Origin of the sequence: Longitalea luteola (assembly GCF_017356035.1) — a bacterium.
In the GTDB taxonomy this organism is placed as follows: Bacteria; Bacteroidota; Bacteroidia; order Chitinophagales; family Chitinophagaceae; genus Niastella; species Niastella luteola.
This window is the reverse complement of record NZ_JAFIQX010000006.1, coordinates 288,356-403,698: the sequence shown is the minus strand read 5'-3', so window position 1 is coordinate 403,698 and position 115,343 is coordinate 288,356. Positions and strand designations below refer to the sequence as shown.

The 115,343-nt window shown below is 46.5% G+C and carries 63 protein-coding genes and 1 tRNA gene (1 of these 64 cut by a window edge); 15 read left to right on the top strand and 49 right to left on the bottom strand.

Going from position 1 to position 115,343, the window contains the following annotated elements; translation table 11 throughout:
- The 5 genes from JUB15_RS17375 to JUB15_RS17355 form a co-directional block, all read right to left on the bottom strand.
- Positions 1–1,697, bottom strand: part of the annotated coding region (locus JUB15_RS17375; protein WP_207513764.1) for a beta strand repeat-containing protein (this coding region is incomplete at its 3' end). Its footprint begins 1,197 nt before the window's first position; 1,697 of its 2,894 annotated nt are in view.
- A gap of 656 nt (positions 1,698–2,353) precedes the next feature.
- Positions 2,354–3,697, bottom strand: a complete 1,344-nt coding sequence (locus JUB15_RS17370; RefSeq protein ID WP_207513763.1) for a DUF3526 domain-containing protein — start codon at positions 3,695–3,697, stop codon at positions 2,354–2,356.
- Positions 3,698–3,699: 2 nt separating this feature from the next.
- Entirely contained in the window at positions 3,700–5,148 is a 1,449-nt protein-coding gene (locus tag JUB15_RS17365; protein ID WP_207513762.1) for an ABC transporter permease, read from the bottom strand.
- 14 nt (positions 5,149–5,162) lie between these two features.
- Positions 5,163–7,658 carry a TonB-dependent receptor gene (locus JUB15_RS17360; RefSeq protein ID WP_207513761.1) on the bottom strand — a complete coding sequence of 832 codons (2,496 nt, stop codon included), beginning with the start codon at positions 7,656–7,658 and terminating at the stop codon, positions 5,163–5,165.
- A 15-nt stretch (positions 7,659–7,673) separates the two neighbouring features.
- Positions 7,674–8,375, bottom strand: coding sequence for an ABC transporter ATP-binding protein (locus JUB15_RS17355; RefSeq protein WP_207513760.1), 702 nt, complete (start codon positions 8,373–8,375; stop codon positions 7,674–7,676).
- Positions 8,376–9,101: 726 nt separating this feature from the next.
- Here JUB15_RS17355 and JUB15_RS17350 point away from each other — a divergent pair.
- Positions 9,102–11,495 (top strand): ABC transporter permease, encoded by a 2,394-nt coding sequence (locus JUB15_RS17350; RefSeq protein WP_207513759.1) that lies wholly within the window; start codon positions 9,102–9,104, stop codon positions 11,493–11,495.
- Positions 11,496–11,506: 11 nt separating this feature from the next.
- Here JUB15_RS17350 and JUB15_RS17345 read toward each other — a convergent pair whose 3' ends face one another.
- Entirely contained in the window at positions 11,507–12,418 is a 912-nt protein-coding gene (locus tag JUB15_RS17345) for a helix-turn-helix domain-containing protein (RefSeq protein ID WP_207513758.1), read from the bottom strand.
- A 235-nt stretch (positions 12,419–12,653) separates the two neighbouring features.
- Here JUB15_RS17345 and JUB15_RS17340 point away from each other — a divergent pair, with 235 nt between their 5' ends.
- From JUB15_RS17340 to JUB15_RS17290, 11 genes are all read left to right on the top strand, one after another.
- Positions 12,654–14,597, top strand: coding sequence for a tetratricopeptide repeat-containing sensor histidine kinase (locus JUB15_RS17340; RefSeq protein WP_207513757.1), 1,944 nt, complete (start codon positions 12,654–12,656; stop codon positions 14,595–14,597).
- Positions 14,598–14,641: 44 nt separating this feature from the next.
- On the top strand, positions 14,642–16,033 hold the full coding sequence (locus JUB15_RS17335; RefSeq protein WP_207513756.1) for a sigma-54-dependent transcriptional regulator: 1,392 nt from the start codon (positions 14,642–14,644) through the stop codon (positions 16,031–16,033).
- 118 nt (positions 16,034–16,151) lie between these two features.
- Positions 16,152–16,940: an alpha/beta hydrolase gene (locus JUB15_RS17330; protein ID WP_242696393.1), complete on the top strand. Its 789-nt coding sequence runs from the start codon at positions 16,152–16,154 to the stop codon at positions 16,938–16,940.
- Positions 16,941–16,944: 4 nt separating this feature from the next.
- Positions 16,945–17,928, top strand: coding sequence for an alpha/beta hydrolase (locus JUB15_RS17325; RefSeq protein WP_207513754.1), 984 nt, complete (start codon positions 16,945–16,947; stop codon positions 17,926–17,928).
- A 36-nt stretch (positions 17,929–17,964) separates the two neighbouring features.
- Entirely contained in the window at positions 17,965–18,666 is a 702-nt protein-coding gene (locus JUB15_RS17320; RefSeq protein ID WP_242696392.1) for a hydrolase, read from the top strand.
- Positions 18,667–18,732: 66 nt separating this feature from the next.
- Positions 18,733–20,508, top strand: coding sequence for an amidohydrolase (locus JUB15_RS17315; protein ID WP_207513753.1), 1,776 nt, complete (start codon positions 18,733–18,735; stop codon positions 20,506–20,508).
- Between the two features lie 51 nt (positions 20,509–20,559).
- Complete coding sequence (locus JUB15_RS17310; protein ID WP_242696391.1) at positions 20,560–21,945, top strand: alginate export family protein; 1,386 nt, start codon at positions 20,560–20,562, stop codon at positions 21,943–21,945.
- A 70-nt stretch (positions 21,946–22,015) separates the two neighbouring features.
- Positions 22,016–22,672 carry a VOC family protein gene (locus tag JUB15_RS17305; protein ID WP_207513752.1) on the top strand — a complete coding sequence of 219 codons (657 nt, stop codon included), beginning with the start codon at positions 22,016–22,018 and terminating at the stop codon, positions 22,670–22,672.
- 164 nt (positions 22,673–22,836) lie between these two features.
- The gene (locus JUB15_RS28800; RefSeq protein WP_369411549.1) at positions 22,837–23,055 is read left to right on the top strand and encodes a GIY-YIG nuclease family protein; all 219 of its coding nucleotides are present in this window, start codon (positions 22,837–22,839) and stop codon (positions 23,053–23,055) included.
- 3 nt (positions 23,056–23,058) lie between these two features.
- Positions 23,059–23,132, top strand: a tRNA-Pro gene (locus JUB15_RS17295).
- Between the two features lie 254 nt (positions 23,133–23,386).
- The gene (locus JUB15_RS17290) at positions 23,387–23,674 is read left to right on the top strand and encodes an Arm DNA-binding domain-containing protein (RefSeq protein WP_207513750.1); all 288 of its coding nucleotides are present in this window, start codon (positions 23,387–23,389) and stop codon (positions 23,672–23,674) included.
- An 11-nt stretch (positions 23,675–23,685) separates the two neighbouring features.
- Here the strand turns inward: JUB15_RS17290 and JUB15_RS17285 are convergent, their stop codons facing one another.
- The 5 genes from JUB15_RS17285 to JUB15_RS17265 all read right to left on the bottom strand — a co-directional run bounded on the left by JUB15_RS17285 (position 23,686) and on the right by JUB15_RS17265 (position 35,440).
- The gene (locus JUB15_RS17285) at positions 23,686–24,651 is read right to left on the bottom strand and encodes an alpha/beta fold hydrolase (protein ID WP_207513749.1); all 966 of its coding nucleotides are present in this window, start codon (positions 24,649–24,651) and stop codon (positions 23,686–23,688) included.
- Between the two features lie 24 nt (positions 24,652–24,675).
- Positions 24,676–28,140, bottom strand: coding sequence for a beta-galactosidase GalA (gene galA, locus JUB15_RS17280; RefSeq protein ID WP_207513748.1), 3,465 nt, complete (start codon positions 28,138–28,140; stop codon positions 24,676–24,678).
- A gap of 7 nt (positions 28,141–28,147) precedes the next feature.
- Positions 28,148–30,724, bottom strand: coding sequence for a cellulase family glycosylhydrolase (locus JUB15_RS17275; protein ID WP_207513747.1), 2,577 nt, complete (start codon positions 30,722–30,724; stop codon positions 28,148–28,150).
- A gap of 71 nt (positions 30,725–30,795) precedes the next feature.
- A complete protein-coding gene (locus JUB15_RS17270; RefSeq protein WP_207513746.1) occupies positions 30,796–32,319 on the bottom strand; it encodes a RagB/SusD family nutrient uptake outer membrane protein in 1,524 nt (507 codons plus the stop codon).
- A 22-nt stretch (positions 32,320–32,341) separates the two neighbouring features.
- Positions 32,342–35,440, bottom strand: coding sequence for a SusC/RagA family TonB-linked outer membrane protein (locus JUB15_RS17265; protein WP_207513745.1), 3,099 nt, complete (start codon positions 35,438–35,440; stop codon positions 32,342–32,344).
- 222 nt (positions 35,441–35,662) lie between these two features.
- Here JUB15_RS17265 and JUB15_RS17260 point away from each other — a divergent pair, with 222 nt between their 5' ends.
- Positions 35,663–39,778 (top strand): two-component regulator propeller domain-containing protein, encoded by a 4,116-nt coding sequence (locus JUB15_RS17260; protein ID WP_207513744.1) that lies wholly within the window; start codon positions 35,663–35,665, stop codon positions 39,776–39,778.
- Between the two features lie 69 nt (positions 39,779–39,847).
- Here JUB15_RS17260 and JUB15_RS17255 read toward each other — a convergent pair whose 3' ends face one another.
- The 18 genes from JUB15_RS17255 to JUB15_RS17170 all read right to left on the bottom strand — a co-directional run bounded on the left by JUB15_RS17255 (position 39,848) and on the right by JUB15_RS17170 (position 64,338).
- Positions 39,848–40,351 (bottom strand): SRPBCC family protein, encoded by a 504-nt coding sequence (locus JUB15_RS17255; RefSeq protein ID WP_207513743.1) that lies wholly within the window; start codon positions 40,349–40,351, stop codon positions 39,848–39,850.
- Positions 40,348–40,674 carry an ArsR/SmtB family transcription factor gene (locus tag JUB15_RS17250; RefSeq protein ID WP_207513742.1) on the bottom strand — a complete coding sequence of 109 codons (327 nt, stop codon included), beginning with the start codon at positions 40,672–40,674 and terminating at the stop codon, positions 40,348–40,350. The genes JUB15_RS17255 and JUB15_RS17250 overlap by 4 nt, the downstream gene beginning before the upstream one ends.
- Before the next feature lie 175 nt (positions 40,675–40,849).
- Positions 40,850–41,326, bottom strand: a complete 477-nt coding sequence (locus tag JUB15_RS17245; RefSeq protein WP_207513741.1) for a DUF2214 family protein — start codon at positions 41,324–41,326, stop codon at positions 40,850–40,852.
- Between the two features lie 134 nt (positions 41,327–41,460).
- Positions 41,461–42,405, bottom strand: a complete 945-nt coding sequence (locus JUB15_RS17240) for an NAD(P)-dependent alcohol dehydrogenase (RefSeq protein WP_207513740.1) — start codon at positions 42,403–42,405, stop codon at positions 41,461–41,463.
- 53 nt (positions 42,406–42,458) lie between these two features.
- Complete coding sequence (locus JUB15_RS17235) at positions 42,459–43,196, bottom strand: helix-turn-helix domain-containing protein (RefSeq protein ID WP_207513739.1); 738 nt, start codon at positions 43,194–43,196, stop codon at positions 42,459–42,461.
- A 246-nt stretch (positions 43,197–43,442) separates the two neighbouring features.
- Complete coding sequence (locus JUB15_RS17230; RefSeq protein ID WP_207513738.1) at positions 43,443–44,015, bottom strand: RNA polymerase sigma-70 factor; 573 nt, start codon at positions 44,013–44,015, stop codon at positions 43,443–43,445.
- Positions 44,016–44,132: 117 nt separating this feature from the next.
- Positions 44,133–45,143 (bottom strand): LacI family DNA-binding transcriptional regulator, encoded by a 1,011-nt coding sequence (locus tag JUB15_RS17225; RefSeq protein ID WP_207513737.1) that lies wholly within the window; start codon positions 45,141–45,143, stop codon positions 44,133–44,135.
- Positions 45,144–45,178: 35 nt separating this feature from the next.
- A complete protein-coding gene (locus JUB15_RS17220; protein WP_207513736.1) occupies positions 45,179–46,066 on the bottom strand; it encodes an ROK family protein in 888 nt (295 codons plus the stop codon).
- A 40-nt stretch (positions 46,067–46,106) separates the two neighbouring features.
- Positions 46,107–47,501: an SGNH/GDSL hydrolase family protein gene (locus JUB15_RS17215; RefSeq protein WP_207513735.1), complete on the bottom strand. Its 1,395-nt coding sequence runs from the start codon at positions 47,499–47,501 to the stop codon at positions 46,107–46,109.
- 2 nt (positions 47,502–47,503) lie between these two features.
- Positions 47,504–50,533, bottom strand: coding sequence for a SusC/RagA family TonB-linked outer membrane protein (locus JUB15_RS17210; RefSeq protein ID WP_207513734.1), 3,030 nt, complete (start codon positions 50,531–50,533; stop codon positions 47,504–47,506).
- 29 nt (positions 50,534–50,562) lie between these two features.
- A complete protein-coding gene (locus tag JUB15_RS17205) occupies positions 50,563–52,260 on the bottom strand; it encodes a RagB/SusD family nutrient uptake outer membrane protein (protein ID WP_242696390.1) in 1,698 nt (565 codons plus the stop codon).
- A 5-nt stretch (positions 52,261–52,265) separates the two neighbouring features.
- A complete protein-coding gene (locus tag JUB15_RS17200; protein WP_207513733.1) occupies positions 52,266–55,163 on the bottom strand; it encodes a SusC/RagA family TonB-linked outer membrane protein in 2,898 nt (965 codons plus the stop codon).
- Positions 55,164–55,208: 45 nt separating this feature from the next.
- Entirely contained in the window at positions 55,209–56,180 is a 972-nt protein-coding gene (locus JUB15_RS17195) for a DUF4961 domain-containing protein (protein ID WP_207513732.1), read from the bottom strand.
- Between the two features lie 14 nt (positions 56,181–56,194).
- The gene (locus tag JUB15_RS17190) at positions 56,195–56,620 is read right to left on the bottom strand and encodes a DUF5004 domain-containing protein (protein WP_207513731.1); all 426 of its coding nucleotides are present in this window, start codon (positions 56,618–56,620) and stop codon (positions 56,195–56,197) included.
- Positions 56,621–56,643: 23 nt separating this feature from the next.
- On the bottom strand, positions 56,644–58,335 hold the full coding sequence (locus JUB15_RS17185; protein ID WP_207513730.1) for a RagB/SusD family nutrient uptake outer membrane protein: 1,692 nt from the start codon (positions 58,333–58,335) through the stop codon (positions 56,644–56,646).
- Between the two features lie 71 nt (positions 58,336–58,406).
- Positions 58,407–59,387: a FecR family protein gene (locus JUB15_RS17180; RefSeq protein WP_207513729.1), complete on the bottom strand. Its 981-nt coding sequence runs from the start codon at positions 59,385–59,387 to the stop codon at positions 58,407–58,409.
- Between the two features lie 76 nt (positions 59,388–59,463).
- On the bottom strand, positions 59,464–60,957 hold the full coding sequence (locus tag JUB15_RS17175) for a RagB/SusD family nutrient uptake outer membrane protein (RefSeq protein WP_207513728.1): 1,494 nt from the start codon (positions 60,955–60,957) through the stop codon (positions 59,464–59,466).
- Positions 60,958–60,966: 9 nt separating this feature from the next.
- A complete protein-coding gene (locus JUB15_RS17170) occupies positions 60,967–64,338 on the bottom strand; it encodes a SusC/RagA family TonB-linked outer membrane protein (protein ID WP_207513727.1) in 3,372 nt (1,123 codons plus the stop codon).
- A gap of 219 nt (positions 64,339–64,557) precedes the next feature.
- Between JUB15_RS17170 and JUB15_RS17165 the strand changes: the two genes are divergently transcribed.
- Entirely contained in the window at positions 64,558–65,631 is a 1,074-nt protein-coding gene (locus JUB15_RS17165; RefSeq protein ID WP_207513726.1) for a prolipoprotein diacylglyceryl transferase, read from the top strand.
- A gap of 6 nt (positions 65,632–65,637) precedes the next feature.
- On the opposite strand, the gene JUB15_RS17160 is transcribed toward JUB15_RS17165, so the two are convergent.
- The 19 genes from JUB15_RS17160 to JUB15_RS17070 form a co-directional block, all read right to left on the bottom strand.
- Entirely contained in the window at positions 65,638–67,266 is a 1,629-nt protein-coding gene (locus tag JUB15_RS17160) for a DUF5005 domain-containing protein (RefSeq protein ID WP_207513725.1), read from the bottom strand.
- Between the two features lie 125 nt (positions 67,267–67,391).
- Positions 67,392–69,950 carry a glycoside hydrolase family 38 C-terminal domain-containing protein gene (locus JUB15_RS17155; RefSeq protein WP_207513724.1) on the bottom strand — a complete coding sequence of 853 codons (2,559 nt, stop codon included), beginning with the start codon at positions 69,948–69,950 and terminating at the stop codon, positions 67,392–67,394.
- A 31-nt stretch (positions 69,951–69,981) separates the two neighbouring features.
- Positions 69,982–72,291: a GH92 family glycosyl hydrolase gene (locus JUB15_RS17150; RefSeq protein ID WP_207513723.1), complete on the bottom strand. Its 2,310-nt coding sequence runs from the start codon at positions 72,289–72,291 to the stop codon at positions 69,982–69,984.
- 37 nt (positions 72,292–72,328) lie between these two features.
- Positions 72,329–74,614: a GH92 family glycosyl hydrolase gene (locus JUB15_RS17145; protein WP_207513722.1), complete on the bottom strand. Its 2,286-nt coding sequence runs from the start codon at positions 74,612–74,614 to the stop codon at positions 72,329–72,331.
- An 89-nt stretch (positions 74,615–74,703) separates the two neighbouring features.
- Positions 74,704–77,412: a glycoside hydrolase family 2 protein gene (locus tag JUB15_RS17140; protein WP_207513721.1), complete on the bottom strand. Its 2,709-nt coding sequence runs from the start codon at positions 77,410–77,412 to the stop codon at positions 74,704–74,706.
- A 575-nt stretch (positions 77,413–77,987) separates the two neighbouring features.
- Positions 77,988–80,780, bottom strand: a complete 2,793-nt coding sequence (locus JUB15_RS17135; RefSeq protein WP_207513720.1) for an ATP-binding protein — start codon at positions 80,778–80,780, stop codon at positions 77,988–77,990.
- An 11-nt stretch (positions 80,781–80,791) separates the two neighbouring features.
- Complete coding sequence (locus JUB15_RS17130) at positions 80,792–83,857, bottom strand: DUF1156 domain-containing protein (protein ID WP_207513719.1); 3,066 nt, start codon at positions 83,855–83,857, stop codon at positions 80,792–80,794.
- Positions 83,854–87,294, bottom strand: coding sequence for a helicase-related protein (locus tag JUB15_RS17125; RefSeq protein ID WP_207513718.1), 3,441 nt, complete (start codon positions 87,292–87,294; stop codon positions 83,854–83,856). The genes JUB15_RS17130 and JUB15_RS17125 overlap by 4 nt, the downstream gene beginning before the upstream one ends.
- A 1,274-nt stretch (positions 87,295–88,568) precedes the next feature.
- Positions 88,569–89,927: a glycoside hydrolase family 43 protein gene (locus tag JUB15_RS17120; RefSeq protein WP_207513717.1), complete on the bottom strand. Its 1,359-nt coding sequence runs from the start codon at positions 89,925–89,927 to the stop codon at positions 88,569–88,571.
- Between the two features lie 78 nt (positions 89,928–90,005).
- Positions 90,006–91,049 carry a DUF5627 domain-containing protein gene (locus tag JUB15_RS17115; protein ID WP_207513716.1) on the bottom strand — a complete coding sequence of 348 codons (1,044 nt, stop codon included), beginning with the start codon at positions 91,047–91,049 and terminating at the stop codon, positions 90,006–90,008.
- Between the two features lie 28 nt (positions 91,050–91,077).
- On the bottom strand, positions 91,078–92,847 hold the full coding sequence (locus tag JUB15_RS17110) for a RagB/SusD family nutrient uptake outer membrane protein (RefSeq protein ID WP_207513715.1): 1,770 nt from the start codon (positions 92,845–92,847) through the stop codon (positions 91,078–91,080).
- A 22-nt stretch (positions 92,848–92,869) separates the two neighbouring features.
- Entirely contained in the window at positions 92,870–95,734 is a 2,865-nt protein-coding gene (locus JUB15_RS17105; protein ID WP_207513714.1) for a SusC/RagA family TonB-linked outer membrane protein, read from the bottom strand.
- Positions 95,735–95,752: 18 nt separating this feature from the next.
- Positions 95,753–97,657: a RagB/SusD family nutrient uptake outer membrane protein gene (locus tag JUB15_RS17100; RefSeq protein ID WP_207513713.1), complete on the bottom strand. Its 1,905-nt coding sequence runs from the start codon at positions 97,655–97,657 to the stop codon at positions 95,753–95,755.
- A gap of 9 nt (positions 97,658–97,666) precedes the next feature.
- On the bottom strand, positions 97,667–100,792 hold the full coding sequence (locus tag JUB15_RS17095; RefSeq protein WP_207513712.1) for a SusC/RagA family TonB-linked outer membrane protein: 3,126 nt from the start codon (positions 100,790–100,792) through the stop codon (positions 97,667–97,669).
- A gap of 363 nt (positions 100,793–101,155) precedes the next feature.
- Positions 101,156–102,901, bottom strand: a complete 1,746-nt coding sequence (locus JUB15_RS17090) for a glycoside hydrolase family 43 protein (protein WP_207513711.1) — start codon at positions 102,899–102,901, stop codon at positions 101,156–101,158.
- A 68-nt stretch (positions 102,902–102,969) separates the two neighbouring features.
- The gene (locus tag JUB15_RS17085) at positions 102,970–105,360 is read right to left on the bottom strand and encodes a glycoside hydrolase family 127 protein (protein WP_207513710.1); all 2,391 of its coding nucleotides are present in this window, start codon (positions 105,358–105,360) and stop codon (positions 102,970–102,972) included.
- A 70-nt stretch (positions 105,361–105,430) separates the two neighbouring features.
- Positions 105,431–107,344 (bottom strand): alpha/beta hydrolase-fold protein, encoded by a 1,914-nt coding sequence (locus tag JUB15_RS17080; protein WP_207513709.1) that lies wholly within the window; start codon positions 107,342–107,344, stop codon positions 105,431–105,433.
- Positions 107,345–107,355: 11 nt separating this feature from the next.
- On the bottom strand, positions 107,356–108,933 hold the full coding sequence (locus JUB15_RS17075; RefSeq protein WP_207513708.1) for a glycoside hydrolase family 43 protein: 1,578 nt from the start codon (positions 108,931–108,933) through the stop codon (positions 107,356–107,358).
- A 76-nt stretch (positions 108,934–109,009) separates the two neighbouring features.
- Positions 109,010–109,819, bottom strand: a complete 810-nt coding sequence (locus JUB15_RS17070) for a helix-turn-helix domain-containing protein (protein ID WP_207513707.1) — start codon at positions 109,817–109,819, stop codon at positions 109,010–109,012.
- Positions 109,820–110,136: 317 nt separating this feature from the next.
- Here JUB15_RS17070 and JUB15_RS17065 point away from each other — a divergent pair, with 317 nt between their 5' ends.
- Positions 110,137–114,246, top strand: a complete 4,110-nt coding sequence (locus tag JUB15_RS17065; protein WP_207513706.1) for a hybrid sensor histidine kinase/response regulator transcription factor — start codon at positions 110,137–110,139, stop codon at positions 114,244–114,246.
- Between the two features lie 5 nt (positions 114,247–114,251).
- Here JUB15_RS17065 and JUB15_RS17060 read toward each other — a convergent pair whose 3' ends face one another.
- The gene (locus tag JUB15_RS17060) at positions 114,252–115,202 is read right to left on the bottom strand and encodes a LacI family DNA-binding transcriptional regulator (protein ID WP_207513705.1); all 951 of its coding nucleotides are present in this window, start codon (positions 115,200–115,202) and stop codon (positions 114,252–114,254) included.
- Positions 115,203–115,343 lie beyond the last annotated feature (141 nt).

Below are 115,343 nucleotides of genomic sequence, written 5' to 3'. Positions count from 1 at the left end.
ACAACATCATCTGTGGTAGATGCGCAAGGAGGATTAGTGATCGTCCAGCGCAAAGTATAAGTAGTTCCTGCTGTTCCCGTAAATGTTGATGTGGGGCTTGATGGTGTTGCTATTGTGCCGCCAGCACCGCTTACGATACTCCAGGTGCCCGTGCCTGCTGTTGGTGTATTTGCAGCAAGGGTTACCGTTGTCAATCCGCAAGTGGCAGCACCTGTCTGATCCGGGCCGGCATTGGCAATTGTTGTTTCAGTTATTACTGAGATACCAAATGTGCAATTATTGGGACAGCCATTTCCATCCGTATATGTATAAGTAATTGTATGCTGCCCAACACCAGCTGTCGTAGGATTAAAGTTGCCGCCGCTTACACCTGTACCGTTGTAGGTTCCACCAACCGGAGTTGCTCCATTCAATGCAAAAGATGATGCACTTATACATACAGATGAATTTGCAGGGCAGGTTACCGTAGGCAAAGCATTCACCGTTACCGTAGCTGTTGCAGTATTAACACATCCATTACCATCGGAATAATTATAGGTAACACTATAGTTTCCGGCAGCAAGTGAATTTGCATTGAAAGTAGAACCGCTTACCCCGGTTCCGCTCCACGTACCGCCGGCCGGCGTACCCGTCAAAGCAACACTGTTATTTCCAAAACATACCTGTTTGTTGTCTGCTGTAACAGTTGGTAACGCATGTACGGTTACCGTAGCGGTAGCCGAATTCGTACAACTGTTGGCATCAGTGAACGAATAAGTAACTGAATAATTACCTGGTGATAATCCATTGGCGTTGAAAGTAGAACCGCTTACTCCGGTTCCGCTCCAGGTACCGCCGGCCGGAGCACCGGTTAATGTAACAGTGTTATTCCCAAAACATACCTGCTTGGGATCTGCTGTAACCGTTGGTAACGCATTTACGGTTACCGTGGCGGTAGCCGTATTCGTACAACTGTTGGCATCTGTATATAAATAAGTAACTGTATAATTACCTGGCGAAAGTCCATTGGCATTAAAACTAGAACCGCTAACTCCCGTTCCGCTCCAGGTGCCGCCGGCCGGAGCACCGGTTAATGTAACAGTGTTATTCCCAAAACATACCTGCTTGAGATCTGCTGTAACCGTTGGTAACGCATGTACGGTTACCGTGGCGGTAGCCGAATTCGTACAACTGTTGGCATCTGTGTAAGAATAAGTAACTGTATAATTACCTGGTGATAATCCATTGGCATTAAAAGTAGAACTGCTAACTCCCGTTCCGCTCCAGGTGCCGCCAGCCGGAGTACCGGTCAAAGCAACAGTGTTATTTCCAAAACATAGCTGCTTGTTGTCTGCTGTAACCGCTGGTAACGCATTGATTGTTACCATCGCATTGCCAACCATATCAACCGGCCCGTTTACCGTATTGGCAATGACCGTATACGTTCCTTCAGCCGTTAGCAGTCCAAAACTGATAGCGTTACCAGTACCTGTTATGGGTAAACCAATATTCTCTCCATTTAACCGAAGTTGATAAATGGTGTCTACCTGTGAACCACTAAGGCCAACCGCTACACCGTTGCCGCCGCTGCAATACGCCCCGCCGCCAGTTACGTTATACGAATTTGCTAATGTTTTAAGAATGGTAGCACCGGAAGCGGCTCTTGCCCTGTGGAATGAATCAAGTCTTTTCCTGTTATCGAGATGCTGAGCGTGCAAAAAGAATGGGATGCTAAAAAACAAAAGTAGTAATACAGCAATGCATAAACGCTTGCCGGAGTGCTTGAAGTTGTTAAGGGCAACAGATCCAGTTAAAAAGATATGTTCAAAACTATCTTTCATGCACGTAGATGCTAAGTCAGTTAGTGGTATAAACGATTAAGTGTAACCGATGTAATGACAATAGGAATTCCTATCCAGGCAGTATCTGCATAGAGGGATTAGCACCAGAAATACTTATGCTATTTCACAACTAACGGACAAAGACATCCTTTTTGAGGAAGTAAATGTGCTTCATCAATGATTTTTGGTGATAATAAACCTTTAAATCAGACCATTCGGGATCTGGATTCATCCTGGTTTTACCGAGAATAAAGGGATAACACAGCTATAGATAAATGGTGGAAACAGAGGCTTTTAGGGGTATTGGAAGAGAAACATCAGGGCTAGGGAATGTCTCTGAGGAATCAGGCCTTATATATGTTCTAAATCTAATACAAGATAGTTAATAGATTTTAACATTTTAAGGATATGGGGGATATTTTTTATATTATTGACTTCGCGCAAGTTTGCTTTGCATAGCGTTATACGCAAAAGTCAGGGAAAACACTGATTGTGTTGCATCAGCGCTCCCTGACATATATGTTTCTACTTAATTATTGTATCTTACGAAAATTGATCCAGCTAATCGCTGCCAACAGGCCTGTTATTATTACCAGGGGTAACAGCATGGCCGCCCAGCCTACCCCGCTGCTTTCGGTAAAAGTCATTACTTTATATTCATTCCAATTCTCTTTTTTAACGTCAGCCTCAGAAAAGATCTTTGGATAGAAATGCAATCGCTTGTTCTCATGAAACTGTTTCGTGCTGTCAAGGAATGCCAGGTGGTTGCCCAAACCTGATTGCGCCAGGGTGTTCAGCTGATATTGGGTGTGCATAGAGGGAATCAACCATGAGATCCTTCTGCTTGCTTTCTCCCTTTGCCACAGCTTGTCTTTCATATCCCTGGCTTCCTGCTCTGCTTCATCATCACCCATTTGCTGCATGGCATAATACCACAGCCAGCTGAATTGGGTATTCGGCAACGAATAGTTGCTTAACTGAGGATAATGGGCAAAGAACTTATCCATTGTTTCTTTCTTATCCATATCCCATTTTTCATGGTAACCCTCCCGCTGCTTTACCACTGTTGCCAGCGCTTCGGGTACCGGGTATTTACTCGTAATATAATTATTGGCCACACCCGGACAAATCACCATTAGTAATAACCAGGCACTTAACAATACAACGGCATTGGCGCCTGACGATTTTTGTAACGAAGCCACCCAAAAGCTGATCACGAACCAACACAGGAGATAAAAAAAAGATAAGCTAACAGTAGCCCAAAAGCTTTTGTCCAAGGGCAGCGCCAGTATGATCGCTGCCAGTACCAACAGTACCGACAAGGCGGTAAAAATGATCACCGCCCGCACCGCCAGTTTTAGTAATATGATCTTTGCTGGTCGCCTGTATTGTACAGATATCAGACGCCAGGTGCCTCCTTCCTTTTCCTCTGATAGCAAATTGTAGGTGAAGGCAATAATGAGTAACGGAAACAGGTATATCAACACAAAACTGAAGTCCAGGTTGCCTGCCAGTAAACTATAGGGGTTGAACAGGTCGGTATCATATTGCTGGTTCTCGAGGTTACGGATCGTTACTTGTTGTATGGAACTGTTCACATCTCGTTGCCCGATAGACAACGCATTCAAAGGCGGTGGCTGATTAACCAGTGCAAACCGAAGGTAATACAACAGCAACCCGATTTCCTTGTTGAAAAATTGAACATTCCGTTGTATATGCTCCTGCTGGTAATGTTCCGTTTTGGCGATACTGGTCTTTATTTTCTCTATATGCTGGCGGCCAATATAAATACTGATCACACCTGCTACCATAACGATCAACAGACCAGTAATGACCATTTTAGATCGAAGGAAATTCTTCAATAATAAAACAAACATACCTATAATGCTTTTAGCTTTTTTGATAAGATGACCGTGGTCACAACCAGCGCTGTTAACCAGCAAAACAGGGCTGCCAATGCAGGCGTTTCATGCATAAGAACGCATACCTGGCTGGTTCGCTCAAATTCAAAGTCAGGGAATGCTTTCCAGTGATCACTGCTGATGCTATACGGTTTGTCATGTTCCCCTGGTTTTTTATTGCTGATCAGTTTTATCTGCAGATCATTCATGTGCTGCGCCAGCCGGTAACGATAGGCTTCTGCCTGCTGTTGAAATTGAATGTAGGATTGAAAATCAGTTCCGCTCATAGCCATTGAAATATCCCGCAACGCGGCAAAGGGATTCAGGAATGCAGATAACCTGGAAACGTCATTTTGTTGCCGGTATTTTTGCAGTAAAGCAAAGAGGTGCTGGTTATAGATCATGGCACTCACCTTCTCTCCTTCTTTCATTTGAAAGCCGCTGTAATTAAATGGAAGCTGCTGAACAGAATCGACTTTATAAGCCTTCAGGATCGAATCTTTCAGCGCTTTATAGTAAGGATCGTTCGGATCATGGCTATCGCCTTTTTTGATCAGGTCTTTTTCAATAGCCGTTTCAAATTCGATCCTGGAAGGAGTGGCGTGCAGGTAATTGCCCATTGCCTGTGCAGTACGCGGCATGATGATGGTGAATAATAACCATACACCGATCAATGAAACCAGCGCTCCTTTTGCTGTTTTATTCACTGCCGATAACAATACCGCGACAAGGCTTACAATGCCGGCATAAGCTATGTAAGATAAGGCCAGCCACGTTATTCGCCAGCCATTATCAGCCATGTATTTTTTTTCTGGAAAAATTAAACAACTGATGATCAGTAACAGGATCACCGGTAACAGCACAGACAGGGCGATGCCCAATAATCCCAGTGCCTTGCCAAAGATGATCTCTTTCCATGATGTTCCCTGGCTCAGCAGGATCTTTAAAGTACCGTTTTCCCTGTCTGCTGCTACCGTGCTAAAGCCGATGAAGAAAATCACCAATGGCAATAGCACCTGCAAGATCATGGCTATACTTATTTCACCAAACCGAAGCATGCCGGTGCTGAATCCGGCTTCGGAAAAATTAATTGAGTTCTGCCGGTGGGCTTCCAGGAACACCGCATTACCGGTATAGCTTTCCATACCAAAATCAAAAAAGCTCAGGGGGTGTTTAACACGAAAAGCGATGTAGCCATAATGCGCCATTCGGTGCGGATGTTTATCCGGCATATTTTCCCAGTGCTCACGCACCTCCCGTTGATACAACTGCCGGCTATGGGTTTGTTGCTGATAAATGGCAATGCCGCTATAAGTGGCATATATAAGCAGCGCAGTTGTAAGTAACAGCAATGCAGCCACTGCTTTATTTTTTAAAGCGGTTCCAAAGACCTGTCTGGCAAATAATAATAATACTGATTTCCGCATAAGATGCCGATCAATTAAAATTTATAAGTTGCTGTGACCATACCATTCCGCGGTGCGCCGGGAAATAAGCGCAGGTAATTTTGTGCGCCCACCCAATACGTTTTATTGGCAACGTTGTTTATATGAAGGGCCAGTTGCATATTGCTTTTGCCCGGGTTGTAATACAATGCCAGATCCAGTAAAGTATAGGCAGGTAATTTAAAGTCTCTCGTAAACCATGGGATCTTATCGCTATTGTATTGTAATCCCACCCCAATGCCAAGATCTTTCAGGGCAGCACCTTTGATGAAATTATAACGGGTCCACAGGTTGGCGCTGTTCACTGGTGTGTTTTCCTTTCTTTGTCCGGTCAGTTCCGATTTATTATCGGTCCTGATGGTTGCATCTATATAACTGTAAGAAGCATTAACCTGCCAATTCGGAAAAACGAATCCGGCTACCTCAACTTCTACACCCCGGCTCCTGTCGGCGCCTCTGGTAGTTAATGAATCAGGAAAGGCACGGATATTGGCGTTCATTAAAATGTTTTGCTGATTTATTTCGTAGGCTGCCATCGTTACCTGCAGCCGGCTTTTCCAAACAGTTGCTTTTACCCCGAATTCTTTCAGATCGCTGATCAGCGGATCGAACTGTGCGGCGGATTTTGGGGTATTAAAAAAAATGCCGGTATTAGGCATCAGGGTTACCGTGTTCGACTGGGGTTGATACCCTTCCAGCCAGGTGCCATATATATTGATCATTGGGGTAATGGCATAGGTAATACCCACTCTTGGCAACAAGGCGGTATTAGTGAACGACAGCTCACCGGGAGATTTGTAATTGGTAATGTCTTTAAACCATTCCTGGCGCAGGCTCAGCAGTACGGTGAACCTTTTCCATTGCAATTGTTCCTGAATATACAACGCGTTGGTGGTGGTCAGCGCAGCAGGCAGTGCCGTTCTTACATTCAGCAGGTAATCATCGGTATTTCGGATCGTATAAGCGGGATTGTTCAGGTTAAAATGCTGCACGTTTGGTTTGGGCATCACTACCCCGTCAATGGTAATGGTTTGGTAGCTCGCCATATTCTCTTTTACAAACGTATTGGCCACCGTTCCATCTTTCAGCAGGAAGCCGCGGGCTGCATTTTGTCCGCCCCCTTTAACTTTCTGCCAGCTGTGCAGATCGTAGCCGATCAATAATTTGTGGCGAACGCTTCCGGTGCTCCAATCAAAATTGAAATAACTGTTTATGTTATCAATATTCCAGAACTGTTTTCGCTGCACGAATTGCATCGAAGCAAGGGAGGTAACGGCGTTATTGGCGGTATCAACGGCAAAGGCGTTATTGGTGCGGTGCTCCTGCAGGTCTTCTGACCAGGTTTGCTTCATATAGGAAGTGTTGAAGCTGATATGGTTGGTAAACCGGTGCGAGATATTGCCCGTTACGATCAGTTCCTTCGATTTGAAAAAATCATTGGGAGCGCCCAGGTTCAAACTGGTTGGTGTGCTGTGCAGATCGGTCACACCTGCTACGGCGCCAAAAATAGGTTGACCTCTATCCAGCACGCCCGTAAGGTTGCTCAGGATCATTTCCGCATTGATGGCCGTGCGCTCGTTGGGAATATAAGATAATGAGGGTGATATCAGCAATGACCTGTTGCCCACGAGGTCGCGAAAACTTTTTGCTTCCTGGTAAGCACCGTTGAGCCGGTACAGGAGGGTTTTGCTTTCATTAAGCGGACCGGTAAAGTCCAGCGACGCCCTGATGGTACTGAAGCTGCCGGCACTGATGCTTATTTCTTTCCTGTTGCTGCTGAGTGGTTTTTTAGTGACGAGGTTGATGCTGCCGCCGGGATCAACACTGGCGAAGGTAGCACTGGCCGGTCCTTTTATCACTTCTACCCTTTCTATATTGGCAGTAAGCGGTTGTAAAAAATAATACTGGCGCGTTCGCATGCCATTGATGATCTGTCCTTCCTCGTTCTGGCTGATACCGCGGATAGCGTATTGATTATAATAGCTGGAAGGGATTACACCGCTGGCCATTTTTACCGCATCGGCTAATTGAAAAGACTGGCGGTCGGTGATCAGTTCTTTCGTAATTGTCGCAATCGACTGCGGAATATCCTTTATGAGACTGGCTGTGCGGGTGGCGCTGAAAGAATAATCGCTGTTGTACTTTTTAGCGCTGCGGCCAACGATCTCAATTAATTGTAGGTCTTTTAGCTGAGGGATCAACGTCAGTTTCAGAGCGGCCGGATTATCATTGATCACCAGTGTTTCTTCCAAAACCTCATAGCCAATACTGGAAACCGTGATGCGGTAAAGTCTTTTCGGCGTAACCTGGATACTGAACTGTCCCTGGTCATCGGCCATAACAGACTGGCTGATTTCCTTGCTTTTTACAGTGATGGTAGCACCTTTCACCGGTTCTCCGGTTTCTGCCATTATTTTTCCGGTTAGTGTTACCTGTGCCCAACCGGTTAAATTAATAAGCAGGAAGTTGGTCGCTATTAATATAAATTTCATCGATTGATTGGTGATTTAGATCGTTTCCAGGTACAGTTGCTGTAATTCGTTGGCGGTTATGTCGCTGGTTAACACAGTGTGAACCAGAACGCCCTGTTTCATAATTCCGATCCGGGTGCCTACATTCACGGCATTGAAAATATCGTGTGTAGCCATGAATATGGTTTTGCCGGCGGCCGCCAGCTCTTTACAGATCCTCGTGAACTCAGCAGTAGCTTTGGGATCCAGCCCCGACGTAGGTTCATCCATCAAAATGGCATCGGCGTTCTTCGCAAGGGCAATGGCAATGCCCACTTTCTGTCGCATGCCTTTAGAGTACGTTGAGAGTCTTTTCTCCTGCGCTTCTGCCTGCAGATCGGCTTTGCTCAGGAAATTGCTCAACATTTCTTTGGAATACGTAAAACCTGCCAGCCGGCTGAAAAAATCCAGGTTTTCCATACCCGTTAAATGGCCGTAGAGCTGCACAACCTCCGGGATATAGGCAATAAACTTTTTGGTGGCTATTTCATTGGGTTGAACCGGAAGGCCGTTTACCAGCGCTTTGCCACTGGTGGCGTGCGTAAAGCCTAGAAATAGATTGATCGTGGTGGTTTTCCCTGCGCCGTTCTGGCCGAGCAGGCAAAAGATATCACCTTTATCAATAGATAAATTCAGGTTGCTTAGCGCAGTATGGCCATGATACTGCTTGCCAAGCTGTACCGCTTCTAATACAGGCATGACTGTTATTATTTGAATAATTAAATACAAACAGGGATCACCGTTCGTGCCAGTAACTACAAACGCTACCAGTAACGGCGGTTGACCGTACGGAAGATCATAACAATAAAAACTCAGGATAATACCGGAGGGCCCTTATTGACCGCAGCAATGAGAGAGGCTGAAACGGGTTGCAACAAATAGCAACCATTTTTTACAGCAGTTGTAGTAAATGATACTTCATAAGGGGCTACAACCTCGTCATTGTAAGAAGAATATTTATGCGAACAGACCAGGCAATCAGTTTCCGGCAAAATACCTGTACCACTGTACACCGTGTCGCTGTTGGCGTGGTGTGATTGAGTGGTTTTGCCAGGTTTCGGCGCAGATTGGTGATGATGCCAGAGCTGGACCGGTATAGCAACGAATGCATACAGGGCCAACAGGAAAGCCGCTAAAAGATGACGATATGTGTTGTTTGCCGTCAAATTGAATTTGCAATACTGTTGCAAATGTATACTTGTTTATTATACACCACAAATAAAGTTTTTTATCAAGTGAGCAAACCGTTCAATAAGCATTTTTAATTTGTGCTGTAACCGGGCGGCCATTGTATCAAAACCGTGCACCTGCCTGTTAGTTGAAAGAACGGTTAGCCTGATTTTCAGCCGGCTGGAAAACTGGCATTGAATAAGTTATTAATCACGAATACCATCATCACTTTCATTCATTTGAAAAGAGCTTATCATGTTTCGTAATTATGTAAAAACTGCCATCCGGAGTCTGCTGCGCAACAAACGTTACCTGTTCATTAATGTCAGCGGGTTAAGTATCGGCATTGCTGTTTGCTTCATCATTTTCATGGTAATTCATTACGAAAAAAGCTTTGATAACTTCCATACAAAAAAAGACAGGATCTATCGTGTGCTAACAAAGGGCAAGGACGGGGATGCTATGAGTGCAGTGCCTTTTCCATTACCAGCTGCACTAAAGAAGGATCTCCCTCAGTTCGAAGAAGTGAGTGGTACTTTTGCCATCAGAAATGTACAGGTCAGGGTGCCGGATGAGAACGGCCGCCTCCTCAGAAAGTTTAAGGAGAACAGTGGCTTCTTCTTTATAGAACCTTCTTTTTTCCGCATCTTCGATTTTCCCTGGCTGGCCGGAGATCCTGCTACTTCCATGACGGATCCGAATTCAGCTATAATTACCCGGCAAATTGCTGTTAAATATTTTGGTAACTGGCGGCAGGCTATTGGACAAACCATAATAGTGGGCAGGAATACCGTTTTGAAAGTCACAGGTGTTCTGGCCGATGTTCCGGTCAATACCGACTTTCAGCTGGGTTTAGTTGTCCCCTACGAGTTTGGCAAATTTTCCGAGTCAACCGATTGGGGAACGATCGACGGCGATCATGACTGTTTTGTACTGTTACGCAAAAATGTGTCGGTGGCAGCCCTGGCGCAGCCGCTGCTCCATTTCTCTAAAAGATACCGAACACCTAATAATACGAATGTTGAGCTGTTACAATCTTTGCAACAGGTGCATTTTGATCAAAAAGCGGGCAATTATCTGGGCAAAACAATAAGCCCCTCACGCATTCGAACATTGTGGCTCATTGCAGCGTTTATCCTATTGATCGCCTGTGTAAATTTTATCAATCTTTCAACGGCCCAGGCTGTAAACAGGGCGCGGGAAGTTGGCGTGCGAAAAGTATTGGGAAGCAGCAGGCTTCAATTAAAGAAACAATTTCTCGCAGAAACCTTTCTTCTGGTTACGGGTTCGGTAATCATATCCTGTTTGGTGGCTGGCGCTCTTGTTCCTTTCATCAATTCACTGCTCGATATCCGCATGTCTCCTTCTGTTTTATGGCAACCGGTGATGGTCCTGTTTTTAGTAGGCATTATCGCCCTGGTTACTTTAATCGCCGGCTTCTACCCTTCCGTGGTATTGTCATCGTATAATCCGGTTACAGCGCTGAAGACAAAGCTGGTATCGGTAAGTGGAACAAATATCAATCTGCGCCGGTCGTTGGTGGTGGTGCAATTTATCATTGCCCAGGCGCTCATCATCGGCACACTGCTTATGATGAAACAAATGCGTTTATTTCACCGGGGCGATATGGGATTTAATAAAGAAGCACTGGTGAACGTGCCGTTCCCTAATGATAGTGCGGGAAGAAGTAAGATGGATTATGTTCGCAACCGGTTACTGAGCAATAGTAACATCAGCCGGGTCAGTTTTAACTCACAAACACCGTCGGATGTAGACAACTGGTGGACTGATTTCAGTTTTGATCATCGGAAAGAAAAAGAAAAGTTCTATGCCATTAGTAAGTTTGCCGATGCCGATTATTTGCCTGCCTATCAATTGCCGTTGGTGGCTGGCAGAAATATAACCAGAACAGATTCCATCAGAGAATTTCTGGTAAATGAGGAATTCGTAAAAAGAATTGGATTCAGCAGTCCGGAGGAGGCTCTCAATAAAGAGATTGATGTTTGGGATGGAAAAGTGAAAGGCCTTGTTGTAGGGGTAATAAAAGATTTTAATGTGGCATCATTCAAGAATTCCATTTCACCGGTATTTATCAGTAATGTTAAAGGAAGGTATAATTCTGTAAGCATCAAAATAGCAGGCGCTAACCTGCGTGCTGTGGTGGACGATATCGAAAAACTATGGAATGAGGCCTATCCCGAGTTTGTGTTTGATTATGAATTTATGGATGAAAAGATCGCCAATTTTTACAAACAGGAATCCATGCTGTATAATTTGTACACCTGTTTCTCCGCTATTGCCATTTTTCTAAGTTGTTTGGGATTGTATGGCCTGGCTTCTTTCATGGCCGTTCAACGCCTGAAAGAAGTGGGTATCAGAAAAGTGCTTGGTGCCAGCGTACAAAGCATCGTATACCTGTTTTCGAAAGAATTCATTCTGCTGATATCAATAGCATTTTTGATCGCCTGTCCCATCACCTGGTATTTTATGCATGACTGGTTACAGCAATATGCTTACAGAACTGCCCTTAGCTGGTGGGTGTTTGTAGCAGCCGGCGCTGGCGCCCTGCTCATCGCCCTGACAACGGTGGGCTTAAAAGCGCTGAGTGCAGCCAATACCAATCCTGTTACGAATCTGAGAACTGAGTAAGCGAAGCAGGTCTATTCTGGTTTAAGCATTTCCTTTTTGAATTCGGTGAAATTTTTACCGCAATTGTTCTTAAAGAATTTGCTGAAATGGGCCAGGTTATCGAAGCCAAGGTTATAGGCGATCTCTTTCATGCTTAATGAGGGGTACATGGCCTGTCTTTTCGCTTCCAGCATGATCAACTGCTGAATATGGTGGCTTGCAGAAAAACCGGTTATTTTCTTTACCAGGCGGTTGAGGTGGTTAGGCGTCACCAGCAAATCATTAGCATAATCACTAACCATTTTCTTATTGACATAATCTCTTTTGATGAGGGCCATAAACTTCCTTACAAGCTCCATTTCTCCAGCTGATACATTTTCAACAGGTGACACCTGTACATTCCTTGACAAATAGATCATAAAAACATTAAGCAGGCCTTTTAATAATTCCATTCTACCCTCGAAACGATTAATGTATTCCTGCTTCATTTTTTGAACTATTGTCTCCAACGCAAATTGTGTTTCACGGGTAATAGAGATAGGGGCAAATCCGGCATGGAGATCATATCGATCAAACCAGGCAGCTGTTTTTGAGTATACATCAGATAACCTGATGAACTCATTGGTAAAGCTGAGGTAATAGCCATTTATACCTGGTTCAATATTATATTGCCGCATCCGGCCGGGTGTAAGACAATACACAGTGTTCTCTTTAAGCGAATTCATTTTTCCGTCAATTTCAATCCGACCATGCCCCTGCTTAATCCATACTAATTCAAAATGTTTGATCTTCTCTGGCATATTGCTGCGGGATTGTTTTGTAGTGCTCGTCAGATCGAGGGGGCAGATCTCGAACTGTTTGAAATCGTCGGTTTTGTTTTCTTTATTGCTAAAAGGCATTTGGGAAAAAGCAGTTAACTGGTTGTTGTTTTGAAGGCCGGGCATAGAAATAAAGTTGTATGGTGTTAAAATGACAAATGTTAGATGTATGGCCAGCCAATCAATGTGCCAGGTATTAAGCTGCTGATTATTAGAATAATAAATATTTAAAGTAAAATGGTTTTTAGCGATATTTCGCTAATTGACGAAAATGCGGTTCAAAAAAAATATATAAGGAATAATATCATCTGACGATTACAGGCATTGCGTTAAACAGGTAATTTTGTTCAAAATAAAAGTAATGGTAAGGCTTTTGGTGCTTGTAGCTTTTCTGATCACCGTTTGTGCCTGTTCATTTAGCCAGGTGTCTTCAATGAAAATTACGACCATTGGCGAGTACGAAGACCTGATAAAATATTACCGGTATTATAAACAGGATTCGGCAGTATATTTTTCGCACAAGGCCCTTGCTTTTGCGCGGCAGCAGAAAGACAGCAATGGCATTGCATCGATCCTGGTGCAAATGGGCATGATAGATGATAATCGCGGCGAGTTTGACAGTTCCTGGCAAAAATATAACCAGGCGCTGGCGCTATTCAAACGCTCCCATTCAAAAAAGGGCATCGCTTCTGTTATGATCCGAATGGGCGTTGTTGAATTGAGGAATGGTAAATACGACAATGCCGTCAAATATTTTCTGCAGGCACTGGAGATCTCTGAACAGGCCGGTGACAAACCCGGCGTTTTGGAAGCCAACTACAGCATTTCCTGGGCCCATCTCGACAGGCATAATTACAAGGTAGCCCTGCAATATCTAAAAACAGCCGAACGGCTGAATGACAGTCTTCCTTTTTCAAATATCTCGCTGAATATTTTTAATCACCTCGGTGTATTGTATAAAGAAACGGGTGAGCTCACAAAGGCACAGCATTACCTGGAGAAAGGCGTACGGTTGAGTGATAAAGTAGAATACCAGGGCCTGAATATTACGCTGATCAATAACCTCGCCTCTGTATACTCAAAGCAAGGGTCTAAAGAAAAGGCGGTAAAATTGCAAAAAGAAGCTCTGCAGCGATCAAGGGCTTTAGGTAATTATCTGCGTGAACTACAGGTATTGTACGGTTTGGCCCGAACGTATGCCCAAGATGATCTGCCCCGGGCCATTGACTACCTGCAACAGGCCATTGCCCTGGCTAAACAAAAAGGCGCTTATAATCAGGAAATGCGTTATCTCAGGGCTATCACGCCATGGTATGTAAAACAGGGCGACTATAAAGACGCATTTCTGATGAAAGAACGGGAAAAGTTCTTGTCAGACAGCTTTCTGCAGAAATCGATGTCACAGAACATCGCTTCGCTAAAGGCAGAATACGAGTTGAGTAAGTCCAATGCCAGGATTAAAGAGCTTGACCTCCTGAATAACAAACGAAGGCTGGAATTAAAGAATGCTTCACTGCTGCACTATGTCACATTTGGCGGCATTGTATTGTTGTTGATCATACTTGGATTATTATACAATCAATACTGGGTCAAGCAGCGAAACAACCAGGAGATCAGTATCAAAAACCAGGCGTTGCAGCATTTGCTCGAAGAAAAAGAATGGTTGGTAAAAGAAATTCATCACCGCGTCAAGAACAATCTGCATACAGTAATGAGCTTGCTGGAAAGTCAGTCGGTATATCTGCGGGATGAAGCATTGCTCGCCATTCAGAACAGCAAACATCGCATCTATGCCATGTCATTGATCCATCAAAAGCTTTATCAGGTCGATCACATGACCAATGTGGAATTGTCGGTGTACCTGCCTGAGCTCATCAATTACCTGCAGGATTCTTTTGACGTTGGCAAATACATACAGTTCAGGTCAGCTATTGAAAAAATGGAGGTGGATATTGCCATTGCAATACCAATCGGACTGATCGTAAACGAGGCGATCACCAATTCCATCAAACATGCATTTTCGGCGCGTGAGCAGAATATGATCAATATCTGTTTGACAAAAACTGACCGCAATACCATCCTGCTTTCCGTTGCTGATAATGGAGTTGGGATGCCGGAAACCGATAACCGGAAAAAAGATTCGCTTGGCTTTAAATTGATGCGCGGACTTACCGATGATCTGCATGGCAGCTTTACCGTGGAAAACCGTAATGGAACTACCATTAGTGTAGAGTTCCCTGCGGGCTTTTTTCCGCACGAAGTAATAAAAAATGCAGCCGCCAGACCTATGGAAGTGTATGCATAAAAACAATATTTATTTTTGATCAACAGTTCATGCATGTCAAAACCATGAAGAAGAAAATCCTGATAGTAGAAGATCAGTTTATTGAAGCCAACAATTTGCAAATTATATTGGAAAGAGCCGGGTACCACGTATGTTCCATTGCCCGGTCGGTTCCTGTAGCGTTGGAGATCATTGAGCAGGAAAAACCTGACATGGTGCTGTTGGATATTTATTTGCAGGGACATTTAACCGGCATCGACCTTGCTGTAAAGCTTCGTGAGAAAAACATCGCCTTTGTATTCCTGTCTGCCAATTCAAACAAAAAAACACTCGACGAGGCCAAGGTCACGCAGCCTTATGGCTTCCTGGTAAAACCTTTCCGGGAAAAAGATATTTTGGTTACGCTTGACATTGCCTGGTACCTGCATGAACAACGCCTCACCTCAAAACCGGTTCGCTCTGAAATGATGCAACAGCCCGCGGATTTTGCAAGAGTGCCTGCATTTAAAAGCTTCATTGGGAACAGCAGATCGGTTAAAACGGTGTTGGACATGGTTTTAATGGTAGCCGGTTCCGATACTTCCGTTTTACTGTTAGGTGAAAGTGGTACCGGAAAGGAAAAGATCGCCGAATGCATTCATGCGCTTTCCCCCAGGCAATCTAAACCGTTTATCAAAGTAAATTGTGCGGCCCTGCCAGCAACGCTTATTGAGTCGGAATTATTCGGCCACGAGCGCGGCGCATTTACGGGCGCCGTCGACAAGCGGATTGGGAAATTTGAACAGGCGAACGGCGGTACTGTTCTGCTCGATGAGATTGGTGAGATGCCGCTTGAAATGCAGGTGAAACTGCTGCGCGTTTTGCAGGAAAAGGAAATAGAACGCATCGGTGGACAAAACACCATAAAGATCGATGTGCGGGTAATTGCATCTACCAACAGGAACCTGGAGAAAGAAATTGCAGAGGGCCGCTTTCGCATGGACCTGTATTACCGGCTGAACGTATTTCCCATTACCCTGCCACCGTTACGTGAACGCAAAGAAGATGTTCCGGAACTGGTCATTCATTTTATGCACCAGTTCAACCGGAAGTTGGGTAAACAGGTGGAAGATATTTCATTCGAAGCCCTGGAAAAACTGTTGGCTTACGAATGGCCGGGAAACATCCGTGAACTGGAAAATGTAATGGAAAGAGCCATGCTGCTCACCACTGGCCAGGTGATCAGGGATAAATCGCTTCCATCACTTAGAAACAGATCGGTGGCTCTTTCGAATGCAGAAGGACCGGTAAAAACCATTGAAGAAAATGAGCGGGATTATATCATCGCTACCCTAAAGAAATGTAATGGAAAAATATCAGGTACAGGTGGCGCCGCTGAGCTCCTGAATATAAAAGTATCCACTCTCAATTCCCGTATCAAGAAGCTGGGCATTAAAGTAGACAGGCTGATAAGTTAACAGGTTGAAGGTCTCCCAAATATACAAGTGAAAGCATGTTATAGCAATTGTTCCCGGTGAAGGACGACAGTAGTTTTGTATCGTTGATGCGCATTTAAAACTTCAAAACTACATGTCAATGGCAGCAATCAAAACCAGGTCGATCGTTTTTATTACCGGAGCTTTCGTTACCAGCGCCTGCTGGGACGAATGGCGCGAATACTTTGAACGCAGGGGCTTTTCAACCATTGCGCCGCCATGGCCGTTCAAAGATGGTACAGCGGCTGAGCTAAGAGCAAAACAGCCAAACGATCTTGATCTGGCCAGGTTGACCCTGCCGCAACTGATAGACCATTACGCGGCTATTGTGAAGGGCTATAATGAGAAGCCTATCGTAATAGGACATTCGCTGGGAGGTTTAATAACGCAGGTGCTGGTTAACAGAGGCCTGGTAGCTGCAGGTGTGGCCATACATTCAGTACCGACGCTGGGCGTTTTCCCTTATGAATTTTCCTTTCTGAAAGCCGGCTGGAAATCGCTGGGGCTGTTCACCTCAATCAATAAGACCTACCTGATGTCTTTCAAAGACTGGCAGTATGCATTTGTAAATGACATGCCATTGATAGAACAGAAAGCAGCCTATGAGAAGTTCACCATACCCGAATCAAAACGCGTAGCGCGGGGCGGATTGACATCGGCCGCCAGCGTTGACTATGCAAAACCTCACCCCCCGTTATTACTCACAGCAGGCACAACCGATAATATTATTCCAGCCCATCTTAATTACCGGAATTTTAAGAAATACAAAAAGAATGGCTCTGTGCTGGACTATAAAGAGTTCGAAGGCAGGAACCATTTCGTGTTAGGGCAGCCGGGTTGGGAAGCAGATGCCGGTTATATTCTGGAATGGATAACCAATAAAATTTAAAAATATGGAGAATGAGATCAGGATAGTGGATTACGCTAGCGATCCACGCATCGACACAAGAACAAAAGCGTTTTTAAAAGCATTGAATACCAGCGGTGGTAAACCATTGGAAACCCTTTCACCAAAAGAAGCCCGCCAGGTGCTGGTAGATGCCCAGGCTTCTGTACAGGTTGACCTTTCAGGAATTGAGGAGTCTGAAAAAACCATTACTGCCGACGGACATACCGTGAAGCTGAATATTGTTCGTCCTGAAGGAGTTAGCGGCGCACTGCCGGTCTTCATCTTTATTCATGGTGGCGGATGGGTATTGGGCGATTATCCTACCCATAAAAGAATGGTACGCGACCTGGTAGTGCTCACCGGTTACTGTGGTGTCTTTGTTAATTACACGCCGGCGCCCGAGGCAAAATATCCTACCCAGGTGAATGAAATATTTGCAGCTACCAAATGGGTGGCAGAAAATGGAGCAGAGATTAATGTAGATGGAAAGAATCTGGCTATTGTTGGTAACAGCGTGGGCGGCAATATGAGCGCCGTAACAGCTCTCAAAGCCAAAGAAAATAGTGGCCCGCAGATCAAGGTGCAAATTCTCTTCTGGCCAATAGTTGATGCCGATTTCGAGACTGCGTCATACAAGCAATTCGGTAAGGACAGGTTTTTGACCACCCCGCTGATGAAATGGATGTATGATCACTATACAACCGATCCAAAACAAAGGAAGGAGATCTACGCCTCACCCCTGCAGGCAACCGTTCAACAATTAAGGGGATTGCCGCCTGCATTGATCCAGGTTGCTGAAAATGACATCCTACGCGATGAAGGTGAAGCCTATGGAAGAAAACTCGATGAAGCCGGTGTACCCGTAACGCTCGTGCGCTATGACGGTATGATCCATGATTATGGTTTGCTGAATGCACTGGCTGAACTACCTGCCGTCAAATCTGCCTTTGTACAGGCTGCAGCAGAATTGAAAAGATATCTTAAGTAATAATACATTCTTCACGCTAAAAAAGGATATAGAAAAATGAAAGGGACCATTATGAAAAGTATTGGCATTGTTGCAGCAACCCTTCTGTCAACAGCCCTTTATGCGCAGAAACCCTCCCCTCAATTATTGAACCCATCGAACCACACCCTTGTATTGATAGATAACGAAGGACAAATGGCCTTTGCCACCCATAGCATTGCCATAGATCAGCTTCGTAACAACACGGCTATTGTTGCAGGGGCGTCCAAAATATTCAGTGTGCCCACGGTGGTAACAACGGTGGCAGAAAGGTCTTTCAGCGGCCCGGTTTTTCCCGAAGTGAGCGAGTTCTATCCCAAAGAAACCAGCAATTATATCGATAGAACCAGTATGAATACCTGGGAAGATGTAAATGCCCATAAAGCTATTGTAGGCAAAGGAAAGAAGCGGCTGGTTTTTGCAGGTCTGTGGACAAGTGTTTGCATTGTTGGCCCCACTTTATCTGCCATTTCTGAAGGATATGAAGTGTTCGTTATTACGGATGCCTGTGGAGATGTAAGCAAGGAAGCGCATGATATGGCCATTCAACGAATGATCATGGCAGGTGCAAAACCAATCACCTCTATTCAGTACCTGCTTGAATTGCAGCGCGACTGGGCCAGAAGCAATACCTACAAACCGGTGACCGATCTGGTAAAGAAGTATGGTGGCGCTTATGGCGTTGGGATCTTGTATGCCCACGACATGTTAAAGCACTAACAGGAGTAAGGTTCATTATAGACAAGGGCCGGTTTTATGCCGGCCCTTTTTTTAAAATCTACCAATATGCGAACAGGTCTTTTTTCAGGCGCCTTGTTGTGCCTGCTTTTTTGTCTGCCCACACATGCTCAAACAAAGGCAGATATCATTATCATCAATGGAAAAATAACCACCCTCGATCCGGCCAGGCCCGAAGCAGAGGCAGTAGCCATAACAACGAACAGGATAGCAGCCACCGGAACAAATACCGAAATACTGAAATGGAAAGGTAAGACCACAAAGATCATTGACGCCCGTAACAACCGCGTGATACCGGGGTTGTTCGATAGCCACCTGCATGTGATCAGGGGCGGGCGTTTTTATAACAGCGAATTGAGATGGGATGGCGTAACCTCATTAAAGCGGGCATTGGAAATGCTGAAAGAACAGGCGCAAAGAACACCAGCCGGTCAATGGGTACGTGTAGTTGGCGGCTGGAATGAATACCAGTTCGATGAGAAACGGCTGCCGACAATAGATGAAATAAATGAAGCAACAGGAAATGTGCCCGCTTTTATTTTATACCTGTACGCAAAAGCCTGGTTGAACAAGGCCGGTTTGCAAAAGCTGCAGATCACCGGAGATACGCCAAATCCGCCAGATGGATTGATCGAAAAAGACAACGAAGGAAATCCAACCGGGTTACTGGTAGCTGAGCCCAATGCATTTATTCTGTATTCAACCCTGGCAAAACTCCCGGAATTATCAACTGAAGAAAAGATCAATTCCACCTTACAATATATGACGGAGTTAAATCGCCTGGGTGTAACAGCAGTCATGGATGCAGGAGGTGGTTTTCAGAATTTTCCAGACGACTACGGCATAACCGATTCATTGAATAAGGCCGGAAAGATCACTGTGCGTCTCCCCTACTTTTTGTTTGCACAGAAAAAAGGGACAGAGTTAAATGATTTTACCAGGTGGACGGGCATGGTTGAAATTGATACTGATGGCAAAAAAGAAGATGATAAAGTGGATTATCATGTAAACGGCGGCGGTGAAAACCTGGTAATGGATGCGGCGGATTTTGAGAATTTTTTATTTCCACGGCCTGAATTACCAGCAACCATGGAAAACAACCTGAAAGCGGTCATTAGTTTATTGGTAAAAAAGCGCTGGCCGTTCCGGTTACATGCAACTTATAACGAAAGCATCACCCGCGACCTCGATGTAATTGAAGCCGTGAATAAAGAAACGCCATTGAATGGATTGGTATGGTTCTTTGACCACGCTGAAACAGTAAGTGAAGAAAACTTGCGACGGATCAAAGCGCTAGGTGGCGGCATCGCCATTCAACACCGCATGGCTTACCAGGGAGAAAGTTTTATTCACCGCTATGGCAGGAAACCGGCGATGAATGCACCGCCGGTTAAAAGAATGCTCGAACTGGGCATACCGGTAGGTTTGGGTACCGATGGAACCCGGGTAGCCAGTTATAATCCGTGGATCGCATTGTACTGGATCACCACCGGAAAAACGATCGGTGGCACGGAGGTTATTGCAAAAGAGAACACCGTAAGCAGGCTGGCTGCTTTGCAGCTGATCACCACCGGTAGTTACGGGTTGATCAAAGAGCAGGCAAAGGGTAAGATCCAAAAAGGGTATTATGCCGACCTCGTAATACTTAACAAAGATTATTTCGCTGTGCCTGAAGAAGAGATCAGGTCAATAAAGGCCAAATTGACGATCGTAAACGGGCAATCCGTGTATGGCGACAACGAATATACACAGTGGGCGCCCGCACCGCCGGCGATTATGCCTACATGGAGCCCGGTTAAGTATTATGGCGGTTATCAGTATTAACCAGGGGTGTCATGTTTTCCCCACAACAACGAAAGCAAATGTGGCAACCTAATGAGTTTAAAGGTTATGCGCATCAACTATCTTTTGGGTTTGGTTTTTATCAGTCTGCAAGGCTTTTCACAGGAATTACCTGCTTTTAAACCCTTGCGGTATGATGAAGATTATTCCTTTTTAAAAAGGGATACGGTCAAAGACTGGTACAAAAGCATAAAATATACGCCGCTATCGAAAAACGAAAACCGATATATCAGTTATGGTGGGGATCTGCGGTACCAGTATTTTTATATTCGGCATGAAGGTTGGGGCGAGGAACCAGAAGATAGAGATGGTTATATTTTAACCAGGTGGCTGCTACATGCTGATGTGCACGCGGGCCGGCATGTGCGAACATTTGTGCAGTTGCAAAGCAGTCTGGCCAACAGCCGGCCGGCCACAAACGCGGTTGATGATAACCCTTTGGAAATGCACCAGGCGTTTATTGATTACCAGGTAAACTCTGGTGCACAAAACAAACTGATCTTTCGTGCAGGCAGACAGGAATTATTATACGGATCGCAAAGGCTCGTATCGGTTCGGGAAGGCCCTAATAACCGGCATTCGTTTGATGGTCTTCGATCGATCTTTGTTTCAGGAAGTTTTAAAGCAGATCTATTTTACAGCCATTATGTAGTGGCCCGCAAAAAAATATTCGATGATGGTTTTGGTAAGGATGTCAGGTTATGGGGTGCTTATATCGTGCAAAACAAGGTGCGGGTTGTAAAGAACATCGAGTTGTATTACCTGGGCCTGCACAGAAAAAATGCCGTTTTTGACGCAGGAAAAGGAGAAGAGTTGAGGCATAGCATAGGTACGAGGATATGGAACGCCAATCAGGCCACGCAGTATGACCTTGAAGCCGTTTGCCAGTTTGGCACTTTTGCCCAACAGCCTATTTCGGCCTGGACGGCTTCAATGAATGTGTCACACCGGTTTCATCGCAGCCCTTTACAACCGGAAGCCGGCTTGAAAATGGAATTGATCAGTGGAGATAAAGATGCAGCAGATGGCAGGTTGCAGACCTTTAATCCGCTGTTTCCGCGAGGTGCTTATTTCGGGTTGGCAGCATTGATAGGACCGTATAATTTATTTGATGTGCATCCTTCGTTGTCGCTGAAATTATTGAGGCGGTTGAGCTTCGAAACAGATTGTGATGTATTCTGGCGTTACAGCACCGGTGATGGATTGTATGCAGTTAACGGGACACTCATTTATCCCGGTAAACATATAGCGAAAAAATATATCGGCAAGCAGCTTGCGGCCGCATTGGTGTATAACCCCAATGGTTATTTCTTCGTACAAGGTGAGTTTACTTGGTTCGATGCAGGGGGCTATTTGCAGCAGGCGGGCATGGGGAAAGATATTCTATTTACGGGTGTGACGGCGCAGGTGAAGTTTTAGTATAGTAATGTTGTCTCCGAATGAACCGGTTTTCCAATTGGATGTTGTAGATATAAACATTACAAGATCTATGATCAGGGAAATTGAAATACTGGCGGCAGACCTGCAGGCGATAAAGACATTTTATGGAGGAATACTGGAGTTGCAGGCATTGGCGGCTCCAACGGGTTACGCTGCTTTTCAGGTAGGAGAAACAAAACTAATTTTCAGGGAAACGAGCGATATGGATCCCTATTATCATCTTGCCATCGATATACCGCATAACAAGCTATACGATGCGTATCACTGGATGCAGAATAAGGCAGCGCTGCTGCCAGTGCAGCATGAAACGGTATTTACGCAGTTTATGAATTGGAATGCCCAGTCATTTTATTTCTTTGATCGCAATGGCAACCTGCTGGAATTTATTTGCCGGTACGATGTGCCCAATTCATCTACGCAGCAATTTTCGTCACGATCATTTCAGTATGTGAGTGAAATTGGCATTGTAACGAATAATGTTATGGAACAGGTAAAGGAACTCGGTGAGCGTTATGGGTTACAGCCTTATGAAAAGCAGCCTGTGCTCGAGAACTTTGCAGCTGTTGGTGATGAAGAAGGTTTGCTGATCGTTTCAATGGAGGGAAGGAACTGGTTTCCTACTGAAAAACCTGCGGGTAGATTTTTTACCCGGGTGGTGATGGACGATGCAGCCAGGAAAGGAAGACTGGAGTTGTTTGTTAATTAAAAGCGGATGATTGTATGAATAGGAGGCCATAAAAAGTTTTATCATTTTATAGCATATTTTTCGGGAAATCAATTTTTTAAGTAAATTTGCACCCCCAAAGGCAGTTTTCAGGTGGCCAAATCAGCCCCAAAAAGGTCAAAAATGCCTGAAATACTGTAATTCGGGTGGTGGCTTTAGATAAGTATTATGTTGGAAGTACTGATAATGTAGCGAAACGATTTGATCAGCATAATTTAGGAAAAGGAAAGTTTACATCGACAGGAATACCCTGGATTCTAATTACTACATTTAACTGTAAATCAAGAAGTGAAGCCGTAGTATTAGAGATGAAAATAAAGAAAAGAGGAATTAAAAGATACTTACAGGATAATCATCTTGTATAGTTTCGGGTGGTGGCGCAGCCCGGTAGCGCACTTGTATGGGGTGCAAGGGGTCGCTGGTTCGAATCCAGTCCACCCGACGAAAAGGATGGTAAAACATCCCAAAGGCTTATAAAACTGAGGTTTTATAGGCCTTTTTTCATTTTTTGATATCAATTTGATGCAAAACGAATCAAGCGTAATGTGAACTATCCGGTGAACTGCGATTCGAAATTAAATTTATGTTCACCTGTTCACCGGATGGCTATAGAATGTAGATGGGTAGCGGATTGTATTCATCGTTGTGTTCGCAATTTGGTGTGAGGAACTATTCATAAAACAAAAAACATGTTGTATGACCAGTTCAGGAACATTTGGAGTTCACTTCGTATTACGCTCGAACAGACAACAAGATGGTAAATCTGCAGTTTATGCACGAATCACCGTTAACGGCACCCGTTGCGAATTAGCCTTAAAAGAATACCTCTCCCCCGCTGACTGGGATGCCGGCAAAGGAATGGCAATGCCAGCGCAGATCTTGGCAGAACCTTTTACGATACCATCCATTTCCTGCAGGCAAATAACCACCGCCAGCACCCGTAAGCGCATTTCGTATAATGAATATTACATTGGCGAAAATTGATAGTGCTGCCTTTAAAGTGTTGACAGAAATCCTTTTAACACTTCTATCGTACGCGCCAGTTGATCATGGTGCAGATTATGGCCTGCCCCGTCAATATGAACAAGTTTTCCTTTCTGTAATACACGGGCAGCTTCTTCATTGGTTTTACGCACTTCAGGTGATGCATCGGCCTTCAGTATAATGGCCGGCGCCTGGATCTTCGCCAATGCATTTTCTGTTCTCATGGTGCCGCTCATCGCCTGCCACGCCTCGTTTGTATAAGGCCCATGGTATTGTTTTTTTGAAAGCGCCCAATAGTACACATCAACACTGTCCCATTTGGGAAACTGACGGCGGCCGGTGGCAACCAGGTCTTCGAACCGGTAATTATTCTGAGCTACCAGGGTTTCCGGACTGCCAACCATATTCACAGAAAGCCGGTCGGGTGCGGTTGATGGCCGAACCTGCGTTGAAGCCGGTGGCCGGTTGCGAGCGCTATCGCCAGGCGGGCGGCCACCTGGAAAACGTCCAAGCATAGGATCTAACATGATGACTGCTTTCGGCAGATCGGGATATTCAGCCCCTACCCTCATGACGGTAGCGGCGCCCATTGAATGGCCCATCAGGATGGGCTTCTCCCATTTCATTGCCTGCACAAATGCCACTACATCTTTTACCAGGGTTTCTCCATTATCTACTGCAGTGAATGGGTCTGACAGGCCATGCCCCCGGGCGTCGAGCATATAAATATCATACGAGCCCTGCAGTTTCTCTGCAAGTGTGGTCCAGCAAAGCCCATTATCGGTAACGCCATGCACCATCACCATCACCGGTTTACCCAGCGCAGGAAGGGCATGATAATAATGAATACGGATACCGTTTGCATATACATAGCCATCTGTGAAACCAGCCGGAATTTTATATTGTGCATACAGGACCATTGAGGGCAGCAGCACCAGGAAGGCAAACAGTTTTGCGAACTTATTGATTCGGTTCATTTATACTTATTTTAAGTGAGCAACCTATGGTTTGGAACTATTGTCAGCACTAACGCTGATAAACCTTTTATTCAGATCATCATATACCATTAATAATCCGTTTGCTTTTCCCTGCCTGTCAAAGATCGCTTCCCATGTGTTTAACGGTTCCCAGATGGCCGAGCCCTTACCATGACCGTTATAAACGTCAAACGCCCGCTCATTTACTTCTTTTTTCAAATGCGAGTACTCCACAACGATCACATCTTTATCGTAACGCCGGGCAAGATCATTCAAATTGTAATGAAGATCTTCCAGTGTACAATGCCATTTTGGATAATAAGAAAGCCCGATCACATCGAAGGGCACCTGCCGTTGCAGCATGTTGTCATAAAATAACACACATTCATCATTCTGCCCGCCCAATGCTACATGCAGCATGATGGGGGTAGAAGGCGAAACAACCTTTACTCCGTTAATGCCCGCATAGATCAATTGCGCCAGGCTGTCGAGGTTGCCAATGTTCCCTTCGGGCCAGATCATGCCATGATTGATCTCGTTACCTACCTGTACCATATCGGGTGTGGTGCCCTGGTCTTTTAGTGCCTGCATTACGTCTTTTGTATAATCGTAAACAGCCTGCTTCAGCTCCGGAAACGGCTTACCTCGCCACGCAGCCGGTTTGTATTGTTTTCCCGGGTCGGCCCAGGTATCGCTGTAATGAAGATCGAGCAGCCATTTCATGCCTGCTGCTTTTACCCGTTTGGCCATTGCCTTCGTGTGTTCGAGATCACAAAAGCCACGACCTGGCGAATAGCCGCTGTCCCTGGCCGGGTTATTAAAGATCCGCAGGCGGATATAGTTAATGCCATGGTCTTTTAAGATCTGAATGGCATCCTTTTCCATTCCGCCATCTGAAAATTTTATCCCGCGTGCTTCCAGTTGCGGCAGAAATGAAATATCGGCGCCGAGCATTTTTTCTACCGGCCGGCTTATACCTTTTGATACAGGAAAAGGGTGTGGCGCGGTATTGACCGGCGTTGGTGTTCCCGGATGAATGGTGATAATATCCACGCTGCCTTTTTGCAGGCCGTCGGCCCGAGCTTCAAAATGAAAACTGCCTGCTGTTTTACCCGACTGCACAATGACCTGTGCTTTACCGTTAAATAAACGTCGCTGCCAGGCGGAATCAACGAAGTATTTGTCTGGTTCGTGACTGCTGGGATCACCATTTCCGACGCCAATAATTTTTGCCCGTACGACCGAGTCATCCGGGCGGGCGTCCCCCTTTAAAGAGAAGCGGATCAGGTGTGCTGCATCAGGCACTTCCCTGCCCTGGCGGTCTGCTACGGATATATTTATGACTGCAATATCCTTTCCATCGCCTAACATGGTGGTCTTGTAGGGTGATAAAATGATCTCATGCGGTTCCCCGGTAGTTTCCACTTTACTGGTAAGTTTACGGCCTTTTTTATAAGCTACCGCTTCCAGCGTTCCGGGTTCATACGGCACCGACCAGGTAAGGTGCGAATTCCGTGGCATGTCTTTCTTACCCAGCGATCTGCCGTTCAGGAACAATTCCACATTGTCGGCGTTGGTGTTCACCCATACCTCGATGGGCTGTCCTTCTTTGCCCTTCCAGTTCCAGTGCGGAGAAATATGCAGTACGTCTTTATCCGTCCACCAGCTTTGATAGTAATAATAAATGTTCTTTGGAAAACCGCATACGTCCATTACGCCAAAATGCGATGAGATGTTCGGCCATTTGTAGGGCGTAGGTTCACCGCGGTAGTCAAAGCCGGTCCAGATAAAACCACCCAGCCAGTAATCATTGTCGGCGGCCAGCTTCCACCAGGTTTCAGCCGTACTGGCCCACCAGGGGGCGGTGATGTCCTGGTCGGGCACATAGGCGCGTATAGAATCCTTTTCATAAATGCCTCTTGTTGTTACTGTGCTGCCCATCTCGGTGCCAATGATGGGCTGTTTGGGATGATCATTATGATAACCGGCCACGCCGAACTGGCGGTAATTAAACCCGCGTACCGGAATTACTTCATTCACTCCATGGAACACATTCGCCATATCGGCGGCGTATGTGCTTACCCGGGTGGGATCGAGCTCCCGTTGTTTGGCAAGTAAAGTCTGGGCTATATTACGGCCGGTTTCATTGCCTTGTATCCAGCCCTCTTCATTACCTATTGACCACATGAAGACGCAGGCGCGGCTGCGGTCCCTTTTCAGCAGCCGTTCAAACTGATCGAGGTACTCCGTAGAACTGTTGAGCAGGCGTTGCTCATCCATCACGAGCATACCAAGGCTATCGCATGCATCGAGCAGTTCGGGGGTTGGCGCATTGTGGCTGGTACGATAAGCATTGCTGCCCCATTGCTTTAACAGGCGAATGCGGTAGTATTGGAGATAATCAGGTAAGGCGGCCCCCACTCCTGCATGGTCCTGGTGATTATTGGCGCCTTTGATCTTTACATGCTGACCGTTGAGAAAGACACCGTTTGCTTTTATCTCTATGTTACGAATACCAAAACGCTGAGACACACTGTCCACCACTTTGCCGCCCTGCTTCAACACCGACACAACCCGGTACAAATAGGGGTTATCGATCGACCAGAGAATAGGATCCGCTACCTTTAAATTATGCTGAACGGTTGTTCTGCCATTTACATTTATAGCAACCCGCTGCTCAGGAGAAGCTGCTAATTTTCGGCCGGTTCTGTCTGTCAGGAACGAAACAACGGTAACGTTCGCTGGTGATAAAAACCGGTTCTGCACTTCGGTTTCCACTGTTACCGTAGCTGCTTTGCCTTTAATCGTAGCATATGCAAAAATGCCGTCATTCCCGATATGCACGGGATGGTATTGATTCAGCCATACATGGCGGTAGATGCCGGCGCCCTCATAGAACCAGCCCTCATATTGTGTGGCATCCACTCTTACCACCAGTGTATTGGGCTTGCCGTAGCGCATGTAATCGGTAATATCGTATGCCACCCCTACATAGCCGCTTTTATTGTTGCCAAGATAAAAGCCGTTCAGCCAGAAGCTGGCATCTCTGAACACCCCGTCGAACTGTAACTGAAACCGCTGACCGGAATCTGTTTTGGCTACGGTAAACTGTTTGCGGTACCAGCCAATGCTGGTTTCGGGAAAAAGGCCGCCAACCGGTTTATAGCCATGCGCCATAACATCAAAGTTCGATGAGTTTACGAATGGAAGCTCTACCGCCCAATCGTGCGGAAGGTTCAGTTTTCGCCAGCCGGAATCTTTAAAACGCGGGTCGATGGCCGTGCCGGCAGCTCCACCACTTTTTGAGAAAATGGTAGCAATGCTGTAATTGAAATCTTTTTCTGGATCGGCGGCATGCCCAAAGTGAAAACGCCAGTCTTCATCGAGATTAATGTGCTTACGAAGCATGGTGCTTTGCGCTATTGCGCCAACTGTAAATAAAAGGAGAACGGGAAAAAAAGGAATTGATAAATAAATTCGGTTACGCATGCCACACTTATTTTTTAATCCAGATGGATTCAATTTCCATCGAATAAGGTTTTATAATTTCAGCAGGACCGGGATCTGCATATAGGATTACCTGCAATTTTTCCACTTCCGCAATTGAAAACGAATGCCGGCCTGCGGGTGAAAACCAAAGCGGCATAAAGCCGGGATATGGTCTTGGCAGCAAAAGCATCGAGTCCTGTTGCAGACGGCTCAGTGGTATCTCCACATCCTGCAGTGATGTAGGCAGGGAAATGGTTGCTGAAAAGGGAACCGCATCTTTTGTGATGAGGATGAGCTTAGCAGTTAGCGGTTGTGCATTTGTGGTACGCGCCCTCAGCACAATGGTTTGCATTGCGCCCGGTTCTAAGCGACGGGTTGCCAGTTTATCTTTTACATAGCTTTGAAAGCCAAACACCTGGTTGGCCGTTAGTTCACTGGCCATGCGAAATACAAAACTGCGGGGCCGTTCTGCGGGAAGCAGCCTGCTTTCATTGCCCTTGCGGGATGCGGCATACGTCACCGGTTGTTTATCGGTAGCTGCATGGAACAGGGAGATCGCATTTTCTTCGGGATGAACCGTTAGTTCATACGTTGCAGTATTGTAATAATCCCAGGCCAAAGGATCACCTTTTACATTACCGGGATAAACATAATAGTCCTTTCCTTTTTGAATTACGATCCGGTAGTTGATGACGCCGGGTATCAGCAGCCCGGCAGGTAGTTCTAACGTGTAAGTATGCCCTTGCGTTCGTTGAAAGCGTAAGGGTCTTGCGCCGCCCCGGCCAAAACCAGGCAGTTGAAACGATATCTGGTCGGCAGAGTCCAAACCCACGGCCTGCAGGTGCAGGTACAACGGCCTGCCGGCTACTGCATCTGTAACCGGCTGATATGTTAGTAGCGGAGTTGTATCCCGTATTGCCGGCGCGGCAAATTCGTTAAGCATAAGATATCCGGTACGGGCACCGCCATTCCACTTACCAGCGGTTTTTCCCTTTCGGGTTACGAGGTAAGCGCCCGGTTCAATAAGAAAACGGTTGGAGTTCACAGTCACCTCAAAATCGTTCCCTTCATTCAGCGGCTGCAATGTAAAATCCTCGCCCAGATCGGGGATAACAAACTGCATGGCATGCCGGTTCCATTCAATACGGGTGACCTCTTTTTGGGGTGAGGCCCTTTCAAAAGGATCACGGATATGTATGGCATCGGGCATTACCTCAAGCCGCCAGATACCGTCTTCCAGTTTATCGAGAAAATAAGCGCCACTGCCGCCGTATTGCACTACCGGCGAGCTGCCTACGCCGGCAATGTGCTGCAAAGCTGCCGCCGAAGCGGGCATGGTTGATGTGTTGTTGGAGTAATAAAATTCATCTCCGCTATTCATTTCGCTCAGATCGTTTTTGTAGCTTACGCGGAACACATCGAAGCTGCTGTCAGCCGGGTAGGTACTAAAGGTTTTTAGCCGCGGAACGCGATGGAACACCTTTGATGCAATGAGTAAACTCACCGCTTTACCGGGCGTATACGCCAGGTTGAGATAATGGGTTTGATATTCGGTATTACCATAGGCCGTCGCCAGCGGATCGTAGGCAAACTGTGTAGCCCATTGAAAACCGGCCGTTTTAAAACTGCGGGCCATGGCCGGAAGCATGTTCGACTGCAAAATGTCGGCAGGGTCAAATTCATATACTATCCGTGCTTTGTTACGGTAAGCCGGGATGGTATCAAACGGAATAGCATATACATCCACATTCGGCAAAAAATTGCCTTTCACTTCGCGATTGGCAACCAGGCCGCTGGGATACCATTGCATACTAAAGCCATTTACACTGGCAGCAGCCACAGCACTTGCATAGGAAGTGTTCTGGCTGATATTGTAAAACAGCGGTTTGGTGAAACCGGTGCTTTTGATGGCCGACACCATGCGGTTGATATAGCTGGTAACGCCTTCCTTTGGTCCGCTATGGATGGGCTCGTTGTTGATCTCTACTGCAATGACATCCGGGTCGCCCTGGCAGGTGCTGTTCGTATAAGGATTTACATGCCTGAAGAATTGCTGCAGATAATTTTCCTGCGCCCGGATAGCGCTGTCGTTTATATTGGCCCTTGCCTTTCCCCATTTGGCAGAAAAACCGGGTGTGGGTTCATCGCGTTCCGGATAACCATTGCCCCAATAAGCTATGGGCGTGATGATGGTTTTAATGCCCCGCTTTTTCAATGCGGCCAACAGGTAATCAAACAGCTCCAGGTGTTCGTTTTGCAGCAGATTACCTGCCGAATCGGAAATTTCCACGTCCCATACATGTACCCGGAATGCATCTATGCCAAGGCGGGCAAAATGATAAACGTCTTTGTCTATTTCCTTCTTAAGATCCAGGTTCAATGCTTTAACCGAACGGTACCCATATGCAAAGGGAACGGTATAATTAACGCCAAAAAAAGCCGCTTCCGCCCCGCCTTTGGTATAGCGAATCACTCCTTTGTTGTCTACATAAACAAGATTGTTCTTTGTAGCTCTTTGGGCATAACTCCATGTACAACCTGAAAGTATCAAAAGTGCCGGTAACAATACCTTTTTCAATTTCATTTTCGTTTTCTGCCTTTAGCGATTGGTCATAATTGTTCATCTAAAAATATTACATCTTATGCTACCAGGATTTAATAGCCGTCGTTCTGCTGAATTTTTCCATTGCCGGCGCTCAACACATATTGTGGGATAGGAAAATAACCATTGGCCCCGATGGGGTTCGGTGTTTTGCCGGCGGCTTGTAAATATTCGTTCCATTTACCGAAACGCATAAGGTCGATACGGCGGAATCCTTCGAAGTACAGCTCCCAGGCTCTTTCCTGTAAAATGGACGAAGCGAAGGCTTCTTTTGTGGCCGTGCCGGCAGGCGGCAGATCGCCTACACCAGCCCTGGCTCTTACCTCGTTCACAAAACCAATAGCTTCGCTGGTCGGTCCTGCATGTCCATTAATGGCTTCCGCCATCATTAACAATACATCTGCATAACGGAGAACGGGAATGTCGTTGCCCTGAAAAGCCGTGGCATCATCATCGGGGTATTTGGCTATTACCGGCCCGCGCAGGCTGGCCCTTGTTTTTACTACCCCGGTTGGATTACCGGCGCTATTGACGGCATTGTAAGTAGTGATAAGTAGCGCTCTTCGTTTATCCAAAGGATCGAATGAATCATAAAAACCCCAGGTAGCAGTAAACGATGAGGGATTTGAATAACCGCCTTTTCTGGGGCCGGTAGATAACAAACCCGGATAGTCGGACGGATAGGTATAAAAGCCCCAGGCATTAAAATTGCCTTTTGCTCCGGAGCCATCTCCCGCCGGGTCAACCGAAACAGCCCAGATGGTCTCATTGTTTTTCTCGGTGGCCACCCTGAACAGGTCCTGGTAGTTGGGAATGAGATTATAACCCATGGCCATGATCTCCCTGCCCACGGCTTCCGCTTTTTGATAATTTTTATCAAACAGATACAGCCGCATCAGCACGCCGAGGGCAATGCCCTTGTTGAAGCGGCCATATTCCGCCGGCGTTTTTACCAGGTTATCCGCTGCATAGCGCAGGTCTTCTGCTGCAGCCGCCACGAAGGTGGCTTTATCGGGCCGGGTAAGATCCGCTTCCGCTTCGGTTCCGATCTTTGAAGCATCCAATATTACCGGCACCGTTCCGTATAGCGTATACAAATAATACATCAACCAGCCTCTTGCCATGCGCGCCTCTGTCACTAATTGTTTTTTCTTTGCGTCGGAAATGGAAGCATTCTCCAGGTCGGCGATGATCTTGGTGATACGGGTGATAAACCTTGTTTTTTGAAAATGACCATTGGTGCCATGATTAATGCGCGGCAGAAAATTAGCGGCGCTCATTTCTGTCCAATACCCGCCCCACTCAGGGAAAGATGCGATGAGGTCGGAAGGAAGATCATTAATAAATGTGTTGCTCCATTCCATGCCATGCCACAGGTACTGGTTACCTCCATCGCTATACGACCATTTAGAACCAAAAGGTTTATACACCTCCAGTGCATAGGTCTCAAATTCTGCCTCTGTTTTTGGAAAATTCACGGGAGAAAGCACGCCAAATGAAGTTCGGTCGAGTCCTTTTTTACAACCGGCGCCAATGGCAACAGCAGCCAGTGTGAGAAGCACTAATAATTTGTTCATTTATAAAAAGTTTAAGCGTTCGTTAGAAATTTGCTCTTACACCAAGGGAACAGGTTCTTGCCATAGGATACGGCGCAGGGCCGCCCTTTACACTGGCAACGGTTACTTCCGGGTCTACATATTTGAAATTGGTGATAATAAATGCATTTTGTACGTCTGCATACAAGCGCAAATTCGAAATATAGCGGGTGAGTTTGCCTGAGTTAAAGGTGTAACCCAGGGTAATGTTCCGGCAGCGTAAGAAATCGGTTTTTTGCAAGCCGATATCGGTACCTACCGGTAAACCCAATGCGCTTTCGTTATACGCCACACCCGGGCGGGAGCCGGTGGGATTGGAGGTTGCCCACACTTCATTCAGTTCCCGAACACCATTCTGACTGCCTACAACAAAATCCACGGCATTGCTCCAGGCAGCAGCCGGCGTGGTGGCTTTTCCGCCTATCTGCCCGTAAAACATCAAACCGAGGTCAAATCCCTTATACCGGAAGGTATTGCCAAAACCAATGGCCAGCTTTGGGTCAGGGTCGATTCGGTATACATCAGCCGTATCTAATTTTTTATCGTCGTTGCGGTCCACAAAGATCGGTGTACCTGGCTGGCGGGCGCTGGCCGGTTGCGATTCAGGGATGGCTTTCACCCCGTCAAGAATACCATCAGTTTTATAAACATAATAGGAATTAACGAGGTCCTTTTCGCTTTGCCAGCCTCGCAGGAACGTATTTACAAAACGTTCTTCCCACCGTAACGTGGTGCGCGAAAGGGTGATAAGGCTTGTCCACTCAAAAGAGGCTTTGCGAACGTTGACGGTGTTGATGCCCAACTCCCATCCCTGACGTACGCGGTGGCCGCTGTTTACCGGTGCCGTGGAAATTTGTGACAACATGGGGGTGTTCACGTTCGTGATCAAACGGGTAAGGTCATCGCGAAAAACATCGAAGGACCCGGTAATGCGTTCGCCTAAAAAGCTGAAATCAACCCCAAGGTTTTTGTTTACCGTTCTGGGCCATTGCAGATCCGGATTATCCAACTGGGTTAAGTAATAAGGCACATAAGCCACTGCACCATTGTTGAAGGTAACTACATAGCCGTCGGGACTGAAGGTGCCATAAGCCTGCGAACCGGCACTTCCGGTAACGCCGATACTGGCCCGCAATTTCAGCAGATTGATAAACTTTATGTTTTCAAAGAAAGACTCGTTTGAAATTTTCCAACCGAGCGAGGCGCTGGGGAAAGCAGCGTATTTGTTTTGCGGGAAGAACTGGCTATAGCCGTCGTAGCGGAAAGAAAGCGATAGCATATAACGGTCCAGAACGTCAAAAGAAGTTCTGGCAAAGTAGGACCGTAATTTGGTCTCGTTCCGGGAGGAAGAAACAGTTTGGGAACCAAGCGATGCCGTACCCAATGCATCGGTGCCGATCGCATCCATCATATCGGCGCCGGTGGCAGTAAAACCGAAACTGGCCGTCGGGTATTGTCCCATACCAACCATTGCATCCACATTAACGGCGTTCAGCAGCCGCTGTTTATACGAAACGGTCGCCTCCAGCGTCTGGTTCTGCCGTTTGGAAGTGGACAATGCACCGCGTGAACGATTCAACTGATCGAAATAGGTGGTGGAAGGAATAAAAAAGTTACGTTCGGCATTTTCGGTATTATTACCATACAGCAGCCGGGCGGTCAACAGCTTTGGGATCAATTTGATGTCGGCCGAAAAGCTGGCAAACAGGCTGGTATTATTTGTTTTGTCGCTAATGTTCATTAGGGAAAGCGGGTTACCGATAATGCGGAACTGGGTGTATTTACTGGTGCCCGGTTCATATACAGGTAAATAGGCGGGGTAAGCGATTGCCGCCTGCACGGCACCAAAGCCCTCGGGGCCGACGCTGGCAGTCTGCGCCCCGGCCTGTGAATTCTGGTAATCGTTACGGCCATAATTCACATTGGCAGTTAAAGACAGAAAAGAAGTCAGATTAAATGTAAGGTTCATACGGCCGGTATAACGTTTCATTCCGGAGTTATGAACCGTGCCTTTTTGATTGAAAAAGCCGCCGGAAAAATAGTAATTCACTTTGTCGGTAGCCCCACTGATGCTGATATTGTGATTGTCGATGCTGCCGTCCCGCAACACATGACCCAGCCAATCGGTGCCTGCGCCGGCGTTGTTGATCTGGTCTTCGGTGAAAGGCTTTATGGTAGGACTGTTATAATAATTGGTAAGATTGACCGGCGTCGTTCCAAAGGGCGCCATTTTATTATCAAACAAATACTTGTCGAGCGTTAGCTGATTGTAATAATTCATGTATTCAGTGGCGTTCAGCGGCTGGAAATAATCCATATTCTTAACTACCGACCGGCTGCCGTCATAGCTCACACTGGTTTTGCGGCCACGGCCTTTTTTGGTAGTGATGATCATCACCCCATTTTCTGCATTCACACCGTAAATGGAAGCGCTGGCGTCTTTCAGGAATTCAATGGATTCAATGTCATTCGGGTTGATGCCGGCAAAACCACCGCGGTTTACGTTGCCATTCATGGTGCGGTTACCGCTGCCCGGTTCCAGGCCCGAAAACGGCAGCAGCACACCATCTACTACAACGAGCGGGTTACCCCTGCCGCGGATGGATACATCAATATTTCCGCCGGGTTCAGCGCTGTTTTGTACTGCCACGGTGCCCGGCGCCCGGCCAAATATGAGTTGGGTCACCGAGTTATTCGCAGCCTGTGGTACGCCTTTGGGGTCAATTTTAGAAACGGCGGTGGTAAGGTTCCGGCGCGAAGTGTTGCCATAACCTATTACCACTACCTCATCCATACTGGCGGGATTTGTGTTCAAAACAACTGTAAGGGCGCCGTCATTGCCCAGTTTCAATTCCCTGGCCAGAAATCCAACTGAAGTAAATTGAAGTGTTTCACCCGGGGAGGCAGATATTGTAAAATCCCCGTTTTCATTGGTTTTCGTCGTTGCCGTCGGGCGGTCTTTCACGCTTACGGTAACATTAGTTAAAGGTTGGTTTGCGGCATCCTTTACTTTTCCGGTTATGGCCTTCTGTGCATAGGTGCTTATACCGGTCATTAAAACCATACAAAAAAGCGAAAAGCGAAGCAGTCGTTTGTTTTTCATTTTGGCAGTTTTATAAATATAGAAGAGACTGAATCAGACGGACTAAACTACATTGGAAGGCCGCCAAAGACTTGTCGTCCTGTTCATTCCTTTGGTCCTGGTGTTCAAATTCGCGGTTGTTTGACCGCTGCTATCGCTTTTGAAGCTATTTTAGCAGTTATACGAGCCGTGCCACGGTTCCAAACCATGGCACGGCTGTGCTATCTTAAACTTGCTTTATACATGCGTTGCCATTTTGTTTTTTGGATGTTTGTCCTGGCTTTTTGGCCGGCCGTTTGTTTGCCGCAATTCACCAACCTTCGCTTTAAACACATTTCGGGTGAACAGGGGCTTTCGAACAGCACCATTGAATGTATTTTCCAGGACGACCGGGGATTCCTTTGGTTCGGCACCCGCGACGGGTTGAACCGGTTCGATGGGAACCATATGGTAGTTTACCGCTACAATTCCTCAGACACCAACAGTATCAGTGACAATTATGTGCGTTGTATCAGTCAGGATAAATCGGGCGTTATCTGGGTAGGAACCAGTAACGGCCTTAACCGCTTCGATCCGAAAACCGGTCGGTTCACCCGTTTTAAATCCAGGCCCGGGAACTTATCCAGCATCAGCCATAATCTCATCACCAGTATTTGTGAGAGCAAAACCGGCGAGTTATGGATCGGCACCTGGAGCGGTTTGAACCTTTATCAGCCGGAGACAAAGTCTTTTTTACGGGTGTATGCAAAGGAAATCCATACAGCGCCGGAAAACCAGTTGAATTGCATGTACCAGGATTCGTCGGGCAGGATATGGGCTGGTTCGGAAAAAGGCCTTTTTTATCTTGATAACAAAACAAGGTCCCTTGTTTCCCTGAACACCTACCATGGTGGCACATTACCGAAGGGTATCCGGGTCATCCATTCCGGCGATGGCGCTACACTGTGGTTAGGTACGGTTGATGATGGGCTGTATGCATATCATTCGCAAAAAGAACTCTGGCAACATTATTACCACATCGATAAAGATCCGTCGAGCCTCGGCAGCAACCTGGTAAGAAGTATCGAAATAGATAAACATGGCAACCTTTGGGTGGGCACCGTCAACGGTGGGTTGAACCTGCTTTTAAATGACGGAACTTTTCAGCGCTTTCAAAACGAGCCGGCGAACCCGGCCACCCTCTCTCAACGTACGGTTTCGGCACTTTTGGAAGACCGGCAGGGAAACCTCTGGATAGGTACACATCGCGGCGGCGTTAACCTGTATGTTCCAAAACAGCAAAACTTCGGACTATTTCAAAAAGAATTCCATCCAAACAGCCTGAGCTATAACGATGTCAAATGTTTTTTTGAAGACCGGGACGGAAAGATCTGGATTGGCACCGATTGTGGCGGCCTGAACGCATTTGACCCTGGCTCGAAACGGTTCGTGCACTACCGTTACAATCCTTTCAACGCCAAAAGCCTTGGCTCCGACGCAGTTCTTCACGTTTCGGAGGATTCATATGGTAATTTATGGGTAAGCACATGGGGCGGCGGGCTGAATTTGTTTAACCGGAAATCCGGCACCTTTAGCCGTTTCCTTCATAACCCGGCAGAACCCGGTTCCATCAGCTCTAATTATGTACAACAGGTATTTGAAGATGATCAGCGGCGTCTTTGGGTGGCTACTTATTATGGCGGCCTTAACCTCTTTGACCGGAAAACACAAACGTTCAAACGGGTAGAAAGCGACGACCAGCACCTCACCCACCCGATGGGCAATAATTTTGTTTCCATTTGCCAGGACAAAAAAGGAAACCTTTGGTTCGGTACCGATGACGGCGGCCTCAACTGCCTGGAGCAGCAGACACAAAAGTTCGTAAACTATTTTATTAACGAAGAGAAAATGCCTGACCTGCGGGTATTGTTCGTAGATAGTAAAGGCCGTTTATGGGCGGGCCATGCAGGATTATACCTCTTTAACGAAGAAAAAAGATCTTTCGCGCTTTTTACCGGTCAGGCCGGATTGTCAAATGAATTCATCAAAGGTATTTGTGAAGACAACGATGGCTATTTCTGGATCGCTACTTCGAATGGCCTGACCAGGTTTCATCCGGAGAAAAAATCAATTAAAAAATTTAATACGGCAGACGGGTTACAGGGACTGGAGTTTGAAGCCAATGCCTACCTGAGAACGCGAAGTGGCCAGTTGTTATTTGGTGGAGTAAACGGATTTAATATGTTTGATCCCGGGGATATTCAGCCAGACCCGTTTGTACCTCCGGTATACATAACCGGCTTTCAGATTTCCAATGAAAAGATAACACCGGCTAATAACCCTTCTCTATTAGCAAACGACATCAGCTACACGAAAAAGATCAAACTTTCGTATACCCAGTCTACCTTCTCTTTCGATTTTGCCGCCCTGAATTTCAGCGTGCCTGAAAACAATCAATACGCTTACCGCCTGCTCGGTTTAAATGATGAATGGAATTATGCCGGCAATGAACATAAGGCTACTTACACCAATTTGCCGCCTGGCAGTTATACTTTTGAAGTAAAAGCTTCGAATGATGATGGTGTATGGAACGAGGTTCCTACTGCTATCCGGGTTATCGTGACGCCCCCTTTCTGGAACACCTGGTGGTTTAAAACATTGATTGCAGCAATACTGCTTGCAGCAGCAGCTGCATATTTATTTTTGAAACGAAGACTCGAACTGCAGAAGCTGGAAGAAACAAAACGTATTGAAATGCACCGGATGCAGCTGCAGTTCTTCACCAATATTTCACATGAATTCAGGACCCCGTTATCATTGATACTGGGACCGCTGGAAATACTGCAAAAGGAAGAACCTGCCAGCCGGTTCCAGCATCATTACCAGACCATGCACCGGAACGCAAGCCGTTTATTAGGTCTCGTGAATGAACTCATGGATTTCCGGAAGGCCGAATCGGGTGTGCTTAAACTAAAGGTAATGCCGGGGAGCCTGGAAATATTTCTGGAGGAAATAGCCGATGAGTTCACCGGTTTGGCAGAAGCGAAAAATATCGATTTTTCCGTTCACGTGCCGGATAAACTGCCGCAACTGTGGTTCGACAGGCAGGTGCTGGAAAAGATCCTCATGAACCTGATCAGTAATGCGTTCAAATACACTGCAAACGGAGGAACAATCACAGTAAAGGCAACAAAAACACTGCATGAACTGACACCCTCCTTTGAAAATGAACTTATTCTTAAAAACAACTATCATGGAAAAGAATATATTTTTATTCAGGTAAGCGACAACGGTACCGGCATTTCCAGGGACTCTATAAAACACCTGTTTGAGCGCTATTACAAGATCACGGATTCCCATTTAGGTTCCGGCATAGGCCTTGCCTTTGTCAGGAGCCTGACTTTTTTACACAAAGGATCGATCAGTGTATATAGCGAAAGGCATAAGGGTACGGAATTTATCGTTGCCCTCCCGGTAAGTGAAAACGACTACACAATCGATGAGAAATGGATGCAAAACAAAAAAGAACCGGTAGTGAATATAGAAAGCCTGGATTATAAATACGAAGGGCCATTCCTGACACAACCGGAAGAAAGAAAAAAAGAAAAAGGTACACAACAGGTAAAACACCTGCTCATCGTGGACGATAATGAAGAGCTACGTCAGTTTTTGAAGGAAACGCTTTCAGCGGAGTTCTTTGTATGGGAAGCAGAAGACGGGCATACCGGCTTCCTGATGGCCAGGGAAAAAACACCGGACCTGATCATCAGCGACGTAATGATGCCTGTAATGAATGGGACGGAGTTCTGTAAGAAGATAAAAGAAGATGAACAAACGAAACACATACCATTTATCATGCTTACCGCAAAGGCAGCCATAAGGTCTAATATAGAGGGCGTTGAATCGGGCGCCGATTTTTACTTTTCAAAGCCGCTGAACACCGAGCTTATGCTTTTGACCATCAGGAACATTTTCAACCATCACCAAATTATTAAAGATCACTGCTCAAAAGACCTGCATCATGAAACAAAAGCCCTGGTGCATGCAGCTAAGGACAAGGATTTTATAGATCAATTATTGTCTGTGGTGGAAGAACAGCTCAGCAATCCTGAACTGGACGTTGAATACATCTGCCGGCAGATGGGAATGAGCCGCACAAAACTTCACCAGATGATCAAAAACGTAACCGGCCAGGCGATCAGCGATTTTGTACGCACGGTGCGTCTTCGTAAAGCTATACAGATCATGACGGAAGAAGATGTGCTTATCACTGAAGTAATGTACCGGGTAGGCATGCAAACACAATCCTATTTTACAAAAGCATTCAAAAAAGAATTTGGCAAAACGCCCTCGCAGTATTTACAGGAATTGAGGAAATAGGTTATTAAGCCATCCCAAAAGCTGTCAAATCATGAACACGGTGGTTTTGCCCGTTCTATTTTTTGTTTGTTATTGCTGTTGCGACAAAGTTTTCAACAAATCTTCGAGGTTTTGCATCGACATAGTATATCCTTCTTTGAAGCCCATTTCAATCATCTTCTCCAGCCGGGCAAGCGATTCGTTATAAATAATAATGTCCACTTTGGTTCTTTCCCCCTGTTCGCTGAAATTAAAATCCCAATCAGAACCTGGTAATTCAGGGTTTTCATCCTTGTCTGCAAATGTATTGAACATCTTGAAGTTGGTCTTTGGGGTAATGGAAGTGTATTCCTGAATGGCCCAACGTTCATGGCCTTCCGGGCTCACCATCGCATAAAACCTGCGTCCACCCACCTCAAAGTTCATGTACTTTGTTTTTGCCGTCCACGGTTTAGGCGCCCCCCACTGGTCTAAAAGCTCCGGTTTGGTAAAAGCATCCCATACCAGCGAAAGTTCGGCATCAAATTCTCTGGTGATGAACACTTTTTTTGCAGTTTTGTCAACAGTAAAATCAAATAGCAGATTGGATGTCATTTTTTTTGTTTTTTAAGTGTTGCTAATACTTTATCTAGTTGATTGAATTGGGTTTCCCACAGCTTTCTGAATTGGTCTAACCATTTATCAATCTCTTTCATTTTTTGGATCTGGAGTGAGTAGTAGATCTCCCTGCCCTGCTGTTCCTGTTTTACCAGTTCGCACTCTGTCAGGATTTTAATATGTTTTGACACAGCCTGTCTGCTTGTATGAAAATGTTCGGCAAGGTCATTGGGCGTCATTGCCTGCACTGCAATCAGGGCGATGATTGCCCGCCTGGTAGGGTCGGCAATTGCCTGAAATATATCTCTTCTTGTTTCCATCTTTGGATCTATTTGCAACTATCTGGTTGCAAATATATGTGCAATTATCTGGTTGCGCAATATTTTTTTTCACGTTGAAATTGAGAGCGGAAGTAAATGTCAGGCGTATAGGCTCGGATGGCAAGAAGAAGAAATGCCCAAAACCCCCGCGTTTCAGGAGCATTTAATGAGCAGCTTAATTAAATTTGAAAACCGCCAGTACAATGATTCCCAAAAACAGCAACAGTTGAATCGTGTAAAAAACAACGATCTTAGGAACTGTCATTTTTATCACGGTAGCGCCATCGGAATTATTCTCAGAAAAAGCGGTTGTCAACTTTTTTAGTTGCCTGTTCCCTATCAGCATTTCATTAAGCACCATCAGCAGAATAATGGATAGTTTGAGCTGAAGCCAGAGCATGTGTAAGAACACTGAACCGGTTACGATCGTAAGTCCGATACCGGAAAGTATCAGCAAAATACCACCTATCCCTTTTATTGCGCCCAGGTTCGATAAAAGTTTTAAAAGCGCTGATGTACCTTCACTTTTTATGTTAAACCTGTTTATGAAAGCACGAAAAGTGACGAAGGCGGCAACCGTGGTGCCGGCCATCAGTGTAAGACCGGAAAGATGGATAATGAGCAGTAACTGTCGTATGGTTTGTAGATACATTAGCGTATTATTCTCTGTTAATTTGAAATAAGTGGGCAACGTAACGAGCAAAGGATCTGGTACGAAACAAAGGGAGGCTCCCACAGATCGCTGCGTTGACCTTGCTTTTCGATTTATTATAATGTAAAAGTGGTTTAATTTAGTTCTACAGCTATTTTGCCAACGTAACCGCCATTTTCAGCATATTGATAGGCTTCTCTGTATTGAGCGAACCGGAACACTTTGCTTACTACAATTTGCAGGCCGGCATCGATGGCGTTTAACAAGATCTCCATATTGTTTGCAGATGGGTTCGAGAGGATGACGAGATGTTTTTTGCCGGTAAATAAGTTTTTGATAAGTGATGTGGGAATTTCAATTGGCTTTGGGGTAGCGTTTAAGAACAGGGCTTTGCGTTTCATTATTGGCCTGGCACTCGCATAACTCATTTTGCCCGACAGATCAACTACAATGTCATACTTGTTTTTCTGTGCAAGCACATTTTCTTTTGTGTAGTCAATTACAAAAGAAGCTCCCTGTTCTTTTGCAAAATCCATTGCTTTGGTGCTTGTAACTGCCGTTACCCGCGCGCCTGTTTTTTTGAGTAGTTGCAGGAGCAATAAACTAAAACCGCCAGTTGCACCATTTACCAAAATTTGAGTCTGTGAATGTATGTTACCCATTTTTTCCAATGCAGTGACAGCGGCTGCGCCAACAACAGGAATAGAGGCTGCCTGGGAAAAATTCAGGTGTTTTGGTTTTTTCCAAACGGTTGAGGAAGGCACAGCCACATATTCTGCCAGGGCGCCCTCTTTCATAATATTTTTTACTACGCCAAAAACTTCATCGCCTTTTTTAAAATTGGTTACAGCGGATCCGGTATCTTCAATAATACCGGCAAAATCAACCCCTGTGCTCTTTGGGAATCCGGATCCTGACATCAGTTTCATTTGTCCTTTCCTGATCTTCCAGTCTAAAGGGTTAATGGAGACTGCTTTTACTTTTACTAAAACCTGGTTTGGCTGAATAAAGGGCGTTGTCATTTCAATAGTTTGTAAAACGTCGGCGTTTCCAAACTTTTGATAAACTATTGCTTTCATTGTGCTATTTTTTTATCGTTTATTTTGATAGCACAAATTTGCAATCTGCCAGATTAGTAAACTTGTATCAGATCACTATTGTTCTTCAAGGCTTTTGGCGGCATCCCAAACATTTCATACATGTACTTATTCATTTGCGGCAAATCATAAAAACCGGTGTCATAAGCAATGTCTGTAAGGGTTCTGTCTTTATCTGAAAGAATAAGATAAGTAACCTGGCGTAATCTTGTCCATAATAAATATTTAGACAAGCTGCTGCCTGTTTGTTCTTTGAACAGGGAAGCTAAACGGGATGGAGAAAGAAAGACTACATCGGCAAAGGTATTTGGTGTTATGTCCTGTTTGAAGTAATTAGCATTAATATACTCAACTATTTTTATTACCCTTTCATCATAATGAACAACAGGCAGTTTGGATAGCAGCGTATTTATAATGGTGTGAACGTCGAAAGCATCTTTACCTGTTTCAAAGAAAGTATTTATTTCAGCCGGGGAATTGAAAGTTATGTAGTCCTGATTATTATGAAACCTGCGGGATAACTCCAGACCAATATTTGAGTATGGTTCTATGTTCAAAACATTTAAACTCCCTTTTTCTGCAACACAGGAATGCCGCACATGCGGTTTAAGCAAAAAGCCGTGAATTTGCTCACACACCTGACCGCTGATAGTGGAAGTAAATGGAGTATCATTGGATAAAACAATTTGATATGCCGAGTGGTGATGAATTTCTACCGTAAGATTGTAAGCTTTAAGAGCAAGAATGAAGGGATTAATTTTCTGTTTGGTCATCCTGTCCTTATTTTCTTTCTTTTTTCCGCTGAATCTGGTTGTCTCACTGCGCCGCTATATTACGTTTTTTCCTGCAGAAATCAAACTTGTAACCTGTTTACCAGATAATACGACAGCGCAGCGGCTAAAAAGAAGCAACTGGGAACCGTTCATGCCCGGTTAATTGATATTCAATCTTCAATTGATAGTTTTGAGAAAATGAAATAATAGTTGCAGCATAATCGTGTCGGGAACTCCATACTCACCCTAATCTACCATAAAGCTATAGTCGCGCAGATTGTTCTTCAGGATGCGCAGCGCCTTGCCGATATGCTTTTCAACGGTACTTACCGAAATATTCATCCCTACTGAAATATCCCTGTTGGAAAGATTCGCTTCCCGGCTAAGCAGGAACGCCTCGCGGCATTTTTGGGGCAATGAATGTAATGTTTTCATAATGCGGGTGTTCAGTTCACGCGCCTCACAATAATCCGCAGAATCGGTTTTGCAATTGTCGTTTAAAAAAAGGTCCTTACGGCACGCTGAACGGGTAAACTCATCCCGGTAGATATTCAAAACTTTAAATTTAAGCGCCTGGTATAGATATGCTTTAACAGAAGTAGTGATTTCCCGCGTATGCCGCTTTTGGTAAAGGCTAACAAAGATGTCCTGGATCAGATCTTCTGCTTTCTGGCGCGACTGCAAACGGCGATAAGCGGCATCTATGAGGCCGGGCCAGTGTCGATTATACAGTTCTTCAAATGCCTTGATATCATCTTTTTTTACCAGGTGAAAAAGCTGGGAATCTGAAAGACCGGCATAAAGCACAGATTGGGGCATGCAAACGTATTTGAATATAAACTTAAGAAATATCAACAAAATAATAAATGCTTCTTCCTTTTAAAGTCACACGACCGCCCGGCCACCCCCACTGCTGATAAAAATTTTTTTTCTTTTTCAGGTAGAAGCCCTGACAATCAGTCTCCCGGATTTGAGCACCTGCAATTCTTTGATCATCATGGGCGATCCCTCAAACTGCCTCATCAACAGCTGCATGGCCGTATGGGCGATCTGCTGTACCGGCTGCTCGACAATGGTAATACCGGGTGAAAATAAACCGAAAATATCATGGTCATCGAAACACACCACGGCCAGCTGCTGCGGGATCGAAATTTCCAGTTGCTTGAGGGCCTGCAGTCCGTATACCCCAATATAATTGGTAGCGAAAAATACGGCGTCGAGCTGCGTGCTGCTGATAAATGCCTTTATCTGTTCAATGGAATCCTGCGGCCTGCTGTGGTAACACAATTCCAGTACCTGATGCGGTGCTGCCGGCACACCAAATTCGGCCAGCGACCGCTCCCAGGCCTGCCTCCGCTGGTGCATCTGCACCTGATCGAGGCTGATGGTCACAAATCCTATATTCCGGTATCCCTTTTCAAGCAAATGATCCATAGCCAGGCGCGCGCCATTATAATTATCTACCAGTACATGCGGTGCGTCCAGCTCCGGAAAATAGCGATCCATGAGCACCACGGGTTTTTGTTGCTTCAACAGATCACTGATAAATGGCCGCATGCCGGCAGTTGGTGTAATAAGAAAGCCATCTACCTGCCGCTGATTGAAAATGCGGATGCGTTCACGTGCTTTTGCTTCATTGTTCTCGGTACTGCAATACAATACCTTGTAACCAACCCTGTCGGCTTCCTCTTCTATGATCTTGGCGAGGGTAGCAAAGAACACGTTGGAAATATCTTCCACGATCAAGCCCAACACCCGCGTTTTGCCGGTTCGCAAACTTACCGCTGTATAGTTAGGCTGATAGTCCATATCCGAAGCGATCAATCTTATTCGATCAGCCAGTTGTTCGCTGATGCGTGATTCCTTTGCTTTGCCATTCAATACGGCTGAAACGGTGGACGGGGCCACGCCGGCTTTTCTGGCAATATCCCTGATGGTGACTTTCATAGTGACTCTGGTCAAAGGTTTGTAAAACGCCATGATCATTTACCGGCATGGACTTCCTGTTCCTCCATGGCTGCGGCAGCTGCTCCTATCAATGCCGCCTGTTCGCCAAGCACAGCGGGTTTTACTGATGTATTACTCCCCGCCTGTGTTAAACAATGCAATAACGCCTTCTCAAATAAATGGAAGGTCTGGGCGATATTACCGCCGAGTACTACCAGTTGTATCCGCTCCTGCGAAATGGCCTGCAACAGAAAATGCCCCAGGTTATGCCCGAATTCGTTAAAGATATTTTGCAGTAAAAGGCGGTCGCTGACCTCCAACAACTGCCTTACATTATCAATTGTGTTTCCCGACAGTTCGCGATAGCGTTTGGTAAACCAGCGGGTCGACAAATAATCTTCGGCAATGCCTTCCCTGAACGGCATACTCCACCACCCTGCATCCAGCACTTTGCCATTTTGGAAGGTAGCAGATCCCAGGCCGGTTCCCAGGGTTAAACCGATCACCTCGTTCATCGACATGGCAGCGCCTGCCACTACTTCTCCCTGCAGAAAACAGGCGGCATCGTTGGTAAAGTGAATGGTTTCCTTTTTTATGCCCAGTTTATCCGCCAGCAACATTTTTACATTCAAACCATACAATGCATCATACTTGTTTTGTCCGCGGATATAAGAAATGCCGCTCTCATAATCAAACGGCCCCGGCATGGCAATGCCCCATTTCACCGGTTTCGAATGCTGGTGCACGTAACAGCCGGTGATCACGCGGCTCCAGGCATCGATAATCTCATCAACGGTGCCTGTTGCGGGCACCATATTGCGTTGCCATGTATTATGCAACACCATTCCTGTTTCTGCTTCTACCAAAGCCGCTGTTATATGTGACCCGCCTATGTCTGCTGCACCCATCAATGTATTGTTCATACCGCTATAGTCACACCAGTTACGGATACCCGCTATTGCCCTAATCAAGTTGTTTAATAATGCAATGCCTGTTTACCGGTTTATTAATCGTATAAATAGTGCTGATCAACACTTCCATTTCTTTTTGCCATGCCTGGCGAATGGCGGGTACGCGTGAACGGGTATAGTTGTCCATATTCCCTTTTATCCATCCGTTCTTTTCTGCCAGCACCCTGATCGTGTCCATTGAGTTAAGGTCATCTTTATGCAACAGGCCATGTTCTTTCAGAATATTGTACTCCATCCAGGCGTGCATGCGAAAACGCCGTTCCAGCTCCCAGCGTTCCTCGTTCAATAACAGCACGGCGGAAGCCTGTTGGTATTGGGGCGTTCTGTTTTGTGCTGCCAGGTTAATGCCTTCACTCCATTGCGCGCCGGAGAAACTGCCAATGGTTTCTCCATCTATCTGCAACACATAGTTCTTAGCTGGCTTCAATCCTTTTACGGTAAACAATTCCCGGTTCATTTCCTCCATAAAAGGAATATACCTGACAGCATCTGATTGCCGGGTGGTATTGTTCCAACCCCTGGGAACGGTATCCAGCGGATAAGGCAATGCATTGGCCAGGTAATCGAATTGCACCGAATTGGCTGTAGCGGTAAGATTGGTCACTGCACAATTGGATGCCTTTTGCAGCTTTTTATTGGCCGCATCAACAACTACGGTAGCTACCTCTTTATTGGCGAATCCCTGTGCCTTCAGGAAAATGTAAGCCATTATCATATGTCCGTCCAGGCCGGGATGAACACGGTCGCTGCCGCATATCGTAAATGTGGAATCATTTTGCTGCCATTGTTGATTAATGGCTGTCATCGGCCGGTTAAAATCCACGAATCCCCATTGGTTTTTGTTGGCCGCCTCTTCCTGAAACTTGGCCACCTGCAGCATGGCCAGGCTTTTTTTGGGGAAGTAATTGCCCCTGCCCTTTACCGTTTCATCGTACGGCGAAGACGACATCAGGATCTTGCGCACTGCAGGCAACGCTTTCAACTTTTGTTCAATCTTCAAATAACTTGCATGGGATTGTGCTATCGCCTTACGCGCCACTTCATCGGCATCGGGTTGCAGGTATTCTCCATACTTCGTATCATTCATGCCAAAGGTCAATGCAATAACCGTAGGCTTTTTGGCAGCAACATCTCCATCGAACCGGTCATAGATCTGGCCGGCCACATCGCCGCCAATACCTGCATTGAAAATATCTATTCGCCGGTTGGGAAAACGCGTCATGTAATACAACCAGATATACGAATGATAATGGCCGCCATCGGTAATGCTGTTACCTGCGAATACGATGCGGTCGCCTTTCTTAAAAGGCGTTATCTGCGCCTGTGTTGTGCTGCAAACTGCCAGGGCTATTACCAGGGCAGCTTTTGTTATGTAATGCTTCTTCATAATTATAAGCCGATCTGTAACCCCAGGTTCAATACCCGCTGGTTAAGGTATGAATCTCCCACAGAGTTACTCGCAGTTTCGGGGTCCTGCTGGTATTTTTTATAATTCGTCCAGGTAAACAGGTTATAACCGCTTATGTAAAAACGGGCGTTGTTTATTTTCAAAGGCAACCAGCTGTCGGGTACCTGGTAACTCAGCTCTACCGTTTTCAACCTGATATAATGTGCATTGATAAGCCAGAAATCGGACATATAATTGGTTCCGCTGTTCACGCTGGCGGCATCGGTTGTTAAACGGGGAAACAGGGCGCCTTCCGGATTATCAGGTGTCCATCGTTGTAAGTGTATGGGCTGGAACTGGCTTTTAAAGGGCTCGATACCGCTGCCGATGATACTGAAACTGTAATCATAGGCGCCCTGGAAAAGCACGTTCATGCTGAATCCCTTATAGCGCGCTCCCAGTGTCAATCCCACATTCGTTGATGGCAGGTTGGGTTTGCCGATGGGCGCCATATCCAGCTGGTCTATGACATCGTCGCCGTTCAGGTCTTCATACTTAAGGTCGCCGGGCTTCACACTGCCGGTATTCGGTTTGGCGCTTTTGTCGATATCGGCCTGGTTCTGGTAAAAGCCGATCCATCTGTAGCCAAAGGGCTGGTTAATGGGATGACCGGTTGCGGTTAACCAGGGATATCTTTGCGCGGCTTCGTCTTTGAACAGAACAATATTCCTGGCTACGGAAATGGTAGGTGTAATATTGAATTGTACATTGCCGATCTTATCCTGGTAAGTGGCTATCAGTTCCCAGCCCCTGTTCCTTACAGAGCCAATGTTCACGGGCGGCGTGCCAATACCGAGGACCATCGGGATCGAACCGCGGTATACGAGCTGGTCTATGCGAAGGTCCCGGAAATATTCCACCGTAAACGACAGCCGGTCCTGCAGCAGGTTCACATCCAGCGCATAGTTCTGCGATTTTTTCTTTTCCCAGGTTACACGATCATTACCCAGCGTTCCTTCCCTGATGCCCTGGCTCGCCCCGCTGGTCTCTCCAAATGAATAATGGCCTCCCGGTTCATATACCTGTTCATAAATGTAACGATTGCTCAAAACGGCATCTGAGCCTACCATGCCATAAGAAGCCCGCAGTTTGAACAGCTTGACAAAAGGCAGCAGGTTCTCAAAGAATGGTTCGGCGGCTATGTTCCAACCGGCTGACACTGCCGGGAAAAGACCGTAGCGGTTGTCGCTTTGAAAACGGTCTGAACCGTTATAAGCCATGTTTAGATCTACGAGGTATTTTCTTTTGTAGTTGTAGCCGGCAGACAAACTATAACCGCGGAAATTTTCGGGCACGGATGCCTGGTTGGTATAACTGCTTTGATTCAGCAGCACCATCGCCCGCACCTGGTGATCGCCAAAAATGCGGTCGTAGTTCAGGTAGGCCTGGATATTCACCCGTTTATCTGAAACATTACTGCCGGCGCTTACGGCATACGTAGGCATGCTGTAGCGGCCACGGGGATCTATGCTGTAAGAACCGGTGGCTGCGTCGTAATGGTAACTGGGCGGCAGATCGCGCAGCAGTTTGCGCCATACATCCCAGGTGCTGGCATAGGCGATGCGACCGGTGAACGAGAGGCCGCGCAATACAGCATCGAGCTTTTGCGTGCCGCCAAACAAAATGTTCAGATCATTTTGCTTGGTACGGGTATAACCCGATAAGGCAAGCCTGGCATTCAATGTAGGTAAACTGTGTTTTGTATTATAGGCATAGGCATAAGTGCCATTGGGATTCATAAAGGGCGCCGCATACGGAGTAATTTTATCAAAGTTGTAGATCTCTTCCATAATATTACTGGTATTGGGCGTGTTGATCATCCCGAAACGGCCGGTCACATCGAGGCGAAGGCTCAGTGTTCTGGTTGCCTGGATATCAAGATTGGTCCGGAAGTTGAAGCGGCGGAAAAAGTAATTCGTGTTCAGGTTCTCCTTGTTCCCGGAAAAATCTTTAATGGCGCCGTTTTGGGTAAGCGCCCCAAAAGAGGTGAAATATTTTACAGTTCCAGTACCTCCGGAAATGTCTACATTGGTGTTGGCCTGCACGGAATAATTTTTAAAGATGGCATCGTACCAGTTCACGTCAGGATGGCCATAGGGATCGTCGCCATTTTGGAAATGCTGCAGTTCTTCCGGTGTGAACTGCGGGGCCAGTCCGTCGTTGGCGCGTGCCTCATTTACCAGCAGAGCAGTTTGATAGGCGTTCAGAAATTTTGGTTTAAAAGTAGGCACCTGTGCGCCGGCTTCTGACCGTACGTTTACCCGGGGTTTGCCCAGGCTGCCGCGGCGGGTGGTAACAACCAGTACGCCATTAGCGCCTTTGATACCATAAATGGCGGTAGTGGAAGCATCTTTGAGAATGGAGATACTTTCTATTTCGTTTACGTTTATTTGCGACAGTTGCACGTACGTATATTCAATATCATCTACAATGATCAGCGGCCGGTTGCCTTCGGCATTCAGTGAGCTGACGCCCCTGATAAAATAATCCGCTGCATCATTACCCGGCTGGCCGGACCGTTGCTGCGAAAAGAATCCCGGCAACCTGCCCGACAAGGCGTTTTGTACATTGGCAGTTGGCACCAGCCTGATCTCCTCGGCTTTGATCGTGCTTACGGATCCTGTATTTGTGATGCGTTGCTTTTTACCAAAGCCCACTACGATCACATCTTCCATGGCGCCGCGGCTGGCCTGCAGCGTAATTTCGATATTATCGCTTTTTACAGTTACTTCCTGCGTTACATAGCCAATATAGGAAACGACCAGGATATTCGATTTCGACCGCAGGGTAAGCCGGAATCTTCCGTCGTTACCTGCGGTGGTACCATTGGCGCCGTTGCCTTTTTCGCTGATGGTGGCATTGGCCACAGGGCCGTTGTCGTCTTTTACAATTCCTGTAACGGTCCGCTGCGCCATTGTGAACACAGGCAATACCAGTATGATTATAATTAAATGGAGAGAAATACTTTTCATAATGCATGAATTAGCAATGGTTATGAATGTTACCAGCCGGGATTTTGTTGCATGTTCGGGTTTTTGGCCACTTCGTCGTACCGGATGGGATACAGATACATGGCCGGCGCTTTGAACTGTGGGTGCTGTATTTGAATGCGCTGGTACGTTTTGGTGCCGGCGCTGGAAACGTCTATGCGCATGCCATGCAAGGGCGTGTTCATAACCTGTTCTGCTATCTTCCAGCGGCGGATGTCGAAGAAACGGTGCTCTTCAAATGCCAGCTCCACTCGCCTTTCATTGCGGATGATAGCGCGCATCTGCTCTTTGGTCAATCCGGCCGCCAGTGTATACGGGTTAAGGCCGGCACGGCGGCGAATGGCGGCCAATGCATCATACACTTCCTGTACCGGTCCTGTGTACTCATTCAAAGCTTCGGCATAATTCAGCAATACTTCGCCGTAACGAAAAAATGCAAAATTGTGCGAAGTGTTGGCCAGGTTGTTCTCATTCTCGAAATTGCCCATGAACTTACGCATATAGTAACCGCTGCGGGTTTGTTGCACGTTGGTGTTAGGCTTATCGAGGCCGCCTTCGAACGTTTGCACCGGTCTGTTCATCCATTGCGAACCATTGTAGAAAATGGTGAACGTTAGCCGCGGATCGCGATTGGCATAGGGAAAAGCTGCATCGTAGCCCGAGGCAGGGTCATTTATGGGCAGGCCGTTGCTCATAGGAAAAGCGTCTACCAGTTCCTGGGTAGGACTGGTACGGCCAACCGAAACAGCCGCTGCATAGCCAACCGGACCATTATTTTTTTCCAGGTCCTGGTTAGGGCCCTGCACCTTCGAAAAAATGACCTCACGGCTATTGGGAATGATGAAAATATTTTTAAATTGATCTTCCAGGGCAAACCTGCCGTAATCGATCAGTTCTCTGGCTGCATCGGCGGCCAGTTTCCAGCGTTCGGCATTATAGTCTGTATACCCTGTTAGTGTATTGCCGGCTTCAATATTGCCGCCATTGAACAAAGGGCTGGCGGCATATAACAGCGTTCTGGCCTTTAAAGCCATGGCCGCTCCTTTGGTAACATAACCCAGTTTGCTGTCTTCTATTGGATCGATGTATAAACTGTCGGCAGCCATATTACATTCTGATACTATATAGCTGACGGTTGCTTCAAACGAACTTCTGGCTACACTTACATCATCGTTTACCTGTCGCACCCAATCGCCCATGATGGGTACACCGCCATATCTTTTCAACAGCTCAAAATAAGCGAAGGCCCGTAAAAAACGGGCTTCTCCCCGCCACGCTGGTTTGGCCGGACGGCCATCGGCCAACAGGGTATTCAGTGGCACTTTGTCGAAGTTGTTCAGGAACACGGTCGCCTTGCGAATGGTATTATACGCGTTATCCCAGATATCCTCCGGGTTGGTGAGCGAAGTGAAACTGGAAGTAGCTATTTTCTGGATCATGGTGTTGCCGGTAGCCGATGATATGGCATCGTCGGAGGCAGCATCGAGCAGGTCGGTGCTGACCCTGTTGTAACCGCCTGGTAAATTGCGGTACATGTCGGCCAGAAAACCACGGGCCTTTGTTCCCAGCGAGTCGTTCACATCCCAAACATATTCTTCGGTGAATTGCTCCAGGGGCACATCTTCCCATGTTTTTTTGCAACCGGTGTTCACCAGCGCCGTGAGAACAACCAGCATTGTTAAAGAGAATGATTTATTAAGACGACTCATAGTAACTATAATTTGATATTGATACCTGTGTTGATCACCCGCTGAATAGGATATTCCTTGCCATACACCTCGGGATCGCCATAGGGCACATCGGCATGGGTGAACAGGTTTTGCGCATTGGCAAATACCCGCACCTGCTGCAGCTTCAGCTTTTTCGTCCACGATTGCGGAAGTATATAACCAAGGTCGATGTTCTTTATGCGGATGTAATCGCCGGAATACAACCAGTAGGTACTGCTGGTAATATGATTGTTCGCATTAAAGCCATAAGTAAGCCGCGGATAGCTAGCAGTGGCGGCGTTCTCGGGTGTCCAGCGGCCGAGATGGTGGTTATACAATTGCCCGGTCCTGTTCAACGCACCGAATTCGAATTGTGTTTCCCACGAGTTGAGCAGGAAGGTCCGGTTTTCCACGCCCTGCAGCAGGATGCTGATGTCAAACCCCTTAAACCCGATACCGGCGCTAACGCCATAAAAGAAAAATGGTTTGTTGCCGCCGATATTGGTCTCATCGAACTGGTCTATCACGCCATCCACGTTCAGGTCGCGGTATCTGATATCGCCGGGTTGCAGCGTATAACCGGCGATGGATGCCGATGAATTCGCTTCTTCCTGAGACTGGATCAGTCCATCGGCAATATATCCGAAGTTCGCACTTACCCGCTGGCCTGTTCTTTCATTCCAGGAATAGCGGCGGCCGATCTCATCCATAAACAGCACTTTGGAATTGATAAAACTGCCATTGGCGCTGATGAAATACCGGAAGCCTTTGACAGCATCGTGCCAGCCAACGGAGAACTCGGTACCTGTATACCGGTTGCGGCCAATGTTCTCAGCGGGATAACTATTGCCGATCAGGGCAATGCTGCGTCCGCGTACCTGCATCAGGTCAAAGTATTCATCGCGGTAATAGTCGGCTGTGATCTGCAGCCGGCCCTTCAGCATGCCAATGTCAACGCCGGCATTGAATTTATGCGCCTTTTCCGCTTCCGCATGTTCATTCACCAGCGGTAATTCGTATACGCCGTTTATCGGTGTATTGTTCACGCCGTAGCCGTAGGACTGAAAGCGATCGCTGTAAGAAGGCCGCCAGGTGAAATAGCCCACATTTGCATGGCCGGTCAATCCATAATTCACCCGCCATTTAAACATGTTCAGCCATTGCAGGTTGCTTTTGATAAAGGGTTCTTCAGCCATATTCCATCCTATGCCCCCTGCGTAAAAAACGCCAAAACGATGGCCGGGCTTGAAGCGATCATAACCACTATATGTTACGGCGCCTTCCAAAAAGTACTTATGGGCAAGATCGTACTGCAGCTTTGCTGCCATATTGGTGTATTTGGATGGCAGATCGAAATTGTAAGTGGTTTGTTGCTGATCGAATAAGGTGACAGCTTCAACATGGTGGCGGCCGAATGCCTTTGTATAACCCAGCGAGGCCTGATAAAACCAGAACTGGCCGCTGGAGGTAATACTGAAGTTGTTGGCCTGGTTGAAAAGAGTTCCATATTGCGTATAGGAAGTATCGTTCCCGGCAGTATTCATTTTGAACACCGGCGATACCTTGCTCCTGTTTACAACGGTTGACGTAAGCACCGAAGTGCTGGCTTTTCCTTTGAACCACAAACCCTTTACCCAATTGTCTAATTTGTAAGAAAGGTCCAGGGTGCTTAACAATTCTTTGTCGTTATTCATGATATACCCCGAATTGGCCAGCTGCGCATACACATTGTTGGTATAGGTGGAGGTGCCGCCAAAACTGTTATTGGGGTTGAATTTGGGATAAGCGTTATTAGGTGTACCGAGCATGGTCCTGAAGATATTCAGATAGCCGGCGCCTGGCTGGTTCCCATCCTGGATGCGGCCGAAGATCTGTAAGGAGATATTGAAGTTTTTGGTAAGATCAACGTCTACTTTGGTGTTTATCAGGTAGCGTTTTAGTTCCAGCCTTGTATTATAGGAATTGTTGCCGCCTTCCTTCAGCATCCCCTGCTGACCCGTGTAATTCAAACCTACCAGGTAGCGTGCTACCCTTGAACCGCCCGTGATATTTAACGAATACCGGTTTAATGGAGCACTCTTTTCAATCAGCTCGTGCTGCCAGTTGATATCGGGATACAAATAAGGGTCCACGTGATTGCGGTAACCTTCAAATTGCTCTTTGGTGTAAGCAGGCGGCTGGCCGCTGTTGATCAACGCTTCATTCATCAGGTAGGCAAACTGGTATGCAGGTAACGGATCCAGCAGGCCCAGCGGCGACTGCCACCCAGATTGTGCGGTCAATGAGATCTGTGGGGCCCCCTGTTGTGGTCTTTTCGTGGTAACCAGTAACAGGCCTCTTGAACTTTTTTGCCCCAGCAGGATAGACGACAGCGCGTCCTTCTGTACCGATATGGATTCGATCGTTTCGGGATCAAGTGAAAAGATATCGCGCTGTACACCGTCGATCACCGTTACCGGGTTTTGCCCGCGCAGCGAAAGATTGATCTCGGTGTTATCAGTGGTTCCTGTTGTTCCCACTGAAGCCGCATTCGGTATATTGAACAATATTTCCTGCTGCGTGATGCCGGTCGTGGGCGTAAACGTAAATCCACTGCTTTGCTGTGCATACAACCCGGCCAGGCGGCCCGGTAAGGCATAGGCATATAACGAGGCAGGCGTTGTGGTGAGCTGATGGGTATAAATAGTAGCGGTTGCCTGGATCAGATGGGCATTGCTTTTTTCACCATAGAGGATATTAATGCGTTGGGCGTGTTGCGCCTTTCCGATAATAATGGTATCGGCAGTACCGGACGGCAGTGTATCGGCGGTGGCTTTACCGGTTTGCGCCCGTAACGTGCCAATGCTCATCAACAGCAACCCACACCCGGAGGCCATGATATGTTTATAGAAGCTGCAAGCCATAGTTAATTTTTTAGAGGATCTACAGGGGTATAGTTTTTAGAACGATCACTGGCAACTGAACGTAAATACGAAGGGATCACCTGTGTTCCCCTGTTTAAATACTTTAATGGTTCCCGTTACATCGGTGAAATAGTATTCTATTCTGTCCAGGGTTTGTCCTTCGGTTAGTCCAAAGTATTTACGGGGCCAGAGATCCTTGCGCCATTTTTTACCGCCTAATGCCGTAAAGGCAGTAGCGTCGTCCTGTTTGCAGATGGTTATTTCCTGGTTGTCGGAAGTATACGCTTTGGCGCAGAGAAAGACTTTATCGGCGCCTGACAGGTTGGTAGCAATAGCGTCTTCATCATAGTTGATAGTAATGATATCGTTATCTGTGCTTTGTACGGGATCGATGGCGCTGATTTGGGGGCTGCAAAAATCGATCAGCGGGCCGCTGCCATTGATCACCTCAAAACAATCGCTGAACCATTTGCCGTAAAATTTGGGTTCGCTGAGCTCCTGCTGACTCGAAGCGCTGAAATAACCCAGTTTCACCCGCAGGTTTTGCGCACCGACCTTCACTTTGATAGTTACATCGGCCTCAATGGGCGGCAGATCGCTCATGTCAAAGGCTTTGTCAGACTGAAATACTATCCATTCCAGATCGTTGATATAGTTGCCGCCAATGCCTAAACGCTCCTGTATGGCCTCCGCCCAGGTGGTACTGGATCCTTTCGGGGCAGCATTGGCCGGTACGGGGCTCATGGTGCCATTGTCGAAGCTGCTTGTATAATACATGCGCATGTTCTGGCGTGCATTCCAGCTGCGGGGCGCCAGAAAACCAATCACCAGCCTCGACTGTGGCTGGTCCCAATAGGGATCCATCCAGGCTTTTACAACCGCTGTGAGTGTATCCCCGGCGTTTGTGGAAGAAGGTTGGGTAAGGCCGCGTATTTCGATACAGTTGGCGACAATGATAGCAACTGCAAAGAGGAAAAACAGGATGCGCAGCTTTTCTTTTTTAAGCAATCGTTTCATAGTAATTATTTATGCTATAGGGGCAATGGTTCAAGGGTATATTCGTATTTGTTGGAAGTACAACCCGGACTGAACGTGAGCAGGAGGCTTCTTTTGCCTTTCACCACCGGGTATCGGAAGATGGGGTTCACCGGCGTAGCCGACCCCTCGGGCAACAGGCTGAGTGCCTGCGGATATTGCGGATCATCAAAATGCCATCGCCCGTTCCTGGCCACTACGAATGGTACAGGATCCGTAAGGGTATAACTACTGTCGGTAAAGGTGATGCGGAAAGCGCTGAAATCAAACCGCGCCGTTATGTCTTCGCCATTGCGGATCACTTTTACAATTTTCCAGGCGCCAGTCAATGGTTTATCAGCCTCTGTGAACACGAGCTCTTTTTTCTGACAGGCGAAAAGGGTCACCAGCGCAAACACCAGCGCATATTTTATTTTTTTCATTTGGAGTTGTTAAACTTCATTAATTACCAACCGGTATTCTGGATCAGTTCGGGCGATTTAGACAACTCGCCCTGTGGCAATGGCCACAAATACATGGCAGGCCTGAACACATGCGGCCGAACGTCAATCGTTTTATAGCTGTACACCCCGCCGTTTTTCGTAACCTCCTGTCCATGCATGCGTTTGTTATCGGTTTGTTCAGCTATTTTCCAGCGCCGCACATCCCAGAAGCGCTGTTCTTCAAATGCCAGTTCTATGCGACGTTCATTTTGAATGGCGCTGCGCATTTGTTCCCTGGTGAGGCCTGCCGTTAGCTCATATGGATCTAAGCCCGCTCTTTTGCGAATGGCTTCCACGGCATTGTACACCTCCTGAACCGGGCCATCGATCTCATTGAGCGCTTCCGCATAATCGAGTAAGATCTCTGCATAGCGAATGAGCGGAAAACAGCGCTGGGTTTGACCAAAATTGTTGGGCACGATATCTTCCTGCAGCATTTTATTGATGTAAAAACCGGTAGGCGTTCCTACGTATATGCCATCCTGTGGTTCTCCCACATAGGTATACAAAGGTTGTTTGGGACCGTTGTTCTTCCATATCATGGATCCATTGCGGATAATAGTATAATCAAAGCGGGGGTCACGGTTTTGGTATGGGTTGGCCGGGTCGTAGCCCGAGGCGGGATCGGTGATGGGTTTGCCATTGCGCATGGGAAACGCTTCGGCCAGTTCCAGATAAGGATTGGAACCATCGCCGGCGCCGCGGCTTGGCGGCAGCCACATGCCTTCCAGTTCTCTGTTAGCAGCGCGCATTTCCTGCAAAATGTATTCATCGTTCTTACGCAGCGTAAATAATTTATAGAAGCCGTAACCGGGCGCCGTGGTATTGTCTTCGTTCAGCTTGTAACGATTGAGATCGATGACTGCCCTGGCGGCATCGGCCGCTTTACGCCACCGCTGCTGATCGGCCACTGGGTAACCGGTGAGCGAACGCAGCGGTTCGGTTGTAGCCAGCTGTTCGCCATTGAAGAGCGGACTGGCAGCATATAACAATACTTTAGCCTTCAACGCCATGCAGGCGCCCGAGGTGATGCGGCCGAAGTTGACCGTGAACTGCGAGGCGGGCAGCAAGGGTGTTACTGCATCGCATTCGGCTACAATGTAATTAACAGTTTCTTCAAAGCTGTTACGCTTTACCTCGATAGGCGCTTCTGTACTGTAAATTGTATCGCCAATGAGTGGCACACCGCCGTAATGTTTCATCAGATTAAAGTAATACCAGGCACGGAGAAAACGGGCTTCTGCAAGCGCAGTGGTTTTGAGCGAAGATGAAAACGGGGAGTTCGGTGCATTTTTCAGGAACACATTTACCCGCCGGATATTGGCATAACAAACAGCCCATGCATCGCTGGTTACACTGGATGCGTTGACTGACGCGCCCGCCCATTGAATATAAGCACTGGCGCTGGCGGAAGCCGGCCCCTCTGCTTCATCGCAGGCCGCTTCGAGCCCCGCCCCACCAAAACGAAAGGGATTGAAGCTAAATCCAATATCGGCGTAAATACCTGTAAGGAATTGCATGGTACGGGTACTGTCGGAAAATACAGACCGTTCCGTAAGATCAGACGTAGCCGTTTTATCAAGAAAGTCGCCTTTTTTACAGGCCACCAGGCAACACAGTATAATGATACCGGCAGCAATATTAGGTTTAATCATAAGCAGCAAAGATTACAGTTAGTCACGCAGGCTGCTGTAAACCGCTACTGCTTGTGCATTATTTGTGATGACTACTTACAGCTTTTTTTGCCGGAAATGAAGTAGGTATTTGCAGGCCTGGCAAATTCAATGGTACTGCCATTGGCAAGCGCCAGCATGTCGAGTATATCGTTCAAAGGCGTGTTTTGATGAAAGCTCGCTGTGATGCGGCAATGGCCGATACTGGTATCTTTAAAGGTGAGTTGTATACCGAATCTTTTTTCGAGGCGTTTGGCTACCCCGCTGAAAGGCATGTCGCGGAACACCAGTTGCCCGGTTGTCCAGGCGGTGACATTACCGGCCATGGCACTGTCTTTCTCGAATGTTCCATCTGATTTATACAATATGCGCTGATCGGGCAGCAGGATACCACTGTTGTGCAGGGAATCAGTTACTGCCACCCTGCCACGTTTTACCGTTACGGCAATTGCCTCTTCAGGCGAATAGGCGTCAATGTTAAAGGCGGTACCCAGCACTCGGGTCGTGATCTTGCCGGTGTGCACTTCAAAGGGTTCCCCTTCCCTGTGGGCAACGTCAAAAAATGCTTCTCCCTGCATCCAAAATGCTCTTTTGCCGCTCACAAAATTACTGTCGTAGCGTATGATAGAACCTGCATTCAACCAAACAAAAGAACTGTCCGGCAACCGGATCTTCCTTATTTCATGATAGGATCTTTCTTCTTTCCATACTGATGTTAGTGCCGGCGGTGCATAAGCCCGCTTGTTTACAGAAAAATACAGCGCTCCGGCTGCCAGCACCAACAATACAGCGGCAGCCATTACCCATTTACGGTAGTTAGTCGCGGATGATGTTTGTTCGTATTGAATGCGTTGATGAATGGATTCAAATAATTGTTCGCCCATGGCGCTTTTGTGTTGCTCATCCAGGTCGCTGGTGAGCCCGTTGCCTGTTTCCTGGGCAGCATACCAATCGTCCAGCTCCTGCTGCTCTTCTGCAGAAGCACGGCCGCTTAAAACCTTATTGATCAATTGCTGTATGCGTTGATTTTCCATGCTGCTCTTGTTATGGAACCCGTGCAAAGGTATTCTGAATAAATAACATAATGCTTTTTTTTCGCAGGCCGGCCCATCATTGCAATAACGGGTTCTTTTGTACTTCACTCAGGGGGATCGGCAGCAACAGGTCTGTTTCGGCAAAAGCTTTCAAATGATTGGGCGCTTTGTAACCGATCAAATTCACCATTTGCCCGCCTGCCACATCCAATGTTTTGCGCGTACGCAGCATATCGTACCAGGTTTGCCATTCAAAGCACAGCTCAAAAAAACGTTCTTTCAACACTTCGTCTGCGCTGATCACCGCAGGTTTTGATGCAGCAGGAAATGCCCGGCGCAGCACCTGGTAATAAGCGTCTATAGCAGTTGCGTTTGTAGTGCTGCCGCCATCGGCATACGCCCTGGCTTCTGCGCATAATAACAGTACATCTGCATAACGCAGCAGGCAAAAATTCTGCCCGGCTTTACCGGTCCTTTCGGCCTCCTCATCCCAATATTTATAGATCAATGGCCCGGGCAGGTTGATCATATTGGAAGGATTGTTGTATTGCGCAGCCTGCGTATAAAAGAATACCCGCTCCTGTTTGCGCTGGTCATCGGCCGCAAAAGCATCGTAAAATTCCTTGCGCGGCGCCAATGCCCCTCCATAGGTTGGCTGAATGCTTATGGGCTGTTCGGGGAAAGGCATTAAAAAGAAGTGCATGAAATTTCCGGCATTTACCGGATCGCGCTGGAGCATGAAAATGAATTCCCCGGTGTTTTGCAGGGAAACCTGCCGCAGATCACTGTACCGGGGAAACAAGGTGAATGCATTGCTTTCGATCACTTCCCTCGCCTTCTCGTAGGCCTTCCGGTAATGATCATTTCCTTTTTGCAGGGGATAACCTGCCATCGTTATATATACCTTGGCAAGCAACGATTTTACGGCGCCCATCGTTACATGGCCGCTTATAGCCGTCCATGGCAACCCCGCTTCCTCCGCCTTCAGCAGATCGGCAACGATCTGATCATAGATCTTTTCCTGAGGAGCCTTCGGGATCCGGGTATTGCTGAGATCGGTGGTAGGTGTCGTTTTAAGCGGTATATCGCCAAACAGGCGTACGCCCTGGAAATAATACCAGGCGCGCAAAAAATACACTTCACCCATATATTGCTTACGCGCCGCTTCGGGCAGAAATGTGGTGCGCGATAAATTGTCCAATACACTGTTGCAATTCTCCAGCGGATAATAAATGGCCGTCCACCAGGGCTCCAGGCGGCCATTGGCCGGATCGATGTAATCGAGTCGCAGGAACTGGTTCTCGGCATCTCCATCCCCTGGCCGCAGCCGCGTGCTGTAGCCGGTCAGGTACTCGGGCACAAAGGCCGGACTGGTAGCAACACCAATGCCCGTAGCGAATATATCATCCAGCCCTGCATAAGCGCCATTCACCGCTGCTTTTACCTGGCTTTCCGTGGTATAATACTTGTCAGTCGTTAAAAAACCATCCGGCTCCTCTTTCAAAAACTTTGTGCAGGCACTGAACAGCAGCAATATTGCCCACCCTGCCCTGGTTACGATCTGCTTCATATACTTATTTTAAAACGTTACCTGCATGGTCAACGATATGGTCTTTGCTTTTGGATATTGATACAGATCCACGCCCTGGTTCAGGTCTCCATCGAAGGAAGAGGTCTCAGGGTCATAGCCCCTGTACCTGGTGAACAGTAAATAATTTTCAGCATTCAGCGTTAGGGTGCATTTTTCCATTCGCATTCTTTGCAGCATGCTTACAGGCAATGTATAACTGAATGCTATGTTCCTTACCCTCACAAAAGAACCATCCTCGATGTAATAATTGTCCATTTCATTTTCCCCACCATCTGATGGCAAACGCAATTGTCCGATAGCTGCTTTCTGGTTGTCAACCGTCCATGACCGTAAGATGCTGCCAAAGCTGTTCACATTGGTGGTGGCGCTTTCCATAATGAATCGCGGATAGTTGGCCAGTTTGTGCCCGGTCATGGCGCTCACATCAATGAACAACTGAAAAGGGCCCACTGAAAGAACATTGGTGATGTCCGCCTGGTAACGCGGCATCTTATTGCCAAGGGGCACGCGGTCGCCGGCATCTTTCACCCCGTTGTTGTTTACATCTACCCATTTTACATCGCCTGGCCTGCGGCCATGTGCAGCGGCTTCGCTGGCCTCATCCGTGCTCCAGGTGCCATCACGCAGGTAGCCGAACCATTGATCTATCGGAGCGCCTTCCTTAACACGCCCTGCCCAGTTGTATAAAATGTCGCCATTCAAATGCAATACCTTGGAACGGTTCAGGTAAAAGCTCACGCTGCTGTTCCAGCTGAATTTTTTCGAAACGATATTTCTTGACCGCACACTTAACTCAAGTCCCTGGTTGCGAATGGAACCGATGTTATCATATAACCCTGAATAGCCTGTGGTCGCCGGCAATTGTTTATTATACAGCAGGTCGAATGTCAGTTTCCGGTATACATCGGCGGTAAACTGTATACGGTCGCTGAAAAAGCCGGCATCCAGGCCGATATTCCACTGCCGCTCCCGTTCCCATTTCAGGTTGTCGTTGCCGGGATTGGCTAATTCCACTGCTGGTTGTAATTGTCCGTTAAAAACGATCTGGGTGGGGTTAAGTCTTGAAAGCGTTACATAATTACCGATCTCGGCATTGCCGGTAACTCCCATATTCGCCCTGAACTTTAAAAAATTCACCACCGGTAAATAACGCGCAAAGAAACGTTCGTTGGAGATCAACCAGGAAGCCCATACCGCCGGAAAATAGCCGTATTTGTTATTGGCGCCAAAACGGGAAGATCCGTCTACCCTGAAAGAAGCGCCGGCCACATAACGGTTATCATATTCATGCTGTAAACGGGTATAAAAGGAATTCACCTGGTGTTGTTGCCGGCCCGAACCAGGCTGTTGCCGCACGGTTCCGGCGCCCAGGTTATTATATCCAAAAAAGTCATCAAAGAAATTCTCTGAACCGGCATACGTCCACGTACCCACATTGTAATACCAGCTGGCGCCCATCACGGCGTTCAGTTTGCTTTTGCCGAAAACATCATTGTATGTTAGATAGTCTTCATTCATCCAGGCCGCTGCATTACCATTGAGGCGTTGCGCCACCCCGTTTTGCAGATCGGAAAAACCATACACGTCGATGCCCGAATAGTAATTGCTGTAATTGCCGCCCAACTGACCGCTGAAGCTGGTGACCAGGTCTATTTTTTTATGCAAATGAACGGTGCCGGTGAAATTGCCCATTAAAAACGTTTGACCCGTTACCCACTTTACGTCATTCACCAGCCGAACCGGATTTTCAGAATTTTCTGCGCCCGGATAATCGCCTTTGCGCGACCAGCTGCCGTCGCTGTATTTCACCGGGATGAAAGGAAGGTATTCGTACATTTCACGAATGGCGTTGAGGCCAAGGGCATTCAGATCAACATTCCGGGATTGCAGGCCGCCGCCGTTCAGGATCGTTTTTATCGACAACCATGGTTTTACATTCCAGCCCAGGTTGGCAAATACGTTCAACTGCTGCTGGCGGCTGTTCTTCAGGATGCCCTGCTGGTTGTTGTACGTTATATCGAGCAGGCTTGTCATATTTTCTTTGCCGCCTGAGAAAGTGATGGAACTGCCGGCAGACAGCGCCGTTTGGGTGGCTTCCTGCTGCCAGTCGATATCATACTTTGGCGAGCCGTCGGCATAAAACAGCTCATTTTTACGCGCAAAATTATTGGAAGGGTCTTTATGCGGCGCCAGCCGGCCGGGGACATAGGCATATTGCCGTTCGATCATTTCCAGTGCTTCGCGGGCATTCAGCAGGTCTATGCTGCGGGCCGGCGTGCCTGCGCTGATCCGTTGATTGAACAAAATATTCGATCTGTTTTTTGCACCCTGTTTACTGGTCATCAATACCACCCCATTGCTGCCCCGTGAACCATAAATAGCGGCGGAAGCCGCATCTTTCAGGATGTCTACCGACTGAATGATATTCGGATTGATGAGCATAGGCTCGATACCAACAATGCCATCGAGCACAAACAGGGGCGCATTGGATGCGTTGATAGAGCCGGTTCCCCTGATCTTAATGACCGGACTGCTGCCGGGTTTGCCGGAATTGAGCATGATGCTGGCGCCGGGCACTTTACCGGCCATGGCTTCAACAATGTTCAATGCGGCCGAGCGTTCATTCAACTGGCTGCGGGGAACCGTTACTATGGCTGTTGATAATTGTTTTCGCTGCAGGCGGCCATAGCCGATCACGGTCACTTCCTGTAAAGCCTGTGCGTGGTGAGGTTGTAACACGATGGTCACAGGATGTACCGGCACTGCCATGGTCACGGGTGCAAAACCTATGGAAGTTATATGCAGGCTGTCGGGTCTCGTGGCGTTGATCACAAACCGGCCCTGATCGCCGGTTATGGTCAAACGATCTGTATTTTTGACAATTACAGTTACGCCAGGCAGGGGCTGCCCATTGCTATCTACAACGCGCCCGCTTGCGATAAAAGGGCCGGCGGATGATCTGTCAGTGTGCTGCTCCTTTTCGAGTATAATTATGTTATAACCTCTTTGCCGGAATTCGAAATGCGCCGGTAACAATTCATATAATACCTGGCTTACAGCGGTGTGCCGCCGGTTGATGGAGATCTTGCCCACCGCTTCCAGTTCGGCGCTGTTGTATACAAAACGGAACGGTGTCTGGGTTTCTATTTCCTGCAATACTTTGTCCAGCGGCCTGTTCCTTGCTGTAAGGTTAACGACAACATCCTGTAAACGCGGCGCATGTTGCGATTGGGTAGTTTTGGCGAGTAAACAGCCAATGAGCAGTAACAGGGTATTCGGCCGCCACCAGCCATTGGGCAAAATAACCAGCAGAACGAGTTTTTCGGTGAGCTTTTCCATCATGGGCAATTCGTTTTTCAATAAGGGATGTTACTGGCCATGCCGGTTCCCCTGCATCTCTGCGGAAGTCTGTTTAATGGCGGGATGTTGTTGATTAAATGCGGCTCAATATACATAAAGCTTTTCACCTGTACGCCCCTATTCCTAAGTCACGGGAATGGATGGATGCCGCTAATGCACAGCATTTTTTTTTAGCACGAAAACTGCGGAAAAGGGGCACTTGCGTGACTAACTACAAAGATGTTCCCCACTATTTCAGACCTGTTGCAATACCTTACCGGCTGGCGGTTACCCCTGCCCTTTCAAACATTCGGGACCATGATGGCGTTGGCATTTGCCGGTGCTTATTGGGCTTACGGCGTTGAACTGAAACGGAAAGAAGCAGCAGGACAAATAAAAGCCATTGAAAAAATCGCCGGCAGCACGGGATGGCCTGCATTGGCCGGATACGCCCTGCTGGCCGGTATAGTGTCGGCTAAGCTGATCCCTGCCATTATGCATTACCGCTCTTTTGCAGCGCATCCCGATCGCATATTGTTCTCCCGTGTGGGTCATTGGCCGGTTGGACTATTGACCGCTTTGCTGGCAGCCGGTTTATTGTACCGGACAAAAAGAAAAAAAGCGGCTGTTGTTGAAAAGATCATGGTGCATCCTTATCAATTGATGCCTTCCCTGTTATGGTGGTGCGGCCTCGCCGGTTTTGCGGGTGCAGTAGTTTTTCACCGGTTGGAAAATGCGACCGGTGAAGGGTTCACGTATTATGGCGGTCTGCTGTGTGGTATCGGCGTTGCTTTATACATCGCGTACCGGCACAAGATCCCATTGGTGCACATGCTCGATATGGGCAGCCCGGCCATGATGCTGGCTTATGGCATTGGGCGGTTAGGCTGTCATTTGTCGGGCGATGGCGATTGGGGCATTGTGAATACGGCTCCCATGCCGAACTGGCTGTCTTTTTTGCCATCGGGTTGCTGGGCGTACCAATACCCGTTAAGCGGTCAACCGGTATTTCCCACCTCTTTATATGAAGGCATCGCCTGTTTGTTGTTATTTCTGCTGCTATGGCAATTGCGCCATCGTTTTATTACGCCCGGTAAACTGTTTGCTGTTTATTGTTTACTCAATGGAACGGAGCGGCTGCTGATTGAACAGATCAGGGTCAACCCGGTGTATAGGGCCGGTTTTATCCGCTTTACCCAGGCCGAATTGATCGGCAGCCTCTTTATCGTCACAGGGATTATTTTTTTATTGGCTACAGCTTTAAAAAGGAACGGGCGCATGAATACCGTTCATGCACCCGCTGCTGTTCCGTAATTATTTTCATTTCCAGTTATAGATCCGCACTACCCATGGGCGGTACCTGTCTGCACTGCCCGGGTTGTTGAAATTACTCCAGAAATCGGTCGGGTTGATATTGTAAGATACTACCAGTTCCCCCTCACGCGACAATGCATGATGCACCACGGCATTATACGTAACAAATTCAGGCAGGGTGTATTGCTGCGGTATGCGGTAAATGGTCCTTTGGTTAACAAAAGGGCCAACCGGACTATTGCTTTCCCAAATGTTAATATCGAGGCCATAACAGGTGGTTTGGGATACAAGGTAATATTTGCCGTCTTTATAAAACACATTCGGCTGTGTGGCATTGGCTTCCAGGATCGGCTGCAGATTGGCGTCAGCAGGCTGGTTGGTTGTCCAGCCGGTATTGCTGTAAAACTCCCAGGCGCCGGTAATATTATGGTTGGCGGCCCGGGCTACGTATAACCGGGAGCCACAGATACCCACATTCTGGGTGGTGTACATATAAGTGTAGCCGTCATTTGCTTTAAACAAACTGGCATCGAAAGGCAGGCTGCCGGTATACCTGTTGTGCACTACCCGCTTTTGCTGCATACTGGCTGCATCGAAAACCACCACATCGGTACGCTGGTGTTCAAGCTCATTACTGGCATTGAGGTGCATGTGCCCCATCACCATTTGTACTTCGTTGCCCAGTACCTGGGCAGGCCCGCCCCAATAAAGGTCCTGGTCGCCATTGGCGGCGCCCGGCACCAGTACCCAGGTCTTCGCCCTGCCATCGGCACCGATGGGATTCAATTGCTGATAGCTCGAAAGTGACCTGTTCACCTGGATGAACCCGGCATTACGTACAAACACATTATCGATCCTTGCCCGGTTGGGTGTTACTTCGCCAAAGAAGCTGTCCTGGAACGACCACAACAGGCTGCCATTGGGTAATAATGTAGTTACGCAGCCGTCGCCGCCGTTCCAGCCGCTGTAGCGGGTAAGGTAATTATTATAGTCATTGTCGATATATACCTGTGCGCTGTTTACCCAGCCATTGTTAACTGCGAAGGTCATCCGTGTATCCAGGGTAAAGATCCATTTCTGGGCATTACTGCCGGTATAAGGCTGCTGCGTAATGGCGGTACCGCTGCCGGTAGCATTGTTTTGATTGGTAACTGCCAGTCCGTTACCGCGGTTAATGATCCTGTATGCACCCCCGCCCACATCCTCGATCCGCCATTGCTGCGCATTGGTGGTATTCCAGGTGTATTGTTGCAATTGTCGTCCCGTTTCATTGGTACTGCCGGGTACATCCAGCACTTTTCCGCTGAACCCGTTCATGATGGAGAAATAACCGGAGCCAAGATCTTTCACCACCCATTTCTGGTTTTGAAAGTTGAAATTCGCATACTGCACTACGGGGCCGCCATCGGCCGTGGAGCTGGCAAACACTTCCATGGCATGGCCACTAAACACATTGGTAATACTGTAAAAGCCATTCGTACCCGGACCGATTACAGAACGGACCGAGACCGTACCTGAATATTCAGCTGCGTTGTCGTTTACCGGCGCATCTATTTTCGTACAGTGTTGAAGTAAGAGCAGGCAAAGAAGGGCGGCCGTCCAGATCGGACGGCGGCATAGCAATCGTTTTTTCATGCAATCAAAGTTTATAAATGGTTAGCGTAATGACTGTGTTCGTTCACAGCCGGGCGCCGGCAGCTTACATCTGCTGTCACTTAAGCTAACAGCTACCCCCTTTGTGTGCGTAAAAAAAGCGGGCTTTAAGAAGAGGCGAAGTTTTTCAATCGAATGGTCCTTATGCCAAACCTGGGTATAACAAGATGAATGGCAGTCGTTTTACCGGTATGGATCTTTAAGTGCTGCTTCACTGCACCGTTCAGTTCTTCCAGCCGGGCGCTGGTCGCTTTTCCGCCAAAGGCGATCTTTTGAAGTTTATTATTGCCTGCTGCATTGAAAAGACGCACCAGCAGATCATCGCCCTCCACGAGGACGGCCGTTACCTGGTAACCGGTGCCGGTTACATCTACCAATGATCTTTCTGCAGTTTTTACTGGTGAAGAAGGCAACGCCACCAGCGGCTCGTTCCAGTGCACAGCTAACTCACTGATGCCACCTTCATCCCATTTTCCTTTATGCGGGATCAAAGCATATTTCATTTCGGTAGTACCGGTAACAGGATGATCCCTTCCCCATAAGCCGGCGCCTGAATACTGAACATTCAAACCTAACGGAAAACCTTTGCCATGGGCATAGGTGGTCGTATGATCGGTAAAAAGGGCCAGACCATAATCTTCTTTGGCATCATACACATCCACCCAATTCAACAGAATATTGTTTTTGATGCTGTCCCAGGTAGTGAAGAAGGTATTATCGAGCCTGCTTTCGGTAACATCAAAAGGCGCATCTTTATAGATCTTTTGAGAAGAAAAATTTACAGGGAAGAGCGCCAGCAATTTTTTGCTGTCGTCATAAAAAGGCTTGTGGTAATCACTGGCGTCCGGGCCGCCGCTTTGTTTATACGCATCACCAATGCCGGTATTATTTTTCCATGTTATGGTCAGGCTGCAATCAATTCTGCTGTCCCCCTGTTTCAATGTAATGGTTTGGGTAAAAGGATGGTCGAAGATCATTCCTTTAATGGCAGCTTTTACTACAAGAGGCCCATTTTCCAGCATAGTAAGGGTAACCGGGTTTTGGGAAGTAGTGTAAAAACCACCGTTATTAAAAAAATGTCCGCTCAATGCATTAAATCCTTTTTCATTTTTTTGATCAACAAACTCTTTATTGTTTAACTTCTTTGCAATAAGGCTTTTAATAACACCGCCGCTCGATCTGTCAATGATCAGCCTGTACAGATCGGACTCTAAAATAATATTGCCTTCAGCTGTAAAAGCAGCTGTTGCCCCTTTCATTACGGAAGGGCGCCTGTGCTCCATCCTGTACGTTTTAAAACCCATAGCAGGAACAGCTGCTTTAAAATACAATTCATGATCAGCGGATGACCTGGCCAACTGCGTAAACATTTCGTTCCGCTGTTCATCCACAACAACTACCTCGTTCGATGCCGTTCCCACCGGTAGTTTCAGTTGCACTAGTTCCTGCCTGGTAGTACCGGTGGTATTATACACCCGGATGGCGCTGATAGCGCCCTGATCATTTAGAGTGGCTGCGCTATGCATGATACTGTCGCTGACATCGTTTGTTCTTTTCGTCCATACGTTCACTTTATCGGCCCAGGTATCGCCCCTTTTGCCATTGTACGGAACAATCCAGCAATCGTGATGTTGCGACAAGAGTAATGTGCGCCAGGCTTCGTCAATGGCAGCTTTCGGCCAGGGCCTGTGATCATAGACGGCTGCCAGCGCTGCGAGTTTCTCGGCCATTACCAGCTTGTTTTCGGCTGTCCGAACCCGCTGTGCCAGTTGTTGTAAAACCTGTGAGCCCCATACCAGGCTTACCAGGATGTCTTCCTGGCTGAGTTTCCAGTTTTGCCTGGGTGTTTTAATAGAATGGTTCTCTATATAATCGCGCCATGTTTTGTAGTAAGTGGGCTGATAGCCCCTGTTGCCATTACCAATCCAGGGGCCATTTTTCCAACCCGCATCCTGCAGGCACATGGCCACCGGATTTTTTATACCATAAGCAAACGCATCCCTGATGTATTGGGGCGAATTGGTCCAGCCCGCTGTTTGCCAGGTTGAATTTGGCAGCAGCTTTTCGGTGGCATACCGGGGTACAGTTATGAGTTTTGTACCATCGGGGCCGATCCAGTTCACCAGCTCGCCACCATAAGCGCGGGTATAGCCACCCCAGCAGGTATTGGGGTTTTTCAACGAAGCGTATCTAAACCCAAATGATCGTAAGATCTGGGGCAAGGCACTGGTAAAACAGGGTTCTTCAGACGAATAGGTGGTAAAAACGGCATTGGGAAAGTATGCTTTTACTTTTTTTATTCCATAGGAAAAATGCCGGATGATGCTTTCGCCGGACGTGTTGAAGAAATAACTTTGCCCATAGGCCGGACTAACATACTCGATCCTGCCGGTGGCGGATTGATCCCTGAAAAGCTGCTGCAATTGTTTCAACGCAGCAGGTTCCCACACGGCAACCGAATCCCAGGTTTCGGGCTCAATTTCCAGATTGATCTTCCAGAAAGGATGTTCATTCAATTTGCCTACTATAAACTGCGTATACCCTTTGGGATAATGGCCATAAACGCCCCCATGATAACCATCGATAAAGTAGGCGTTCTGCGCATGAGACCCAAACGTGCAGATAAATAAACAGGTGCAATAAAGTATTTTTAGATACGGCTTCATTTGAGAGGATTAACTTTCGCTTCTTCTTACATCAATTGCCCCATAACCTGCCCGGATTCGGACCCATTACCAGCTCCAGCACGCCGCCTTTCACCAGGTCGCTATGATCGATGAAACAGTTGTTGTAGGGTTTGCCATTTAAGGTTGCACTTTGTATGTACACATTTTGTGAACTGTTATTTACGGTAGAAATGGTAAAGGTCTTTCCCTGGCTATAAGCAGCATCCAGGGCAATGGTGATCTTGTTAAATACCGGGCTGGTTATTTCATAACGGGTATCGCCCGGACAAACGGGGTGCAAACCGCTTGCGGCCAGCACATACCAGGCCGATAGCTGTCCTACATCCTCATTGCCTACCAACCCTTCAACAGCGTTCTTATAAGCGCGTTCGCAAATGGCCCTTGTCCATTTTTGGGTAAGCGAAGGAACACCTAAACGGTTAAAAAGAAAGGGCACATGATGAACCGGTTCGTTGGCATGGTTGTAATAGTCGTTCCACATCATGTTATGGGGTACCTTTTCAAAAAAGTTGGTGAGATCAGCCAGTACTTTTTCTTTGCCGCCCATCAGGGCCACCATACCGGCTACATCGTGTGGCACAAACCATCCCTGCTGCCAGGCATTGCTTTCCATACATCCATACCATTGTTTCAACCGCCCTTCCGCCGGCCACGGTTCCCAACTGCCGTCTTTCAGGCGGGGCCTGAACCAGCCCTTTTCTTTATCAAAGATGTTGTGGTAATACTGGGCGCGTTTGGCGTATTTGTCGGCGTCCGCGGAGTTTCCCAGCTGCTTCGCCAATTGAGATACGCACCAGTCGAAATACGCATATTCCAACGTATACGAAATACTTAAAGGATTGGGCGTGTACCCCGCCTCTTTGTTCCCGAACCGTTCCACTGAACCTACCGATAACTGATAGGCTTTGTTTAGATCGTAATTCCTGATGCCCTTGGCATACGCATCGGCAATGACCGATACCGCAGGATTACCCAGCATACAACCACTATAGGCATTCAACAACTCCCAGCGTTCAAAATGATCTTTCCCTTTTTCATCCGCCAGCGTGATCAGGGAATTGATGAGATCATTTACCAGGGAAGGGTTGATGATGGTTTGCAGCGGCATCTGGCTTCTGAAGACATCCCAGCCGCTGAAGATCGTGCGTTTGGTAAAATGTTTCGACTGATGTACTTTTCCATCGCCACCCGGGTAATTGCCATCTACATCTTCCAACATCCGGGGATCGATCATGGTATGATAAAGCGCAGTATAGAAAATTGTTTTTTGCGCTTTCGAGCCGCCGGTTACCTGCATTTTCGACAGGGCTGCATTCCATGTTGCACGAGCCTGCGCGTGCAGTTTGTCAAAATCCCAGCCAGGTATTTCGGCCTCCAGGTTTTTCCGGGCCCCTGCTAAACTCACAAAAGAAATTCCGCTTTTCAGCAGCACTTCTTCCCCTTTTTTTGTTTCGAATTCGGTAAAAAAGCCAAGGTGTTTGCCCTGCATTTTTCTTATACCTTTTGTTACCGTAGCGTCTGCTATCCGTTGCTGGTATTTCCCGCTTTCCACATCCTGCCGTTTCCGGCCCCAGCTGTCGGGGATGCCGGCACTCCATACCCCATAATTCTTTAACGGTTTACTGAACTGCGCATAGAAGTAAACGGTATAATCGGCATTGCCTTCGCCATTCCCCCAGCCCCCGCCTTCCGGCGTACATTTCATCCACCCCTGGATGGTGTGCTCATTAACTACTTCCACTTCCTGCAGCACCGATGTACCGCCCACCCTCCTCGCGAGGTCGATCTGGATGCGGGATAAAGCGTGTTTTGGGAAAGTAAACCGGAGCAAACCACTATGCGGCGCAGCCGTCATTTCTGCTTTGATGTTGTGATCAGAAAGCGAAACAGCATAATAACCGGCACTGGCTTTTTCGGTCTTTTTATCATAACGCGATCGATATCCTGTAGCCGGATCTTTCAAACTGCCCGAAGCCGTTTGCAATGCTCCCGTAGATGGCATTACCAGTAAATTACCCAGGTCGCCAAACCAGCCCACCCCGCTCATTTGGGTAAAGGCAAATCCTTCTATGCTCGTATGTTCATAGCTGTAACCAGAACCATTGTCACCCCCGGTAATGGTGTTGGGACTAACCTGCACCAGGCCGTATGGCGTGGTGGCGCCGGGAAATGTTTTTCCCAGGCCGTGATAAATTCCGGCGGCGCCTTCGCTGGTGCTGGCGCCAATAAAGGGGTTGACAAGATCAACCGGCTGCTGCGCAAGGCAGGAAAGCGCGGCCAGCAATAACCCAATACAACTTAACCAATATTTATTTCTCATGATCCTTTCTGTTCATACCGATTGTTGATGAATAGCGTTACCGGACGATGCCGGGTGGAAGCAGCGAATAAGGCCTGTCTTCTTCCCGGATGCCCCGTTGTTTATTCGGACTGCTGCCCATCACTAAACGAAGTCTTCCGCCATGGCTGATATCGGCATACCTGATGAAATTCTTTTGTAAGGGTTTGCCGTTCAGCGTGGCCGATTGAATGTATACATTGTCTTTGCTATTGTTCACCGCCTCTACGGTAAACTTCTTTCCGTTCTCAAGACTGATGGTTGCTTTTTGAAACACGGGACTGCCAATTACATATTCATCGGTACCCGGACAAACACTATACAAGCCCAGGGCGCTGATGACATACCAGGAAGACATCTGCCCCTGGTCTTCGTCGCCGGGATAACCGTTTTCGGTGGCGTTGTACAGCCGGGACATCACTTCGCGTACCTGCTTTTGCGTTTTCCAGGGCTGGCCGCTGTAATTGTACAAATACGGCGCATGCTGCACCGGCTGATTGCCGTGCGCATATTGACCCATGCCGGCCAGCACCATTTCCTTCATCTCATGGATCTCCTGTTTATAGGAGCCATACTTTACGGCATTGGAGCCATGAAATAAACTATCCAGCTTTTGATTGAAGACGGCTTCGCCGCCGAGCATGTTGATGAGATCCCTGGTATTGTGAAACACCGACCAGGTCCACTGCCAGGGATTGCCTTCGGTAAAAGCGCCGCCCCATTCAACAGGGTCAAAATGAGTTGGGATCCATTCGCCGTTGCTGTTACGGCCGCGAACAAAACCCGCTGTGCTGTCAAACACATTTCTGTAGTTGTACATCTGACGGGCAAAAATGTGCTCATAAAATCTATTGCCGGTTAGTCTGGCAAGCTGGTAAGCACAGAAATCGTCGTAGGCATATTCCAGGGTCTTTGCGGCGCTTTCATGCACTTTATCCTGCGGAATAAAACCTAACTGGAAATAATATTCGTGTCCCTCCCGACCGCTGGAACCGCCCATCAGGCTGCGGCTGGTGGCTTCGTGGTAATAGGCTTTCAAAGCAGAATCAGGATCAAACGTACGAATGCCTTTTACCCAGGCATCGGTCAGCAGGGAGATCGCATGATTGCCCACCATTACGCCCGACATGCCGGGGTTAGACCAGGTCGGCAGCCAGCCGCATTGCTGTTGTGCATCGAGCAGGGATTGCATATACCGTCCCTGCATCGTTGGATGCAGGATATTGCTTAGCGGGAACTGCGCCCGGAAGGTATCCCAGAAACCATTGTCGGTATACATGTAACCAGTATGTATTTTACTGTCGTAGGGACTGAAGTAATACGGGTTGCCGCTTTTATCGAATTCATAAAACTTATGTGAGAACAGGCTGGCGCGGAACAGGCAGGAATAAAAGGTTGCTTTTTGCCCTTCAGTGCCGCCTTCCACTGCGATCCGGCCCAGCAGTTCATTCCACGATCTTTTCGCTGCTTCGCTGGTTTGCGCTAGATTTTTATAGCTGCCCAGCTCCTGCTGCAGGGTAAGCGCTGCCTGACCGGCACTGATATAAGAGGAAGCGATCTTTACCTGCACCACGGCGCCGGGTTTAAATTGAAGATAGGCGCCCTTACCGTCCCCGGAATCGGTCAGCTTTTTTTGTTGAATGCTGTTTGACCGGTTCTCCCAGGTGCCGTATGACAGAAAAGGTTGATCGAACTGCATCTCAAAATAGCACCGGAAACCTGCGGGAATAAAAGTGCCGTTGCGCACCCAGCCGGTAATTTTCCGTTGATCCGGATGAATGGTGACACCGCTGGTTTTGGTATAACCATCGAGCACCAGGTAAGCCTCTTTCCCTTTTGGGAATGCGAACCGCATGTGCCCGCTGCGCTCTGTGGGCGCAATCTCAGCGGTAACGCCATTGCCCAGTTTTACTTTGTAATAGTGTGGTTTGGCTATTTCATCGGCATGCGTAAAAGAGGAAGCCCTTTTGTCTTCGCTGACTTCCAGGGCGCCGGTGACCGGCATGAGCGAGAACACGGCATAGTCACCCATCCAGGGACTGCATTGATGCACCTGCTGAAAGCCACGGATCGATGTTGCATTCCAGGTATACTTCCAGCCATCGCCATTTTTGCCGGTTTGCGGCGACCAGGAGTGCATGGGAAATGGCACGGCAATGGTTGGATAGGTATTGCCATACGAAAGGCCCCAATGTGAATTGGTGCCTTGCAGGGTGTTCACATAGTCGGCCAGGTCCTTCTGTGCATAGGCAGCCCCGAGTGAGAGCAGCAACAAGGCCGCCAAACCTGTCTTACGTTTATTCATATTTAGCATGGTACAGACTAAAGTCGCATTAAACGGCTTTTACCGCCAGTCGGGAGCCATAAATTAATCAGGATGCTGTTCATAAAAGATCAGCGATCAACAGAAAATTGCTTTTTTTCTTTTTGCCCGTATTGCTTCAACAGCACCGTTACGCCGCCTGTAAGCAGTTTGGCAGCTGCTTCTATGGTCACCCGTTTTTCTTCACCAGGCAGTAAGGTGAAATAGTTTTCCGACATGATCACCGGCAGCACCCGTTCCTGTGTGGTTTTGTTGATCAATCGCAAGCGGTTTCCGAAGGCTACGGTGTTGGAATTGTTTTTCACCAGCACCTGCAGCTTTCCGGTTCCGTCAAGCGACTCTTTACCAATCAGCTTACATGACAGTTGAGCCGCCGGCAAGGTATTAAGGCTGGTGTAATCCAGGTCATAAACGCCGTTTCGCCAATAGAAGTTATCAGACAACAGGTTACCTGCAGCATCTTTTAGTTCCAGTTTGATAAAATGAAGGGGCGTAAGATCCGCTCCGGTATTTTTTCCATTGAGGTCGAGGGTAAATGCTTCGGTTATATTGCCGGACGCAACATTTATTAGCGCCTGTTTGCCCAGCTGCGTAAGTTCTTTACCATGGAGATTATAGATGGTGGCTTTTGCGGTTGCGCCCTGGAGGTCTTTTGACGTTGTATTAACTGCCTTGATACTGTTGTTGGAAGCGTTCCATTGAATATGCAAAGGCTCACAGGCCTTTCTGGCGCCCCAGTAGGCCCCGGTGGCATCGTAGTAGTAGTCATAGGTTTGCCATACGAAGGAAGGATAAGCCGACTGGCTCATCCAGATCAGCAGTCCCGAAGCATCGTGTCCCATTTTATCGTTCCAGGCCTCGTACATACCTTTCATCACTTCAATATTCAGGTATTGCGCTTTTTCGCAGAACTCTTCGAGCCCGGCCGATTCACCAAATTGTTTATTTACGGCAGCTTTGTAATTGAGCGGATTGGCATTGGAAGCTTCTTTACCAAAATAATGCCTGTTCCAGACCCTGGTATCCGAGTTTTTTAAAGCATCGTCTGTTGGCAACGGCCATAACTGGCCGGCAGGAATGAATTTCTTTACACTCTCATAGGTTGGGAAGGTAGCTGTCCCTATCTCTGACCGCAAGCCATAACCGCGGTCTGACCCATACGGATAAGGCGGTTTGTTCCAGGCCAGGTTGCTGCCGGAAGTCTCAAAGTGGTGTTTGGGCGGCTGATTGCCCCACCATCCACTGCCCGAGAGACCATCCTGGTTGGAGCTGGATTTATACATCCTGTCGTTATGGTCTTCCAGCGCCACGATCGATCTGAGGTAATTATCCAATTCAGGTTTGGGATGTGTTTCATTGGCGCCGCACCACAAGGCAATACTGGGGTGGTTTCTCAACCGTTTTACTTTATCAAGGGCATTGGCTTTAAAGTCATCATCACTGGCAACGTCGTCGTAGGCCACGTATAACCAGAAATCGTCCCAGATCATAATACCGTACCTGTCGCAATAGTCGTACAACTCATCGTCGGTAACGCAGCCGGTCCATAACCTGATCATATTATAGTTCATGTCTTTGTGTAACCGCACCTTTGTTTCATATTCTTCGCCATGACAACGAAGCAGGTATTCACTCATTCCCCAGTTACCTCCTTTTAAAAATAATTTCTGACCATTGATAAAAAAGGTCATCACCGGCCATCCGGCGGCATTTTTTACAAACTGGTATTCGTATTTCCTGATACCGAAAGAGATCTCTTTTACCTGCGACACGTTATTGCCTGTACTGCAGGTTAGGGTACAGGTATACAAATTCGGTTCGCCATACCCATTGGGCCACCAGAGTTTGGGATGGTTGATGATGAATTCCGGAAAATCTTTCCGGTCGAGGTAGATTGTTGAAGCAGCGCCCGCATCGAGGGTGATCTTTTTGGAGAACCGGATGTTTCCGGGCTGAATTACGCCCGAAATGGTAACATCCTGTTTGGCAGCAGACGCGTTTTTCAGGGTTGAAGAGATGTATAAATAAGCAATATCATTCGACTCCAGTTCTGACCTGATCCAGGGATCTTCCATGGTCACATCGCCGGTGATCTCGAGATACGCATTGCCGGTAATACCGGCTAGTCTGCCCGGTACATAAGGCATCCAGTCCCAACTGGCTGCCGACAGGTAGGTGGGACTGGCGGCAACGCCAAAGCTTTCTTTGGAGTTGCGCTTCTTTTTTTGATCAGCATCCGTGATCAAAACGGCCACCGCATTTTTGCCGGATCTGTTAACCAGATCGGTTATATCATATTTTGTGCGCAGCATGTGGCCGCTGACGTCTTTAGTGGATGTAGGAGTTCCCGATAATTTGGTCCCGTTGCAATAGAAATCAGCAAAGCGGTTGGTATTGTCAAAATGAAGCCATACGCGTTGGCCGTTGACGTAAGTGGCGGGGAGTTCAAATTCGGTCCTGTACCAAAATGGACGGTTAAAGAAGGATTCGTCAACTTTGTAAATATTATCGGCATAGTTGGGATCGGGCACGATGCCGGCGTTTACATAGGCGGTGAACACGGTGCCAGGCACAATACCCTTTATATGACCAGGGATCTTAAAACCTGGTGTGGAGATGTCGGCGCCGGAGTTTTTCAGGTCGGCCTGGGGCGTAATTTGCCATACTATTCCGGGGCTGGTACTATTCAAGGATTGCCTGGTTTGTGGATGAGCGGTGACCGGGCAGAGCATCAGGTAAAACGACAGCAGGGCAAAAAAGCTTAGGGTAAGTTTCGTCATATTGCCAAAGTCACTTGATTAGCGGTTTACCGCTATTCTTTTAGATCGGGTCGTGAATAACAGGTGGATTGCTATTGTATGGTCATTATTTTTGATTTTACTATAACTGATACTCTAACAGTAAACAAACAATATACTATGCGTTCCTTTCAATCGACCCGATCATGGCAGCTGTTTTTATAGGATCCTGAAGCTGGCGAATCCGATCTTCGTGCGAGACTAGATACTTGTATCCGGATCTGCGAAGAAACATGTTGCAGCTCTGGCAATGGGTAATGGAGCGCTCTTTCCCGAGAAAATTGCGAGATCTATTTTTTTATGCAGGTAAAACCGGTAATCATGGCCCGGTAGAAAACTCTTATATTGGTTGTTTTGAATTTTGACGATTACCTTAGCAAAACAAAAAATGCTGCAAATCTTCCACCTGCACATAAACTAATTAATTCCTTATTCTAGAATTACTAAAATAATTTCCAAACTATCGGATAATATTCTAGCTAGAACAAAGAGTTAATCTGGAAAATGATCTTCTTTAAAAAGCAAAGACTTTGCAATCTGTAAAGAAAATGTGATGCCTAATTTTCTTCTTCAAAGTTTAATCCCAATTGCTTACTAGCTTCCTTGGCCGATTTGTATTGCTGCTTGCTTTCATCAATAGGATTTCCTGCATTTGAAGAAATCTTGAATTTTACGTCTATCTCAATTTTGTTCCCAGACATAGCAAATGGTGTTATGAAGTAATTAAATAATTCCGTATAACGTTCTAAAGGAACCCTTCCTGAAATAGTTATTGATTTAAGTTGCTTTACAGCTGAAATGCCAGAGTAAATTGAGTTTCTATACATATCAGAACCACCTGCCTCATTTATTAGCGAAAGGGAAATATCGTTTTCTTCACTTCCATATGTTGCAAAAGATGATTTAGTTGAATTTTTCCCTGGTTTTAAACTTTTATCGACAAGCCAATAAGTAATATCAGTGACATCAAAAAAAGGAACATTTTCCTGGAAAAAATACTTGGTGAATGAAATGCCATCTCCTGTTGCAATGCAAATTTCACCATTCATGCAATATCGTAAGATGCTTTTAGAAATGGCATCAGGCCCTGTTATCATTGGTTTATCATCGAATCGCAGAAATGCTTCATAAACATCTTTTACCTTTATTGATCTTTCGAGCGAGGGAAGTAAGTTGTTGGATTTTAAAATTCCTAATCCGACCGATTCCAAAAGCCATTCTTCCTCTTTCAAAGCACTAATGATGTTTGTGTTTATTTGGTTTTCAAAGCTGTCCTTAAACTGCTTTATAATTAATTTTTCTACACCGTTATTTGCTGAGTACTTTGCGACTATAGAATAGGCTGAAACTATGGAACAGTCAATTTGTTCACTGGCATTTTTGATTCGTTTACCAATATCTGTTTTTTGTTCTGCGTTTAATTGGGTGCTGTATTCGCTGTTGATCTTTTGACAGGCCAGGTAATTTTTTATATCTTCTTGAAGTTTACCAATACCAATTTCCGAACATATTAAAAAAACTATGGTATTGCGGTATATCCTTTCGCTATTCCCTTTTTTTGTTGCTATCTTTTCAATAACTGGTTTAGTTTTACCATTTACTTCATTTGGATTAGCTAAATATTTTGGACTCAAAATTATTAATGTCGGTTTGATTTGCTCAGGTATTTCGTCCAGGGGATCAACTAAAACAGTAAATAATACTACTGACTTTGTTTTCTCTTTAATACGTTTTATTACTTCTGAAAATATATCATTTTTGTTTTTTTCAATTTCCCCTTTAGCCTGATTAATAAGAATATTTATGTTAGGTGTTGTGTCAAACCAATACCTTTTTTGACCGGATGAGCTAAAATATAAATAATGGGCGATTCTTTCAATGCGATCTAGTGTGCCATTAATGTCGTTATGATTAAAGCTTTCTGGTTTAACCATACATAATTTTAGTTCATCAATTCCCATGCCTTTGTTCTGGCCTTTAGATCCAAAAGTTCCTAGCAGGATGGTAGCTGCTAATCCTTGAGTTAAATCGTATTTTCCTAGTTCTTTAACTTCATTATCGATTCGGAATGCGTTGGAAGATGTTCCTGAAACATCGGCATCGATAACAGAATCCCAACCGGTTCCATTTAAAATTGTAATTTGGCTGGTAATAGCTTCGATATTCGATAATACAACATCAGATGTGTGAATGAGAAAATGACTTCCCGATAAAGATGTTTGCCTTTTCCAAAGATCGAATATTACCGCCGCTAATATTCTTAAAACACCTCTTGTACGTTGAAAATAAGGATTGCTAGCCCACCGTAACCGGAACATATCTATTAATTCCGGGTGAAATGGATATGATTTCTTTAATTTTGCTCTATAATCCAACTTCATTGCATAACTTGGGATTTCTGTCAACAATGATTGATACATCAAGGAATAGGCTGAAACTACTTTTTCTATTTCATCCTCATTACCCAAATCCTCAAAAAGACGTTTTCTTACTACTTCAAAAATCTCTTCATCTTCAACGGGTTTCATATTAGCCCCAATCCTAGTTATTCTATTTTCAAGAGCAGTAAGAATTTGAGCGGAATTTGGTGAAGACGCCAGTTCATGCGCACTAGCAGGCAGCGTAACAATTAATACACAATTGTCGGTACCGGAAACAGCCTCTGTCAATTCCTGCATAAAGCTGATCGTTTGATCACCCAAGTTGGAAGCAACGACCTTTACACCAGCAGCACTTCCACAGTAATCCGCTAGTTCATCAATTAATATTAAGGCTGGTTTGCATTTTTCCAGAACAGCTTTAAATAATCCTTTAGGCGCTACTAACTTTTGATCATTGGCTTTGATAATATCATAGGCCTCCAGTCCACCTAATTGAAAGGCCAATTCTCCCCATATTGTTCTGATCGAGAGACCTTCTACCTTTCTTCCTTGTTCAGGATCATTCGTTGTGTTGGTAAAAACAGCAATGTTTGCTGAACTAAATTCAGGTTTTCCAATATCGTTCAATAGACCTTTTGTATAAACACTTTCACTCGCTTTTTCACCCCATTTTGCCAGATGATAAAGAGAGATCATTGTATGTGTTTTACCACCACCAAATCCAGTTTGTAAGGAAACGACGCGATTGTCTGAGTCCTGACCACCATTTAAGCCCTGTATCACCCGCTTGGCTATATTCTTTAAGCCGGATGTGAAAAAAGTTTTGGAAAAAAACATCTCAGGATTACTGTAAATCTCTCGACCATTTCCTGCTGCCACGTCAGCCAGGTTAGCAGCAAAAATAGATTCATCAAGATATCCGTTTTGAATATCTTTGTGGGGTTTCACATTTTTAAACCAAGGTAGCATATGATATTCTATTAATTATCAAAAAGTTTAGCTTGTTCAGTAGTTCCTGCTTTAATAATTTTGCTCTCTCTTATTACGATGTCTTTATTAAAAAGTAAACCAGTTGCTTGCTTGTGATCATCACATCCTGATGGCAATACTTCACAAAGAGAAGTAATAACTCTCCAGAATTTGCATTCAGGCTGTGATGCTACTTTATCTATGTAAAGCAATAAAGCCGATCGATTGGTGCCTTTAAAGAGTGCCATAGCTCTATGTACCTGATCTATTAAAAAGCCATTAGGTTTTTCGCCCAATGCTTTGTTACGGCTCAAACGCTGGTCGAAGTTGCTCAGCTTTTGCTTATTGCCATCTTTTATTAAAATATGTTCTGTAAAAAGTTCCTGTACGTCTATGTTTAAACCTACACGACTGAACTTTGCAGCATCGTCAAATTCACTTTCTGCGAAACCATATAACTGTAGCCATCCGATATAGAATTTCGTAAAGTCATCTCCGTTAAATCCCTTCAGTAACGCATTAAAAGCGCTTTCCTTTGCAATTTCTAGCAGCTTTTTAACCGTTACCTCTTCGCCATCACCTCGTTCAACCATTTCATACATTCCAAAAACACTAACAGCCTGTCCAAAGCACGCTGTTAATAAATCGGCGCCCCTGAAACCTAAACTATATAACAATTCCACCTCTTTTTCGACCTTTTGTTTTATTTCTTTTTCCACTGCTTTAAAGCTGCCAACATTTTTTTTGTTTGTAGGCATACAAGAAACAGTAACGGAAGATGATAAAAATGACTTGTCACTCTTTAATGCGCCTGTCATTTCTGTATCGGTAGCCCAAGAACCAGTAATATTCATTCTGGCTCCTAAAATAGAATTGCAGAGTGTAGTCCAAGCCTCTGTACTCTGGTGTGCGAACATTATGGAAACTAAGTCTGATGTTTGGTGTTCGATGGCGTCAAATATTTGTAATAATTTGTTTTCAAAATGTGTTTTAGCCTTTTGAGCATTGCCGTCATGATGATGTTTCAATGCTGTACATTCTTCCGATTTTGGTGTTTGGGGCGTAGCAAAATTCATTGGGAAAACATCTCCCAATGTTCTTTTTAGCCAAACATAAAAGAAGTCGGATAAGTCTGCATAAGCTATAGCGTCGTAATAAGGAGGGTCTGTAACAACGGTTGTTAAATATTTATCCTGAAACTGTGATTTCTCCCCGCTTGAAGCATTATGTAAAACGGTCGAGAATGGGTGTTGACATTCGTTTTCTATATATCTTGTTATCCATTCCAATTGATTTAACGCACTGCCTGAAGAATTGCAAAATGGATTACTCTCTGGGTAGTCGAATACCATTGAGATGGCTTGCCTCCCCATTATCCTTTCTAATTTTTCGCCGCCAGTATGCCAAACGCCGAAGGAAGTATTCGCCACTGCAATCCTGTCGAAAAATATTCCCAAATAGCAAATTATCGCTTTTGCATACTCAGTCGTTTTATCTGGTAAATCTTTCTTTAAACGATTTAAACTATTGTTTAATTTTTGAAGCATTGCTATCTGCCTGTCAGTAAACATGTCACTCCATTTCGTAATTCCCCAAGTACATGAAGGAAGGGCTTGAGTGTATTTCACCGGCATTATTTCAGGTGGTTTCTCGGAAGTTAAAGGGATTTTGTTTAATATGTCAATTTCACTTTTGTATGGCAACCGATATTCCTTTCCTTCTTTCCCTTCACAAATAACCGCAATTAGTGTTTCAGTGGTTTTATAATTTACGAATTGCTGCTTTAGGGTGTTCACATCAGTGATATTGCCACATATTGGGCAATGTAAATTGCCTCGAGATAACCAGCTGTCTTCTTTGCATTCTCCTTTTTGGATATCAAACGTTATTGATTTGTTTTTGATTTTGGGTTTTAGGTAAACTTGCTTAGTCTTTGTATTAGCCAAATAGAAAGTTTTTAATAAAGGGATTTTCCCGTTGCAACTTGGATTACTACATGTGCCTACTCTTGCCCAATAATAAGCGATTGGCTTGTTGTTATCCTTATCTGACGGGTATAAATGGCCTATTTCTTTTTCGGTTTCTGCCAATATTTGTTTAGCATAAAATTGTACGTCAAAACTTAGGCGGTTTGATATGTTAACAGCAATTGGCTCACCGTTTTTATAAATTAGATTTTCATGTGGTTGCTTACTCCATTCTTTTATGCCATAAGTTTCAATAAATGCTCTTTTGCTATAAGTAATAGGCTTGCCAAACTTTTGAGGGAATTCTAAACTGCCTTTCTGGATAATATGAGCAACAGGGTTAATGTCATTTCCAAAGCTTTTGCAGCCTAACCTGGCTGCTTCCAACGGGATTGCGCCTCCACCAGCGAAGGGGTCAAACACCTTCGGCATTTTATTTAAAAAAGCTTCAATGGCATTTTCTAGCTTTTCTGTTTTCTCATTAACTTCTTTAGTAAGAATATGCCTATCCGGGATACTATATAGCTCCTGTTCCGCCGTTTTTATGGCTTTATAATGTTCATCATATCCAGCAAGGAGAGTTACAGCGTTTACTTCAGAGTCATTTACACTGTTATGAGCAACCCAAATGAGTTTTCGAGCCTTGTTAATAATTTCCTCATCATTCTTATTGTCCCATTTTATTAAACTATAATTACTCAATTGGTTATTGGCTCCAGGCTTGGGTTTCTGATGCAATAAATGTTGTTGCATTTCATCAGTAAACTTCCCTATAAACATTTGTAACCGATTACGCAAGTTATCTTCCATTGGATCATAAACAGAAGTCCAGGGGATATCTTTATAAGGTTTATAAGGATCGCCGAAGTTGTGCTCTCTACCTAATAATATTTCAATTGCTTCCTTGAATGCCAGGGGACAATGGGGGTCCAATGGATCAGGAACTAAACTTGCAAATACAACGGCGCGGCATACAGGTAAAGGCCGCCTTGCCCACCATAAATGAAGGGTAGATATGTGACCATGTCTTATAGATTTATCTCTAACACTTTCAGCCGATATTTCTTTGATCGGCATGGCGACCTCAATTAACTTTTTGGGTTTGTTCATATGGCACTAGCTTTGTTTATCCATTCTGTCATTGGTAAAAAGTATTGAACCCCCTTAGATATTTGTTGAAAAGTCAACTGTTTGGCAGGGTTTTGTATACGATGTATTTCAGGTGTACCTTTGCAATTCAATATGATATACAACCATGCGGAGTTACCTAATTGAGCCAGCCGATTCATTTCATTCTCACTTAACATTACACTTCCGTCGGCGCCACTTCGTCCCTTTACTTCGATGTATCGTTTCAATTCGTCTCTACTAATACTTCGTATGTCATACCCTTCATTGTTGGATGATACATCTTCAGGGAGCCAACCCTGCACTTCTTCATAATTCATTGCTTTTTGCATCGCAATCGCTTCGGCTTCATCATCCCGGCTCATTCCGTAATGAGCATGATATTCAACCTGCGTTAATGGTACTACGTAAGCGCAGCCTAAAATTTCTGGTTCTTTAGGGCTTAATTGCTCCATTAGCGCCAAATTTTCTAAACGTTGCTTCTTTTTGTTAATCTTTTCGTTAATGCGTTCTTGTAGCTTCGATATTTTATCCTGCACTTTAGCATCGCCCAATAATACTTTGCCTTGCAATTCCTGTATTTCCATTTGCATATCCATGATCACCTGTGTAAAAGCTGATTCTAAAAACCTCCTCCTATCGACGGAATCCTGTTTGACATGCACTTTTGTTTCATTAAATTGTGGAAACGTGATATTTTCAAAGCTCCACTGAACTACTTCATTTGTGTTCACTGTTTCGGGCGGAGCGATTGTTTTAGCAAAGCCAACCGGAGCATGAAGATCTATGAACTTGGCAGGCGAAGTGATATGAAAAGACTTATCGTTCGTTTGGTAGACCATCATTAATCTCTCGTCAGCTATGCTGTCTTCCTTCTTGCTCTCCCTGTTATCTATTATTTGGGACTTTACGAAGAAGGCAAAATATCCTTCTTTATCCTCCGGAGAGATTAGAATAGTACCCTTTATCATGTCTTCCCGGTATTGGCTGCGAATGACCTTAATTAAACTATCGAAAACTGGATTGCCTGGATTGATATAATGAACTTTGCCCAAATCTCCAAGATTCTGATAGTCAAGAAAAACTTGCTTATCAAAACAAAATTGGATTTGCCTGATATTGTCGGCGTAAATAGTATGGTTCTTGCGGAGTGTTGAGGCTATTGATTCTGGCAATTTATCCATTCGATAAATAGATGACCTTAGTTCGGTAAATTCGCCTCCGATATGTCTAAATGCTTTTTCAAAGAAAAGTCGGATATATATCGGTTGTAGCCGTTTTTCATCCGAGTGCTCTTTAAGTAAACGGGCATCTCTATAGTCAACAGTACTATGGGCCAGCTTTTCTTTTTGTTCCTTAATCTTTTCGCTAAATTTAAGCTTTAAAACTTCGTCATCCTGGGATAAAAACTCATCAAGAGCCGATTCTTTTCCATTAAATACCGAATTAATAACAGCATCCAGACTTACATTTTCTAAAACATCCTGAATTACGTCATAGACTCTGTCGTCACCCATGCTCTCACGGATAACGTCCAACTTTGTAAGCAGCCTTTCAAGCACTTTGCCTTCTTTCGTATTGCTGGCTACCAGGTTGGAAACAACAACATCTTGTTTTTGACCGTAGCGATGGATGCGCCCCATACGCTGTTCCAGTCTGTTCGGATTCCAGGGAATATCCCAGTTGATCAATAAGCGGCAGAATTGAAGATTTATACCTTCGCCTGCAGCATCTGTAGCTATTAAAATTTGAGTATCAGGCTTTGAAAATTGTGCTTGTGCTTCTCTACGTTCGTCCACTTGCTTTCCGCCATGTATCGTCGCTACTTTATAACCTCCACTTTTACTTAGCCTGTCTTCCAGATATAATAACGTATCCTTATGTTCAGTGAAAATTACCAGCTTTTCGCCATCCTCGAGTACTCCATTTGATTTAAGTAATTCCTGTAGTTTTTGGAATTTTTTTTCCTCCTGCTTTCTATTGTATAGAGACTCTGCCATCTCAAACAACCTTTTCACTTCTTTGGCCTCCTGATGCAGTTCTTGAGGATTTTTAGCTGTTGTAAAGAGCTTGAATTTTTTAGGGTCTGATAATATACTTTCTAGAGCATCTCTTTCATCATCTTCAAGATCTTCGAAATCGTCAATATCTCCAACCTGGTTATAAGCAGCTTCCATTTTGTGCCGCTGATTCCAAAGGTTAGGGTTTTGAATTAGTTCTTCAACGATCCCCTGTAGCGCTTTCCATCTTCTTTCTAATGTGTTTTTTATTGCAAAAATGGAACTTACTAACCTGCGTTGCATAACCGTTAAGGCTAATGAAACATGTATGTTCTTTGTTTCTGACGCCTCTTCCTTCTTTTTCATCAAGTAGTTTGTAACGGCATCGTAAAGTTCCTTTTCCTCCGCTGTCAACTCATAAGCGACGGTTCTTGTATGGCGCTCCTTAAATAGCGGTTTTCCTTGCCAATCTTTCATGTCTTCTTTAAGGCGGCGAATAAAAAACTTATTTATCCCATTGCGTTCTAATTCTTTTATTCTTGTTGATGCTATTTCATCGGTTGCAAATATATCTGGGTCCAGCAGCTGCAATAACTTTTTAAATGTATCAGTTCTGCCTCTGTGCGGAGTAGCTGTAAGCAAAAGAATGTGCTCGCATTGTTGTGAAAGTGCCTCTGCCGCTTTATAACGTTGAGACAGGTATTGCTTTATACCATAATCATACGCCGACAATTTGTGGCATTCGTCAAACACGATTAAATCCCAATGGGAATTGCTTGCTACATTTAGAACGTCTTCGCGAGATATAAAGTCTATCGATGTAACAACTCTTTGTGAGGTTTGAAAAACATTTGGATCTGTAGCAAATCTTGCTCTGTTTACAAGCTGAAAGCTGATGTTGAATTTGACGCCCATTTCATCCTCTTGCCATTGTTTGGTAAGTCCTCCGGGCGTTACAATCAATATGCGATCAGCTAAACCCCGCATCATTAATTCCTTGATGAGCAATCCTGTCATAATCGTTTTTCCGGCTCCAGTATCATCGGCCAGTAAGAAACGAATTTTAGGTAATGGTAGTAGAAACTTATATACTGCTTCAACCTGATGAGGCAAAGGGTCTACGATGCTACAATTAACTGCGAATAAGGGATCAAACTGGTAAGCGGAATTAATTCTTTCAGCTTCGGCGAATAATGCAAATCTGGTTGGGTCACCTTTAAAATTAAATGTTCCTTCTTCGGTAAGCATTTCCAACCTATCAAAGTCATCTATAGCAATAATTTTCGAGTTAGCTCTGTTAGAGTTTATACCAGTAAACTTAAGTGAAACCATGTCGTTTCCCAGAGGTTGTATTTTATCAATTGTTACAGCCTCAGTTGGGATCAAATTTTTGACAATCTGCCCTACACGTATTGACATATACTATACTCTTTTGAATTTTTCTTTTCCAATGATTAGTAATTCGATAATTATGAGAGCACTTTGGCTAATTCCAAATGGGCAATATATAATTGCCAACGTATTGCGCGTTACGGGGAATCTCTTGTAGACTAAAAAGGGAAACTCGTCTGGCAATGCTTGCGCACTACACAAACTTCAATATTATATATATTTATGTTTACAACCAATTTATCGACTTGATGTAAATCAATTTATTTAAAAAAATAATTAAAGCTTCTTTGGTCAAATAAAACAATAACATTGCGTCATTCAATTTTTCGCAGCGCCAATTTTATTTGGATGCTGGTCTCACGGATTTTTCACTCGTAACGCCACGGTAATTCTAGTTTCGCCTACGCCCTTTAATTTCAAATAGTAATAAAATGAGAGAACAAACTGAAACGCTTTTGCAGCACATCAAACGCAAGAAGATTGCTGATACGTGTCACCTCCACATCTTTAGTGAATGCGTTTTAAAAACGCCGACCAATGAATAGACCGGCTAACAGCCGAACGCGCTGTTAACCTTCTTCGGGACTGAGCAAAGGCAGAGCTTACCCTTCTTCGCAAATCCTTCGCAAGTTCTTCGCAAATTTGCGAAGAAGCCTAAGGGCAGTCTAAGAGAAGTCTAAAAGAAGTTGCGAAGAAAATTGACTTGTGACTTGGCTAAAATACAATTGTTTTTACCCGTAGCCCTTTCCCATATGTGCTCCATTTACTTGAACTATAGCTATCGGTTAGTTATGCTATAGCGCTGTAGTTGGACGTTTCGATAAAAGAGGTATTCCGGCGTGAGTTTGACAAAGTTGTGGAAACAAAGGCATGCTATATCGATATAGATTGCGAGCGAGATAACGGAGCGAATGCCGCCTGATCGTGATGTGGAACGCAATAGCGCACGCGGGCTTGTGCTTGAGCTTATTATAACCAGATATTTCTTTACTGGTACATAAAAAAACTGTGTCGTCTTGACACAGTTTATAGCTAATTGAGAATTTGTGTTAGATATACATTGACTTATTGTCTTTGTCCAATTAAAGTTGCCTGGATCCCACTGCTCCCTGGGTAAATATAGCCTGAACCAACAAATTTTTTTTTGCCTGTTTTCTATGAGTGTCGTCAGGATTTGTAAGATGTTGTCATTTTATCGGTATTGGAAATGATACTTTTGTGTGGGTTGCCATGCATGACCATCATGGCCATAGCCATTAACGCTATGCACCAAACACAAGAAGCTCTCCCTAAACTTCTGACTATTTTGTGAACATCCAATAGTCGAAATACATGACCGTACCTGGCTTTTCACCTTTAAATACAAAAAACACATCGTGTATTCCGGTTACCTTTTGCAAAGGCGACTGCACTACAGCCCAACGGTCGTCGCCTCCCGTTAACGGCACTTTTACAGTTGCCAGCAGCGGACCATCTTTCGCATCCAGCCGCACCTCCATAGTTACGCCTGTGTTATGCGTTGTACCTACTCTTGCCCTGAATGAGGTGGCCCCTTCCCTGGTGAGATTCACATTTTTGACCTGTGTGAATGCATTATTCTGCATAACGTTAATGAAAACACCTACTTCTTTGTTTTGCGAAGCCTGCACACCTTCAGACCAGGCAATTGTTTCTGCTTCTGTTTTCTGATATGGGTCCAATACTTGTAAAGGTTTTTCAATACCGGCGGTCATCTTCATCGGGTTTATGGCGCCATCCTTATTAAATTCCGCTTCCTGTACACATACCGAACGGTTAAAGCCACTGCCTCCAGGCAATGCGCCATTGTGATAAAAGAAGTAGGTTTTACCCTTGTAATCGGCAATGCCCGGATGGTTAGTAAAACTTTTGCCTTCATTAGGCATCAGCGTTCCTCCATACTTCCAGGGTCCTGTTGGACTTTTGCTGGTAGAATACCCGATATGTTCAGGAATAGGCCCACCCGCCCAAAGCAGGTAATACACATCCTTGCGTTTATACAACCACGGACCTTCTTCGTATAAAGTAGGCCTTCCCTTTACATTACCTTCGCGTTTGCCAAATGACCGGTCCGTCATGGGAACAGGTACCGCTTCTCCTTTTAATGAGATCATGTCTTCATTCAGTTTAGCGTAATAACAATCTGGATTTCCCCAATACAAATAAGCCTGCCCGTCGTCATCAATAAATACCGAAGGGTCTATATCTCCACCACCAACGCTTACGAGTGGTTTTCCCAGCGGGTCAATAAACGGTCCGTAAGGATTATCAGCCACTGCAACTCCAATGGCTGAACGCCTTTTCTCGCCTGATTTTACCGGGGCATACAGATAGAACTTACCGTTCCTTTCCACTACGTGAATGGCCCAGGCATCGCCTATAGCCCAGTCAAAGATCTTATAGGAAGCCACTGCTCCATGGTCGGTCCAATTGACCATATCCTGTGTTGTATAAAGTTTCCAGTTGTTCATTACGAACCACGTGGAATTATTTTCATCATGGCTGGTATACAGATACATTTTATTATTGTAAACCAGCGGCGCCGGATCAGCCGTGTAATTTGTTTGCACGATCGGATTTTGGGCGTCAACTGCACCGTTGAGTATTAAATGCCATGCTAATATTGATCCGGCTTTTTTCATCTTTGTTCTTTTACTTTGATTTTAACACAGTTAATCCGTGTATCGTGTTGATACCTTATAAAATTTATTGCCACACAGTTATTTCACCACAGGCGAAAAATATTCAGGCGTTACCCCGCGGTTGCGCATAACAAGGGTGTCCTTTGATTGGATCTGCATCATCGGATGATCAATTGTATATTCCAGGTAAACTGCATCCCGGTCCTGCGCACCCCAACTGTTCTTCTCCCCTCTTTTTACAAACTTTCCGTTGCCGGTGGCCGTGTAACCACTGCCCGCAGCCGAAATGCTGCAATCATTCGTCTTACCATCAAAGGTCAATAAAAGGTTCATCGGGATATTGCCTCCGCTGCTGTTTTGAAATACCAGCGGCAGTTCTACACTCGTCAGCGATCTTGTGGTCATTCCTTTCACCTCGTCCTGCTCAACATATTGCTTTCTCCGCGTAACAGTGCGATCTAGATTTGAATAACCAGGTTTACCCGTGATCACGTCAGCGCCCCTGCGCAGGTAGAAGCCATGCCACTGGTTCACAAACTTTACGGCATACACAATAAAGTCGCGTGGTTTCGTTGTCCAGTTGGCGTCTATACAGCGATTGGGATTGTCAACGGATGGAACACCGCGCAGGATCGAATCGGCGCCCTGCACCTGCTTCATCGTCAGGGGAATGGCGTATGTATTCACGAGCGCCAACGGATCCGCAAAAAATGCATTTGTGAGTTGAACTTCCACGCCTCCCAGAATACTGCCGGCAGGAATTGTGATCTTATCGGCTGCCAGCGAATAATGTGATGTGGGCAGGGGCACTACTTTTGCTCCGGCCGCTGAAAAATAAAGCTTATTACAAAGCGACTCATCCACTTCAAAATCTATGCGTATGTCGTTGCTATTGCCACGAGCCCCGCCCATAGTGGCTTTGATAGCTACCTTACCCTCATTGTCCAGGGAATTATCCATCGTGAGATCTTCTCCAAGCACAACCGTTCGCACCGGAAACTGGGAAGCGAAATAAACGGTTGTATAATCGAAATCAGGAAAGGAAACGTCTTTATTTTTATTACATGAGGTGAACGCAAGGATAGCGGCCACTAAACATGTAAAACCTGTATTCCTATTCATGGCAGTCAAGTTTTAGCTTTTAATAAAATTATCTCCATCCCTTATTTTGAACCAGGTTACTGTACTTCAGCACTTCCGAAAAAGGGATAGGTCCGTAATACATGTGATCTTCAAATGAACGGCTCTCCACAGTAAGAGGCCGGTAACCGTTCGTGTTAACATCCATACCCCGGGCCGCTTCATTGAGGCTGGCTTTCCAGCGGCGAAGGTCCCAGAAACGGAAACCTTCGAAGCACAACTCCAGCCGGCGTTCATTACGGATCAATTCGCGCATTTTATCTTTATCCGCCTTACACTCCTCCAGGTATGCATCGCCGTTGCCACTGCCAACCCCTGCCCGGCTGCGGATCCTTTTTATAACGTCATAAGCTGAATAAGCATGACTGCCACTGCCCAGCGGTCCCCACGCTTCATTGGCCGCTTCTGCATACGCCAGATACATTTCTGTATACCTGATGCGGGGTATATACCGGTTCTTGCCGGTTATGGAGGCGGGATTCCGGTTTACATCCATGCGCAACCGCTTTTTCATATAATAACCGGTACGGGTGGATGTTGGCCTTACATTGATCCCGTTATCCGAACCGGACTGGCTGCCGGTATAAATGACCGGATTGCCTACGCCCGCCGTACTTCCATTGTAAATGATATACCGACCAAGCCGCGGATCGCGGGCCGCATACGGATTTGCGGGATCATAATTGCCGCTGCTATGCCCAATGGGATATCCATTGGCCATAGGAAATGCATCTACCAGGTTCTGGGTTGGGTTCATATTCCCGGCGCCAAAAAGCGAAGGCGGGAAATGCTGCGCCTCCTGGTCGCTGTTATTCGTAAGTATATTTTCCCGCCAGATAATTTCACCTGGATTGTTCCCCCCGCTCAGCCCGTCAATTTCACTGTTGTTCGCATAAAAAGTTCCGCCATTGGCTGGTAAGGCATTCACCCCACCTTTGTAGTCTATCAACGCGGCTGCATAGTCGGCAGCATTGGCCCAGGTAGTTGTATTGGATGAATGTTGAAATGCCGGACTGGCCGCCAGCAATCCTACCCTTGCGCGGAACGCCTTTGCTATAAGGCCATTGAACAATTGGTTCGAATAAACCCCCATCACCCGGTTGTAGACCGCCGTTTTTTCCGTTACCGTTCGGAAGCGTTCGGGGATCTGGGTTACCGCACCCGCATCTTTATATTCTACCGGCAGGTTGGCCTCTGCGCTATCCAGGTCTTTGTTGATCTGTTTTAAACAGGCGTCGAAAGGGGCGCGGGGAACGTTGAAATCTGCATTGATCGCCTGAAGTTCTGTAATGACAGGCACACCCATTAACTGGCCGTCATCCGTAAAACCGGCATGTGCACGCAGTAAAAAATACATATAAAGCGCCCGTAACCCATAGGCCTCTCCTTTCATTCTCATTTGAAAAAGCCGGGCCGCTTCGGGATCGGCCGCCCAGTTTACCTTATCTGCATTCGCCAGGAACAGGTTGATGTATTGAAGGGCGCCGTAAGACTGGTTCCATACAGCTACCGGATTGTTGGCAGCCGTCCAGGAACCGGTAGCCATTTGCAAAAGGGCATTTGTTCGCTGGTTGGTCACGGCATCATCGGTGGCATATTCGGTATTGTCGTAATAAGCGGGAATTGACCGGTATGCATTCATAAGAAAGCCCTGCGCATAACTGGGATCGGTATACATCTGTTCTATTGTCCGCATATTTTCCTCGTCGGCGTTCAGCAACTTTTTACATCCGGTAAACAGAACGGCAGCCATTCCAATGGCTATCAAATTATTTTTCATATAGTAAACGCTTTACAATTCGTTAAAAAGAAGCTTTCACCCCCAGGTTAAAGAAACGGTATTGCGGAGCTGCTCCTATATTGGTCTCCATCATTTTACTTTCCCTGGATACAACCAGTGGGTTGTCTGCCAGTACATACAGGCTTGCACCATGAATAACGGAGCGCTTAAAAAGATCCTTATTAAGATCATAGGTGAGCTGTACCCTGTTTACATTAAAACGGTTGTTTTTGAAGATCCAGAATGTGGAGTTTTGATAATTATTATTGCCCGCTCCGCTGGTAAGGCGTGGATAGGTAGCCGTAGTTTTTGTAGCTTCCGTCCAGCGCCCCCAGACCTCGTCTGAAAATTTGCCCGTGCCGCGCACCCAGAAATAGGCATTGTTCTTAAAGTCTATAGCCCCTGTTTGTCCATTCGCCAAAGCGAACAGGGTAAAATTCCTGTACTTCAGGGTGAGGTTGAGGCCATAGGTAAATGGATTGGCGCCCCAGCCATAACTGCCCAGATCGATCCGGTCGCGGTAATCTATGATCCCATCATTATTGATATCTCTATATTTGATGTCACCCGGTTTCACTTCACCGAATGTTTGAAAAGCATGTTTATCAATATCTGCCTGGCTTTCGAAAAAGCCTTCGCTGATGTAACCCCAGGCAACATCCAGGCGCCTGCCGGCCGAATACATATATTCCTCCGGCTGAAGCTCATCCCTGGTAACCGCTTTGGCGGAAAAGAACATACCTGTAACACCTAATGAATAGTGTACCTGGCCTAGCTTACTGTTCAGGGTGACCGAAAAGTCAATGCCCGTACGTTTGTCCCTGTTAAAATTCAACCAGGGACGAAAATCGCCCGACCCGGTAAACCAGGAAGGGAAAACAGTGTTACCCCTGGAGAGCAGTCCTTTGGTATTCTGGATAAAATAATTTGCGTCGAGGCTGATCAGTTTATTCCACAGGTAAGCTTCCAGCCCAACCCGGAATTCATCACGGCTAACGAAGCTGAGATCAGGATTGCCTCCTCTTCCCGACAGCGTCGTAAATCCGCCGGCAACGCCGTCCCGCCACGGATACCATCCGCCCAGGGCGCCGCTATTGCCAAAATAGCTTTGATACAAATAGTAGTCGGTCGGCATGCCATCGGGCCGCACACCGGTAATGTCGAGGTCCTGTTTAACCGATGCATAAGAGGCTGTTATTTTCAGGTTGTTCACAAAACCAATATGGTCTTTGAAAAAATCTTCATCACTGATCCGCCAGCCCAATGTAATAGCCGGCGAAAAGGCGCTCCGTTTTCCGGGAGGCAGTTTGGCCGAATGCACAAGTGCGCTGGAAAAATCAAGGTAATACTTATGTAGATAATTGTAGCCCGCGCGGAAACCCAGGTTTGTGTTCCTTACAGGATGATAATCGCTTCCGCCTTCATTGTCGGGGTCGCTGGAGAATTGGGTAAGATACGCCCAACCCAGCAACGATGCGCTTACTTGGTGTTTTTGGGCAAAGCTGCGGTCATAGTTGAACTGCGACCTGAAAGACATGGTTTGGGTATAAGTCGTTCTCCCGATGCTTTCGCTGATGGTATTGAGATCGTTGTTGAATTTTTGAAGGTGGGTGATCACATCCTGTCCGTTCACCTGCGACCATGTGGGCCTGTAAACCGCATAGGCCACCTGGTAAGCCTCGGAGTAGATGGAGGTGTAGTCCATACTGTAACCTGCTTTGAACGACAATCCTTTTAACAGGGCGCCCATATCAGCATTGGCCCCCACATTGAACATAAAGGTGCGGTACCTCGTCTTGATATAACCAGCGGCCAGCATATCCGACAGGGCGTTGGTAAGATGGGTAGCCTGTCCCCCAAGCAGGTATTTCCCGTCGATCAGGTGGTTGCTGTTTTGCACGATGGTCTGCAGCGCGGCGTTGTTTGGATCCAGCATGTCTACGGGAATAAGCGGCCAATAGCGGTTGAAGTTCGGCGTTACCGTAGCAGCTGCCCCCCAAAAGTCGCCTCTTCCTGCATAATTATCTGAAATATTGGCCACCACATCGGTAGCCGCAGTAAGCCAGCTATTGAGATCCATATCCACATTTCCCCTGACGTTGAACCCGAAATCATTGTTCTTTTTCTGCTCGCCATACTTCATGATGCTGTTATTGTAGTTCATGCCGATATTGGTATAATAACGGGTACGCTCATTGCCGCCGGAGATCTCTGTGGTGATGTCGGACCGGGAATAAGCCTTTCTCAGATAACGGGCGTTGAAAAAATCAACATCAGGATACCTGTAGGGGTTGGTGCCAGCCCTTGTATTATCAATCTCTTCCTGGCTATAGCCTGCGCCGGCGGTGGAAATGCCATCGTTGGTCAATGCCTCATTATACAGGGTCATATAGTCAGCGGCATTGAGATACCCGGGATATCGCTTGGGGACAAAGATCCCTGTATTGGCCCGCACGTCAATGCTCAGGGGCTTCATGCTTCCTCTTTTCGTGGTGATGAGCACAACGCCTTTGGAGGCATTGCTTCCGTACAGCACTACCGCGCTGGCGCCTTTCAATACAGTGATAGACGCCACTTCCACCAGACGCACCGCGGATGCGGGGCGCGGGATCCCATCTACGAGGATCAACGGCGCCTGCCCCCAGATACTTCCCGTATAACCGCTTACTAAACTCTGCAGGTTGTCGAGGCTGGATACCCCATAGCTCTTTTTCAACAACCCGGAAACGTTGACGGTAGACACAGCGCCCAGCAGGTCATCCTTTGCTACCGTTCCGAAAGCTACCTGTACAAGACTGTCTGTTTTTTCCTGTGCCCGGATACCAACTGCCGGCAACAGGGCAAATGCGAATAGAATACAGGACGTCTTTATATTTATGCTATTCATTTTTTGTCAAGTTTTTGTTTACCAACCAGGGTTCTGTGGAAAATCGGGATACATGCTGGCGTCACTTACCAGGAACGGGAACCAGTAGTGGCGCTCACCCAACTGGCGTTCGAACAATACCGTTTCGCGGAAGTTCAGCACCCGTGCATTCCTTGGGTTTGCATAAACCTGCCCGTTTGGCATACCACGGTCAAATTCGATCCCCTTTTTTTGCGTATAAGGCCGTTTGGTGAGCAGTAACCAGCGACGCAGGTCAACAAACCGATGACCTTCGAAGGCCAGTTCCACGGCTCGTTCGCGCCTGTATTCTTCCCTGAAAGCTTCCTGCGACACCAGGAACTTTGCAGCTACGGCGCCTACGTTCAAACCGGGTCTGCTTCTAATAAAATTAACTGCATCCACGGCTGTTTTACTATAACCCGGCGCTTTTCCAACAGGGGAATTGTAGCCTTCAGAAGCAGCCTCGGCATACAATAGGTACACATCTGCCAAACGCATCAGGCTCAGGGCTACTGCATTGTTTTCCCTGAATCCATCATAGTCGTTCACCAGCCTGGGAAAAAATTTAGTGAACATATAGCCGGTAAAAACCCGCTTGGCGGGGTTATCCGTTCTATACAATCCACCGGTATACAGACTGGCATACTGACGGAATTCATTGTTCCCGACGAAGCCGGGATTGTTCACACATTTTTCGCCATCGATCACGATATCGTGATAAAAGCGCGGATCCCGGTCTCTCCACGGATACGCAGGATCATAACCCGATTCTGCATCTGCGGCCTCTGGATTCGGAATGGGTAAGCCGTTGGCCATGCCATAGAGGTCTACGTAATTAGCGGTGGGATACACTTTGATGCCGGAAGGATTGATGGTCATCGGGCGATAGTCGTTCACCTGGTTCCAGCGAAAACGGCCTGCTACATCCGACAGGTTTTCCAGCAGGATGGCTTCCTTAAGTCCCGGTACAGCGCCGCCCTGGTTATGCGTATAGAAGAGTTTCGAATAGTCGGCAAAGTTAGCCAATACATACCTGCCTGTAGATTCGGTAAGCTGTAATGCCTGCCCCAGCACATCGGCGGCTTTTTTGCAGTAATCGGCATTATACGAAGGGCTGCCGGTTGATTCCCTGTTCATTAAGGGACTGCCGGCCAACAGCAGGTTCTTGCCCAGGAAAGCCAGTGCCATGATCTTGTTGGCCCTGTAGTTGTTGTTCCCAAATGTAGCCTGTCCGGCGGTAAGCTGGTCCCAGTCAACAGGAAGCAGATCGGCTGCTTTCTGCAGGTCGAGCGCCACTTTATCGGCCGTTGCCTGGTAATTCAGGCGTGGGAGCTTGGGAGTTACATCTGCGGGCAAAGCCGTATCTATGTAGGGAAGTCCACCCCAGTACTGCATCAGCATAAAATGGAACCAGCCGCGAAAAAAGTACAACTGGCCGGCGATCAGATCCTTTTCCTCCTGTGAAGCTTCGGTCAGTTTGTCAAGATTGGCAATGCCGATGTTTGCCTTACGGATGCCATACCACGACAGGCCCCAGAGATTCCCTTTTACGCCACGGTCATTCGGGTTGGTTGGCGCCGGGTTTCCACCGGTTTTGAACCACGAACCGAAGATCGCCGTATTCCAGCCCCAATAATCTCCCTGGTCTATATTATAAGCCATCAACCGGGTTTCCGTTGGTTCCCACATTTCCTCTTCCCCAAAATTCCAGTTATTGTGCGAGCCGATGCCGGTTATCAATGGGATACATCCGTATAATTCTTCTGTAAAACCCTGAAAGTTGCGGAAGTTCTTGAATGCCTCGGTTTCATCAATATCGGCCAGTGGAGACTTGTCCAGGTATTTAGTGCAGGAACTTACCCCAACGATCATGGCCAGCACGATCGTCAAAGGCAATAGTATTTTTATTGAATGCTTTTTCATACAGTTCAATTATAAGGTTAGGTCTATACCGAAATTGTAACGTCTTACAGTGGGATAGGCGCCGCCACTGGCGCTGGCTGCAAAGTTCGATTCCCTGTCGTCGGGCATCTTCGTCCACAGGAACAGGTTATTCCCATTGATATAGATCCTGCAGGTTCGCATCCCCAGCCGTTTTATCATATTTTGCGGCAGGGAGTAGCCTATTTCTGCATTTTTCAAGCGCAGATAGGATCCGTCAAACAGGTAGCGGGTTCCTTCGCCGCCAAAGCCGTTCAGCGTGGCCACCCGTGGAAGGGGAAGATCGCCGCCGGTTTCTTTCGTCCAGTAACTACCCTCTACATAAGCCACGTTCGAACCGGAATACGTGTTGAACGTAGGGAAGTCAACGAAACGGGTTACATTGTTCACACCATAGAACTGCACGAACAAACTCAGCCCTTTCCATTCTACGCCCACACTGGCATTGTAGGAATTCTGCGGCGAACCGCTGAATCCATAAGGGACCTGGTCGTTCTGATCGATGATACCGTCGCCATTGAAATCTATAATATTGTAGTCGCCGGGCAATTTGTTCTGGTTATTGGTGGTACGCTGGGTGCTTCCGTAGATATCATCCCAACTGCCGAGAAACCCTTCATTCAGGTAGGCGCGTGACTGGCCCAGGTAATGTCCCTGCTGCTTGCGGTATGCCGGCAGCAATTCCGGATCGTCGCGGAAGACCACTTTATTTTCTGCATGGGTCATACTCACATTGGCCCATAACCGAATACCGTAATTGAACACATGATTCAACCTGAGCTCAAATTCGTAGCCCTCGCCCGAAACCTTACCAAGGTTGGCCATAGGCGCCGTTGTGCCGAAATAGGTAGGAACAGCGCGTTCGTTGCCCGGAATGATAACACCGGTCCTGAGATCCCTGAACACATCCACACTACCGGCAATTACTCCGTTCAGGAAACTGTAGTCAATTCCCAGGTTGCGCTTTTCAACGGTTTCCCAGGAAATGTTCGGATTACCCAGGGCAGATTGCCGGTAAAAAGTATACGGCGTATTGGCCGTTACGGGGTTTCCCATCACGACATTTCCGCCAAAGACCCATTGATCGCGGTACAACCAGCGCCCATTCACATTGTCGCTGCCTACTTTTCCCCAGGAAGCACGGAGTTTCAACTGGTCAAGGAAATCCACCTTTTTCATAAAATTTTCGTTCGAGATCATCCATCCTGCAGAAAAAGAGGGAAAGAAGGCAAAACGGAAATCGGGGCCAAACTTCTCAGAACCGTTGTAGGCGCCATTCGACTCTATAAAGTATTTTGACGCGTAGTTATAAGTGGCCCGAAAGACCCAATCTTCCCGGTAATTGGGAAACTCACTGCCGGTGGCGATCTTCTCCCGTTGAAATAAACCCAGCGCCATTACATCATGCTTACCAAACCGGCGGTTATAATTCAATTGAAGCATGTAGTTCTGCCGGCGATAGGTGGCTGCCCTGTCCACAACGCCGGCCTGGGTTGTCCAGCGAACCATATCTGAGTAATCCAGCTGGGTGCCGGTATTGATCTGCGTTTCAAGCACCACCAGGCCGGTTTCCGGATCGATCCATTTCCGCTGCGGGCCATTATACAGATCGTTGATACCCCGCTGTGTTTCCCGGAAGGTATTGTCGAGCGAATAACTGCCTCTGAAGCTTAGTCCTTTCGTGATCACATCCAGCTGTTGCTGAAGAATAAAATCAGTAGTAAGCTGGGTATTGGTCCTTTTCTCTAACCCGGAAACAGCCAGATTATACATGGAGTTGGGCACATCGGCATTCCGGGGTGAATAAAATCCCCACGTGCCGTCTGAATAGACCGGCCGCATGGCATCAGGCGCCGACCTGTAGGCCGAGATCCAATAACCCTGATCACCATCGGCGGCATTCCAGGGAAGTTGTCTTACGCCGTTTGACCCAAACAGTTTGGTTGAAAGTTTCGTAGTTCTCGTGAGGTTGAAGTCGAGATTACTGCGCACATTGACCCGGGTATAGCCGTAGCCCGATTTGTATCCCCTGTTGTTCTCAAAGGTCTTGAACAGATCCCCTTCATGCGTGTAATCGATGCCGGCAAAATAAGTAACGTATTTTGAACCGCCGGATACGTTGGCGCTGGTATTATAAGACATGGCGCTTTTTCTGAACAATTCCTTTTCCCAATCTACGTTAGGGTACCTGTCCCACTCTGCTTCGTTGGCAGGATAACGGTACTTATTAATGATGTCCTGTGGTTTGATAGCGCTCCATCCGCCGGGAGCGATCATCAGTTCTCTTTCAATCACCCTGTTCTTAAGGGATAAGGCGTCATAAGCGTCATATTTCTCCGGCAGTTTAGACGCCATTTTCATAGTCGCGTTGGAGCGGATCTGGATGCTGGCCTTTCCGTCAGTACCGCGTTTGGTGGTGATCAGGATTACCCCGTTGGCGCCCCTTACCCCATAAACAGCGGTGGCCGAAGCATCTTTCAAAACGGAAATGCTTTCAACGGACGAAATATCAACAGCGCTCATAGAGCGTTCAATTCCGTCTACAAGGATGAGCGGCGAACTGTTATTCCAGGTGGTTTGCGCACGAATAATTATCAACGGGTCTTCAGCACCAGGCATACCGCTGCTGGAAGAAGTGATGAGGCCTGGAAGATTACCGGTAAGGGCCATGCCCAGGTTTGAAACACCTCCTGTGCGTTCCAGTGTTTTTCCGGAGGTTTGGGCAATAGAGCCTACCACACTGGCTTTTTTCTGCTGCCCATAACCAATGACAATTACGTCGTCAAGCCCTGATGCGGCATCGTTCAAGGTTACCACAAAGTGGTCGCGGTTCCCAACACTAATTTCCTGGGTGGCTTTTCCCACATGGCTAAACACCAATACCTGGTTCCCGGCCGGAACCGATAAAGAGAAGCTGCCGTCGTGGCTGGTCTTTGTGGTAAGGCCAGTACGCTGAACCCTGACGGTTACATCCGCCAGCGGCGCTTTTTTGGCATCCTGCACAACCCCACGAATAACACGCGTATTCTGCGCCAGCGCCGGACTGTGCAAAGAAACAGCTGAAACAACCAGCATGACAACACATAGCCGTTTCAGCATCATTATACTGAGTATCATGATGAGCTTTTTAGATTCTGAATATTATTTCCGGAAAAGAAGGGACAGGTCTCAATGAACCCGATGGTTATTGAGACAGGTTGTATCGCCTACCCAGGGATGTTTTATGAGATGGGGAAATGTGAGGACTGTTTTCCGGCCTGATAAAAGTAGTTAATACACTAATTGGCATACGGCAGGAGCATGCCGTATATAAGCTTTGTCTGGGGCTCATATTGCAATCGTTTTGGTTTATGATAAATGGCGTTATCGAAAAAACGTATATGACAATCAATTTTGTTTTGGCAACCAGTTCAAATCTATCGTTTCTGATCAAAGTACTATGGCTGGAATCTCCAAATAAAGGGTAGAAATGTTGAAAGGTCAGGGAACAATAATGTCATTGGCAGCAGTGGCATACAGGCCAATTAATGCACCTGTGAAACCGCCTGCCACGTCGGTGGACAAAATATCTCCTGAAACCGTACCGCCCACATTTTTAAAGCTTTGTCCGTCTTCAGAAAAGCTGAAGCTATATACATCGCCCTGTGCTGCCACCTTTAATTGTATGGCGTTTCGCAGATCTATCTTTTCGCTGGCGACCAGGGTTGAATGTCCGTTTTGGGTTCTTTCAAGTACTATATAAAAATCCCTGCCTTTTTTAGAAACGCCAAAAACGTAATTGAAGGTCTCTTTCTGATAGCAGACGATCCCGGCCAGTTCATTTTCCGCCTGCGGTATGTACTTCAACTTTACAGTGGCCTCGAAACTGGCATGCTGTTGCCTGTAGAACAGCGTCGACGTGGGCGCTGCTGCTTTTATGGTGAGTGGGTATGGATTGATCCTGAGGCCTTCTTTGGATGTGCTGGCAAAATTTTCACGGGCCCCTCGCACGCCTACCCATCTGAGATCGAGCTTCGATGCGGTAAAATCATCCGTAAAGGAGAAATTTCCATTGGGCAGAAAACCGTTTTGACCGGTCTTGTTGGTAACACCTGCGGGCATTTTCGTCAGGGGCTTCAGCGGGATCAACCCGTTCTCAAAAATGGGGAATTCGCCGCTCCAGTCAACCGGTAAGATAAAGGTCTCGCGGCCGGTGTTTACCCGGTTCTTTTCATTGGGCCTAACAGCCAGGAACACCCCATAATATTTGCCGCCGGGGCCTTCAACCAGGTCGGCATGGCCTGCCCAATCGACCTTATTGCCCCTGTCTTTCGAAAAATAGCGCTGGGTGAGGATGGGATTATTATTAAAAGGGATATAAGGGCCTTTGGGATCATCACTTACAAAAATAACTTCACTATGCCAGCCACCGGTACCGCCTTCAGCGCACATGAGATAATAGCGCCCGTTCTTCTTGTAAATGTGCGGGCCTTCGATCCAAATCGGTTTTTCTGCAATGTTGACCCCGCCGTCCACAATGATCTTGTCGGTACCAGCTACCACTTCATCTTTCGCCAGGTCGTACTCCCATATTTTAATTACCCGGTGACCATTGTAAAGGGCCTTTCCTTTCGGCGGCGCGTCATTATGCACCAGGTATGCCTTTCCGTTGTCATCGAAAAAGAGGGATGGATCTATACCGTCAAATTTTAATTGTATCGGATCGCTCCAGCCTTTCAGCGGATCCTGCGTTTTCACCACCATGTTACCAATGCCTGCGGCTATCTGGGTGGTGACCATGTAGAAGGTATTGTTGTGTGGATTGTATTTGATGTCAGGCGCATAAACACCGGCGGAGATGCCGGCTTTCTCTACCTTCAATTGTGAAGGCCTGTCCAGCACGTGCCCGATCTGTTTCCAGTTAACAAGATCATTGGAATGAAAGATAGGAACACCCGGCACCATGGCAAAGGAAGAGTTTACCAGGTAATAATCATTCCCTTTACGGGTAATGCTGGGGTCAGGATAACAACCTTGCAGGATGGGACTGTAAAATTCGCCGTTCTGCAAAGGATGATCTTTATAGATCTGATCGTTACCCTGGTACCTGAATTCGGTGAATAGCGGCTGGCTTTTTACATCCTTCATCTTTTGCGAGTAAACTGGCCTTCCCGTTAACATGGCCATCAGGATCAAATACATCAAAGGCATAATTCCTGCGATCGTTTTACTGATAAGTTGCTTCATTTATTATCCTTATTTAAACTTTGTTGTGATATTGGTGGTTGCATTAGCAGTGCCTGCCCAACAGGCTATTACTTTCTAACCAACCTCAGGTAATATACAGGGCCTGCTGAAGTTCCCTGTTGCGATTGAAATTTCACCCTGATATGATCTTTCCCCCTTATCATTGTATCAGGAATGGCATACGTTATATCGAAGAAAGCCGATTGGTTCCAGCGGCCGGTATTGTTTTCCGAAACAAGTTTGCTGTCATCTATGTAGATGTCAAATTTCCGGTTGCCCCATTCTGCGCCCCAGTACCGTACCAGCAAAGACAGCCCGGTTTCGCCGTTCGTAGCCATCCTGTAACTGAAATGGCCGCCGTCGTTTGCCTCCCGCCAAAATTCATTCATGGATGTACCTGACCGGGACTGTTCCTGCTGCATCGCATGGTCGGCCTCCGGCTGCTGTTCACCGGGAGCTACATAGTCGACGGTTCGCCGCTGCAGGGACAACCGTTGATCTTCAACAGCTGCCAGCGAGTCAAGGTACCCCTGGTACTGCTTACTGCTCAACGCCATCCAATAGATCATGTACCTGGCATCATGGATCCGGTAAAACGGCTCCAGGACAATATTGACTGAATTGATCATTCTGAGGGAGGGAAAAGTAAATGTCAGCGGCTTGCCGGGCACACGAGCCAGGCCCGCCGTGATCTTTCCGGGATCATCCTCGACGATGATAGGCGCTTTGTCTATTGGCAATCTTCGGCCTGCTGCAATATGCGCCCAGCGTCCATCATTAGCAACGAGACCCGATAAGTCCTCGGTACCCGTTCTGGCGCCCAACAAAACAGGTCCATGCATAAAAGCGACATAGGCCGGCACATTCGGCAGGTGCTCAATACGGTTGTGCATAGGCAGGTGCACCCGGATCTTATCGCCTTTTTTCCAGTTCCTTTTAATGGCTATGTAAGCGGATGGTGTGGCGTTATATGGAACCGGCCTGCCGTTGACCCAGATCTTTAACGCCTGTTCTTTCACCCAGGCAGGATACCGGACCATAAGCGTAAAGTTGCCTGTACCGCGTGTTATCTCCAGATTGGTGTACTCTTCGTCCGGAAACCTGGTTTCCTGCCGGATAACAAAGCCTTTCGATCTCCAGTTCAATTCCGATGCAACAAACAGGTTGAGGAAAAGTGAATCCTGCGCATGCGTATAAATAAGCCTGTTATACTGGCCGTGATTTTCCATACCAGTGCCTACACAGCACCACATAGCCTCATTCGGGGCCGAGTAAACACGATAATGACGCGGGCGAATGGGCGTAAAATAAACGTATCCGCCATGCACAGGATGCTGCGTAGACAGGATATGGTTGTACAATGTTCTTTCATAGTAATCCATATACCGGGCTAAAGGTTTTACCCTGAACAGATCCTCAGTAAGCTTTAACATGTTATTGGAATTACAGGATTCAGGCCCTTCCACATCATTGACAAAATCAGTACATGCAGCTTTACCCGGGAAGAACTCCCGCCTGCTATTCCCGCCAAAAGCGACACTACGGTTACTGGTGACAGTTTCCCAGAAAAAACTGGCAGCCCTGGCATATTGCGCATCCTGCGTACATTCAGCCACCCGTTGAAAGCCTACTGCTTTTGGCACCTGCGTATTGGCGTGTTTGTTATCAAGATTGTCTTTTCCGGCCGACAAAGGTTCCAGCAGCTGCCGGTGTGAAAAACGCCGGGCCGCATCCATGTACCGGGGATCGCCGGTCATCTGGTAGGCATCAGCAAAAATTTCATTCATGCCGCCATGCTCGGTATCCAATACAGATTGCAGCTGGCTGGCTGAAAGCGCGGCAACAATATTAATGCCCCAGTCGCAGAACTGTAAGAAAATAGTTTTGGCTTGCTGATTTCCCGTATAGAGCCAGGCATCCCGTAAACCAGCATACATTTTATGTACATTATACCAGGGCACCCAGGCGGCCCGATAAGCACTGAAGTTCCCATTTTTCAGTGACGACCATATTGCCTGGCTATTGGGAACACCTCCTGCATACCCCGTTCCCCAACCGCCATTATTCACTGCATTGCTATCCTGGCATGTCTTTAACTCGGCTATCATATACTCCATTCTTCTTTTGCATTCAGCGTTTCCGGTGGCTGCATAGTGTATGGCGAGCGCTGATAAATAATGGCCACCCATGTGGCCATCGAGCCCTTCCCAGTTTGAATACGATTTGGCTTTGGGTGACAACCCCGCTTGTTTTCGGTAAGGAGCCAGCAAGCGGTCTACGTCATATTGTAAAAGGGTTTTAATATTGAGGTCGCGGGCCTGCCTGAAAAGACCGCTCAGCAATTGTACATCAGCCAATGGAAAAGTATTCCTGTACAGGCTGTCCTGTGCCGAAAGCTCCATCACCATCAGCATGGTACCAGCCGCTATTCCCATAACCAGTCTTGCCAGATATATCATTGTCGCTTTTTAAAAGTATAATTTGTCCGGTAGGTTAAATGTTCCCTTTACCAGTGGATTTTACAGGAATTCATTTAAACAGCAAAGGCGCAAAGGAAAAAAGGTTGTTCCTCCATACAGGCCAGGTATGGCCGCCCGGATACTCATAATACGTATATTTTAATTTCAGTTCTTCAAACCGCGTAAGCATGGCCTTACAATTGTTATAAGCGATATCTTCTTTACCGCCCATGGCAATCCACATCAGTTTCAGGTTGTTCTGAATGGCAGGCAGGTTGTCTTTGATGTAATTGTATTGTGCTTCTGAGACAGCCTGTTGTGCGGGCAGCCAGCCTGAGCTGAATACGCCCAGATAGCCGAACATGTCGGTATTCCTGAGCCCGGCGTACAGCGTTTGTATACCACCCATCGAAAGCCCTGCCAACGCTCTGTTGGTTGAACCTTTTGCTGCCCGGTAATTGGTTTCCACAAAAGGCACTACCACCTGCTTCAGTTCATTTTCAAATACCCTTAACGCCTGCTCGGTAAAACCACCCGTTCCCATATTGCCATCCATCATTACCACCAACATGGGGGTGGCCTGTTGGGCGGCAATCAGATTGTCCATGATAAGATCGGTTCTTCCCTGTGCAGCCCAGCCCCGCTCGTCTTCACCTCCACCGTGCAAGAGGTACAATACCGGATACGACTGCGTCGCCACATCATAACCGGGCGGCGTATAAATATAAAAGCGCCGCCAGGTATTGGTAACTGTAGAGAAGTATCGTTTGATGCGGATATCGCCGTGCGGCACGTCTTTGATGCTGTAATAGGCTCCGCCGCGGAATGGAATTTCAATACCGCTGGCCATTCTGCCCATGCCGTAAAATGTTTCACTGGCAGGATCGGCCACTGCCACTCCATCGATGAGCAGTGAGTAATAATGAAACCCCTCGCCTATCGAATCGGTGGTCACCTTCCAGTATCCGCCGGTGTCGCGTATCATATCGTATTTACGGCCAAGGTCTACCTGTATTTTTTGCGCATCGGGCGCTTTTATGCGAAATACGACGCGGTTGTCGGGCATCACCTGCGGGTAAGCTGCCGGGCGCACATTCGTTGCCGCCGGCGAGCCCAGGATAGTGTAAGATGAAAATTTCGTTGTATCTACAGGCTTGAATAGGAACTGGGAGAACATGAAGAGGCCATTCTTCCATACTTTGAAATCATGCCCGCCTGGTTCTATGTAATAAATATGCGGAACCCCTTTTTCATAGAGATAGTCATGTGTACGTTTACTGAAGGTGATGAGATTGTCTTTATCACCACACGAGATCCACAGGAGTTTCAACTGGCGTTTGGCCGCTTCCGGATCAGGCACCAGTAACTCCGGCCTTTTTGTATTGGGGGCGGAAGAGAAACCGCCTACCCAGGCAAACCGGTCAGGATTGCCGAGACCGAAATTCAGTGATTGTCCCCCACCCATCGACAGGCCTGCAATAGCGCGATGCTCGCGGTCTTTCAGTACCGGATACTTTTTTTCTATAAATGGTATAAGATCGGTTAACAGATCCTGTTCGAAGGTTGCAAATGCCTGCACTTTGTCAGGAGCCATTATATTACCCGTTGCCCGGTCGTCTTTCATGGCGCGGCCATTGGGCAGTACGACGATCATGGGCGCCAGTTTTCCCTCGGCGTACAGGTTATCGAGAATGACCTGCGGTTTTCCATGGGTGTACCATTCCTTTTCATCGCCGCCTATACCATGCAACAGGTATAATACCGGGTATTTTTTCCGGGGCGAATAGCCGGGCGGCGTATAAATGAGCGCTTTACGGGTAGCGCCAACCGTTTTGGAAGGATAATTCACTGAATCGATCTTCCCATGTGGAATATTGTTGCGCTCGGTATCGAAGCCCGGCGGTGCTTCTTTAACGGTGGGTTGTGCAATGGATAGATAAGGCAGCCACGCAATGGCAATGAATAAGAGATCTCTATTTTTCATATTGGCAATTTTTACTTTCTATGCTGAGCTATCCGGTCTTCTATCCGGAAGAAATCAAAATCTGCATAACCTCCTGTATTCTTTGTAGCATAGTTGAACAGGCCAAAACGATAACCTATAAAATGCGGTAATGTATATTCCATTTTCAAGGCAGCACCTACCGGTACCCATGACGTTCCGTCAAGACTGTAATGAAAGGTGGCAACATCTTTTTTGTTCGTGAAATCGCATTCAATTTTAAAATAAGCTTTATTGGTTGAAAGCGGTATTCTTTGCAACTCAACCGGTGTACCCGACGCTGCACTCACCATAACAATGAACTTGCGGCCATCCTGATACAGTACGCCTACCTGGCCATATTTCTTTTGAAATACAGTGAGTCCAGCAAAATCGCCTTCCTTCATATTGGTGACATCTACCGATGTGGAACCAGTGCATTCCGGACCGATCGTTCGCTGGGTGAGCAGGTTTCTCACCAGGTGAAAAGAGGTGTCGACCCGGCCTGTAATAAGGCGCAGAAAACCTTTTCGGCTGGTTACCGACCAGAGTGAATGATCGGGGTTATGATTCCATTGCCACACCAGGGGCAAAGCAGGATCATGCATCTTCCTCGTAAATTCATCAGATGCCACAATACCGGGGATCAATCCCTTACTCGCAGGCAGATCAAGGGTTTCAGGCACCCTGCCTCCATTACCGATCACCGGCCATCCATCAACCCATTTTACAGGAACCAGATAGGGAATGCGGCCTACTGCACCATAATCCCTGAACAGGTAGGCATACCAGTTACCATCCGGCATATCGACCAATCCTCCCTGGGCAACCCCCAGGTCCTGTAACCCAAGACGCCCTTCATACGGACCCGTGATCTTATCCGCTCTATGAATAACGACCGTACGCATGCCGCCGCGTGGCCAGGTGATATTGAACAGATAATATTTGCCATTGATTTTAAATAACTGGGAGCCTTCAGCGGGCAGCATAACGTTTGATCCCGCCGGTGCGCTGGCGTTTTCAATGATCACCTGTTCGGCAGCGCCCGGTTTAACGCCAGACGCATCAGCATTGAGTTCAACTAACCGCAGTTTGCCAGTTCCATAAAGCATATAAACGCGGCCGTCATCATCAAAAAACAAAGAATGATCGTGAAAAGCGGGCTTCCAGGAGGCCATTTTCCATGGCCCTTTTTCAGGATCCTTCGTTGAAAAAACATAGGTTTTACCAGTGGTTTGGGCAAAAGTGGAAACATAATAAGTGCCTTTGTGATACCGTATGCTGCTGGCCCAGCTTCCTTTTCCGTAAGTACTTTTACCGTTTGTAAGGTTCAGTTCATCAATATTCGCCAGGGTATCGTATGCATAATTTACAAGCGTCCAGTTTACCAGGTCATTCGATCTCATTATAGGAAGACCGGGACTCATGTGCATGGTCGTACTGCTCATATAATAAATATCCCCCACCCTTACAATAGACATATCAGGAACATCTGCAAAAATAACCGGGTTTTGCGCCTTTGAGGGTTGGGCAGCTACCTTGAAGCACATTAGTGGTAAAATAAACAGCGCTATTTTTACAGCAGTCTTCATTTAATGTATTTGTGTATTTTCAAGCGTACGCGAACTTCTATTTTTCGCCCGGTGCTTTGAGCGATCGAGGGCTGCGTTAATGTCCGTTCTCTGCAAACAGGGACACGGCGGCCTTTTTCTGCCATTTGGGTTTCATCTTCATGCGCCGGTATCCGGTAGGCGTTACCTTGAACGTTTTTATAAATGTTTTTGCAAAGCTGCTTTGTGAATGGAACCCTGTCATTCTCGCCACTTCGTTCACCTTGTATTCAGCCGATTGAAGCAATTCAGCTGCACGGCTTAATCTTACCTTGTTTATGAGATCGTTTGGCGTGAGATCGGTGACCGTTTTAATTTTCCGGTAAAAGGCTGCACGGCTCATATTCATTAATCGGGCAAGCAATGGAACATTCAGCGAGCAGTTGTGGACATTATTATAAATATGATCATGCAATCTTTTAATGAATGAGTCCTCCCCGGCTGCATGTGCGGTTATTATTGGCTTAAACGGGTAGCAGGCAACATGTGCTGTAATTTTTGCCCTGTTGGCAAGCAGGTTGCTGACCAGCGCCTCCAGGTAGCTCACGGGATAAGGCCTGTTCACAAAAGCATCTGCCCCTGACTCCAGGTTTTTGATCCTGGACCTGAAAGAATCATCGGCCGTCAATAATATAACCGGAATATGGGATAAATGAAGCGCTGATTTCAGCTGGCTGCACAGTTCCCAGCCATTTACCCCCGGCACTTCAACACTGCAGATTATTAATTGTATAGAAATTGTTTCAGCAAGGTGCAGCACCTCCGCCCAGTTCCCGGCTATATACAGGTTGTAATTACTTATAAATCTTTTTAATAAGAGATCCTGCTCCTTTTTATCAGGAAGTATCAATAGCAGATTATTTCGCATGGCAGCCCCGCTTTAATTTACAGACGGAAATTTTCGCATGAAATGAGAAACGTCATTCGTACATTTAAACAAAAGTAACGGCGATTCGACCGGCAGTATGGTTCATTCGTTTAAATTCATAGTAATTATGTGCAAAGCAGCGATCTGTTTGTAATGCTGTTTTGTATAGACAAAGAACCGGTGTTGATTTTCAATACGTTATTTTATCTGCAACTATTATTTACATGATGCCAGTGTACTGTAAAATATAGTTGTTCCAGGTATAAGCCGAAATTACCATTTCAATCCTAATATAGTATTAGTAGACTGCTTGCAACATGAACAAATTGTATAATATATTATATTTTGTCTTTTTCTTTTCCAATTTGGCCGGCTCTGCTCAAATTCCCCATATAAATTTTACCTCCCTTACCTCCGAAGAAGGCTTCCTTTCAAACTCGGTAAATGCTATTATAAAAGACCGGCAGGGGCTGATGTGGTTTGCTACGGATGACGGATTGAACAGGTTCGACGGAACAAACTTTAAGGTGTACCGCAATCGGCGGGGAGATACGGCCAGCCTGCGGTCGAATGAGATTCTGGCCTTACATGAAGACAAAAAAGGAAATCTGTGGATAGGGACCAGCGGCGGCGGTTTAAACCTGTATAATCGCCGGAAGGACAATTTTCAACATTTTCCTGTAAATAAAAATGTAGCAGGTTTTACCAGAAATACTGTTATCAGAAGTATCTGCAGTGATCACCTGGGAAATATCTGGATAGCACAATTTGACGGATTATACGTTCTTGACCCTGGGTTGAACCGGATTTCGAAACTGGAACTTTCATCAGGCAAAAACGGAGCGCCAATCAAGACGACCCTTCTTAGTGTTTTTGAGGACAGCAAACACAGGATCTGGGTGGCTACAGACGATGGTCTTTTTTATTATACGAGGGAAACAAATACTTTCCGGCAGTTCGTACACAATGAAGCAGATACATCCAGCATCAGCAGTAACAAAGTGCGGGCAATTGCAGAAGACAGATCTGGCAATATCTGGGTAGGCACTGCAGACGGCCTGTGTATGCTGAAACCTGGTCACGACGGATTTGTCATTTACCGCCACAGCCCGGGTGAACCAAACTCACCAAGTAATAATTTCATTAATTGTATCACAGCAGATGAAGATGGGTTATTATGGATAGGAACAAATGATGGTTTAAATGTATTCAATCCCAAAAATCAAACATTTACGGTTTACACGCCCGAAAACGGTAACATTCACAGTTTAACAGCAAGATCCATCCGCTGCGCCTATATAGATCAACAGGGGATTTACTGGTTTGGAACATTCCGTGGAGGTATTAATAAATACGATAAGAATATCAACCTGTTCAACCTGATCCCCAGCAGCGCCTTCAAAGGAAAAAATGCCATTGTGCCCATTATCAGCGCTTTTGCAGAAAATATAAATGGGAACGCATTTATAGGGACAGATGCTGAAGGCTTATTTGAATTTGACCGGAAAACAAAATCCATCCGGCGGGTTCCCCTCCTTTTGAACAATCAGCCCGCCCGGCAGATCGCGGTACTCGCATTGCAAAAATCCCGGGATAACAAACTTTACATTGGCACCTTTTCGCATGGAGTGATCATCATGGACCTGGTAACAGGCAGTTTACAATATTTGAATGCTGGCCGCAGACCCGCAAACATGAACAGCAACGACATTTTTTCACTATTTGAAGACAGCAGAGGAAACATTTGGGCTGGAACCAATGGAGACGGCTTACACGTTATCAGGAAGAACAAGGTAATTGCCCGTTACACGCCATTCCCGCCATCTGCCGCTAATGATTATCATTTGCCGGTCAATGGTTATATAAGGGCAATAATGGAAGATCAGCAGGGAAATATATGGATCGGTTCACACGGCGGCGGACTGGCTGTGTTACATCCTGACGGCAAATGGACCGTTTACACAAAGGACAACAGTTCTTTACCAAACGACAAAATACATGCATTGCTTTGCGACAGCCGGGGACGGATCTGGGTAGGAACGTTTGGCGGCGGTTTAAGTTTATACGACAAAAGCAACAATCAGTTTATTACCTATGCGGAAGAGGATGGTTTGCAAAACACTACCATTTATCAGATCCTGGAAGACCTGCAGGGAACGATCTGGTTCAGCACCAATACCGGCATAAGCAGCTTTGATCTGCAACAACAAAAATTCCGGAATTTTACAAGTTATAACGGTGTTCAACCCAATAACTTTGTACATGCATCCGGCATACGCCTCAGCAATGGAGAATTATTCTTCGGCGGATTGCAGGGCTTTAATTTCTTTAACCCGCAGGCGCTTACTGTAAATCGGAATGTGCCGATCGTGCTGCTTACGGATCTGAAGATCTCAAATAAGTCGGTACTTCCCGGTTATGACTCACCCATAAAAGAACCCATTACAGTAGCCAAAGAGATCAGGCTTGATTACAAACAAAATTTTGCTTTGAGTTTTGTTGCCCTCAATTACAGTATCCCAAAGCAAAATCAATATGCGTACAAACTGGAAGGCTTTGATAAAGACTGGAATTACACCGGTCAGTTAAATACGGCCTCCTACACAAACCTTGATCCGGGAGAGTATTTTTTTCTTGTAAAAGCAAGCAACAATGACGGCGTCTGGAATAAAGGGGAAACCCTGATAAAGATCTATGTGCGTCCGCCCTTCTGGCGTACTGTTTATGCCTATATTTTTTACCTGTTGGCCATTGGCGGGCTGTTACTTTATATCCGCCACAGGGGCATTACGAAATTAAGAAAGCAGTTTGCACTGGAGCAGGAACGTGAGCAGTCGAGGCGCCTGCTTGAACTCGATCGGTTAAAACTGAAATTCCTTACCAACCTAAGCCACGATTTCAGAACACCCATCTCCCTGATCATGGGCCCTGTTGATCAGTTGATCCATGAAAGCGGTAAGGCCGAACAGCTTGACAAACTGAATATGATCAGGCGAAATGCCCGCCGGTTATTAAACCTGGTAAACCAGTTACTTGACTTCAGGAAAATGGAAGAACATGAACTAAGACTGCAATTGTCAAAAGGCGACTTTATTTCCTATGTCAAAGAGGTCTCGGAATCGTTTAAAGATCTGTCTGAACGAAAGCATATCAATTTTGTTTTTACATCCAACATTGAACGAATGGATGTGTTGTTTGATCATGACAAAATAGAAAGGATACTCTTTAATTTGTTATCAAACGCATTCAAGTTTACGCTGGAGGGAGGAACCATCAGCGTTGAAATATATAAAAATGCCCTTGACAACAGCGACAACAACCGGGTTTCCATAAAAGTGGCCGATACGGGCATTGGCATTCCAAAAGAAAAAAAAGATAAGATCTTCGAACGTTTCTTTCAGCATTATCCGGCCAGCGCTGTACTTAACCAGGGAACAGGAATAGGCTTATCAATTACAAAAGAATTTGTAAAAATGCATGGCGGGGAAATTGAAGTGGAAAGTGAGCCTGGCCAGGGAACTGTATTCACCATTCAGCTTCCGCTTACACCTGTAGAACCAGCTATAGAAGAAAAAGCAGAATTGCAGGCGGTGGAAACGCCGGATAGGTTACAGCAGGCAGCTGATGATGAGGCTTCCATGGCTGTAGAAAACAACCTTACAAAACCGGTCTCCATTTTACTGGTGGAAGACAATGATGACTTCAGGTTCTATTTGAAGGATAATCTAAGGAACAGCTACCAGGTGTTGGAAGCTGAAAATGGGAAAGAAGGATGGCAGAAAGCACTTGCCAGCCACCCACAGTTGATCGTAAGCGACATAAGTATGCCTGAAATGGATGGCATTTCGCTGGTTAAAAAACTGAAAGCTGACAAAAGAACAAATCACATCCCGGTAATTCTGCTTACAGCATTGACGGGCGACGACCAGCAGGTAAAAGGCCTTGAAACAGGCGCCAATGATTATATAACCAAACCTTTCAATTTTGAGGTATTGAATGCAAAGATCAAAAGCCTGCTTGAATTAAAAAGCACGCTGCAAAGCACCTATACCAAACAGATCAAAGTGATTGGCCCGGAAATAGATGTTACATCATCTGACGAAAAATTGTTACAGGAAATCGTTACCTATCTTGAAAACAACCTTTCCAATACGCAATTATCCGTTGAGGGTTTGAGCAAACATATCGGCATGAGCAGAAGTAGTCTGTACACCAAACTGCTTCAATTAACAGGAGAAACACCGGTAGAGTACATAAGATCATTCAGGCTGGAAAAGGCAGCGCAATTGATGCAGAAAAGCAACATGACCATTTCAGAGATAGCCTACCATGTAGGCTTCACGACCCCTAATTATTTTACGAAGTCGTTCAAGAGCAGGTTCAATATGCTTCCTTCTGAATATATTTCGAAAATGCGAAAATTATGAGAAGGCTACCCGCCTGCCCTTTCCGTAATGAATTGTGGGTTCTTTAAAGAAGATTGCCTTATGATCAACCCCGCAGGAACTACGGCCGTTCGCGTCGCAGGCTGGTAATCTTTCTTTACTATGGTATTGATCAATTGTGTTGCAGCAACCCGCCCCATTTCGACACCGGGATAGTTTACAGTAGTGATTGTTGGCGCCGTTACTTTACAAACAGGGTCGTTATTGAAGCCGACAATGGCAATGTCATGCGGCACCTGCAAGCCATGTTCCATCAAGCTGCGCATACAGGCTGCCGCCACCAGGTCACTGGTTATAAATAATCCATCCGGTCTTTTCCGCATATTCAGGATCTGGCCGGCCGCTTCCATACCAGCGTCTTCCGTTACATCCTTTACAAAAAGTAAATCATCTTCAAAGGCAATACCGTGATCATGCAACGCATTGCGGAATCCTGTGAACCTGTCTGCATACACATTTCTTTCCAGGTGCGATGTAATAATGGCAATACGTTTACAACCCTGTTGAATCAAATGGTGGGTAGCCGCATAGCCGGTGCCCACATTATCTATTACCACCGAACGATTGTTGCCGGTTGTAGCTACCCTGTCGAAAAAAACAACCGGTATATTTTCGTTGAGAAAAATATTAAAATGATCCAGGCTCGTTGTGCCAAATGAAAGCGAGGCGATCAATCCATCCACCTGCCGGTCAAAAAGCATCTGCACATTAGCCACTTCTTTTTCCTTGTTTTCCTGGGAATGCATTATCAGGATCTCATACCCTAACCTGCCGGCTACCTCTTCCATGCCGGTCAATGCAGACCTGATAAAATGGCTGTGCAGTGTATGCACCACCACGCCAATCGTATTGGTAGGTCGCTTTTTTATTTTTCTTCTATAGGAAGTGGATCGAATACCGGGATGAAAGGGTACTATGACACGTTTTCCTGCGCGCATGCAATACTGTTTTCTCTAAAATAGTTTTTTACCGGATATAAAGCGCAGCCAGGGAAACAGTAAGGGCAATTATAGACAAATGGACAAAGATCTGAGACAATTGGAATAATAAAGATGATGACGGTATACGCTACCCGATTT

What these genes read in the sequence shown, in the direction of transcription:
- JUB15_RS17330 (WP_242696393.1), top strand. Translation starts at nt 16,152, where the DNA reads ATGGCAGCAATCAAAACCAGGTCGATCGTTTTTATTACCGGAGCTTTC.
- JUB15_RS17075 (WP_207513708.1), bottom strand. Translation starts at nt 108,933, where the DNA reads ATGAAGACTGCTGTAAAAATAGCGCTGTTTATTTTACCACTAATGTGC.
- JUB15_RS17100 (WP_207513713.1), bottom strand. Translation starts at nt 97,657, where the DNA reads ATGAAAAAGCATTCAATAAAAATACTATTGCCTTTGACGATCGTGCTG.
- JUB15_RS17210 (WP_207513734.1), bottom strand. Translation starts at nt 50,533, where the DNA reads ATGAAAAGTATTTCTCTCCATTTAATTATAATCATACTGGTATTGCCT.
- JUB15_RS17130 (WP_207513719.1), bottom strand. Translation starts at nt 83,857, where the DNA reads ATGAACAAACCCAAAAAGTTAATTGAGGTCGCCATGCCGATCAAAGAA.
- JUB15_RS17215 (WP_207513735.1), bottom strand. Translation starts at nt 47,501, where the DNA reads ATGAAGAAGCATTACATAACAAAAGCTGCCCTGGTAATAGCCCTGGCA.
- JUB15_RS17360 (WP_207513761.1), bottom strand. Translation starts at nt 7,658, where the DNA reads ATGAAATTTATATTAATAGCGACCAACTTCCTGCTTATTAATTTAACC.
- JUB15_RS17180 (WP_207513729.1), bottom strand. Translation starts at nt 59,387, where the DNA reads ATGGAAAATCAACGCATACAGCAATTGATCAATAAGGTTTTAAGCGGC.
- JUB15_RS17195 (WP_207513732.1), bottom strand. Translation starts at nt 56,180, where the DNA reads ATGAAACGATTGCTTAAAAAAGAAAAGCTGCGCATCCTGTTTTTCCTC.
- JUB15_RS17270 (WP_207513746.1), bottom strand. Translation starts at nt 32,319, where the DNA reads ATGAACAAATTATTAGTGCTTCTCACACTGGCTGCTGTTGCCATTGGC.
- JUB15_RS17165 (WP_207513726.1), top strand. Translation starts at nt 64,558, where the DNA reads ATGTTCCCCACTATTTCAGACCTGTTGCAATACCTTACCGGCTGGCGG.
- JUB15_RS17105 (WP_207513714.1), bottom strand. Translation starts at nt 95,734, where the DNA reads ATGAATAGCATAAATATAAAGACGTCCTGTATTCTATTCGCATTTGCC.
- JUB15_RS17355 (WP_207513760.1), bottom strand. Translation starts at nt 8,375, where the DNA reads ATGCCTGTATTAGAAGCGGTACAGCTTGGCAAGCAGTATCATGGCCAT.
- JUB15_RS17140 (WP_207513721.1), bottom strand. Translation starts at nt 77,412, where the DNA reads ATGACGAAACTTACCCTAAGCTTTTTTGCCCTGCTGTCGTTTTACCTG.
- JUB15_RS17175 (WP_207513728.1), bottom strand. Translation starts at nt 60,957, where the DNA reads ATGAAGCAGATCGTAACCAGGGCAGGGTGGGCAATATTGCTGCTGTTC.
- JUB15_RS17275 (WP_207513747.1), bottom strand. Translation starts at nt 30,724, where the DNA reads ATGAAATTGAAAAAGGTATTGTTACCGGCACTTTTGATACTTTCAGGT.
- JUB15_RS17285 (WP_207513749.1), bottom strand. Translation starts at nt 24,651, where the DNA reads ATGAACCGAATCAATAAGTTCGCAAAACTGTTTGCCTTCCTGGTGCTG.
- JUB15_RS17265 (WP_207513745.1), bottom strand. Translation starts at nt 35,440, where the DNA reads ATGAAAAACAAACGACTGCTTCGCTTTTCGCTTTTTTGTATGGTTTTA.
- JUB15_RS17090 (WP_207513711.1), bottom strand. Translation starts at nt 102,901, where the DNA reads ATGAAGCAACTTATCAGTAAAACGATCGCAGGAATTATGCCTTTGATG.
- JUB15_RS17250 (WP_207513742.1), bottom strand. Translation starts at nt 40,674, where the DNA reads ATGGAAACAAGAAGAGATATATTTCAGGCAATTGCCGACCCTACCAGG.
- JUB15_RS17080 (WP_207513709.1), bottom strand. Translation starts at nt 107,344, where the DNA reads ATGAAAAATAGAGATCTCTTATTCATTGCCATTGCGTGGCTGCCTTAT.
- JUB15_RS17225 (WP_207513737.1), bottom strand. Translation starts at nt 45,143, where the DNA reads ATGAAAGTCACCATCAGGGATATTGCCAGAAAAGCCGGCGTGGCCCCG.
- JUB15_RS17120 (WP_207513717.1), bottom strand. Translation starts at nt 89,927, where the DNA reads ATGAAAAAAGCCGGATCAATATTAGCATGGCATTTAATACTCAACGGT.
- JUB15_RS17255 (WP_207513743.1), bottom strand. Translation starts at nt 40,351, where the DNA reads ATGACATCCAATCTGCTATTTGATTTTACTGTTGACAAAACTGCAAAA.
- JUB15_RS17115 (WP_207513716.1), bottom strand. Translation starts at nt 91,049, where the DNA reads ATGAATAGGAATACAGGTTTTACATGTTTAGTGGCCGCTATCCTTGCG.
- JUB15_RS17335 (WP_207513756.1), top strand. Translation starts at nt 14,642, where the DNA reads ATGAAGAAGAAAATCCTGATAGTAGAAGATCAGTTTATTGAAGCCAAC.
- JUB15_RS17325 (WP_207513754.1), top strand. Translation starts at nt 16,945, where the DNA reads ATGGAGAATGAGATCAGGATAGTGGATTACGCTAGCGATCCACGCATC.
- JUB15_RS17145 (WP_207513722.1), bottom strand. Translation starts at nt 74,614, where the DNA reads ATGAATAAACGTAAGACAGGTTTGGCGGCCTTGTTGCTGCTCTCACTC.
- JUB15_RS17160 (WP_207513725.1), bottom strand. Translation starts at nt 67,266, where the DNA reads ATGAAAAAACGATTGCTATGCCGCCGTCCGATCTGGACGGCCGCCCTT.
- JUB15_RS17365 (WP_207513762.1), bottom strand. Translation starts at nt 5,148, where the DNA reads ATGCGGAAATCAGTATTATTATTATTTGCCAGACAGGTCTTTGGAACC.
- JUB15_RS17135 (WP_207513720.1), bottom strand. Translation starts at nt 80,780, where the DNA reads ATGCTACCTTGGTTTAAAAATGTGAAACCCCACAAAGATATTCAAAAC.
- JUB15_RS17085 (WP_207513710.1), bottom strand. Translation starts at nt 105,360, where the DNA reads ATGATATATCTGGCAAGACTGGTTATGGGAATAGCGGCTGGTACCATG.
- JUB15_RS17110 (WP_207513715.1), bottom strand. Translation starts at nt 92,847, where the DNA reads ATGAAAAATAATTTGATAGCCATTGGAATGGCTGCCGTTCTGTTTACC.
- JUB15_RS17240 (WP_207513740.1), bottom strand. Translation starts at nt 42,405, where the DNA reads ATGAAAGCAATAGTTTATCAAAAGTTTGGAAACGCCGACGTTTTACAA.
- JUB15_RS17205 (WP_242696390.1), bottom strand. Translation starts at nt 52,260, where the DNA reads ATGAGTCGTCTTAATAAATCATTCTCTTTAACAATGCTGGTTGTTCTC.
- JUB15_RS17260 (WP_207513744.1), top strand. Translation starts at nt 35,663, where the DNA reads ATGCGTTGCCATTTTGTTTTTTGGATGTTTGTCCTGGCTTTTTGGCCG.
- JUB15_RS17230 (WP_207513738.1), bottom strand. Translation starts at nt 44,015, where the DNA reads ATGCCCCAATCTGTGCTTTATGCCGGTCTTTCAGATTCCCAGCTTTTT.
- JUB15_RS17185 (WP_207513730.1), bottom strand. Translation starts at nt 58,335, where the DNA reads ATGATTAAACCTAATATTGCTGCCGGTATCATTATACTGTGTTGCCTG.
- JUB15_RS17070 (WP_207513707.1), bottom strand. Translation starts at nt 109,819, where the DNA reads ATGCGAAATAATCTGCTATTGATACTTCCTGATAAAAAGGAGCAGGAT.
- JUB15_RS17220 (WP_207513736.1), bottom strand. Translation starts at nt 46,066, where the DNA reads ATGAACAATACATTGATGGGTGCAGCAGACATAGGCGGGTCACATATA.
- JUB15_RS17350 (WP_207513759.1), top strand. Translation starts at nt 9,102, where the DNA reads ATGTTTCGTAATTATGTAAAAACTGCCATCCGGAGTCTGCTGCGCAAC.
- JUB15_RS17245 (WP_207513741.1), bottom strand. Translation starts at nt 41,326, where the DNA reads ATGTATCTACAAACCATACGACAGTTACTGCTCATTATCCATCTTTCC.
- JUB15_RS17305 (WP_207513752.1), top strand. Translation starts at nt 22,016, where the DNA reads ATGATCAGGGAAATTGAAATACTGGCGGCAGACCTGCAGGCGATAAAG.
- JUB15_RS17315 (WP_207513753.1), top strand. Translation starts at nt 18,733, where the DNA reads ATGCGAACAGGTCTTTTTTCAGGCGCCTTGTTGTGCCTGCTTTTTTGT.
- JUB15_RS17370 (WP_207513763.1), bottom strand. Translation starts at nt 3,697, where the DNA reads ATGTTTGTTTTATTATTGAAGAATTTCCTTCGATCTAAAATGGTCATT.
- JUB15_RS17060 (WP_207513705.1), bottom strand. Translation starts at nt 115,202, where the DNA reads ATGCGCGCAGGAAAACGTGTCATAGTACCCTTTCATCCCGGTATTCGA.
- JUB15_RS17340 (WP_207513757.1), top strand. Translation starts at nt 12,654, where the DNA reads ATGGTAAGGCTTTTGGTGCTTGTAGCTTTTCTGATCACCGTTTGTGCC.
- JUB15_RS17125 (WP_207513718.1), bottom strand. Translation starts at nt 87,294, where the DNA reads ATGTCAATACGTGTAGGGCAGATTGTCAAAAATTTGATCCCAACTGAG.
- JUB15_RS17235 (WP_207513739.1), bottom strand. Translation starts at nt 43,196, where the DNA reads ATGACCAAACAGAAAATTAATCCCTTCATTCTTGCTCTTAAAGCTTAC.
- galA (WP_207513748.1), bottom strand. Translation starts at nt 28,140, where the DNA reads ATGCGTAACCGAATTTATTTATCAATTCCTTTTTTTCCCGTTCTCCTT.
- JUB15_RS17290 (WP_207513750.1), top strand. Translation starts at nt 23,387, where the DNA reads ATGACCAGTTCAGGAACATTTGGAGTTCACTTCGTATTACGCTCGAAC.
- JUB15_RS17155 (WP_207513724.1), bottom strand. Translation starts at nt 69,950, where the DNA reads ATGAAGCCGTATCTAAAAATACTTTATTGCACCTGTTTATTTATCTGC.
- JUB15_RS17150 (WP_207513723.1), bottom strand. Translation starts at nt 72,291, where the DNA reads ATGAGAAATAAATATTGGTTAAGTTGTATTGGGTTATTGCTGGCCGCG.
- JUB15_RS17320 (WP_242696392.1), top strand. Translation starts at nt 17,965, where the DNA reads ATGAAAGGGACCATTATGAAAAGTATTGGCATTGTTGCAGCAACCCTT.
- JUB15_RS17200 (WP_207513733.1), bottom strand. Translation starts at nt 55,163, where the DNA reads ATGGCTTGCAGCTTCTATAAACATATCATGGCCTCCGGGTGTGGGTTG.
- JUB15_RS17095 (WP_207513712.1), bottom strand. Translation starts at nt 100,792, where the DNA reads ATGATACTCAGTATAATGATGCTGAAACGGCTATGTGTTGTCATGCTG.
- JUB15_RS17345 (WP_207513758.1), bottom strand. Translation starts at nt 12,418, where the DNA reads ATGCCCGGCCTTCAAAACAACAACCAGTTAACTGCTTTTTCCCAAATG.
- JUB15_RS17190 (WP_207513731.1), bottom strand. Translation starts at nt 56,620, where the DNA reads ATGAAAAAAATAAAATATGCGCTGGTGTTTGCGCTGGTGACCCTTTTC.
- JUB15_RS17065 (WP_207513706.1), top strand. Translation starts at nt 110,137, where the DNA reads ATGAACAAATTGTATAATATATTATATTTTGTCTTTTTCTTTTCCAAT.
- JUB15_RS17310 (WP_242696391.1), top strand. Translation starts at nt 20,560, where the DNA reads ATGAGTTTAAAGGTTATGCGCATCAACTATCTTTTGGGTTTGGTTTTT.